This is a genomic window from Novosphingobium tardum (genome assembly GCF_042652045.1).
Classification (GTDB): Bacteria; Pseudomonadota; Alphaproteobacteria; order Sphingomonadales; family Sphingomonadaceae; genus Novosphingobium; species Novosphingobium tardum.
Genome location: NZ_JBHSDR010000004.1, coordinates 115,344 through 225,269, shown reverse-complemented (window position 1 = coordinate 225,269; position 109,926 = coordinate 115,344). Strand labels below are relative to the sequence as shown.

The 109,926-nt window shown below is 65.9% G+C and carries 114 protein-coding genes, 1 tRNA gene and 2 riboswitches (2 of these 117 running past the window's edge); of the genes, 49 read left to right on the top strand and 66 right to left on the bottom strand.

Annotated elements, in window-relative coordinates; translation table 11 throughout:
- A protein-coding gene (locus ACFO0A_RS07380; RefSeq protein WP_379538365.1) for a putative bifunctional diguanylate cyclase/phosphodiesterase crosses the window boundary here: on the top strand, positions 1-883 show its 3' end. Its footprint begins 1,430 nt before the window's first position; 883 of the gene's 2,313 nt are visible here — the last part of the coding sequence; its start codon lies beyond the left edge, outside the window; it ends in the stop codon at positions 881-883.
- Between the two features lie 12 nt (positions 884-895).
- Here ACFO0A_RS07380 and purQ read toward each other — a convergent pair whose 3' ends face one another.
- The gene (gene purQ, locus ACFO0A_RS07375) at positions 896-1,573 is read right to left on the bottom strand and encodes a phosphoribosylformylglycinamidine synthase subunit PurQ (protein ID WP_379538364.1); all 678 of its coding nucleotides are present in this window, start codon (positions 1,571-1,573) and stop codon (positions 896-898) included.
- The gene (gene purS, locus ACFO0A_RS07370; protein ID WP_379538363.1) at positions 1,573-1,809 is read right to left on the bottom strand and encodes a phosphoribosylformylglycinamidine synthase subunit PurS; all 237 of its coding nucleotides are present in this window, start codon (positions 1,807-1,809) and stop codon (positions 1,573-1,575) included. The genes purQ and purS overlap by 1 nt, the downstream gene beginning before the upstream one ends.
- Before the next feature lie 174 nt (positions 1,810-1,983).
- Here purS and ACFO0A_RS07365 point away from each other — a divergent pair, with 174 nt between their 5' ends.
- On the top strand, positions 1,984-3,345 hold the full coding sequence (locus ACFO0A_RS07365; RefSeq protein WP_379538362.1) for a peptide MFS transporter: 1,362 nt from the start codon (positions 1,984-1,986) through the stop codon (positions 3,343-3,345).
- Positions 3,346-3,405: 60 nt separating this feature from the next.
- Positions 3,406-3,738, top strand: a complete 333-nt coding sequence (locus tag ACFO0A_RS07360) for a DUF6481 family protein (protein WP_379538361.1) — start codon at positions 3,406-3,408, stop codon at positions 3,736-3,738.
- 19 nt (positions 3,739-3,757) lie between these two features.
- Here the strand turns inward: ACFO0A_RS07360 and ACFO0A_RS07355 are convergent, their stop codons facing one another.
- On the bottom strand, positions 3,758-6,616 hold the full coding sequence (locus ACFO0A_RS07355) for a M16 family metallopeptidase (RefSeq protein ID WP_379538360.1): 2,859 nt from the start codon (positions 6,614-6,616) through the stop codon (positions 3,758-3,760).
- Positions 6,617-6,639: 23 nt separating this feature from the next.
- Positions 6,640-7,425, bottom strand: coding sequence for a phosphoribosylaminoimidazolesuccinocarboxamide synthase (purC, locus tag ACFO0A_RS07350; protein WP_379538359.1), 786 nt, complete (start codon positions 7,423-7,425; stop codon positions 6,640-6,642).
- A 242-nt stretch (positions 7,426-7,667) separates the two neighbouring features.
- Between purC and ACFO0A_RS07345 the strand changes: the two genes are divergently transcribed.
- The 4 genes from ACFO0A_RS07345 to ACFO0A_RS07330 all read left to right on the top strand — a co-directional run bounded on the left by ACFO0A_RS07345 (position 7,668) and on the right by ACFO0A_RS07330 (position 13,848).
- Positions 7,668-8,414: a TetR/AcrR family transcriptional regulator gene (locus tag ACFO0A_RS07345; protein ID WP_379538358.1), complete on the top strand. Its 747-nt coding sequence runs from the start codon at positions 7,668-7,670 to the stop codon at positions 8,412-8,414.
- A gap of 217 nt (positions 8,415-8,631) precedes the next feature.
- Complete coding sequence (locus tag ACFO0A_RS07340) at positions 8,632-11,676, top strand: TonB-dependent receptor plug domain-containing protein (RefSeq protein WP_379538357.1); 3,045 nt, start codon at positions 8,632-8,634, stop codon at positions 11,674-11,676.
- Positions 11,677-11,793: 117 nt separating this feature from the next.
- On the top strand, positions 11,794-12,720 hold the full coding sequence (locus tag ACFO0A_RS07335) for an ion channel (RefSeq protein ID WP_379538356.1): 927 nt from the start codon (positions 11,794-11,796) through the stop codon (positions 12,718-12,720).
- Between the two features lie 27 nt (positions 12,721-12,747).
- Entirely contained in the window at positions 12,748-13,848 is a 1,101-nt protein-coding gene (locus ACFO0A_RS07330) for a CaiB/BaiF CoA transferase family protein (RefSeq protein WP_379538355.1), read from the top strand.
- Here ACFO0A_RS07330 and ACFO0A_RS07325 read toward each other — a convergent pair.
- The 6 genes from ACFO0A_RS07325 to infA all read right to left on the bottom strand — a co-directional run bounded on the left by ACFO0A_RS07325 (position 13,845) and on the right by infA (position 16,555).
- Positions 13,845-14,252, bottom strand: a complete 408-nt coding sequence (locus ACFO0A_RS07325) for a DUF2147 domain-containing protein (protein WP_379538354.1) — start codon at positions 14,250-14,252, stop codon at positions 13,845-13,847. The two genes, ACFO0A_RS07330 and ACFO0A_RS07325, sit on opposite strands and share 4 nt — an antisense overlap.
- A 118-nt stretch (positions 14,253-14,370) precedes the next feature.
- Positions 14,371-14,446 (bottom strand) — tRNA-Phe (locus ACFO0A_RS07320).
- A gap of 97 nt (positions 14,447-14,543) precedes the next feature.
- Positions 14,544-14,726: a DNA gyrase inhibitor YacG gene (gene yacG, locus ACFO0A_RS07315; RefSeq protein WP_379538353.1), complete on the bottom strand. Its 183-nt coding sequence runs from the start codon at positions 14,724-14,726 to the stop codon at positions 14,544-14,546.
- Positions 14,723-15,703 carry a ribonuclease E/G gene (locus ACFO0A_RS07310; RefSeq protein ID WP_379538352.1) on the bottom strand — a complete coding sequence of 327 codons (981 nt, stop codon included), beginning with the start codon at positions 15,701-15,703 and terminating at the stop codon, positions 14,723-14,725. Before ACFO0A_RS07310 ends, yacG begins: the two co-directional genes overlap by 4 nt.
- Complete coding sequence (locus ACFO0A_RS07305) at positions 15,696-16,262, bottom strand: Maf family protein (protein WP_379538471.1); 567 nt, start codon at positions 16,260-16,262, stop codon at positions 15,696-15,698. Before ACFO0A_RS07305 ends, ACFO0A_RS07310 begins: the two co-directional genes overlap by 8 nt.
- A 47-nt stretch (positions 16,263-16,309) precedes the next feature.
- Entirely contained in the window at positions 16,310-16,555 is a 246-nt protein-coding gene (infA, locus tag ACFO0A_RS07300) for a translation initiation factor IF-1 (protein WP_068073902.1), read from the bottom strand.
- Positions 16,556-16,775: 220 nt separating this feature from the next.
- Here infA and ACFO0A_RS07295 point away from each other — a divergent pair, with 220 nt between their 5' ends.
- Entirely contained in the window at positions 16,776-19,358 is a 2,583-nt protein-coding gene (locus ACFO0A_RS07295; protein ID WP_379538351.1) for a TonB-dependent receptor, read from the top strand.
- 10 nt (positions 19,359-19,368) lie between these two features.
- Here the strand turns inward: ACFO0A_RS07295 and ACFO0A_RS07290 are convergent, their stop codons facing one another.
- The 3 genes from ACFO0A_RS07290 to ACFO0A_RS07280 all read right to left on the bottom strand — a co-directional run bounded on the left by ACFO0A_RS07290 (position 19,369) and on the right by ACFO0A_RS07280 (position 22,650).
- Complete coding sequence (locus ACFO0A_RS07290; RefSeq protein ID WP_379538350.1) at positions 19,369-20,172, bottom strand: esterase/lipase family protein; 804 nt, start codon at positions 20,170-20,172, stop codon at positions 19,369-19,371.
- Complete coding sequence (locus ACFO0A_RS07285) at positions 20,169-21,806, bottom strand: WS/DGAT/MGAT family O-acyltransferase (RefSeq protein WP_379538349.1); 1,638 nt, start codon at positions 21,804-21,806, stop codon at positions 20,169-20,171. The genes ACFO0A_RS07290 and ACFO0A_RS07285 overlap by 4 nt, the downstream gene beginning before the upstream one ends.
- 100 nt (positions 21,807-21,906) lie before the next feature.
- Positions 21,907-22,650, bottom strand: coding sequence for a hypothetical protein (locus tag ACFO0A_RS07280; RefSeq protein WP_379538348.1), 744 nt, complete (start codon positions 22,648-22,650; stop codon positions 21,907-21,909).
- Positions 22,651-22,795: 145 nt separating this feature from the next.
- Between ACFO0A_RS07280 and uvrC the strand changes: the two genes are divergently transcribed.
- Positions 22,796-24,736, top strand: a complete 1,941-nt coding sequence (gene uvrC, locus ACFO0A_RS07275) for an excinuclease ABC subunit UvrC (RefSeq protein WP_379538347.1) — start codon at positions 22,796-22,798, stop codon at positions 24,734-24,736.
- Between the two features lie 13 nt (positions 24,737-24,749).
- Here the strand turns inward: uvrC and ACFO0A_RS07270 are convergent, their stop codons facing one another.
- The 6 genes from ACFO0A_RS07270 to hisG form a co-directional block, all read right to left on the bottom strand.
- Positions 24,750-25,640, bottom strand: a complete 891-nt coding sequence (locus ACFO0A_RS07270) for an acyl-CoA thioesterase (protein ID WP_379538346.1) — start codon at positions 25,638-25,640, stop codon at positions 24,750-24,752.
- Between the two features lie 113 nt (positions 25,641-25,753).
- Positions 25,754-27,874, bottom strand: a complete 2,121-nt coding sequence (locus ACFO0A_RS07265) for a sodium-translocating pyrophosphatase (RefSeq protein ID WP_379538345.1) — start codon at positions 27,872-27,874, stop codon at positions 25,754-25,756.
- Between the two features lie 127 nt (positions 27,875-28,001).
- The gene (gene thiL / locus ACFO0A_RS07260) at positions 28,002-28,892 is read right to left on the bottom strand and encodes a thiamine-phosphate kinase (protein ID WP_379538344.1); all 891 of its coding nucleotides are present in this window, start codon (positions 28,890-28,892) and stop codon (positions 28,002-28,004) included.
- Positions 28,893-28,969: 77 nt separating this feature from the next.
- Positions 28,970-29,416 (bottom strand): transcription antitermination factor NusB, encoded by a 447-nt coding sequence (nusB, locus tag ACFO0A_RS07255; RefSeq protein ID WP_379538343.1) that lies wholly within the window; start codon positions 29,414-29,416, stop codon positions 28,970-28,972.
- Entirely contained in the window at positions 29,413-30,705 is a 1,293-nt protein-coding gene (gene hisD, locus ACFO0A_RS07250) for a histidinol dehydrogenase (RefSeq protein ID WP_379538342.1), read from the bottom strand. The genes nusB and hisD overlap by 4 nt, the downstream gene beginning before the upstream one ends.
- Complete coding sequence (gene hisG, locus ACFO0A_RS07245) at positions 30,705-31,361, bottom strand: ATP phosphoribosyltransferase (RefSeq protein ID WP_379538470.1); 657 nt, start codon at positions 31,359-31,361, stop codon at positions 30,705-30,707. Before hisG ends, hisD begins: the two co-directional genes overlap by 1 nt.
- 64 nt (positions 31,362-31,425) lie before the next feature.
- Here hisG and ACFO0A_RS07240 point away from each other — a divergent pair, with 64 nt between their 5' ends.
- The gene (locus ACFO0A_RS07240; RefSeq protein WP_379538341.1) at positions 31,426-32,505 is read left to right on the top strand and encodes a DUF2332 domain-containing protein; all 1,080 of its coding nucleotides are present in this window, start codon (positions 31,426-31,428) and stop codon (positions 32,503-32,505) included.
- On the opposite strand, the gene ACFO0A_RS07235 is transcribed toward ACFO0A_RS07240, so the two are convergent.
- Genes ACFO0A_RS07235 through ACFO0A_RS07210 form a run of 6 tightly spaced genes read right to left on the bottom strand, consistent with a single transcriptional unit; the run spans position 32,502 to position 37,106 of the window.
- On the bottom strand, positions 32,502-33,806 hold the full coding sequence (locus ACFO0A_RS07235; RefSeq protein WP_379538340.1) for a low temperature requirement protein A: 1,305 nt from the start codon (positions 33,804-33,806) through the stop codon (positions 32,502-32,504). The genes ACFO0A_RS07240 and ACFO0A_RS07235 overlap by 4 nt on opposite strands.
- Positions 33,751-34,659 (bottom strand): alpha/beta fold hydrolase, encoded by a 909-nt coding sequence (locus tag ACFO0A_RS07230; RefSeq protein ID WP_379538339.1) that lies wholly within the window; start codon positions 34,657-34,659, stop codon positions 33,751-33,753. The genes ACFO0A_RS07235 and ACFO0A_RS07230 overlap by 56 nt, the downstream gene beginning before the upstream one ends.
- Positions 34,656-35,471, bottom strand: coding sequence for an SDR family NAD(P)-dependent oxidoreductase (locus ACFO0A_RS07225; protein WP_379538338.1), 816 nt, complete (start codon positions 35,469-35,471; stop codon positions 34,656-34,658). The genes ACFO0A_RS07230 and ACFO0A_RS07225 overlap by 4 nt, the downstream gene beginning before the upstream one ends.
- On the bottom strand, positions 35,468-36,373 hold the full coding sequence (locus tag ACFO0A_RS07220; protein WP_379538337.1) for a pirin family protein: 906 nt from the start codon (positions 36,371-36,373) through the stop codon (positions 35,468-35,470). The genes ACFO0A_RS07225 and ACFO0A_RS07220 overlap by 4 nt, the downstream gene beginning before the upstream one ends.
- The gene (locus tag ACFO0A_RS07215; RefSeq protein ID WP_379538336.1) at positions 36,370-36,831 is read right to left on the bottom strand and encodes an NUDIX hydrolase; all 462 of its coding nucleotides are present in this window, start codon (positions 36,829-36,831) and stop codon (positions 36,370-36,372) included. Before ACFO0A_RS07215 ends, ACFO0A_RS07220 begins: the two co-directional genes overlap by 4 nt.
- Positions 36,828-37,106, bottom strand: a complete 279-nt coding sequence (locus ACFO0A_RS07210) for a BolA family protein (protein ID WP_379538335.1) — start codon at positions 37,104-37,106, stop codon at positions 36,828-36,830. Before ACFO0A_RS07210 ends, ACFO0A_RS07215 begins: the two co-directional genes overlap by 4 nt.
- Before the next feature lie 38 nt (positions 37,107-37,144).
- On the opposite strand from ACFO0A_RS07210, the gene ACFO0A_RS07205 reads away from it, so the two are divergent.
- Positions 37,145-37,723 (top strand): J domain-containing protein, encoded by a 579-nt coding sequence (locus ACFO0A_RS07205; RefSeq protein ID WP_379538334.1) that lies wholly within the window; start codon positions 37,145-37,147, stop codon positions 37,721-37,723.
- Positions 37,724-37,757: 34 nt separating this feature from the next.
- Here the strand turns inward: ACFO0A_RS07205 and ACFO0A_RS07200 are convergent, their stop codons facing one another.
- The 9 genes from ACFO0A_RS07200 to ACFO0A_RS07160 form a co-directional block, all read right to left on the bottom strand.
- The gene (locus ACFO0A_RS07200) at positions 37,758-38,252 is read right to left on the bottom strand and encodes a GFA family protein (RefSeq protein WP_379538333.1); all 495 of its coding nucleotides are present in this window, start codon (positions 38,250-38,252) and stop codon (positions 37,758-37,760) included.
- Between the two features lie 31 nt (positions 38,253-38,283).
- On the bottom strand, positions 38,284-38,760 hold the full coding sequence (locus tag ACFO0A_RS07195) for an SRPBCC domain-containing protein (RefSeq protein ID WP_379538332.1): 477 nt from the start codon (positions 38,758-38,760) through the stop codon (positions 38,284-38,286).
- Positions 38,761-38,775: 15 nt separating this feature from the next.
- Positions 38,776-39,426, bottom strand: a complete 651-nt coding sequence (locus tag ACFO0A_RS07190; protein WP_379538331.1) for a glutathione S-transferase family protein — start codon at positions 39,424-39,426, stop codon at positions 38,776-38,778.
- The gene (locus tag ACFO0A_RS07185) at positions 39,426-40,100 is read right to left on the bottom strand and encodes a dihydrofolate reductase family protein (protein WP_379538330.1); all 675 of its coding nucleotides are present in this window, start codon (positions 40,098-40,100) and stop codon (positions 39,426-39,428) included. Before ACFO0A_RS07185 ends, ACFO0A_RS07190 begins: the two co-directional genes overlap by 1 nt.
- Before the next feature lie 4 nt (positions 40,101-40,104).
- A complete protein-coding gene (locus ACFO0A_RS07180; RefSeq protein WP_379538329.1) occupies positions 40,105-40,581 on the bottom strand; it encodes a VOC family protein in 477 nt (158 codons plus the stop codon).
- A gap of 11 nt (positions 40,582-40,592) precedes the next feature.
- Positions 40,593-41,387, bottom strand: coding sequence for a VOC family protein (locus ACFO0A_RS07175; RefSeq protein ID WP_379538328.1), 795 nt, complete (start codon positions 41,385-41,387; stop codon positions 40,593-40,595).
- Position 41,388: 1 nt separating this feature from the next.
- Complete coding sequence (locus ACFO0A_RS07170; RefSeq protein WP_379538327.1) at positions 41,389-41,742, bottom strand: DUF1428 domain-containing protein; 354 nt, start codon at positions 41,740-41,742, stop codon at positions 41,389-41,391.
- Positions 41,739-42,386 carry a TetR/AcrR family transcriptional regulator gene (locus tag ACFO0A_RS07165; protein ID WP_379538326.1) on the bottom strand — a complete coding sequence of 216 codons (648 nt, stop codon included), beginning with the start codon at positions 42,384-42,386 and terminating at the stop codon, positions 41,739-41,741. The genes ACFO0A_RS07170 and ACFO0A_RS07165 overlap by 4 nt, the downstream gene beginning before the upstream one ends.
- 90 nt (positions 42,387-42,476) lie before the next feature.
- Entirely contained in the window at positions 42,477-43,154 is a 678-nt protein-coding gene (locus tag ACFO0A_RS07160; protein WP_379538325.1) for a glutathione S-transferase family protein, read from the bottom strand.
- A gap of 53 nt (positions 43,155-43,207) precedes the next feature.
- On the opposite strand from ACFO0A_RS07160, the gene cobS reads away from it, so the two are divergent.
- The gene (gene cobS / locus ACFO0A_RS07155; protein ID WP_379538324.1) at positions 43,208-44,200 is read left to right on the top strand and encodes a cobaltochelatase subunit CobS; all 993 of its coding nucleotides are present in this window, start codon (positions 43,208-43,210) and stop codon (positions 44,198-44,200) included.
- 45 nt (positions 44,201-44,245) lie between these two features.
- On the opposite strand, the gene ACFO0A_RS07150 is transcribed toward cobS, so the two are convergent.
- Genes ACFO0A_RS07150 through fmt form a run of 3 tightly spaced genes read right to left on the bottom strand, consistent with a single transcriptional unit; the run spans position 44,246 to position 47,006 of the window.
- The gene (locus tag ACFO0A_RS07150; RefSeq protein WP_379538323.1) at positions 44,246-45,355 is read right to left on the bottom strand and encodes a zinc-binding dehydrogenase; all 1,110 of its coding nucleotides are present in this window, start codon (positions 45,353-45,355) and stop codon (positions 44,246-44,248) included.
- Entirely contained in the window at positions 45,352-46,104 is a 753-nt protein-coding gene (gene truA / locus ACFO0A_RS07145; protein WP_379538322.1) for a tRNA pseudouridine(38-40) synthase TruA, read from the bottom strand. Before truA ends, ACFO0A_RS07150 begins: the two co-directional genes overlap by 4 nt.
- Complete coding sequence (gene fmt, locus ACFO0A_RS07140) at positions 46,101-47,006, bottom strand: methionyl-tRNA formyltransferase (RefSeq protein ID WP_379538321.1); 906 nt, start codon at positions 47,004-47,006, stop codon at positions 46,101-46,103. The genes truA and fmt overlap by 4 nt, the downstream gene beginning before the upstream one ends.
- Before the next feature lie 50 nt (positions 47,007-47,056).
- Between fmt and recR the strand changes: the two genes are divergently transcribed.
- The 4 genes from recR (at position 47,057) to ACFO0A_RS07120 (ending at position 50,610) form a co-directional block, all read left to right on the top strand.
- A complete protein-coding gene (gene recR / locus ACFO0A_RS07135) occupies positions 47,057-47,653 on the top strand; it encodes a recombination mediator RecR (protein ID WP_379538320.1) in 597 nt (198 codons plus the stop codon).
- Positions 47,654-47,714: 61 nt separating this feature from the next.
- Positions 47,715-48,284, top strand: coding sequence for a peptide deformylase (def, locus tag ACFO0A_RS07130; RefSeq protein ID WP_379538319.1), 570 nt, complete (start codon positions 47,715-47,717; stop codon positions 48,282-48,284).
- A gap of 67 nt (positions 48,285-48,351) precedes the next feature.
- The gene (locus ACFO0A_RS07125) at positions 48,352-49,734 is read left to right on the top strand and encodes a DNA recombination protein RmuC (protein ID WP_379538318.1); all 1,383 of its coding nucleotides are present in this window, start codon (positions 48,352-48,354) and stop codon (positions 49,732-49,734) included.
- 237 nt (positions 49,735-49,971) lie between these two features.
- Positions 49,972-50,610, top strand: a complete 639-nt coding sequence (locus ACFO0A_RS07120; RefSeq protein WP_379538317.1) for a hypothetical protein — start codon at positions 49,972-49,974, stop codon at positions 50,608-50,610.
- Between the two features lie 3 nt (positions 50,611-50,613).
- On the opposite strand, the gene ACFO0A_RS07115 is transcribed toward ACFO0A_RS07120, so the two are convergent.
- From ACFO0A_RS07115 to ACFO0A_RS07080, 8 genes are all read right to left on the bottom strand, one after another.
- Positions 50,614-51,042, bottom strand: a complete 429-nt coding sequence (locus tag ACFO0A_RS07115; protein WP_379538316.1) for an META domain-containing protein — start codon at positions 51,040-51,042, stop codon at positions 50,614-50,616.
- A 40-nt stretch (positions 51,043-51,082) separates the two neighbouring features.
- Positions 51,083-51,916: a TrmH family RNA methyltransferase gene (locus ACFO0A_RS07110; protein ID WP_379538469.1), complete on the bottom strand. Its 834-nt coding sequence runs from the start codon at positions 51,914-51,916 to the stop codon at positions 51,083-51,085.
- A gap of 4 nt (positions 51,917-51,920) precedes the next feature.
- Positions 51,921-52,217, bottom strand: coding sequence for an HPr family phosphocarrier protein (locus tag ACFO0A_RS07105; protein WP_379538315.1), 297 nt, complete (start codon positions 52,215-52,217; stop codon positions 51,921-51,923).
- A complete protein-coding gene (locus ACFO0A_RS07100; protein WP_379538314.1) occupies positions 52,210-52,614 on the bottom strand; it encodes a PTS sugar transporter subunit IIA in 405 nt (134 codons plus the stop codon). The genes ACFO0A_RS07105 and ACFO0A_RS07100 overlap by 8 nt, the downstream gene beginning before the upstream one ends.
- Positions 52,615-52,735: 121 nt before the next feature.
- A complete protein-coding gene (gene rapZ / locus ACFO0A_RS07095; protein WP_379538313.1) occupies positions 52,736-53,671 on the bottom strand; it encodes an RNase adapter RapZ in 936 nt (311 codons plus the stop codon).
- A gap of 48 nt (positions 53,672-53,719) precedes the next feature.
- Positions 53,720-54,142: an HPr kinase/phosphorylase gene (locus ACFO0A_RS07090; RefSeq protein WP_379538312.1), complete on the bottom strand. Its 423-nt coding sequence runs from the start codon at positions 54,140-54,142 to the stop codon at positions 53,720-53,722.
- Entirely contained in the window at positions 54,139-55,689 is a 1,551-nt protein-coding gene (locus tag ACFO0A_RS07085) for a sensor histidine kinase (protein WP_379538311.1), read from the bottom strand. The genes ACFO0A_RS07090 and ACFO0A_RS07085 overlap by 4 nt, the downstream gene beginning before the upstream one ends.
- A 25-nt stretch (positions 55,690-55,714) precedes the next feature.
- Entirely contained in the window at positions 55,715-56,455 is a 741-nt protein-coding gene (locus tag ACFO0A_RS07080) for a response regulator (RefSeq protein WP_379538310.1), read from the bottom strand.
- A gap of 193 nt (positions 56,456-56,648) precedes the next feature.
- Between ACFO0A_RS07080 and ACFO0A_RS07075 the strand changes: the two genes are divergently transcribed.
- Complete coding sequence (locus ACFO0A_RS07075) at positions 56,649-58,262, top strand: phosphoenolpyruvate carboxykinase (protein WP_379538309.1); 1,614 nt, start codon at positions 56,649-56,651, stop codon at positions 58,260-58,262.
- A gap of 108 nt (positions 58,263-58,370) precedes the next feature.
- Here ACFO0A_RS07075 and ACFO0A_RS07070 read toward each other — a convergent pair whose 3' ends face one another.
- Positions 58,371-60,227: a DUF885 domain-containing protein gene (locus ACFO0A_RS07070; protein WP_379538308.1), complete on the bottom strand. Its 1,857-nt coding sequence runs from the start codon at positions 60,225-60,227 to the stop codon at positions 58,371-58,373.
- Between the two features lie 111 nt (positions 60,228-60,338).
- On the opposite strand from ACFO0A_RS07070, the gene ACFO0A_RS07065 reads away from it, so the two are divergent.
- A complete protein-coding gene (locus ACFO0A_RS07065; protein ID WP_379538307.1) occupies positions 60,339-61,322 on the top strand; it encodes a cyclic nucleotide-binding domain-containing protein in 984 nt (327 codons plus the stop codon).
- The gene (locus ACFO0A_RS07060) at positions 61,322-62,248 is read left to right on the top strand and encodes a class II glutamine amidotransferase (protein ID WP_379538306.1); all 927 of its coding nucleotides are present in this window, start codon (positions 61,322-61,324) and stop codon (positions 62,246-62,248) included. The genes ACFO0A_RS07065 and ACFO0A_RS07060 overlap by 1 nt, the downstream gene beginning before the upstream one ends.
- 1 nt (position 62,249) lies before the next feature.
- Here the strand turns inward: ACFO0A_RS07060 and ACFO0A_RS07055 are convergent, their stop codons facing one another.
- Entirely contained in the window at positions 62,250-62,651 is a 402-nt protein-coding gene (locus ACFO0A_RS07055; RefSeq protein ID WP_379538305.1) for a DUF3597 domain-containing protein, read from the bottom strand.
- Between the two features lie 175 nt (positions 62,652-62,826).
- Between ACFO0A_RS07055 and ACFO0A_RS07050 the strand changes: the two genes are divergently transcribed.
- A complete protein-coding gene (locus tag ACFO0A_RS07050; protein WP_379538304.1) occupies positions 62,827-63,366 on the top strand; it encodes a DUF937 domain-containing protein in 540 nt (179 codons plus the stop codon).
- 59 nt (positions 63,367-63,425) lie between these two features.
- Positions 63,426-63,623: a hypothetical protein gene (locus ACFO0A_RS07045; RefSeq protein WP_379538303.1), complete on the top strand. Its 198-nt coding sequence runs from the start codon at positions 63,426-63,428 to the stop codon at positions 63,621-63,623.
- A 6-nt stretch (positions 63,624-63,629) separates the two neighbouring features.
- On the opposite strand, the gene ACFO0A_RS07040 is transcribed toward ACFO0A_RS07045, so the two are convergent.
- A complete protein-coding gene (locus tag ACFO0A_RS07040) occupies positions 63,630-64,319 on the bottom strand; it encodes an alpha/beta hydrolase (RefSeq protein WP_379538468.1) in 690 nt (229 codons plus the stop codon).
- A 132-nt stretch (positions 64,320-64,451) separates the two neighbouring features.
- On the opposite strand from ACFO0A_RS07040, the gene ACFO0A_RS07035 reads away from it, so the two are divergent.
- From ACFO0A_RS07035 to parC, 4 genes are all read left to right on the top strand, one after another.
- Positions 64,452-65,525: a cysteine desulfurase family protein gene (locus tag ACFO0A_RS07035; protein ID WP_379538302.1), complete on the top strand. Its 1,074-nt coding sequence runs from the start codon at positions 64,452-64,454 to the stop codon at positions 65,523-65,525.
- Entirely contained in the window at positions 65,522-66,610 is a 1,089-nt protein-coding gene (locus tag ACFO0A_RS07030; protein ID WP_379538301.1) for a cysteine desulfurase family protein, read from the top strand. The genes ACFO0A_RS07035 and ACFO0A_RS07030 overlap by 4 nt, the downstream gene beginning before the upstream one ends.
- A gap of 17 nt (positions 66,611-66,627) precedes the next feature.
- Positions 66,628-66,960, top strand: a complete 333-nt coding sequence (locus ACFO0A_RS07025; protein WP_379538300.1) for a 2Fe-2S iron-sulfur cluster-binding protein — start codon at positions 66,628-66,630, stop codon at positions 66,958-66,960.
- A gap of 132 nt (positions 66,961-67,092) precedes the next feature.
- Positions 67,093-69,375, top strand: a complete 2,283-nt coding sequence (gene parC / locus ACFO0A_RS07020) for a DNA topoisomerase IV subunit A (RefSeq protein ID WP_379538299.1) — start codon at positions 67,093-67,095, stop codon at positions 69,373-69,375.
- Here parC and ACFO0A_RS07015 read toward each other — a convergent pair.
- From ACFO0A_RS07015 to ACFO0A_RS06995, 5 genes are all read right to left on the bottom strand, one after another.
- Positions 69,372-70,559, bottom strand: a complete 1,188-nt coding sequence (locus tag ACFO0A_RS07015) for a CCA tRNA nucleotidyltransferase (RefSeq protein ID WP_379538298.1) — start codon at positions 70,557-70,559, stop codon at positions 69,372-69,374. The genes parC and ACFO0A_RS07015 overlap by 4 nt on opposite strands.
- Positions 70,552-71,145 carry a CoA pyrophosphatase gene (locus ACFO0A_RS07010; RefSeq protein WP_379538297.1) on the bottom strand — a complete coding sequence of 198 codons (594 nt, stop codon included), beginning with the start codon at positions 71,143-71,145 and terminating at the stop codon, positions 70,552-70,554. The genes ACFO0A_RS07015 and ACFO0A_RS07010 overlap by 8 nt, the downstream gene beginning before the upstream one ends.
- Positions 71,142-71,714 (bottom strand): DUF1285 domain-containing protein, encoded by a 573-nt coding sequence (locus tag ACFO0A_RS07005; protein WP_379538296.1) that lies wholly within the window; start codon positions 71,712-71,714, stop codon positions 71,142-71,144. The genes ACFO0A_RS07010 and ACFO0A_RS07005 overlap by 4 nt, the downstream gene beginning before the upstream one ends.
- Before the next feature lie 22 nt (positions 71,715-71,736).
- Positions 71,737-72,246, bottom strand: a complete 510-nt coding sequence (locus ACFO0A_RS07000) for a GNAT family N-acetyltransferase (protein WP_379538295.1) — start codon at positions 72,244-72,246, stop codon at positions 71,737-71,739.
- A 68-nt stretch (positions 72,247-72,314) separates the two neighbouring features.
- Positions 72,315-73,490 carry a PQQ-dependent sugar dehydrogenase gene (locus tag ACFO0A_RS06995; RefSeq protein ID WP_379538294.1) on the bottom strand — a complete coding sequence of 392 codons (1,176 nt, stop codon included), beginning with the start codon at positions 73,488-73,490 and terminating at the stop codon, positions 72,315-72,317.
- A gap of 20 nt (positions 73,491-73,510) precedes the next feature.
- On the opposite strand from ACFO0A_RS06995, the gene ACFO0A_RS06990 reads away from it, so the two are divergent.
- The 4 genes from ACFO0A_RS06990 to ACFO0A_RS06975 all read left to right on the top strand — a co-directional run bounded on the left by ACFO0A_RS06990 (position 73,511) and on the right by ACFO0A_RS06975 (position 79,003).
- Positions 73,511-74,161: a ribonuclease HII gene (locus ACFO0A_RS06990; RefSeq protein ID WP_379538293.1), complete on the top strand. Its 651-nt coding sequence runs from the start codon at positions 73,511-73,513 to the stop codon at positions 74,159-74,161.
- Between the two features lie 204 nt (positions 74,162-74,365).
- Complete coding sequence (locus ACFO0A_RS06985; protein WP_379538292.1) at positions 74,366-75,523, top strand: site-specific DNA-methyltransferase; 1,158 nt, start codon at positions 74,366-74,368, stop codon at positions 75,521-75,523.
- A gap of 39 nt (positions 75,524-75,562) precedes the next feature.
- Complete coding sequence (gene folP / locus ACFO0A_RS06980) at positions 75,563-76,678, top strand: dihydropteroate synthase (RefSeq protein WP_379538291.1); 1,116 nt, start codon at positions 75,563-75,565, stop codon at positions 76,676-76,678.
- A 108-nt stretch (positions 76,679-76,786) separates the two neighbouring features.
- Positions 76,787-79,003 (top strand): putative bifunctional diguanylate cyclase/phosphodiesterase, encoded by a 2,217-nt coding sequence (locus tag ACFO0A_RS06975; protein WP_379538290.1) that lies wholly within the window; start codon positions 76,787-76,789, stop codon positions 79,001-79,003.
- Positions 79,004-79,096: 93 nt separating this feature from the next.
- Here the strand turns inward: ACFO0A_RS06975 and ACFO0A_RS06970 are convergent, their stop codons facing one another.
- On the bottom strand, positions 79,097-80,515 hold the full coding sequence (locus ACFO0A_RS06970; RefSeq protein WP_379538289.1) for a sigma-54-dependent transcriptional regulator: 1,419 nt from the start codon (positions 80,513-80,515) through the stop codon (positions 79,097-79,099).
- Between the two features lie 126 nt (positions 80,516-80,641).
- Here ACFO0A_RS06970 and ACFO0A_RS06965 point away from each other — a divergent pair, with 126 nt between their 5' ends.
- The 5 genes from ACFO0A_RS06965 to ACFO0A_RS06945 are packed head-to-tail and all read left to right on the top strand — an operon-like array spanning position 80,642 to position 84,138.
- Positions 80,642-80,833: an aa3-type cytochrome c oxidase subunit IV gene (locus tag ACFO0A_RS06965; protein ID WP_379538288.1), complete on the top strand. Its 192-nt coding sequence runs from the start codon at positions 80,642-80,644 to the stop codon at positions 80,831-80,833.
- An 8-nt stretch (positions 80,834-80,841) separates the two neighbouring features.
- Positions 80,842-81,984, top strand: a complete 1,143-nt coding sequence (locus tag ACFO0A_RS06960) for an NAD(P) transhydrogenase subunit alpha (protein ID WP_379538287.1) — start codon at positions 80,842-80,844, stop codon at positions 81,982-81,984.
- 52 nt (positions 81,985-82,036) lie between these two features.
- Positions 82,037-82,351, top strand: coding sequence for an NAD(P) transhydrogenase subunit alpha part 2 (locus ACFO0A_RS06955; protein ID WP_379538286.1), 315 nt, complete (start codon positions 82,037-82,039; stop codon positions 82,349-82,351).
- Position 82,352: 1 nt separating this feature from the next.
- A complete protein-coding gene (locus ACFO0A_RS06950) occupies positions 82,353-83,813 on the top strand; it encodes an NAD(P)(+) transhydrogenase (Re/Si-specific) subunit beta (protein WP_379538285.1) in 1,461 nt (486 codons plus the stop codon).
- A gap of 4 nt (positions 83,814-83,817) precedes the next feature.
- Entirely contained in the window at positions 83,818-84,138 is a 321-nt protein-coding gene (locus ACFO0A_RS06945) for a hypothetical protein (RefSeq protein ID WP_379538284.1), read from the top strand.
- On the opposite strand, the gene ACFO0A_RS06940 is transcribed toward ACFO0A_RS06945, so the two are convergent.
- Positions 84,135-85,439, bottom strand: a complete 1,305-nt coding sequence (locus ACFO0A_RS06940; protein WP_379538283.1) for an NRAMP family divalent metal transporter — start codon at positions 85,437-85,439, stop codon at positions 84,135-84,137. The genes ACFO0A_RS06945 and ACFO0A_RS06940 overlap by 4 nt on opposite strands.
- Positions 85,440-85,523: 84 nt before the next feature.
- Between ACFO0A_RS06940 and ACFO0A_RS06935 the strand changes: the two genes are divergently transcribed.
- Genes ACFO0A_RS06935 through ACFO0A_RS06925 form a run of 3 tightly spaced genes read left to right on the top strand, consistent with a single transcriptional unit; the run spans position 85,524 to position 88,986 of the window.
- Positions 85,524-86,732, top strand: coding sequence for a parallel beta-helix domain-containing protein (locus ACFO0A_RS06935; RefSeq protein ID WP_379538282.1), 1,209 nt, complete (start codon positions 85,524-85,526; stop codon positions 86,730-86,732).
- Positions 86,729-87,736: an SO2930 family diheme c-type cytochrome gene (locus tag ACFO0A_RS06930; RefSeq protein ID WP_379538281.1), complete on the top strand. Its 1,008-nt coding sequence runs from the start codon at positions 86,729-86,731 to the stop codon at positions 87,734-87,736. Before ACFO0A_RS06935 ends, ACFO0A_RS06930 begins: the two co-directional genes overlap by 4 nt.
- Positions 87,737-87,756: 20 nt before the next feature.
- Positions 87,757-88,986, top strand: a complete 1,230-nt coding sequence (locus ACFO0A_RS06925) for a cytochrome P450 (protein WP_379538280.1) — start codon at positions 87,757-87,759, stop codon at positions 88,984-88,986.
- Between the two features lie 20 nt (positions 88,987-89,006).
- Here the strand turns inward: ACFO0A_RS06925 and ACFO0A_RS06920 are convergent, their stop codons facing one another.
- Positions 89,007-89,153, bottom strand: coding sequence for a lmo0937 family membrane protein (locus tag ACFO0A_RS06920; RefSeq protein WP_379538279.1), 147 nt, complete (start codon positions 89,151-89,153; stop codon positions 89,007-89,009).
- Between the two features lie 155 nt (positions 89,154-89,308).
- On the opposite strand from ACFO0A_RS06920, the gene ACFO0A_RS06915 reads away from it, so the two are divergent.
- From ACFO0A_RS06915 to gcvPB, 9 genes are all read left to right on the top strand, one after another.
- A complete protein-coding gene (locus ACFO0A_RS06915) occupies positions 89,309-90,010 on the top strand; it encodes a superoxide dismutase (RefSeq protein ID WP_379538278.1) in 702 nt (233 codons plus the stop codon).
- A gap of 93 nt (positions 90,011-90,103) precedes the next feature.
- Positions 90,104-90,799, top strand: a complete 696-nt coding sequence (locus tag ACFO0A_RS06910) for an aspartate/glutamate racemase family protein (protein WP_379538277.1) — start codon at positions 90,104-90,106, stop codon at positions 90,797-90,799.
- Positions 90,796-91,962 (top strand): deoxyguanosinetriphosphate triphosphohydrolase, encoded by a 1,167-nt coding sequence (locus ACFO0A_RS06905; RefSeq protein ID WP_379538276.1) that lies wholly within the window; start codon positions 90,796-90,798, stop codon positions 91,960-91,962. The genes ACFO0A_RS06910 and ACFO0A_RS06905 overlap by 4 nt, the downstream gene beginning before the upstream one ends.
- Positions 91,955-92,656 (top strand): NAD(P)H-binding protein, encoded by a 702-nt coding sequence (locus ACFO0A_RS06900; RefSeq protein WP_379538275.1) that lies wholly within the window; start codon positions 91,955-91,957, stop codon positions 92,654-92,656. The genes ACFO0A_RS06905 and ACFO0A_RS06900 overlap by 8 nt, the downstream gene beginning before the upstream one ends.
- Positions 92,657-92,691: 35 nt before the next feature.
- Positions 92,692-92,813, top strand: a riboswitch (glycine riboswitch).
- A riboswitch (glycine riboswitch) is annotated at positions 92,814-92,918 on the top strand.
- 50 nt (positions 92,919-92,968) lie between these two features.
- Positions 92,969-94,114, top strand: a complete 1,146-nt coding sequence (gene gcvT, locus ACFO0A_RS06895) for a glycine cleavage system aminomethyltransferase GcvT (RefSeq protein WP_379538274.1) — start codon at positions 92,969-92,971, stop codon at positions 94,112-94,114.
- A gap of 14 nt (positions 94,115-94,128) precedes the next feature.
- Positions 94,129-94,500 carry a glycine cleavage system protein GcvH gene (gene gcvH / locus ACFO0A_RS06890; protein WP_379538273.1) on the top strand — a complete coding sequence of 124 codons (372 nt, stop codon included), beginning with the start codon at positions 94,129-94,131 and terminating at the stop codon, positions 94,498-94,500.
- A 13-nt stretch (positions 94,501-94,513) separates the two neighbouring features.
- A complete protein-coding gene (locus ACFO0A_RS06885; RefSeq protein WP_379538272.1) occupies positions 94,514-95,371 on the top strand; it encodes a hypothetical protein in 858 nt (285 codons plus the stop codon).
- On the top strand, positions 95,349-96,707 hold the full coding sequence (gene gcvPA, locus ACFO0A_RS06880; RefSeq protein ID WP_379538271.1) for an aminomethyl-transferring glycine dehydrogenase subunit GcvPA: 1,359 nt from the start codon (positions 95,349-95,351) through the stop codon (positions 96,705-96,707). The genes ACFO0A_RS06885 and gcvPA overlap by 23 nt, the downstream gene beginning before the upstream one ends.
- A complete protein-coding gene (gene gcvPB, locus ACFO0A_RS06875) occupies positions 96,704-98,284 on the top strand; it encodes an aminomethyl-transferring glycine dehydrogenase subunit GcvPB (RefSeq protein ID WP_379538270.1) in 1,581 nt (526 codons plus the stop codon). The genes gcvPA and gcvPB overlap by 4 nt, the downstream gene beginning before the upstream one ends.
- 65 nt (positions 98,285-98,349) lie before the next feature.
- Here gcvPB and ACFO0A_RS06870 read toward each other — a convergent pair whose 3' ends face one another.
- Positions 98,350-98,481 carry an entericidin A/B family lipoprotein gene (locus ACFO0A_RS06870; RefSeq protein ID WP_379538269.1) on the bottom strand — a complete coding sequence of 44 codons (132 nt, stop codon included), beginning with the start codon at positions 98,479-98,481 and terminating at the stop codon, positions 98,350-98,352.
- 146 nt (positions 98,482-98,627) lie between these two features.
- Here ACFO0A_RS06870 and ACFO0A_RS06865 point away from each other — a divergent pair, with 146 nt between their 5' ends.
- On the top strand, positions 98,628-100,184 hold the full coding sequence (locus ACFO0A_RS06865; RefSeq protein ID WP_379538268.1) for a fatty acid--CoA ligase: 1,557 nt from the start codon (positions 98,628-98,630) through the stop codon (positions 100,182-100,184).
- On the opposite strand, the gene ACFO0A_RS06860 is transcribed toward ACFO0A_RS06865, so the two are convergent.
- Together ACFO0A_RS06860 and ACFO0A_RS06855 are read right to left on the bottom strand one after the other, a co-directional pair.
- Positions 100,177-100,815: a glutathione S-transferase family protein gene (locus ACFO0A_RS06860; protein ID WP_379538267.1), complete on the bottom strand. Its 639-nt coding sequence runs from the start codon at positions 100,813-100,815 to the stop codon at positions 100,177-100,179. The two genes, ACFO0A_RS06865 and ACFO0A_RS06860, sit on opposite strands and share 8 nt — an antisense overlap.
- A 16-nt stretch (positions 100,816-100,831) precedes the next feature.
- A complete protein-coding gene (locus tag ACFO0A_RS06855; protein WP_379538266.1) occupies positions 100,832-101,734 on the bottom strand; it encodes a DMT family transporter in 903 nt (300 codons plus the stop codon).
- 64 nt (positions 101,735-101,798) lie between these two features.
- Here ACFO0A_RS06855 and ACFO0A_RS06850 point away from each other — a divergent pair, with 64 nt between their 5' ends.
- Complete coding sequence (locus ACFO0A_RS06850) at positions 101,799-102,002, top strand: hypothetical protein (protein ID WP_379538265.1); 204 nt, start codon at positions 101,799-101,801, stop codon at positions 102,000-102,002.
- Positions 102,003-102,006: 4 nt separating this feature from the next.
- Here the strand turns inward: ACFO0A_RS06850 and ACFO0A_RS06845 are convergent, their stop codons facing one another.
- From ACFO0A_RS06845 to ACFO0A_RS06825, 5 genes are all read right to left on the bottom strand, one after another.
- Positions 102,007-103,515 carry a CpaF family protein gene (locus tag ACFO0A_RS06845; protein ID WP_379538264.1) on the bottom strand — a complete coding sequence of 503 codons (1,509 nt, stop codon included), beginning with the start codon at positions 103,513-103,515 and terminating at the stop codon, positions 102,007-102,009.
- A 96-nt stretch (positions 103,516-103,611) separates the two neighbouring features.
- A complete protein-coding gene (locus ACFO0A_RS06840; RefSeq protein WP_379538263.1) occupies positions 103,612-104,475 on the bottom strand; it encodes a hypothetical protein in 864 nt (287 codons plus the stop codon).
- 10 nt (positions 104,476-104,485) lie between these two features.
- Positions 104,486-105,130 (bottom strand): class I SAM-dependent methyltransferase, encoded by a 645-nt coding sequence (locus ACFO0A_RS06835; protein WP_379538262.1) that lies wholly within the window; start codon positions 105,128-105,130, stop codon positions 104,486-104,488.
- 84 nt (positions 105,131-105,214) lie between these two features.
- Positions 105,215-106,894, bottom strand: coding sequence for a hypothetical protein (locus ACFO0A_RS06830; RefSeq protein WP_379538261.1), 1,680 nt, complete (start codon positions 106,892-106,894; stop codon positions 105,215-105,217).
- Complete coding sequence (locus ACFO0A_RS06825) at positions 106,891-107,898, bottom strand: glycosyltransferase family 2 protein (RefSeq protein WP_379538260.1); 1,008 nt, start codon at positions 107,896-107,898, stop codon at positions 106,891-106,893. The genes ACFO0A_RS06830 and ACFO0A_RS06825 overlap by 4 nt, the downstream gene beginning before the upstream one ends.
- A gap of 121 nt (positions 107,899-108,019) precedes the next feature.
- Here ACFO0A_RS06825 and ACFO0A_RS06820 point away from each other — a divergent pair, with 121 nt between their 5' ends.
- Positions 108,020-108,985, top strand: coding sequence for a DMT family transporter (locus ACFO0A_RS06820; protein WP_379538259.1), 966 nt, complete (start codon positions 108,020-108,022; stop codon positions 108,983-108,985).
- Positions 108,986-109,018: 33 nt separating this feature from the next.
- Here the strand turns inward: ACFO0A_RS06820 and ACFO0A_RS06815 are convergent, their stop codons facing one another.
- Positions 109,019-109,276 (bottom strand): ATP synthase F1 subunit epsilon, encoded by a 258-nt coding sequence (locus ACFO0A_RS06815; protein ID WP_379538258.1) that lies wholly within the window; start codon positions 109,274-109,276, stop codon positions 109,019-109,021.
- 1 nt (position 109,277) lies between these two features.
- On the bottom strand, positions 109,278-109,926 hold the end of the coding sequence (atpD, locus tag ACFO0A_RS06810; protein ID WP_379538257.1) for a F0F1 ATP synthase subunit beta. It continues 821 nt past the right edge of the window; the window shows 649 of its 1,470 coding nt (coding positions 822-1,470); its start codon lies beyond the right edge, outside the window; its stop codon occupies positions 109,278-109,280.

Genomic DNA, 109,926 nt, shown 5'->3' with positions numbered 1-109,926 from the left:
GCTGATGCGAAACGCCGACCTTGCGCTCTATCGGTCCAAGGACGAGGGCGGCGGCAGGCACTTCACATACGAGCCTTCGCTCCACGCCCATGCCGAGGAGCGCCGCCAGCTCGAATTCTCGCTACGCCGCGCGCTCGAGCGCAACGAATTCACGATCGCCTACCAGCCCGTCGTCGATGCGACGAGCGAGGCGATAGTCAGCTTCGAGGCCCTGTTGCGCTGGAACAGCGCGGAGCACGGCTTCGTCAGCCCCGCGAAGTTCATCCCCCTGGCCGAGGATACGCGGCTCATCGTGCCCATCGGCGAGTGGATACTGCGCGAGTCCTGCCGCGAGGCGATGAATTGGCCTTCGCACGTCAAGGTGGCCGTCAACGTTTCGGGCGAGCAGCTTCTCGACCCCAACTTTGCGGCAAGCGTCGTCGGCGCGCTGTCGACCAGCGGTCTGCCCGCAAACCGGCTCGAGATCGAAGTGACCGAAAGCATTTTCGTGCGCGACGGGACGGCTGCGCAAGCGACTCTCGAGCAGATCATGGCGCTGGGCTGCGGGGTCGCGCTCGACGATTTCGGGACCGGCTATTCCTCCCTGGGGTACTTGCGCAAAATGCGCTTCACCACGATCAAGGTCGATCGCAGCTTCGTGCAAGGCGCCGCCAAGAACGCGGCCGAAAGCCTCGCGATCATCCGCGCGGTGGTTGCGATGGCGGACAGTCTCGACATGTCCACGACGGCCGAAGGGGTGGAAACCGAAGCCGAGCTGGAGATGATCCGCAAGCTGGGCTGCAAGAAGATTCAGGGCTACTACTTCGGGCGACCGATGGGCTTCGTCGAAGCACGTGGCCTGTTCACGCGGCCCTCATTCCAGCGCCAGGGCGCGGCGGCGTAAGCCGAAGCTCGCTCAGGCGCTGACGAGCGCGCCGAGTACCCCTTCGAAAAGTGCGCGCCCGTCGGTGCCGCCCTGTGCGGCCTCGATCATCCGTTCGGGATGCGGCATCATTCCGAGCACGTTCCCGCTCGCGTTCAGGATCCCGGCGATGTTCCGGGCGGACCCGTTCACGGGTTCGGCATAGCGAAATGCCACCCGGCCTTCGCCCTCGATCCGATCGAGCGTCGCGTCGTCGGCGAAGAAATTGCCGTCGTGATGCGCCACGGGAATGCGAATCTGCTGCCCTGCCGCATAGCACCGCGTGAACAGCGACTGGCTGTTCTCGACCGTCAACTGCACTTCGCGGCAGACGAAGCGGATGCCCGCATTGCGCATCAACGCGCCGGGCAGCAGACCCGCTTCGGTCAGGACCTGGAAGCCGTTGCAGACCCCGAGCACTGCAACTCCGCGATTGGCGGCGGCGACGACCGCCTGCATTATGGGCGAACGCGCGGCCATCGCTCCCGAGCGAAGGTAATCGCCATAGGAAAAGCCGCCCGGCAGGGCGATGAAATCCAGACCTTCGGGCAGCTCGGCGTCGCCGTGCCATACGTGCAGCGGCGCCGTACCCGTGACCTGCTCGATGGCGACGGCCATGTCCCGGTCGCAGTTGGAGCCGGGAAAGGTGACGACCGCGCTGCGCAGGGACATCAGCCGGCGACCTTTTCAATGCGGTAGTTCTCGATCACCTGGTTGGCGAGCAGCTTGCGGCACATCTCCTCGATCGCGGAGTCGGGCGTTTCGTCCGCCACGTCGAGTTCGATCAGGCGGCCGGCACGCACGTCGCGAACCCCGCTGAAACCCAAGCCCTCTAGGGCGTGGTGGATGGCGCGACCCTGCGGGTCGAGCACCCCGGGCTTGAGCGAAACGGCAACGCGGACTTTCATGGGCAGCAGAACCTTTCGCGCGCGGAGAGACGAGCTTGGAGGTGCCTATGCAGCGAAGGCCGATTCGCGGCAAGCGTGCGCCTGCCGCTTCCACCCCGCGATAGCGCTTTGTCCCGCGCGCCGTGTGGTTTAGCCGTGCGTTATTCCGGGCAGCGTCGCCCGGCGAGGAACGCGATGGCAACCCGGCAAGTGCGCAGCGACCTGTTCGGCCATCCCCGGGGACTGACCGTCCTCGCCACGACCGAAATGTGGGAGCGCTTCTCGTTTTACGGGATGCAGGCGCTGCTCATGCTCTACATGACCAAGTACCTCCTGCTGCCCGAGCATGCCCGCAACGTCCTCGGCCTCGGGCAATTCCGGGCATTCCTGGCTTCGCTGTTCGGGCCGATGAGCGACATCGCCTTTGCCTCGCAGACCTTCGGGATTTATTCCGGCCTCCTTTACGGCACGCCGCTGCTGGGCGCGTGGCTGGGCGACAGGGTGCTCGGCAAGACCCGAACGGTCGCGGCAGGATGCGTGCTGATGGCTGCGGGCCATATCCTGATGGCGTCGGAGCATTTCTTCCTCGTCGCGCTGAGTTGCATCGTGCTCGGCGCGGGCGGGGTGATCGGCAACATGGCGGCACAGGTCGGCCTGCTTTACGCGCCCGACGATCATCGCCGCACCCGGGCTTTCGGGGTCTACCTGATCACACTGAACATCGGCGCGCTTGCCGCGCCGCTTGCGATCGGCACGATCGGCGAAAAGGTCGGTTGGCATTATGGCTTCAACGTTGCCGGTTTCGGCATGCTCATCGGGCTGGTTACCTACCTTGCCGGCCGCCGCCATTTGCCGCCCGACCGGATCACCCAGCGGGAGGAGCGGGAAAAGCTTGGCCATTCTGAGCGCCGCCGGGTGCTGGCGATCCTGTTCCTCTTGATACCCTATACGCTTTACGGAGCGGCGGCGCTCCAAGCCTACGGCATCATGTTCGTGTGGGCCGATACGGCGGTCGACCGTGTGGTGCTGGGCTGGGAAGTGCCGGTGACCTGGATCGGGATAGTCGACGGCGTGCTGACCATTCTGGGGGTGGTCGTCGCCAACCGCATCTGGATCGCCCTGGCAACGCGCGGGCGAGAACCGAGCGACTTCGCCAAGGTCGCGATCGGCTACTTCGGGGTCGCCGCCGCCTTCGTGCTGGCCGCCGCAAGTGCGCTGTTGCCGCTCGTTCCGGTGCTCTTGTGGATCGCCTTCTTCCTGGTCCTCGACCTTGCCTATGGCTGGACCGAGCCGCCGATCCAGTCGCTGGTATCTCGGGATTCTCCGCCCTCGGTGAACGCGATGATGATGGCGATGTTGAAGGCCACCTCAATGCTGTCCTATTTCCTGCTTGGCTGGCTGGGCCGGTTTTACGAACCGTTGGGTGCACCCCTCTACTGGCTGATGGATGCGGGCATCGCCCTCGGGGCGCTGGTGATGCTGATAGTCTTCCGCCGTCCCGTCATGCACCTGCTGGAGCCGGAGCATGATCCGCCCGCGCAGGTCTCGCGCGCATAACACGCGACTTTCCGGCGATTGCTGCTATGGGCGTCGCGAACAACGGAGAACTCGACACACATGGCATCGTATAAGGCCCCGACACTGGCCGACCGGCAAGCCGCCGCGGCAGCAGCACGTGAAAAGGCATTGGCCAAGCTCAAGTCGCGCCCCCCCGTCGATCCGGCGGTGGTCGAGGAAAAGCGTCTGGCGGCCGAGCGCAAGGAAACTGCGGCGCGCGAAAAGCGCGAGGCCAAGGCAGCGGCGATTGCTGCCGCCAAGGCAGAGAAGGAAGCGGCCGAGGCCGCGGCGCTGGCCGCGATGCCCACCGAAGAGGAAATTGCCGCCATCAAGAAGGCCGAGCGGGACCGCCGTTACGCCGAGCGGAAGGCCAACAAGAAGAAGCGCCGCTAAAGCGCCTTCGGAACCGGCGCTATCGCGCTGCTTGCGGGGTGGTAGCACCGTTGGGCAGGACAACGATCGTGACCTCCTTGCCCGCCAGGAGATAGCGCTGCGCCGTGGCTTGCACATCGGCTGCCGTCAGTGACAGCAGCCGCCCGCGGGCTTGCTGGTAGCGTTCGATCCGGTCGCTTTCAGTCTGTGCGCGGTCGACCAGCGACATCCATCCCGCGTTTGATTTGAGTGCGTTGTCCAGCGCGTCGATCATGGGAGCGCGCGCGCGCTGCAGAACATCGTCGGCAACCGGAGCTCGGCGCAGATCGGCCACTATCGCGTCGATCGCGCTTCGCGTTTCCGGAACATCAGCGGCATTGACTGACGCGGTCAGGGTGAATGTGCCGTAGCCCTTGTAAACCCTGCTGTTCGAGGCGGAAGCGCCAGGCGAGTAACTCTTGCCCAGTCTCTCACGGATCCCGTCGAGAAGCTCGATGGCGGTGACTTTCTCGAGCAGTTCGAGCTTCGCCGTTTCGAGCGCGTCGCTGTCGTCACGGGTGGGCCAGACGACGCGGACGATCGACTGGCTGGGGTCGCCGCTGTGGCGGACGACGGTCAATCCTCGCTGCGTAGTAAACGTGCGCTCGCGCGATTGCGGCCATGCCCCGAACTTGGCCTCGCGTTCGGGCAGGGCGCCGAAAGTCTTTGCGACGAGAGCGATCGCCTGCTCCTCGTCGATATCGCCGACGATGCCGATTTCTATCGCACCACGATTGAGCCGGTCGCCAATATCGTTGCGGAGTTGGGCGAAGGACAGTCCCTGGTAGTCTGCCGGGTTGCCGAGCGAGAAGCGCGGATCGCCAGCGGAGAGAATGGCGCCCTGTGCCGTCGCCAGCGCGCTGCCTGGCGTCGCCTTCGACTGGGCGAAGAAGTTCGCGATGTTGAGCTTGAACTGCTCCTCGCCCTCCGGCCGATAGCCAGGATCGGTGAGATAGGCGGCGAGCAGCTGCAGTTCGAGTTGCAGGTCGCGTGGCGTGGTGACGGCGGCCGTTGAAAAGGTGTCCCCGGACGCGGACAGGCCCCCGCCGACCGTTCTGCCGGCAAGAATGGATTGCAGGTCGTCCTGGCTGTGCTTGCCCAAGCCCCCCGCCGTCAGGAACCCGGTCATCTCAGTCGCGTGGGGATTGGCTCGGGTATCGAGCATTTCGCCCCCGTCGACCGCCAGGTTCACGCGAACGCGGTCGCGCTCGATCTCGGTGCGCTTCAGATTGAGCATGACGTTGTTGGCGAAGCGGATCGTCCGAATGCCGAGCAGCGGTTCGCGTGCGTCGTAAACCACGGTGCCGGGTGCGCCGAAGTCGGTGTACGCGAAGGCCGCGCTCTCGCCGCCCGCCTGCACGTTAGCCTTCATCCGCGCCGACTTGTCCCACGCCGCGCGGATCGCGGCCGCTCCGCCGGCGGGCGGGGTGCGGCCCTGGAACCGGATGAGCGGATCCTTGAGGACAATGGCCTCGGTGCGAAGCGCTGCCATCACGGCAGCCGGCGTGATGGAGGGGGCGAAGGCTTCGAACCGCGCGAGCGAACTTTCCGGCGTGGTCGGCACTTGCTCGTCGTCGACGAGCGCGAGAGCCCCGGCGGTCAGCGCGGCATTGCTGCGCGTGGCGGACGCTGCGGCAAGATTCTGGGCGGAGGTGCGGATGTTGGCGACCTGCTCGTCAATCTCTGCCTGCGTGAAGCCGGTGGCAAGCGCGCGGCTGTATTCCTTGGCGGCAGCCTCTATCCCGGGCTTCCAGCCGCCATCGACGGTGTCGACGATGAGGTTCGTGGTGCGGCCGATCTTGAAAACCTCGGAAGTACCGAAGCCCGCAGCGCGGAACGGTGGCGATGCCTGCCGGGAAAGCCGCTGCAGACGGCGGTTGATGATGCCGTAGCCGATCTCGCGCAGGAGCGCGGTGCGGCGGTTCGCGATGCTGTCGGGCTCATCCAGCCAGGGGCCGTGCCGTGAAACGGCGACCCGTTCGGAAACGGCGGGGTCGATGAAGATGTCGGTCAGGCCCTTGCGCTTGGGATCGACGGTACCTTCGTCAGGGCGCGGGTTCACCGGCGCGGCTTGCCAGCCGGCAAACCGTTCGACGATCTTGCGTTCCACCAACGCGGGGTCGAAGTCCCCCACGACGACCAGCGTCGTGTCGCGCGGCGTGTATTCACGTGCCCAGACCGCGCGGAGCCGTTCCGCCGTTGCGGCATTGAGCGTTTCCGGCACACCGATCGGCAGTCGTTGCGGATAGAGCGCGCCGGGATAGAGAAACGCGATCTGGTCTTCGAGATTGCGCCGCGCGAAGCTCAGGCTGTCACGCAGTTCCGACATCACCACGCCGCGCTCGCGCTGCACGGCGGCCGGATCGAAGGTGAGCTCGCTGGCCGTCTCGCGCATGAGCATCAGCGCGATATCGAGCAGCGCCGGGTCGTTGCGCGGAAGGTCGAGCTTGTACTGCGTCTGCTCGAAGCCGGTGGAAGCATTGGTATCGGCGCCAAATGCCAGGCCATTGCGCTCGAGCAGGGCAACCATCTCGCCCTCCTTGACGTTGGTCGACCCGTTGAACGCCATATGCTCGATGAAATGGGCGTAGCCGCGTTCATCGTCACGCTCGTCGAGCGAGCCTGCCTGGATATCCATCCGCACGAGCGCCGTGCCCTTGGGCGTGGCGTTCTGGCGGATAATGTAGCGCATACCGTTTGGCAGCACGCCGAAGCGGAACGCCGGATCGACCGGAAGATCGGCCTTCTCGAATGCCCAGGTGGGCGCGGGGGCGGCGGGTGCCGATGCCAGGTGCCGGGGCTGCGCCGAGCATGCCGCGAGCAGCAGCGCGGCGAAAGGAAGCAGTCGGGCGAAGCGCATCGGTGCCGGGACTGTGAGCGGGCCTACTTCTTCCCGCGCAATTTGCGATGGTGCGACAGGTCGAAGACTTCACTGGGTCCGCCGTCGTCCTGGAGCAGCCCGAGCCGGCGCGCGACTTCCTGGTAGGCGGCTTCTTCCCCGCCGAGATCGCGGCGGAAGCGGTCCTTGTCCAGTTTCTCGCCGGTGGTCATGTCCCACAGGCGGCATCCGTCGGGGCTGATCTCGTCGGCCAGGATGACGCGACTGTAGTCCCCGTCCCAGATACGGCCGAATTCGAGCTTGAAGTCCACAAGGCGGATGTTGATCGTCGCGAACATCCCGCACAGGAAATCGTTGATCCGGATCGCCATGGCGGAGATGTCCTGCATCTCCTCGTTCGAAGCCCAGCCGAAGCACGCGATGTGCTCTTCGCCGACCATCGGATCGCCCAGCGCATCGTCCTTGTAATAGTATTCGATCAGAGTGTGCGGGAGCGGTTCGCCTTCCTCGATGCCGAGACGCTTGGACAGCGAGCCCGCGGCGACATTGCGCAGGACGACCTCGATCGGGATGATCTCGACCTGGCGGACGAGCTGCTCGCGCATGTTGAGCCGGCGGATGAAGTGGGTCGGGATGCCGATGTGCGAAAGGCGGGTGAAGACATACTCGCTGATGCGGTTGTTGATCACGCCCTTGCCATTGATGGTCCCGCGCTTCTGCGCGTTGAAGGCGGTGGCGTCGTCCTTGAAGTACTGGATGATCGTGCCGGGCTCCGGCCCTTCATAGAGGATCTTGGCCTTGCCTTCGTAAATCTGGCGGCGACGAGACATTGCAATTCCCTGGACAGGTCCCGGCGGCGGGCCGCCCGGCGCAAAACGACGAGCCCCGGCACCGATGCGGCCTGCCGCGCGAGGCGGCAAGTTGATGGCATCGAAGGGCCGGGGCGTTTGGCCCATCCTATAGGTCAACCGCCCGCGAAAGGCAATCAAGCTGCCTTGCGCATGCCTGCCGCCGTCGCTGTCGCGGCAAGGCTGCTGGACACGAACCGGGGTTGTGATACCTATGCGCCGCGATGGCAGCCTCCCCAGCGAAAGTCGATCTGAAGCCGCGCGCAGCGTCCGCGCCGTCGCGCCTGCAGGCCGAGCGCAGCGCCGCGACGCGGCGCAAGCTTGTTTGCGCCACGATCGCGACGCTCAATTCGCTGGGCTATACCGCCACCACCACGATCGAGGTGGTGCGCCGTGCCCGCGTCAGCCGCGGGGCCATGCTCCACCACTTCAAGACTCGTGCCGACCTTCTCTTGGCGACGGCCGAACACATTCTCGACGAGCAGGAGCGCGACCGTCGTGAAGTGCTCAGCACGGTGGACCGGGGGCGCGAGCGGTTCTTTGCGATCACCGACGCCATGTGGAACACGATGCGCCAGCCCGAGGCGGTGGCGCTTACCGAGATCATGCTCGGCGCGCGCAGCGATCCCGAAATTCACGGCCCGTTCGCGTTGCTGATGCGCGGCTACAACCAGAAGTTGCTGGACGGCCCCAGCGTCGTCGCCGAGGACCTGGGATATTCCAACACCCGGGCGGTGAGAGCCATGGCCCGGCTCCACGTGGCGGCGATGCGCGGGCTGATGGTCGATCAGCTCTACTGGGACGAGAACGACACGGGCATCGACGATGCCTTCGAATTGCTGGTCTGGTACAAGCGCCTGATCATGCGCTTCCTCGAGGAACCCGCGTTCAAGGATGTCGTCCACGACCTGCCGCGCCCGCTGAAGCGGCAGGGCTCCGTCGGCAAGGATCCTACCTCGCAGAACGACTGAAGCCTTCGGGCAACACTTTCCGGAGCGGTCCATTGGACCTCAACAATCAGCGTTGACTGTTTTTTCCTATCTCTTCAAATAGGCGGGTCGCGACGGTTACCCGCACGAACGGGGCCGGGCGATCACGGGGGAGGAACTTGCGGCATCACCGCCATTCTTTTCCCGTCACGCAATAAGAGCGCCGGCCCACGAGGTCGTCGCCTGGGGAGAGACATCGATGTCGAAAATTGCGCTGCGCACCGCCAGCTCGTTCACCGCCTTTGCCATTTGTTCGCTGTGGTCCGCCGGGGCCATGGCCCAGGTCGGCGGCGATCCCGTTGCGGCGCAGTCCGCCGACGAAGCGGTCCCGGCCAAGGAAATCGTTGTCACCGGCTCGCTGATCCGTGGATCGAGCGAAGACGCGCCGGCTCCTGTCGACGTCATTTCGGCCGACGAGCTTGCCAAGCAGGGCAGCCCATCCGCGCTTGAGCTGATCAAGAACCTGCCGACTTCGAACGGCGTGATCGGAGATGCCAACCAGTTCGATGCCCGTTCGCAGGGCAACGAGGGTGTGGCCTCGATCAACCTGCGCGGCCTTGGCCCGCAGCGAACGCTGGTGCTGCTGAACGGCAAGCGGATCGTCCAGTCGGGCGGCAGCGGCATTCCCATCGTCGACGTCAACCTGATCCCATCGGCCGCGATCGGTCGGATCGAGGTGCTGAAGGACGGCGCAGCGGCGACCTACGGCTCGGACGCGATCGCGGGTGTCGTGAACTTCATTACCAAGACCGACCAGCAGGGCTTCCTCGCTTCGGGCGACTATCGCTACATCAAGGGGTCGAAGGGCGACTACGGCGGCGCGCTCAGCTTCGGGCACTCCGAAGACAACTTCCGCTTCTTCGTTTCGGCCGGTTATCAGCACCGCTCCGAACTGCAGACGACCGACCGCGATTTCACCATTCAGCCTTACGCCACCAATCCGCAGGGCGGATTCACCGGCGGCGGTAACCCTGGCAACTTCGATTTCAACGGTGCCGGCGTCGGCAATCCGGCGATCTTCACCTCCGATCAGGGCTGTACCCCTCTCGGCGGATTTCGCAGCCTGCCGGGATCAACGACCGATCGCTGTTTCGTCAACTTCGCGCAGTTCGACAATCTGGTCGAGCCTGAAGACCGCTTCCAGATCTTCGCAGATACCCAGTTCGACCTGAGCGACCGGGTCAAGCTGCGCCTCAACGGCCTGTGGGGCCATTCGAAGACGCGGATCACCACCTCGCCCAGCTACCTGCCGACCTTGCCGCCTTCGGCAAACTCGGCATTCGGCGGAGCTGGCCTGTTCGTCATCCCGGGCTACACCCCGGCCCTGCGCGATTACTGCGCCACGTTCGGCGCAGCATCGACCTGTGCGACGACGAACGGCGTGCTCAATTCGGCCATCGCGTTCCCGGTTCTGTTCAGGCCGTTCCTCCTCGGCGGAAACCCGCTGTACGGTGGCCGCGGCTCGGCCCATTCGCCGCGCAAGTCTGACGAGTTCCTGGTTTCGGCGGAACTGGACTTCGAGCTGAACGACAACCTGAATGTCACTTCCAGCCTGACCTACAGTGAGTACGACCGGTATTTCGAAGGCACCGACACCTTCGGCGACTTGCTGCAGAACGCGCTGGCCGGCTTCGGCGGGCCAAGCTGCCCGTACGCATCGACGGCGTCGCGCGTTGGGCTCAGCGCTGCGCAGCTTGCAGCGCTCGCCGGGACTAACGGTTGTACTTATTTCAACCCGTTTTCGACCGCGGTTCAGATGAATGCCGTCACCGGCGCGACCAACCCTGCCTATGCGGGATCGCGCAGCACCAATGGGCTGTCGCTCACTCCGGGTGCCGGGCTGATCAACGACCTTGCCACGATTGACCAGTTCTTCGTCGATTCGAGCACGCAGGCCAACACCAGCCAGTGGGTCGCCGACGCGGTGCTTTCGGGCGAGACGGGGATCAACCTTCCCGGCGGTGCAGTCGGTTTCGCGCTTGGCGGGCAGTATCGCACCAACAAGTATTCGCGCATCTACGGCGGCGTCGGCAACCTGCGCGACTACCCGTGCCCCGGCACCCCGCTGAACCCGGCGGCGGTCTGCAGCCCGCAGACAGGCGCACAGGGGTTCCTCGGCACGAACTTCAACGCCTTTGCCAAAAGCGATGTCTACGCCGTGTTCGCCGAGCTTCAGCTTCCGATCACGGATGCGATCCAGGCACAGCTGTCCGCCCGCTATGAGGATTACGGCGGCAACGTGGGTTCGACCTTCGATCCGCAGGCCCGCATCAAGATCCAGCTGACCGACTGGCTCGCCATTCGCGGCGGTGCGGGCTCCACCTTCCGCGGGCCGCCGGCCCAGCAGCTCAAGGGCAACCTGACCTCGCTGCAGGTTATCGGCACGTCGTTCCGCGCGATCGACATCAACGGAAACCCGAACCTCGCCCCGGAAAGCGCCAACACCTATAGCGGCGGCGTGATAGTCGAGACCGGTCCGTTCAAGGCCAGCGTCGATTATTTCCGCTACGACTTCAACGGCCCGATCGAAGGCGAGCCGGTCGCGGGTATCGTAAACGCAATGTTCGGCGCCACCGGCAGCGCCAACTGCGGCAATTCGGCCTACGCCGCGCTGCAGGCCCGCTTCACCTTCACCGGCGCGGGTTGCGGCATCGGCAACGTTCAGCGCCTGCGTACGCAGGCAGTGAACTCCGCCGACGTGTCGACTTCCGGTGTCGACTTCCAGGCGAGCTTCGAAAACGAGTTCGGCGACAACGGGAAGGTGACGCTGGGCTTCTCCGGCACATACATCATCGAATACAAGACCGACGCGGTTACGGTCGAAGGCATCGTGGTCCAGCCGGCGTTCGATGCGGTTGGCCTGCTCAACTATCAGACGACCGCCTACCCGCTGCCGCAGTGGAAGGGCAACGCTTACGCCCAGGGCGATTTCGGCCCGCACTCCCTGCGCGTGCAATACAATTATATCGATGGTTACACCGATCAGCGCGGCGCGGCGGTCTTCGGCCCGAACACCGGCGCGCTCGCCGGTGCGGCGGTCACAACCGGCAAGAAGATCGGCTCGTTCTCGACCGTCGACGTGACCTACCGCCTGGCGCTGGATACGGGCACAACAATCGCCCTCTCGGCGCAGAACGTGTTCGACAAGGATCCGCCGTTCGCGCGTCTCGACTACAACTACGATCCGTTCACCGGCAATCCGCTGGGCCGGACCTTAAAGGTGGCGGTCAGCCAGGCTTTCTGAGCGCTCCCCTTAGTGGCTCGAAGGGGTGGGCGGCCGACAGGCCCTCCACCCCTTTTTGCGTTCTATCCCGATGATTTGCCGCTTGGGACGTCCGCACGCCGGAGCTACTAGGGACTGATGTTTGGCCGCACCTCGCGAACCCAGGGAAAGCTGCTCTCTGGCGCTCTGAAGACTGATCGCGAGCTCCGCGTTCGTCCGATCGGCATGAGCGGGGGTGGCTTGGCCGACGTCTACCACCAGTTCCTGCGGGCGTCGTGGGCACGTCTTTCCGCGCTGTTCGTCGCGACTTTTCTTGGCTTCAACCTCTTCTTCGCCTGGCTCTACTCGCTGCAGCCGGGTTCGGTCGATGTTCACGACGGCCCGCGCCAGGCTGGCCAGTTCTGGGACCTTTTCTTCTTCAGCGTCCAGACCGTGGCGACCATCGGGTACGGCAACATGTTTCCCGTCACCACCTATGCTAACACCCTGGTGGTCGTGGAGATCACCCTCGGGATCATGATGTTCGCTCTCGTCACCGGCGTGGCCTTCGCGCGCTTCTCAAGGCCGACTGCGCGAATCCTGTTCAGCAAGGTCGCGGTCGTCGAGGAGGTGGAAGGGGTCCCCACGCTGATGTTCCGGGCGGCGAACCAGCGGCACAACCTGATCTACGAAGCACAGGTCCGCGTCTCGCTGCTGAGCGATCAGAAAGTTGGACGGGGCAGGATGCGGCGGTTCAACGATCTGGCGCTGCTGCGCGATTCCAACCCCGTCTTCGCGCTGACGTGGACTGTCATGCACCCCATTGACGCCGACAGTCCGCTTCATCCGTGGCTGGCGGATGGCCGAGCGGCAAAGGATGCGGAGATCGTGGTGGTCCTGACCGGGACCGACAATCATACGGGGCAGGCGCTTCACGGGCGTTGGGCCTACGCGGCCGAGGACATTCGCTGGGGTCATCACTTCGTTGACATTATCGGCCAGACCGACAACGGCGAGCGCACCATCAACTATGCCCGCTTCGACGACGTGGTCCCGGCCCCTTCAGGCGATGACGCGGCGTCATAGGGCCAAAGCGCCGGGACTGACGCAGACATGGGCAAGCTGAGCGGCATAAGGGTGGTGGATTGCACGCAATTCCTCCCGGGTCCGATGATGACCGTGATGATGGCCGATCAGGGCGCCGAGGTAATCAAGATCGAGCCTCCCGCCGGCGATCCCGTGCGCGGCCAGGGCCCTTTCGAGGCCGGCCATTCGGTGTGGTTCGCGAACCTCAATCGCGGAAAGTCGAGCGTCGTGGTCGACCTCAAGTCGGATGAGGGCAAAACGCGCCTCGCCGACTTGTGCCGGAATGCCGATGTTTTCGTCGAAGGATTTCGCCCGGGCGTGATGGAACGCCTTGGCTTCGGTTATGCCGCGGTACGCGCGCTCAATCCGCGGATCGTCTACTGCTCGATCTCGGCCTTCGGGCAAAAGGGCGAGCTTGCCCATCATCCCGCGCACGACATGGCGGTGCAGGCGATGGCAGGCTTCCTCAGCGTCAACGACGGGCCGGATGGCGCACCCGTGGTGCCCGGCGTCGCCTCGTCGGACATGGCGGCCGGCCTTACCGCGCTCTCCGCCGTCCTGATGGCGCTTATCGGGCGCGAGAAGACGGGCGAGGGCGACTATATCGACATTGCCATGTTCGACAGTCTGCTGCCGTGGTGCGCGCACACTGCCAGCGAGGCCATTGCCGGAGGGCCTGCGCCGCGTTCGGACAGCCAGCGGTCGCTCGGCGGAGCGGGCTTCTATCAAGTCTATGAAACCAGAGACGGACGCCACGTGGTTCTGGGCGGTCGTGAGCTGAAATTTGCCCGCAACCTGCTCGAGGCGCTGAACCGCGAGGACCTCATCCCCTTGGCAGAAGGAGAGGCGGGGCTAGCCCAGGTGCCGCTGATCGCTTTCCTGCGCGAGACTTTCGCAACCCGGACACGCGACGAATGGGTCGCATGGTTTGCGGATCGTGACGTGGCGTTTGCCCCGGTGCTCGACTTTCGCGAGGCACTGGACGAGCCGCATGTCGCGGCTCGTGGCTTGCTGGTGGAAGCTGACGGGTCGCATCACATCGCGCCGCCAATCCGCTTTGCCGGGGACCCGCCGTGGCAACCAGGCAAGATTCCCGAACTGGGCGAGGAAATCGGCGCCCGCGACTAGCGGGCTTGCCGCCAGTGCTGGGTCTTGCAGACGAACAAGATGCAGCCCTGGACTTTCAGTCGCCCGTCGCTCTCGCGACCGACAATCGACTTGTAGGTCTTTCCCTCCTTGGGACTGTAGATCCGGCCGCGCCAGTCTGCGCCCTGGTCGGTGAAACCTTGCAACACGACAAGCCCCTGCAAAGGCCGATTGCGAAGCTGGGGGTCGGGGTTCTTTGAATCGACCGGCGGCCCCTTTGGCGGTCCGGCGAGCAGCTTCACGACCTTGCCGCACAGGACCTTGCCGCAGTTACCGATGTCCACGATTGCGGTGCCGTCTTCCGTCAACCAGCGCCCCGCGATGGGCTGGGCGGCAAACGCGGTTCCGGCGGCGAACAATAGGGGCACGGCAAGCATAAGGCGCATGGATGGCTCCATTCACAGGAGCTGAAGCCTAGCTGGTGAAAGAAACGCTGCCTAGCGTCGGATGCAGAGCGCAGCCGCCTGCGAAGGTGATCACGCCGAGCGCGAAACTATCGAAAAGTGGTGCCCGGGGACGGAGTCGAACCGCCGACACCATGATTTTCAGTCATGTGCTCTACCAACTGAGCTACCCGGGCATCGCTGCTGCGACGGCTTTTGACGACCGGCGAGCGACAGGAGCGACGCCTATGGCGGCGCGGCCTCATCCTGTCCAGCCTCTTTTGCCGACGCGGATCAGACGGCGTCGTCGCGTTCGCTGTCGGCAAACGGATGCACTGGCTCTGCGGGGATTGCGTAGCCGTCGTCCAGCCATTTGACGAGATCGCGGTCTCGGCAACGGGTCGAGCAGAAGGGAGCATGTTCGGCGGAGCGGGGCTTGCCGCACATCGGGCATTTTGGGATCGAAGCAGTGCTCATGGAGCGATGGCCTGCGCGAAGCCGCCGGTCAGTGCAAGACCTGCGTCGTCATACCAGCGGATCTCCCGCCCCGTGCGGCGCGCAAGTTCCTCCTCCCATTCGCGCTTCATCGCAGCATGGACCGCGGGATGGGCGGTAAGGAGAAGCGCGCCCGGTTCGGTCACGCGTTCGGCCTGGCGCAGCAGCATCCGGACGGCCGCCGGCGCGGGCCTAGCCATGCGCTGGATGAACGAAGGGCGCTCAAGACGCGAGACTAGCTGGACGAAGCCGAATCCGTTCATCGCCGTGCGCTCCCTCCGCCAGTCGCCCAGCGCGTCCGCCAGGGCGGCGTCCGCTGCCTGGCGGTCGCGCTTGTCGGCGAGGGTGGGAAAATCGATCCCCACCGAACCGCTGATGTCGAAACGGCGCAGTGCATCCGCAATCGCCGGGATTGCCGCAAGCGCGAGTGCGGGGCCGGGCAGCGCCCCGTCCACGTCGATCAGCGTCATGGCCGGGGTGGGGCTGATCGTCAGCAAGCCCCCTGGAAAATCGACGGTTTGCGAAAGCGCCTGTTCGAGCAGTTCGTGCCACCCCGCGTCCGAAAAATCGTGATCGGTGATCCGAAGCTCACGCACGGTTTCGCCGGCATCGCGCAAGGCTTCGAGCAGGCTTGGCGCGGGCCTTGGCTCTGAATCGAGAGCAGGCCTTGCCTGGGCAAGCTTGGTGCGCCCGCGTTCGGCAATCGGTGCGCGGGTGATCCGAACGATGAGGCGCGCGCCTTGCGTCGTATCGCCCGGCAACTGATCGACGAGTACTTCGGTCCCGTCAGACAGGCGTACCGTGCCGCGCTTCCCCTTTCGCGCAACAAGCTGGCCCTCGATGACAAGTCCCGCGCGCAGGGCTTCACCCCAGTCGATCCGGGCCGCGCAGATCCGGCCCTCCTCGACAAGGATCGCGCGTTCTTCACCGATCCCGAATTCGTAGAGCCATTCAGCCAAGCGAAAATCCGGCGGCAAGGAGCAGGCGGCGAGTCTCGAACAGGGGCAGGCCCATTACCCCCGAATGGCTGCCGCCGAGCCAGGCGACCAGCGCTTCGGCGCGGCCCTGGATCGCGTATCCGCCAGCTTTGCCGTGCCATTCGCCGCTGGCAATGTAGCCGTCGATCTCGCCAGGGCTGAGCGGCTTGAAGCGGACGATGGTCTCGCTCAATGCGGTACGAAGCGAACCGTCGGGGGCCTGCAGGGCGACACCGGAAAACACGCGATGCCGCCGCCCGGACAACAGCGCGAGGCACTTGCGTGCCGTCGCCTCATCCTCCGCCTTCGGCAGGATCCTGCGACCGACGCCTACCACCGTGTCGCCGGCCAGGACATGGGCGTCACCGGCCTGCGGAGCCGCGGCGCGAGCCTTCTCCGCGGCAAGACGCAGCGCGTGCACGCGCGGAAGCTCGCCGCGAAGAGGGCTCTCGTCGATTTCGGTTGAGACGATCGCCAGCGGCACGATGCCAAGACGGGCGAGGAGCTCGACCCGGCGAGGACTGGCCGAAGCGAGGATCAGGCCGGCAGTGCGAGCGGCGCTGCCGCCAGCGCTATCGGCTGTGTTTTTCAGAACTGGCCGGGGCCGCCGCGCCCCGGCATGAAGCGGTAGGTGATCCGGCCCTTGGTCAGGTCATAAGGCGTGAGTTCGACGAGCACTTCGTCGCCGACTAGAACGCGAATGCGGTTCTTGCGCATCTTGCCTGCAGTGTGGCCAAGGATCTCGTGGTCGTTCTCGAGCCGGACACGGAACATTGCGTTTGGCAGCAGTTCGACGACCGTGCCGCGCATCTCGAGAAGTTCTTCTTTCGCCATAGGCGGTTAATTCGCTTCCATTTCGGGCCCCGAACGGGCTGGGCCGCGCCATAGCTGCACGTGGCGCAAAAGGAAAGCCCGCTGCCGTCGGGCCGGGAACCGGCTACAATTTGATACGCTTTGCGCCTTGATGCGCCATCCGCCGCTTGCCAGTTCAACTGGACAAGGCGGGGGACCGGGCGGCGCCCGCGCTGCCGGAAATTACGAAAGGCCGAAATTGATGACAGCCCGCTCCGCGGCCTCGCTTGCCGCTATTGCTGCCGCATTGGCCGCAGCACCGGCTTTTGCCCAGGACGCCGCAACGCCTGTGCCGCCGACGGCGGATACTCCCGGATCAAGTGATCCCAACACCGTTGTCCCTGCGCCGACCGATACGACGACCGAAGTGCCGGGCGACCAGCCGGGCGAGATCGTGGTCGTCGCCAGCCGGGTCGCGGGCCAGGTCCAGACCGACAAGGCGCCAATTCAGGAGCTCGATGAAAAGGCGGTCGCTTCCTATGGCGCGGGTAGCCTTGCCGACCTGCTGAGCGCGCTCGCGCCCCAGACGGGCTCGGGTCGCGGTCGCGGCGGCGGCGGCGCGGTGGTGCTGTTGAACGGCCAGCGTATCTCGGGCTTTCGAGAACTTCGCAACTTTCCGCCGGAGGCGATACGCAAGGTCGAAATTCTGCCCGAGGAAGTCGCGCTCCAGTTCGGCTATCCGCCCGATCAGCGCGTGGTGAATTTCATCCTGAAGGACCAGTTCGCCAGCCTCACCGCTGAGGCGCAATACGGCATTCCCACAGCGGGCGGATTCTCGACCGGGCAGCTCGAAACGTCGCTGGTCAAGATATCCGGCCAGTCGCGCCTCAACCTGACAGGCACAATCGCTGACGGAAGTCCGCTGACCGAAGCCGAACGCAAGATCATCCAGCCCGCACCAACCGGAGCCATAGTGACCGGCGATCCCGCCGAGGCACGGTACCGCACCCTGATCCCGGACACGCATTCGATCGGGGTCAACGCCACGTTCGCGCGTCCGCTGGGACAAGGCACCTCGTTCAGCATGAACGGCGCGCTCTCGAAGGACTACACGCGCTCGCTGTTCGGGCTCAACGGTGTCACTTTGGCAGCGCCTGACGGTACGACGGTCGCCCGCAGCTACCTTTATCCCAATCCCCTGACGCGTCAGGGCGAGACGGTGACGGCTCAGGCCGGCGCAGCTCTCAGCAAGCAGATCAGCGGCTGGCGGCTGGCTGTGACCGCGGATTACAGCCATGTAGACAGCGTCTCGCGCACCGATCGGCGCGCAGATGCAGCGGCTGTCCAGGCGCTGGTGTCCGCTGGTTTTCTGTCGCCCACGGGCGCTATTCCGACGGGCTCGATCACGACATTGCCCGACGATCGCGCCAAGACCGTGACCGATACCGGCACAAGCCTGGTAACATTCAGCGGTCGGCCGTTCAGGATGCCTGCGGGAGAAGCCTCGCTGACTGCAAAGGCAGGCTTTGACTATCGCGCCATCAACAGTTCGAATACCCGCGCGGGGAGCGACATCAACCTGCATCGAAGCGAGGTTTCGGGTGGCCTCAATCTGGATCTGCCGCTCACGAGCCGGCGCGAGGATGTGTTGGCAGGAGTCGGTGACCTGTCTCTCAACCTCAACGCTGACGTCGATCACCTCTCCGATTTCGGCACGCTTTATGGGTATGGGGCGGGCCTGACCTGGTCGCCGACCGAGCGGCTCACATTCCAGGCGAGTTTCATCGGCAAGGACGCGGCGCCGGGCCTGTCGGACCTCGGCGGAGCTGTGCTGACGACGCCCAACGTGACCGTCTTCGATTTCGCGCGCGGTGAAACCGTGCTCGCGACGATCACCAGCGGCGGCAATCCGCAGCTGGTCAAGGAGCGGCAGCGCGACTGGAAGCTCGGCGTAAACTGGCGGTTGCCGTTTCTTGAGGGGTCCAATTTCGTCGCCGAATACTTTCGGAACCGATCGTATGACACGACCAACGCCTTCCCGCTGCTGACCCCTGCGGTCGAGGCGGCGTTTCCCGGCCGCGTGACGCGCGATGCAAGCGGGCGGCTGATCGCCATCGACCAGCGCCCGGTTACCTTCGAGGAAGAGCGGGGCGAGCGGCTACGTTACGGCTTCAATCTTTCGGGCGCATTCGGCAAGGCTGACCCCAATGCCACGTCGGGGCGGTTCGGGATGGGCGGACGCGGCGGCGGAGGTGGCGGTGACGGCCCACGCCGCGCGCCCGGCACAGGCGGTCCGGGCGGCGGCGGCGGCGGCCCGCGGATGGGCGGCGGGGGCAGAGGTTTCGGCGGAGGCGGCGATGGCCGCGGACGCTGGAACGTTTCGATCTATCACACGATCCGCTTCGAACAGTCGGTCCGCATAGCCGACAACGGACCCTTGCTCGATCTTCTCGATGGGGACGCGATCAGCGGCGGCGGCGTTGCCCGGCATGGGATCGAGCTGGAAGGCGGCGGCTTTTATCGCGGCTTCGGCCTGCGAGCCTCGGCCAACTACACCGGCGGCACGCATATCGACGGCAGCGGCCTGCCGGGCTCTACCCGCCTGGATTTCGCGCCGTTGGCCAAGTTCGACTTGCGGTTGTTCGCGGACCTTGGCCAGCAGAAGAGCTTGGTTAAGTCAGTGCCGTTCTTTGAGAACACGAGAGTGTCGCTGCGCGTGAACAACCTGTTCGACGCGCAACAGCGCGTAACCGACGCCAACGGCCTCGTTCCGCTGCGCTACCAGCCCGGGTTCCTCGATCCGCAGGGCCGGGTGGTGCGGATCGAGCTGCGCAAGATGTTCTGAGCGTGTGCCCCTAATGCGCGCGAACCGCGGGAAACAGTACTTTCGCAAGCCCGCGCGGCGCGAATTTGCGCCAGCTATCTTCCGGCTGGGCAAGCCGGTCGGCGATCACGAACATCACCGAAGGATTCACCCCCAAGCCGACATGGCTGGCATGCACTTCGATGTTCTCAGTGCGCGAATGATCGGCAAGCTCGGGATGCTGAAGCGATCCGCGCCATGCCACTACGCCATCGGTGCGGGTGTATATCGACGTGGTGGGTACCGGGGGCGCGTGGCCCGTGTCCACGAACCGGCCCTCGCGCTGCGGCTCGGGGGTCTTGCCGTTGATGGCGTGAAACAGATGCCGCGCATTCGAATGATTGCGGTCGGGAGAGATCGGGCTGCCCAGCGAGATGACCTGCCTGACCATTTCCGGGTGTAGCTTGGCCAGTTCGCGGGCAAACAGGCCGCCCAGGCTCCACCCGACGATGGAAACCTTGCCGCCGCTCCGCTCGTGAAGCTCGCGCAACCGTGCGCTCATCGCCGCAATCCGGGCATTATCGACCCGCAGGTTGCGGCCAAGGTCCCAGCCGGCGACGTCATAGCCAAGGTCGGCGAGCAGCGAACGCATCGGCCTGGTCGAGCTGTCGGACGCCATGAAGCCGGGAAGCACCAGAACGCCATGCCCGTCTCCGCGCGGCAGCAGCGACATCGCCGGCCGCATGGCGAAGAACGATGCGAGTTCCGCCATCCCGCGCGCGCCTTCGGCCAGAGTCAGCAGGCCGCTAGGTGGCTTCGCGGGGCGGGAATCGCGGTGGATTGCGGCAGAGGTCATGACGGTTTGGTTGCCCTATTAGGCACCGGCTTTGCGGCCCGTGCGGATTTCGGTGGGTTCTTGCGCTTCGCCCCTGCTGTGGCGGGGGCAGGCGCAGCTGTCTTGGGCTTGGAACTCGCTGCTGCGGGTTTGGTGCCGCGCCGTGCCGGATTTTTCGGTGGAACAGCTTCTTTCGCGGGTTCGGCCTTCTTGCGCGGCGTGGCCCTTTCCGCGGCCGGAGCCCTCGTAGCCGCGAGCAGATCTGCAAAGCTGTCGGCAAGGCATTGGGCGTAGAAATCAGGGTCGGGCATGAGGTCGCGGTCGGCGGTAAATGCGATCGTCGCCTCGTCGACATAGCTCTGGACGACGTGGGCCAGCCCCATGCCGTCGGTCAGGCAGACCAGACCCATCATCGAATGCAGCCGCGCTCCGGCCGAATAGATCGGCACCGGCGGACCCGGCACGTTTGTGACGACGGTAGTGAACGGCGGGACGACCCGGTTGGCAAGGCCCAGCCGGGTGTAGAGCTGGGCGCCGAGAGCCATGAACAGCGCGGGACTGACCTTGCTCATCTCGGTCATGTTGCGCGCACCGATCGCCTCGGTCATCGCCTTGGAATTCATGGTCTGCGAATGGACGTAGCGCAGCCGTTCAGCCGGATCCTCGATATGTGTCCCGAGCGGCGCGACCATGGCTGCAACCTGGTTGCCCATGTCGCCTTTCTCGCCCTGGCTGCGAACGGAGATCGGGGCCATCGCGGTCAGCGTCTTGTCGGGCAGGTCGCCCTTCGACAGCAGATAGCGGCGCATCGCCCCGCCGATGATCGCCAGGAACACGTCGTTGACCTTCGAACCGGGGGCGAGGGCGTGGATCGCCTTGATGTCCGCCAAGGGAAAGCTGCGACCCTCGACCACCCGGTGCGGGCTAATGGAGACGTTGAACCGGCTGCGCGGAGCGATCATCTCGCCCGACAGGCTGATGTCCTTGGCGACGACGCCCTTCACCAGCGAAAACAGCCCTGGCATCGCCCGCGCGGCAACGTCCACCTGACGTAGCGGGTTGCGAAGGTTGTTGAGCCATGACCGGGCGAGCAGTTGGACCGTCGAGGGCACCTTTTCGGGCTTCCAGTTGTCGGGCTCGTTCGGCGGAGGCTGATGCGGATCGGTCGAATGAAGCGCTTCCATCAGGTCGATCCCGCTCATGCCGTCGATCGCCGCATGATGGACCTTCGTCACCATCGCGAAGCTGCCCGGCGGCACGCCGGGAATGTTGCCCAGCCCCTCGACGACAGTGAACTCCCAGGGGGGGCGCGATAGGTCGAGCGGGCGCGCGAATATCCGCGCCGCCTGGATGCAGAGCTGGCGCCAGTCCCCAGGCTGCGGCAGCGCGACATGGCGCACGTGATATTCGAGATCGAAGTGCTCGTCCTCGACCCAATAGGGATAATCCAGGTCGAAGGGAACGCGGACCAGGCGCTGGCGCACGGTCTTGGAAAATTGCAGCCGGCTTTGATAGAACGCCAGAATATCCTTGAAGCGGACGAACCCGCCGGGGGCGGTGGCCGGATCGTAAATCAGGATCGAGCCGATGTGCATGGGGGAATTGCGCGTTTCGAGCGCGACGAAGGACGAATCCATCCCTTGCAACTGGTGCATCCGGCTCTCCCAGGTGCCTGGACGATCATGCGCCGCCGGTCACCTCGACAAGGGGTAACACATGGCTTGAGCGCGTCAATCGCGCCCGGGGGGCCTTGGTTCAGGGAGCGAGATGCATGATCGCCGGGGCCAGCGCATTCCACGCCGCACTCGTCGTGAGCCACGGCGTGACGATATGAATCGGCACGAGGATCGCTGCCATCCATAACGTCGCCTGGTGAACGCCGCCCAGGACCTTGCGATCGTGCATCGCTAGCGGAATCAGGAACAGGTCGGCGAGGAGGTTCGGCGCAAAGTCGGTCCACGGAAAGACGCCGGGGAAGGGCAGGAACCAGCGCGAGATCGCCGGGCCGACCAGGCACAGCGCGGCGCCGAAGGTCAACCTGCGATGCCATTCCTGATGCCGCGTGATGCAGGCGATCGCACAGGTCATCAGGATCGCGAACAGCGCGATGTCGATGACGTTGTAGAGGGTGAACGCGAATGGGTGGGCATCGCCCCGCGCCTGCCGCTCGCGCACGGCGACAATCGCGGCGGCGAGGCCTAGCGGCAGCATGAGCGCGGAGAGTGCGATCCCCGCCAGCCCCAGCTCGCGATGGCGGGCGATCCGCCCGCGGGCGGCAAGCTCGGTCTGAAGGGCATAGAGCGCGATCCAGGCAAAGAAGGCGAGCCCGTGGATGTGGACGATCGCCCTGAACCTGTGGGACCCACTCATGAGCGGTCCGAAGTAGGTCAGCGGAAACGCCGAAAGGACCAGCAATGCCATCAGCAGCGCGGTACGGCTGTAGAACCGGTCGCGTCCCTCTCGCCGAACGATTCCGGCCTTTAACGCAACTGTCGCCACGACAATCCCCCCGTCTCGTCGCTCCCCCGGATCAGGCTATGCGGATGTCCCACCCGCGACAAGTGGCGCCTTGTCGCGCCCGTGCCGCAAATCCGATCAACTTCGTTTCAAATCCGCGCGTTCCGCCCTATCTGGTCTTCGCGCCATGGCCCGCCCTTCCAAGCCCCCTCCCGATCGTCAGGACGACCGCTTCCACGAGGACGCGGCGTCCAGCACCGTGCGCGGCAGCGACCAGCCCGATCTCGAGGCCGGCGTCGCCGCGATCCGCGAGGTCGTTCGCACTCTCAAGCCCAAGCCCGGCGTCTATCGCATGCACGACGCAAGAGGCGACGTGCTCTACGTAGGCAAGGCGCGCGCGCTGAAGAACCGGGTCGCCAATTACACCCAGGTTGCCGGGCTTTCGAAGCGGCTGCTGCGGATGATCGCGCAGACTCGGTCGATGACGATCGTGACCACCAATTCAGAGGCCGAGGCGCTGCTGCTCGAGGCGCAGCTTATCAAGCGCTACCGCCCGCCTTACAACGTGCTGTTGCGCGACGACAAAAGCTTCCCGTTCATCCTGATACGGGCGGACCATGCCTTTCCGCGGATCCAGAAGCATCGCGGCGCGAGGCGCGCGAAGGGCGATTACTATGGTCCCTTTGCCAGTGCCGGATCGGTCAACACTACCATCAACGCGCTGCAGAAGTTATTCCTCCTGCGCAGTTGCAACGACGGTTTCTTCAGTCGCCGCGACCGGCCGTGCCTGCTCTACCAGATCAAGCGTTGCTCGGCGCCCTGCGTGGGCCGTATCGATCCCGACAGCTATGCCGAACTGGTTGCCGAAGCGCGCGATTTCCTCGGCGGCAAGTCGTCAACAGTGCAGAAGAAGATCGAGCGACAGATGGCCAAGGCGGCGGAATCGCTCGACTTCGAGAGTGCGGCCATGCTTCGCGACCGGCTTCGCGCAGCCACTTTCATCCAGGGCAGTCAGGCCATCAACGCGCAAGGCGTGGGCAATGCCGACGTGTTCGCGATGGCCGCAAAGGGCGGCGCCATCGGCATCCAGGCGTTCTTCATCCGCGGCGGGCAGAACTGGGGACACCGCGCGTTCTTTCCCAGCCACACCGACGGACTTGCGCCGGAAGAGGTCATGTCCAGCTTCCTTGCCCAGTTCTACGAGGAAGTGCCGCCGCCGCGCTGCATCCTCGTCGACCGCGCACTGCCGGAGGCCGACCTTATCGCCGAGGCGCTCCAGCCGTCCGCCGGAGGGAGGGTCGAAATCTCGGTTCCCCAGCGGGGCGACCGGCGCAGGCTGATCGCGCAGGCCGAGCGCAATGCGGTCGAGGCACTTGACCGGCGGCTTGCGGAAAGCGGGACGAAGGCGCGCATCCTTCGCGAGACGGCCGAATTCTTCGAACTGCCCGAAGCCCCGGTCCGGATCGAGGTTTACGACAACAGCCACATCATGGGCACGAATGCGGTCGGTGCGATGATCGTCGCCGGGCCGGAAGGGTTCGTGAAGGGGCAGTACCGCAAGTTCAACATCAAGCGCCCCGAGACCGCGCCGGGCGACGATTTTGCGATGATGCGCGAGGTCATGGCCCGCCGGTTCGGTCGTGCCCAGGCCGAAGATCCCGACCGCCAGGGCGGGACCTGGCCCGATCTGGTCCTGATCGACGGCGGCAAGGGCCAGATGACGGCCGTGCGCGAGACTATCGAGGAACAGGGCATCGAGGATCTTCCCCTGATCGCGGTGTCGAAGGGGCCCGACCGCAACGCGGGGCGCGAGGTGTTCCATTTTCCCGACGGGCGCGAAAAGACCCTACCGCTCAATTCACCGGTCCTGTTCTACCTTCAGCAACTGCGCGACGAGGCGCATCGCTTTGCCATCGGCGCGCACCGGGCAAAGCGGAGCCGCGCGATCACCGCCTCTCCGCTCGATGAAATTCCCGGGATCGGACCTGCGCGAAAGCGCGCGCTGCTCTTGCACTTCGGCACTGCCGGCAAGGTACGGGCCGCAGCCCTCGACGATCTGCAGCGCGCCCCGGGAGTTAGCGCGGCGGTCGCCCAGACGGTGTACGACTTCTATCACCCCAACGGGTGACGTGCGGCGCGGGCTAGTTCGCCTTGGGGGTGATCTGGCGGATCAGCCCTTCCTGCGCCACTTCTGCCACCAGCCGCCCGTCCTGCGAATAGATGCGGCCGCGGTTCATGCCTCGGGCGCGCCCTGCCCAGGGGCTATCGGTTGCGTAGAGCAGCCATTCGTCGGCTCGGAAGCTGTCATGGAACCAAACCGCGTGGTCGAGGCTGGCGCCCATGACGTCGCCTGCCGTCCAACTCAGCCCGTGAGGCAGGGTGCATGTGCCCAGCAGAGTCATGTCGCTGGCATAGGCCAGGATCGCGCGGTGCAGTTTGGGATCGTCGGGCAGGGGAGCAACCGTTCGGAACCAGCTATGCGAAATCGGCGGCCCGCTTTCCGCGCCCATCCAGTGGCGCTTTTCGACCGGGCGCATCTCGATCGGGCGCGGCGCAAGCATCTGCGCCCGCTTGTCGGCAGGAACGCGGTCAGCGTATTGCGCACGCAAGGCCGCCTCGTCGGGCAGGTCCTCGGGCGCTGGAACCTGCGGCATCTCGTCCTGGTGATGGACACCGTCCTCGCGGCGATGGAAAGACGCGACGAAGGTCAGGATCGGGCGGCCTTCCTGGCTTGCGACAACGCGGCGATTGGAAAAGCTCCCGCCGTCGAGATCGCGTTCGACCGTGAAGGTCGTTTCGTGATCCTCACTGCCGCCGCGCAGGAAATAGGCGTGGAGCGAATGGGCCTCGCGGTCGGGAGCGACGGTGCGCTCGGCCGCCGCAAGTGCCTGGGCGATAACCTGGCCGCCGAACACGCGGCCGACGCCGCCCCTCTTTCGCCGCCCGGCGAAGCGGTCGACGCCGTCCGGCTGCACGTCGAGAAGTTCGATCAGTTCGGCGATGCGCTGGTCTGGGCTGGGGTGTTCCGTCATCGCGACCGCGCCTAGATGGCGGGCGGGCGCGGCGTCAACGCCGGCCAACGAAAAACCCCGCCCGGATCGCTCCGGACGGGGTCTTCGAGCATAGCCCGTGACTGACGGCGAAGTTAGCCGACCCCGTGGGCCGCCAGCGCCGCAAGAAGCAGCAGCGCGACGATGTTGGTGATCTTGATCATCGGGTTGACCGCCGGGCCGGCGGTATCCTTGTAGGGATCACCGACGGTATCGCCGGTCACCGCGGCCTTGTGGGCTTCCGAGCCCTTGCCGCCGTGATTGCCGTCCTCGATGTACTTCTTGGCGTTATCCCACGCGCCGCCGCCCGAGGTCATCGAGATGGCGACGAACAGGCCGCCGACGATCACGCCGAGCAGAAGAGCGCCAAGCGCGGCAAAGCCCTGCGCCTGTCCGGCCACCGCGGTGATCACGAAATAGACCACGATCGGCGCGAGCACGGGAAGGAGCGAGGGGACGATCATCTCGCGGATCGCCGCCTTGGTGACGAGATCGACCGTGCGAGCATAGTTCGGCTTGGTCTCGTAGGTCATGATGCCGGGATTGCTCTTGAACTGGTCGCGAACGTCCTTGACCACTTCGCCCGCGGCGCGGCCCACCGCGGTCATGCCCATCGCCCCGAACAGGTACGGCAGGAGCGCGCCGAGCAGCAGCCCGACGATGACGTAGGGGTTCTTCAGGCTGAAATCGACGGTGAGATTGGGGAAGAACTCGCCCAGATCCGTGGTGTAGGCGGCGAACAGCACCAGAGCGGCGAGGCCGGCCGATCCGATTGCATAGCCCTTCGTTACCGCCTTGGTCGTGTTGCCCACCGCATCGAGCGCATCGGTCTTTTCACGGACCGAATCGTCGAGGCCGGCCATTTCGGCGATGCCGCCGGCATTGTCCGTGACCGGACCGTAGGCATCGAGTGCGACGACCATGCCGGCCAGCGCCAGCATCGAGGTGGCGGCATAGGCGATGCCGATCAGGCCAGCGAGCTGGTAGGCGATGATGATGCCGGCGCAGATCACCAGCGTCGGCATCGCGGTCGACTCAAGACTGACGGCAAGACCCTGGATCACGTTGGTGCCGTGGCCGGTTTCCGAAGCCTTGGCGATCGAGCGCACCGGGCGATAGTTGGTGCCCGTGTAGTACTCGGTGATCCAGATGATCAGGCCGGTGATGACGAGGCCGAGCAGCGAGCAGTAGAACAGGCTCATGCCGGTGAAGCCGCCGCTGGCGGCCGCATCGCCGATCGTTCCGTTCATGTCGCCGTTGAGGATCATCGAAATGGCGAACCAGATCGCCGGGACCGAGAGGACGGCAGTGACGAGGAAGCCCTTGTACATGGCGCCCATGATGTTCTTGCCGCCGCCGAGACGGACGAAATAGGTGCCGATGATGGACGTCACGATGCACACGCCGCCGATCAGCAGCGGAAGGCTCATCAGCGGGAGCAGGGCGTCACCCAGGCCCTTGAGAAGCAGGGCGGTGAGAACCATCGTCGCACCGACGGTAACGACGTAGGTTTCGAACAGGTCGGCCGCCATGCCGGCGCAATCGCCGACGTTGTCGCCGACGTTGTCGGCAATGACCGCCGGGTTGCGTGGATCGTCCTCGGGAATGCCGGCCTCGACCTTGCCGACCAGGTCGGCGCCGACGTCGGCGGCCTTGGTGAAGATGCCGCCGCCGAGACGGGCGAAGATCGAGATAAGCGAGGCGCCGAAGGCGAGCGCGACGAGCGCGTCGACCACAGTGCGGTCGGTACCGCCGACGGTGTAGCCGGCGATATCCGTGAGATAGTAGAAGAAGACGGCAATGGCGAGGAGCGCGAGGCCCGCCACGAGCATGCCGGTGATGGCGCCCGCGCGGAAGGCCAGCGTCAGGCCCTGCTGAAGACCGCTCTGCGCCGCCGCAGCGGTGCGCACGTTCGAACGCACCGAAATGTTCATGCCGATGAAGCCCGCGACGCCCGAAAGCACGGCGCCGATGACGAAGCCGGTCGCCGAAACGGGGCCGAGGAATACGAAGACGAGAACCGCGACCACCACGCCGACCATCGCAATCGTGCGATACTGGCGGCCGAGGTAAGCTTGCGCGCCCTCCTGGATCGCCGCGGCGATTTCCTGCATCTTGGCGTCGCCGGCGCTGGCGCTGAGCACCTGCCGACTTGTGACGAGACCGTAAAGTAGGGCGACGAAGCCCAGAATAATCGCAATCGTGACAGGACTCACGGCGCTGCTCCCCCATTGTTCACGCAGCGCTTGACCCGCTGCATATCAAATGGCCCCGCTCGCGCGGGGCCCCTCGACGGGGTGGCTACACGCAAGGTCGCGCCCGGCGCAACCCTTTCCTAACGGTTCAGCCGTGGAGATACCCGAGCGGCAGGTCGGGATCGGGCGGCGCGCCATCGAGCGTGACCGGAAATTGCCCGGCACTGCCGACCGTCCCGATGCGCGTTGCCGGGATGGGCGGGGCCACCGAGGCGGGCAGCGTGAAGAGCAACTGGTAATCGTCGCCCCAGCGGAGCGCCTCGTAAGCCCGCCCGGAGCCCGCGACGCCGGGCGCGAGCGGCACGGCGTCACGCTCGATGTCGAGATTGACTCCGCTCGCCTGTGCGATGCGGGACGCATCGAGGAGAAGGCCGTCCGAGACGTCCATGATCGCGGTGACCAGCGGTGCGAGAGCGCGTCCCTCGGCCAGAAGTGGCCGGGGACGGCAGAACGCCGCGCGACTGGTGGGATCGTCAAGACCGCTGCGAACCGCGTCGAAACCCAGCATCGCGCCGCCTACGGTTCCGGTCAGCCAGATGCTGTCGCCAGGGCGTGCTCCGCTACGGTCCGGCACGGGGACATGCGTCGCGCGGCCGATTGCCGTGAGGCCGTGGGCACGTCCGGGGCCGCCGCCGACCGTATCGCCACCCAGCAAGGGAACTTCGAAAGCTGCGAGAACTTCCCCAAGCCCGGCGGCAAATCGAACGTCGTTGTCTCCAAGGCTGTAGCCCAAGAGCACTCCGAGGGGCTCGGCGCCCTTGGCGGCCAGATCGGACAGGTTCACTGCGACCAGCTTCCAGGCGACATCGGCGGGGTCCTGGCCCGGAAGCCAGTGCACGCCCTCGACCATCATGTCGTGGGTCAGTACCAGCGTCTCGGCGCCGACGTTGAGCGCGGCGGCATCGTCGTTCAACCCCCGCGCGGCCGGGCCGGTCGCGAGTGCGCGCATCAGTTCGATGAATTGAGGCTCCGTGCTCATCGGTCAACTGAACAGCGTTCGGCCGTCAAATGCCAGCGCTTAAGTAGTCGGGAGGAGCTTCCCGTAGACGCGGAAGGTCAGGTCCGGCGTTCCTTGGCCACCGCGTCGAGAATCCCGTTCACGAACTTCGCTTCGCGCGCGTTGAAGAAGGCGTGAGCCACATCGACGTATTCGCTGATCGCGCTGGCAACCGGTACGTCGGCGCGAGCGATCAGCTCATACGTTCCCGCGCGCAGAATCTGGAGGAGGGTGCGGTCGAGACGCGCAATGGACCAGCCGCTGGCCAGCCTGGCGGTGATGATGCCGTCGATCTCCTCACGCCGGGAATCGACCCCCGAAACAAGGTCGTCGAAGAAATCGACGTCGGCGTCCGCGTATTCCGCATCCTCGATCGTCGCGCCAAGGCGGTGCTGATGAAATTCGTGGAGCAGTACGGTAAGCGGCGTACGCTCCATGTCCTGCTGGTAGAGCGCCTGGACCGCGGCGAGGCGGGCGGCGGCACGGGCCTGGGCGACGGGCTTCATAGGTCTAGTCTCGTTTCGATCGATCGGGCGTGCGCATGCAGGCCTTCTGCTTCGGCGAGCGCGATGGCTGCGGGCCCGATCGCCCGCAGGGCCGCTTCATCGAGTGCGATGAAGCTTGTGCGCTTCATGAAGTCGAGGACCGACAGGCCCGAAGAAAACCGGGCGCGGCGCCCGGTGGGCAAAACGTGGTTGGGACCGGCGACGTAATCCCCGATGGGTTCGGGCGTGTGGCGCCCCAAAAAGACGCTGCCCGCATGGCGGATCTTCGCGAACATCGCGTCAGGGTCGTCGATCGCCAGCTCGATGTGTTCCGCTGCAAGGCGGTTGGCGAGTGCCGGCGCCTCGTCGAGACTTCTCACGACAATGATCACGCCATGATCGTCCCAACTGGCCTTGGCGGTGCGAGCGGTCGGCAGCATGGCCAGCTCCACTCCAACCATGTCGGCCACCTGGTCGGCCAGCCTGTGATCGTCGGTGATCAGGATTGCTTGGGCCGCGGGGTCATGTTCCGCCTGGCTGAGCAGGTCGGCGGCGATCCACCCGGGATCGTTTGCACCATCGGCAATCACGAGGATTTCCGAAGGACCGGCCACCATGTCGATCCCGACAACGCCGAAAAGCTGCCGCTTGGCTTCCGCGACCCAGGCGTTGCCAGGTCCCGTGATGACGTCGACCGGCGCGATCCGGTCGGTCCCGTGGGCCAGCGCGGCAACCGCCTGGGCACCGCCGATGCGCCAGACTTCGTCAACCCCGGCAAGATGGGCCGCCGCAAGGACCAGCGGATTGTTTTCCCCGCGCGGGGTGGGTGTCACCACGGCCAGGCGTGCCACCCCGGCGACCTTGGCGGGAATCGCGTTCATCAGCAGCGAGGACGGGTAGGCGGCGCGACCGCCCGGGACATAGAGCCCCGCAGCGTCGACCGGCAGCCAGCGCGAGCCGAGCCGAACGCCTTCATCGTCGGTATAGTCGCGGTCGGCCGGCAATTGCTGCTCGTGAAACGCGCGGATGCGTTGCGCGGCGAGTTCCAGCGCCGCACGCAGGTCGGGAGTGAGCGCATCGTACGCCTCGCGGCATTGCGCCGCCGGGACGCGCCAGTCGGCTTCCGTCTCGAGCGGATGGTCGTCGAACCGCGCGGTGTAGTGGGCGAGCGCGGCGTCGCCGCGGTGCTTCACGTCCTCGACGATCTCCGCGACGTCACGCGCGACGTCGTCGTCGCTTTCGCGCCGGTCGCGAACAAGGCGGTCGAACGCGGCGGCAAAGCCGGGCGCGCTGCTGTCCAGGCGAAGCATCAGGCGGCTTTCCGCTCGCCGACCAGTGCCCGGAACGCATCGATCAGCGCCGAAAGACGCTCGCTATCGGTCTTCAGAGCTGCGCGGTTGACGATCAGCCGCGCCGAAACCGGCATGATCACGTTCGTCTCGACGAGGCCGTTGTCCTTCAGCGTGCGGCCGCTCGAGACGAGATCGACGATCCGGCCCGCAAGTCCCAGGCTGGGGGCGAGCTCCATCGCGCCGTTCAACTTGACGCACTCTGCCGCGACGCCGATCCGCTCGAAATAGCGTCGCGTGAGGTTGGGATACTTGGTCGCCACCCGCGCATGGCTGGCGAAGGCGAGATCGGCGGCCTCGGCAGGCTCGGCGAGCGACAGGCGGCAGTGACCGATGTCGAGATCGACCGGGGCGTAGAGGTCGGAATAGCCGAACTCGTCGATAACGTCCGATCCGACTATGCCTGCCTGCGCTGCGCCGTGCGCTACGAACGTCGCCACGTCGAAAGCGCGAACGCGGATGATCCGCATGTCGGCGCGGCTTGTCGCAAAGGACAGCGCGCGCGAGGACTTGTCCGAAAACGCAGGCTCGGGCACCACTCCGGCACGCTCGAGCAAGGGCAACGCCTCTTCGAGGATGCGCCCCTTGGGAACGGCGAAGATCAGCGGCTGAAGCATGGCGCGGGCCTTAAGCGGGAACCCGCCAAAGGGCAACCGCGCAAGCAGCGGGGAAGACGCGGCCATGAGCGACTACAAGTTCATCGATATCAACGCAGCGGGCGGCGATGCCGTGACCACGTCGTTTTCGAACCAGGTGTCATACTGCAAGGCCAGCGATGCGCCGATCACCGCGCGGGTCGTGGCGGCAATCGCAGCCGCGCTGAACGATCCTGTCGGGTCGAGATTTCTCGGCCGGATCGCGGGCTGGAGCGGCGCGCCAATGGCCGACGCCTTGCCCTTGCGCGCTGCCGGCGGGCTCCATGCCCTCCACCTGTCTGGTCGGGCGCCCGAGCTCGCGGCGATCTATGCGGGCGAGGCCGGGACGGACGACCTGGCCATCGTGCGCGGCGTGATCGACGCGCATGAAGCAGATCTGTTGCCGTGGCTCGACGGACCACCTCAGACCAATGAGGCCGGCCGTTCGGCAAATTTCGTCGCGGCGATGCTTTGGCTTGCCGACAGGGGTCTTGCGCCGCGGTTTGCGTGCCTCGAGATCGGATCGAGCGCGGGGATCAACCTCATGCTCGACCGCTACCGCTACGAGCTGGGCGGGGTGGGGTTTGGCCCGGAACCGGGCGTCATGCGGTTCGAACCCGAGTGGAAGGGCTCGCCCCCGCCCGATCGGGCGATCGAGATCGTCTCGCTGAAGGGCTGCGACGTCGCCCCGGTGGATCTGACCGACCCCGGTCAGGCGCTGCGCCTCAAGGCCTATATCTGGCCGGAACATGGGATCCGCTTTGCCCGCATGGATGCGGCGATCGCCGCTGCGGTCGAGAAGGCGCCGAAGCTGGTGAAGATGACTGCGGCCGATTTCTGCGAGGCCGAACTCGCCAAGCCCCAGGATGCCGGCGTCACGCGCTTGCTGATGCACTCGATCGTCTGGCAATATGTCCCGGCCGATCAGCAGGACCGGATCACGGCAGCGATGGAAGCTGCCGGCGCACGGGCCACCGCCGAGCGGCCACTGGCGTGGATCGCCCTCGAAGCCAACCGCGCCCGCCACCATCACGAGTTGCGCGTGCGCTACTGGCCGGGCGGTGATGCGGAAACGCTGTTGGCGACTTCCCACCCTCACGGCGCCTGGATCGACTGGCGGGCCTAGCCTTCGGTCTCGGGCCGGCGGCGCATGAAGCGCCGCAGGACAGGGAAGCGCTCGACCCAACCGCCGTGGTAGGAACCCCATTCCCACGCGGCGACCATTGCCAGATTGCCGATCGCGAGCGCGCCGAAGATCAGCGCCGGCGGCGCCATGATCCAGGCCCAGGCACCCAGCAACAAGGTCAGTGCAAGGCCGATCTGGTGCGAGAAGGGAAAGTTGCCGAAACGGCTGGTCGGGCGTTTGAACAGCCCCGTGCCAAGAAGGTAAGTCACGATTCCGCCGCACAGCACCAGGATCTGCTTGGGCTCGGCATGGCCGTCGGGATGAGCGAGAAGAAGTTCGTCGGCCACCGCCGTGATGACGATTCCGGCGACTATCGGCATGTGCAGGTAGGTGTAGGCATTGCGCGCGACCCGCCCGGGCTGGCTGTGGTGCTCGATATGTTCGGCCCCCCGGGTCGCGCCAAGATCGAAGTAGATCCACCACATCGCCACCGAGCCGGCGAACGCGATAAGCGCGGCGAGGTTCGTCGTTCCCTCGGGTTTGAGGCCCGCGTAAGTCGTGCCGGTGACGACAATCCCTTCGCCAAGCGCGATGATGATGAACAGCGCTGCGCGTTCGGCCATGTGACTGCCCGAAATGTTCCAGTCCGCGGCTGACGAGCGGCCGAGAAACGGCGTGCGGAAAAGCAGCGCCGGCCCGGCGTACTCGATCGCCAGCGCAGCGGCCCACCAGCCCATCCGCGCCTCCGCGTCGCCGGCCCAGCAGCCGGCGAGCCACGGCACGAGCGAGGCGAGGAACCAGGAGAGGATGCGCGTCATGTTGCGAGCGCCCGAGGGACTCTCGCGGCGCATGATCAACACCATCATCGCGGTCCGTCCAACTTGGATTGCGGCATAGCTGGCGACGAACAGTAGGCCGCTGTCTTCGAAGGCGGTAGGCAGCGCGACCGCCATCACGAGGCTGAACAGCATCGCGACGATCAGCATCACCCGAACCGCCAGCCGCTCGGGATCGGCCCAGTTCGCCGCCCAGGTGGTGTAAATCCACGCCCACCACACCGCGAGAAAGAGAATGGCGGCCTGCGCCAGTCCCTCAACCGTCAGGTGGCCGAGCAGGAAGTGGGAAAGCTGGGTGACCGCAAAGACATAGACGAGGTCGAAGAACAGCTCGAGGTAAGTGACCGGTGCCGCGCCCCCGCCGTGATTGCGGAGGAGCGAGTGGTGCTGTCCGGCTTCGACCTCGGCTTCAGGCAGGGCGGTCGGTCCGCGCGAGGAAGGCTTCCATGGCGGCATTGACCGCATCTGGCGCTTCCCAGGGGACGAAGTGCCCACAATCGGGCACCTTCACGACGGTCAGGTCGGACACGAACTCTTCCAGTCCCTCGATATTCGCAGGCGGCAGGGCGGTGTCTTCCATCGCCCAGATCACGAGGGTCGGAATGGTCAGCGGAGGGACCGCGATGAGAGCGCCTTCGGGCAGCTCGTACGGGGCATCGACCGGCGGGACCGGCACGGGGCTCGCGCGGTACCAGTTGAGCATTCCGAAAGCGGCTTCAGGATTGGACCAGTCGGCCAGCAGCGCCTCGCGCTCTTCGGGTTCCATCGGGGCACTGACCGGTCTCTCGCCAAATGCCTTGAGCAGCATTGCGCCTAGGCCATGCTCCCGCACCAGCGCATCGTTTGCGGGATCGCGGAAGGCGCGGAAATACTGGCTGGCTGCGCGCTGGGCCGGATTCGTCCACTGCAGGCGCGAGAAGATCGCCGGGTGAGGTGCGTTGGCGATCACCGCGCGGGTCACGCGCCCATTCATCTGACCGCCCAGTGCCACGCCCCAGGCAATCGCGCCGCCCCAATCGTGTCCGATGATCGTGAAATTCCCCACGCCAAGCGCTTCGGCCAGTCCGAATATGTCGCCGATCAGCTTATCGGGTGTGTAGCTCGCCGGGTCCTGCGGCTTCGATGAGCCGCGATAGCCGCGCTGATCGGGCGCGATGCACCGGTAACGATCCGAAAAGTGCGCGATCTGGTGCCGCCAGGTCCGGTGCGATTCCGGAAAACCGTGGAGGAAGACGAGCGCGGGCGCATCGCGCGGCCCGGCATCGACCGTGTCGAGATCGATCCCGCTGGCGAGCTTTACGCGGACCTGGTCCATCATTGCGCCTCGGCCGCCATGCGCGCGGCATAGCCCGCGCTCATCAGGCCACCCACCTGGTCCAGCAGGGCGTCGGGCGTTCGGCGAAGCTCGCCCATCTGCTTCTCGCCGCCCTCGGCCACGATGATGTCGCGCTGATCCGCCAGCATGGCGTCGATCATCGCTCGCGCCGCAACCGCCGGCTCGATCCCGTTGTCGATCACCTTGTCGCTCTGTCCTCGCTTGCTGCCGTCCGCGGTCAGCGCGTTGCGCGATACATCGGTGCGGATCGACCCCGGCGAGATGACGTGGACCTTCAGCCCGAGATGCGCGGTCTCGGCGCGCAGCGCGTCGGCATAACCGATCAGGCCGTGCTTTGCGGCGCAATAGGCGGTGCGCATCGGCACGCCGACCTTGCCCGCAATGCTCGAGATGAAGGCGAGGCGGCCGCTGCCGCGCGCCACCATCCGGCCCAGCAATGCCTGGGTCAGCGCGATCGGGGCGAGCAGGTCGACATCCACGATCCGCTGATAGACGGGCAGCGCGGTATCGACCGCCAGCGAACGCTGCGAGATGCCGGCATTGTTGATCAGCAGGTCGACCGCGCCCTGCCAGTTCCAGGCCTGCTCGACGAGCGCGGGCAGGGCATCGTAATCGGTGCTTTCGAACGGCAGGACAACCGCCGTCGGGCAGTCGGCGGCGACGGTCGCCAGCGCCGCCTCATTGCGGCCCGAAAGGATCACCTTCGCGCCATCGGCGGCAAGCTCGCGCGCCAGTGCCGCGCCGATGCCCGACGAGGCGCCGGTGATCCAGACTGTCTGTCCTGAAAAGTTCATGGATAGCTCACCGTTGTTGCCACTTGAGGGATGGGAATGAATTCGTCGCTGTCGCCGGGCACAAGCGGAAAGCGCCCCTGCCGCCAGTCGTCCTTCGCCTGGTTGATGCGTTCGCGTGATGAACTGACGAAGTTCCACCACACATGACGCGGCGTTGTAAATGCCTCCCCGCCCATCAGCATGACGCGTCCGCCGCGCGCCGAACGCAAGGTGAGGGCCGCGCCGGGCTTGAGCACGACGAGATCGTAGAGCGTGAGGCTCATGCCTTCGACTTCGGCCTCGCCGCCGACGAGCATGATCGCCCGTTCATCAGAGTCGGCATCGAGCGGAATTGCACCGCCGGGCGCCAGCGCGATCTCGGCATAGATCGTCTGCGCATACTGGGTGGTGGGGGCGGCGGCGCCCCAGAGGCTGCCCATGATGACCCGGGCGCTGGTTCCGCCCCCTTCGACAAGGGGAAGATCGGCGCGACTCTCGAACGCCGGGTCGATCTCCTCGCGCCCGTCGGGCAGCGCCAGCCATGTCTGCATGCCATAGAGGTGCGGACCGCCCGCGCGTTCGGCCAGCGGGCTGCGCTCTGAATGGACGATGCCGCTTCCGGCGGTCATCAGGTTGACCTGACCCGGCCGGATCGTGGCAAAACTGCCGAGACTGTCGCGGTGATCGATCGCGCCTTCGAACAGCCAGGTCACCGTTGCGAGGTTGATGTGCGGATGGGGCCGCACATCCATCGCCGAGCCTTCAGGAAGGTGCGCTGGGCCGAACTGGTCGACGAAGATGAATGGCCCGACCATCGTCCGCGAACGCGCGGGCAATGCGCGCCGGACCGAGAAGGCGCCCAGGTCGTGACTGGCGGGCGTGATCACCTCTTCCGCGATGTTCGGGGGCAGGGGGGCGTTCATGCGGCAATCTCCCGGTCGAGCAACTCGAGGATTTCGGGCGGGAATATCGGTTCGTGCCAGTTGGCTAACTCGCTCCGCGAGAACCAGCGATGCTCCTGCATGATCCTGCGCTCAAGCTCGGTGTGGCCGCTGGTGTCGATCGCGCACGTATCGACGATTACCCGGAAATAGCGCTCGTCGGCGGTCACTGCCTCCCCTTGCGCGGTCACGAAATCGTTTCCACGCGCGGCGATGACCGGGCCGGGCTCGGCGACGATCCCCGTTTCCTCGCGCAGTTCGCGGCGTGCCGCGTCCTCGAAACTTTCGTCCGGGTCACACTCGCCACCGGCAGTGGCCCAGAAGGCGCGCGGCCCGAACGTGAAGCGGAAGAGGAGCAGCCGGGCCTCGCCGTCGATCACCAGGAGACGGGCGGCGCGGCGGATGCGGCGGGGCAGGGCGGAGGCGATCACCGGGTTCACCGCGCTTCGCCGGGCGCCCGTGCCCGGATGGCAAGGGCATGGACACGCTGGCCGGGGAGATCGCCCAGTGCCGCATTGACCGCGCGCTGGCGCTGCAACCGCGGCATCCCGGCAAACGCGGCGCTCTCGATCGCCACGCTGAAATGCGATTCGCCGCTACCGTCGTCACCCGAATGGCCATGATGGCGGGCGCTGTCGTTGTTCACGACGAGCTCGGTCGGGGCGAAGGCCTCGGTCAGCCGGCGGACAATTTCCTGTTCTACAGTTTCGGGCATGTCTTTCCTTCTAGCGCTTCCCGCCCCATGTGGAAGGCGTGAGACACGACAAATTCCATGGCCGGGTAGAAAGCGCCGGCCGCACTTGTGAAGCTTCGGGTTGCGACGAAGCCGGCGAATTCCGCGCGCCCCGGTCCCGTTCGGCAAGTTTCGACGGGCCGCCCGACCATCGCTGGTTCTGCCTCGATCATGTTCGCGAATTCAACGCCCGATACGACTGGTTCGCCGGGATGAGTGCGGACGAGATTCTCGCTGCGCAGTCGCCGATTGCAGGCTGGGAGCGCGAGACCCGCGCGTTCCGGCCCACTGCGGGAATCGACGAGCCGCCGCGGTGGGCCGACCATGCCGACCCGCTCGAGGCGATCGCCCGCCGGGCGCGGATGCGCAAACCGACGCAACACAGGGACGGAAGGATGGTCAGCGCGGCGGACCGCAGTGCGCTTCAGACGATGGACCTTCCGCTCGACGCGGACCTGCGAGCGCTTCGAGCCCGCTATTCGGTGCTTGTCCGGCGCTATCACCCCGATCGCAATGGCGGCGATCGCAGCCATGAAGCGCGGCTGCAGAAGGTGGTCGAAGCCTACCAACTCCTGCGCAAGAGCTTCGCCCGCCCCTGATTCGTCGCGGTGCGCAGCCTGAATTGGCGCCTGGCTAGGCCTCGCGCAAAGCCTTCCAGCGGGCCGCCCCGTCTTCGCCATAGATGCGCGGGACGTCCTTGCCGGAATAGAACGCGTCGAATTGCTCCACGCCGTCCCGCAGGTCGAACCAATCGAGCCTGCTCGAGGTAAAGATGTGTACGTCGGGCGGGCAAAGGGCGGGATCGTCCAGCGTGCCGACCCTGACAAAGCTCGCCTTGGCGCCGGCCCCGGCGTAGTGACTCCACACCGCGACCCGGCAGGTCGGACAGCGGAGCACTTCCTGACCTTTCTGGCTAGCGGACGGCGTGATCACGGTCTGCGGGGTGCCGCCGGTGAGTTCCACCTCGGTCGCTTCGATCACCGCGTTGAGAGCGAAGGCGCTCCCGCTTTCGCGCTGGCACCAGGAACAATGGCAGCAATGAACCACGATCGGGTCGCGCAACAGGCGATAGCGGATCTCGCCGCAAGTGCAGCCGCCCTCGGCGAAGGGAGTTGGGTCTTCGGCCATCACGCCGGTATGCGATTCCCGGGCCGGCGGGTCAATCAGGCACCGATCCCGTCTCGCAAAGTGCTTTCAGCTGATCGGCCACTTTGCCCCACCCTTCGTGGAAGCCCATCCGTTTGTGTTCTTCCATCGTCTCGCTGGACCAGTGGCGCGCACGGGCGGTGTAGCGCGTTCCGCCATCCTCGGGCGCGATCTCGAAGATGCCGATCATGAACGGGCCGCCGGGCATCAGGTTCTCGTCGATGGCGTCGGTGATCGCGAAGCGCGTGCCTTCGTCCCAACGCAGGTAGATGCCCTCGACCCGGTTCTCCTCGCCGTTGGGCCCCTTCATGATGAGCCTGCTGGCGCCACCCGGGCGGCGGTCCTGTTCGACAATCTCGGTCCTCCAGGGCCGTGGGCACCACCATTCGGCCAGCTCGTCGCGCATGGCGCGCCAGACGCGTTCTGGCGGCGCGGCAATGTGGCAGGTGACGGACAGTTCGTTACCCGCTGGCGCGGTGGCTTCAGTCATCGAGGTTCAATCCTTTCAATCGCGATCCGGCGCTCCGGGCGGGAACCAGGCACGATAGGGGCGGGCATCGTCAACGCAACGGGCGACAGGCGCCAGCGAAAGGAGATGCGCCCGCCACTGGCGAAGCCGCTCGCATGACGAGGGGATGGGAAAGGCCCAGTCGGCATAGAACAGCGAGGGCGCGGCGGCGCATTCGATAAGCGTGACCGAGTCGCCAGCGGAATAACCTTCCAACCAGCGATCAAGCCAGACGTAGGAGCGATCGAGCACCGCGCGGGCGCGACCCTCGGTCGCCGGATCGGGCATTCCGGGGGATCGCATATGCTCCGCCACGATGTCGGTCATCGGCGTCATCACGTAGTTGTCGAAGACGCGGTCGATCATCCGGGTCGTGACCGCCGCGTCCGGATCGGAAGGCAACAGCCCAGAAGCGCCGGGAAAGTGAAGGGCGAGATAGTCGATGATCGATGTCGCTTCGAACACCCAGCGGTCGCCGTCCTCGAGCAGCGGAAACTTGCCCAGCGGACTGTGGTCGGCAACCTTCTGGCTGTTTTCCGGATGATCGGGATCCACCATGCGGAACTCGAACGGGATCTCGTTCGCATAGAACGCGATCAAAGCCTTCCAGGTGTAGGACGAGAAGGGGTGGCCGTAGAGTTGCAGCATTACCAGGTACCCTCCTTGATCCGCCTCTGTCGCTCGGCCTCGCGTTCGCTCGTTGCCGGGATCGGTCCCTCCGGCGGATAGGGCGGCAGGACGCCGCCAGGCGCGTAGGTCGAAATCACGGTTCCTTTGTCGGTGACCCGGTGATCTTTCAGCGTGAATGTCCCGACCGGGGTTTCTTCGCCGAACAGGCGTTTGCCCGAGCCGAGCGTGACGGGATAGGTCATGGTGATCAACGTGTCGATCAGCCCGGCCGCAAGGAGCGCGGGGTAGATCGTGCTCGACCCCTGGATGATCATGTCCGCGCCGTCCGTTTGCTTGAGCCTGGCCACATCGTCGACACCAGCAAGGCGATGGCTGTTCTGCCACTCCAGCGGCTGGCTGCCGCGGGTCAGGACGTACTTGTTGGCGCGGTCGAACGCCTCGCCCATCGCGGCATTGTCACCTTCGGCATAGGGCCAGTAGGCGGCGAAGATATCGTAGGTCCGCCGCCCGAGCAGGAGGTCGTAGCTGCCCGAGAAGAGCGAGCCGATCGTTTGCTCGACGCCTTCGTCCCAAAGCTTGAAGACCCAGCCGCCCTGATCGAATCCGCCGGTGGGGTCCTCGGTCGGGCCACCGGGCGCCTGCATCACCCCGTCGAGCGAGATGAATGCGGCGCCTGTGATCTTGCGCGCCATGTCTTCAGCTTGCCCGGCGTGCGGCGTCGATCGCCGCGACGTCGATCTTGCGCATCGTCATCATCGCCGCGAACGCCCGCTTGGCCTCGTCGCCTCCAGCGGCCAACGCCTCGGTCAGGGTACGCGGCGTGATCTGCCAGTTGAGGCCCCACTTGTCCTTGCACCAGCCGCACTCGCTCTCCGCCCCGCCGTTGCCGACGATGGCGTTCCAGTAGCGATCGGTCTCTTCCTGGCTGTCGGTCGCCACCTGGAAGGAGAACGCTTCGGTTTGCGGGAACTGGGGGCCGCCATTGAGACCCATGCACGGCAGGCCAAGGACGGTGAACTCCACAGTCAGAACGTCGCCTTCGTGCCCGTCGGGATAATCACCGGGGGCGCGATGGACCCCGGTCACCTCGCTGTCGGGGAAAGTGTCGGCATAAAACCGCGCGGCCTCTTCGGCGGTTCCGTCGTACCACAGGCAAATCGTCACCGGGCTCATCGCTTGATCTCCTACTTGCCGCCGACGAGCGCGAATCGCGCGCCTTGAGGGTCGGTGCCGACGATGATCGTCGCGCCGCCAGGCACCTCGTGAGGTCCGCTCAGGACTTTTCCGCCGCCGCCTTCGACTGCGCGGATAGCCGCGCCGATCGAGGGCACGTTTATGTAGAATTGCCAGAGCGCCCGCTCGGTCTTGTCCTGCTGCTGCATCATCGCCCCGGTGCGCTGGCCGTCGTGATCGATGAAGCAATAATCGCCCATCGGCCCCATGCTCATCGACTCGTTGAATTCGAATCCGAAATGCTTGCCGTAGAATGACTTGGCGGCTTCCAGGTCGGGAGTAGCCAGCTCGTTCCAGCTTACGTGCTGGGGCTGATCTGGCGAAAAGACGTCGCTTGCCATGCCCTCCATGCCGGGCGGGGGAGTGGGAGTCATGAGGTAGAACGGCACGCCCTGGGGATCGGTGACCATCGCCATGCGGCCGACGCCCGGCATGTCGACCGCCGGCATCTGCACCTGGCCTCCATCCGTGGTGATCGCCGCCACTGTTGCGTCGACATCGGGAACGTAGAGATAGCCGAGCCAGCAAGGTCGCGCGCCCCCTTCGGTCATCTCCGGGGTGAGCGCCATCATGCCGCCGGCATTTCCACCGTCGGACCGGCCGATCATGCGATAGTCCTGATCGGGCGCGGCGGACTGCGCGCCGATGGTCCAGCCGTCCACCACTGCGTCGTAGAACGCTTTCGCGCCTGCCGCGTCGGTGGTCATCAGTTCGTACCAGATCCAGCTGCCGGGGGGATTGGTCATGCTACCTCTCCAGTGCGACGACGGGCACGAACCCGCCGAAGATCATGCGTTTGCCGTCGAACGGCATGGGCTCCGCCATGAGCGCCGGATCGTTCTCCAGCTCGGCCATCACCGTGTCGCGCGTGGCCTTGTCAGGCCATTCGATCCACGAGAACGCCACCGTCTCGCCATCGCTTGCCTGGACCGCGCGGGCAAAGTCGGTGACCTTGCCGGCGGGAACGTCATCGCCCCATGCCTCGATCACGCGCAGCGCGCCCTTGTCGATGAAGATCTGGTCCATGCGCCGGGCATGTTCGATGAAGCGCGCCTTGTCGCCGCTGGAGACCGGGATCACGAAACCGTCTATGTAGCTCATGGCTTTTCTCCTGCGCTTGCCTGGGGGGAGGGAGGGTCGATGCCGAAGACCAGGGCGAAGTAGTCCCGCAAATGGGCGACGCCGTCCTTCACGGGACCCGAATGCCCCGCCGCCTTGGCCAGCACGAAGCTGCCCTGAAGCACCGCTTGGGTATGGGCAGCGAGGCCCTCGGCCGTCGCCGGAACTTTGCAGCCGTGCCGCTCGATCGCGGCCGCCAAGTCGGGGGTCAGCATGGCAACGTGGCTGTCGATGGTCGCGCCGCACGCTTCGCGCAGCAGCTCCGACGTCGCGAAAGCCTCTTGCACCACCGTGCCGACGAAGCAGGTGATTGCATCGAGCGACGCGCCGGTCAGCCGGGCGCGCATGTCGAGGTAGCCGAATACTCGATCGAGGGGATCGTCATGCCGATGATAATCGGCATCGACGAACATCGTTTCGCTGACGTCGCGCCAGTGCCCTGCCGCTGCGATGCCCAGTGCCTCCTTGGAGGCGAAATGATGGAAAAAGGCGCCCTTGGTGACCCCTGCGGCAGCGCAGAGCTGGTCGACGCTCGTTCCCGCCCACCCTTGACGGCGAACCTCGCTCAGTGCCGCGTCGAGCAGCGCGACGCGCGCATCGCCACGTGCTGGACGGGAAGATTTCACGGCTGTTTGACGACTCGCCATGACCGAAACATACCAATCGGTATGTTTCGGTCAATCGGTCGCGTTTTCGCCAAGCCGAAGCTTTGCGAACTAGCCGGCCACCGATTTCATCACGGCAGCCTCGCGCGCCGCCACCGCCTGCCATGCGGGTCGCGCGCACACGCGGGCGTACCATGCGGCTGTGGCTGGACGGCGCTCGGCATCGACCCCGCAATCGACGTAGGCGAGCGTCCGCAGCATCGACGCGGCGGCGATGTCGGCGATGCCGAATTCGTCACCCGTCAGCCAGCCTTCGGCCGGCGCGACACTCTCGAGATAGTCCAGCAGCGGTTCCAGGTCGGCCTCGCCCTGCCGGGCAGCGTCCTCGTCGCCGGGGCGACCGAGGAAGCGCGGCGAAACGAAGCGATTGAACATGATCTTGCCGCCCGCCGCGGCAAGGAGCGTGTCTGCGAATTCCTCGAACCAGATGGCCTTGCCGCGCCGTTTGGGATCGGTCGGCAACAAGGGCGGATCGGGGCGCAGCGCGTCCATGTAGGTTGCGATCGCGGTCGAATCGGCAAGGGTGTAGTCGCCGTCCTTCAGCGCCGGAATCTTGCGCATCGGGCTGGCCGCGAGAAAGTCGGGCGACGGATTTGCCGGATTGGTCAGCACGCTTTCGACCGAAAGGCCTTTTTCCTCGGCCACGACGAGCACCTTGCGCACGAACGGCGAGAGCGGAAACCCGAAAATCTGCATGGCGTTCTCCCAACTGGCGGGTTGTCTGCGCAACCCTCATCCTTGCTTATTGCAGCGCCGCGCCGTCACGTATAGGCGAACCGGTGATGAGCGACATTTCCAACATCCAGCCCGACAGCCGCGCGCAGACAGTGCTTGAGGCTCCAGACAAGACCGTTTCGGTGCGCGAGCTGTTCGGCATCGACGTCGATATGGAAGTTCCGGCGTTCAGCGAAGCCGACGAGCGCGTGCCCGACCTCGACGGCGCCTATGTCTTCGACCCGGACACAACACTGGCGATCCTCGCCGGATTTGCCTTTAACCGCCGCGTAATGGTCCAGGGCTATCATGGCACGGGCAAGTCGACCCACATCGAACAGGTCGCCGCGCGCCTCAACTGGCCGTGCATCCGCATCAACCTCGACGCGCATATCAGCCGTATCGACCTGATCGGCCGCGATGCGATCGTGTTGCGCGACGGGTTGCAGGTAACCGAGTTTCGCGAGGGCCTGCTGCCGTGGGCGCTGCAGACGCCGACCGCGCTGGTCTTCGACGAATACGATGCGGGCCGTCCGGACGTGATGTTCGTGATCCAGCGCGTTCTGGAAACCGAAGGCAAGCTCACCTTGCTCGACCAGAACCGCGTGATCCGGCCGAACCCGTGGTTCCGCCTGTTCGCCACTGCCAACACGGTCGGTCTCGGCGATACCAGCGGGCTCTATCATGGCACCCAGGCGATCAACCAGGGCCAGATGGACCGCTGGAACATCGTCGTCGGGCTCAACTACCTTCCCGCTGCGGTCGAGACCGAGATCGTTCTCGCCAAGTCGAGCGGCATTTCGGAAAAGATGGTGGCCGACATGGTGAAGGTCGCCGACCTGACCCGCCAGGGTTTCATCAACGGCGACATCTCGACCGTGATGAGCCCTCGCACCGTCATCACCTGGGCCCAGAACACCGCGATCTTCAAGGACGCGGGCTTTGCCTTCCGCCTGTCGTTCCTCAACAAGTGCGACGAGACGGAGCGCGTTCTGGTGGCCGAATACTACCAGCGCGTTTTCGGCACCGACCTGCCTGAAAGCGTCGTCGGCAAGGCCTAAACGTTCGCCGCGGCCGGCGCGGCCGCGGCGTGACTGTCGCGTTGATCAGGCGTTGGGCAGGATCAGGTACTTCTCGCCGGTGCGCTTGGCGTTGTACTCCGCCACCGCTTCCTTCGACAGGATCTGCGAAAGCGGTACCTTTGCCTTGTAATTGCTCGCGAACGTCGTCTTCAAGCCATCGCGCACGCGCTGGCGCAGACGTTCTGCCCCCTGTTCTCCCAGCTTGGCGAGGAAGGGCGTAAGCAGCCAGCCGCCGAGGCTCCATGTCAGCCCGAACGCGCGGTTGAGGATGGTTGGCCCCATGTCGAGCCCGCCATAGATATAGACCTGCTTCGCGCTGTTCGAGCCGTAGCGGCTGTAGGCCGCGCCTTGGTTGGCGACAATTTCCATCGCCGCAAGGATCTGGCCGGCGAGTTTGCCACCGCCGATGGCATCGAACCCGATCGTGGCCTTCGTCGCAGCGATGGCGGCGACGAGATCGGTCATGAAGGTGTCCGACGAACTGTCGACGACATGCTCGGCCCCTGCGTCCTTGAGCAACTGCACCTGCGCCGGACTGCGAACGATGTTCACCAGAGGAACATTGTCTTCCTTGCAGATGCGGACCAGCATCTGCCCCAGGTTTGAGGCGGCGGCGGTATGAACGATGGCATGGTGCCCTTCGCGCTTCATCGTCTCGACGAACGACAGCGCGGTCAGCGGGTTCACGAACGCCGAAGCGCCTTCTTCGGCGGTGACGTCGTCGGGCAAGGTCATGCACGCGCGGGCATCGGCAATCCGGTACTGGGCGTACATGCCGCCAGGCACGACGGTGACGAGCTTGCCCATCAGGGCCTGCGCCTCGGGCGCGTCGCCCGCGGCGATCACAGTACCCGCGCCCTCGTTGCCGACGGGCATGGCTTCGCCAACCCGGCCAGCCATCGCGCGCATGGCGGGTTCGGGCATCGGCGCTACGACCTTGCCTTCGCTATATTGCGCGCCTTCCATGTCGGCGGGGCCGAACAGCAGGGCGAGGTCGGACGGGTTGATCGGCGCGGCCTCGACCCTGATCAGCACTTCGTGGCCGGTCGGCGCGGGAAGCTCCTGATCGGCTAGGTGCACCGTAAGGTTGCCGTCGCTGCCAAGGGTGGAAAGCAGTTGCTTGCCAGTGGTCATTCGATCTCTCCCGGATAGACCGCCCTGACGAAATAAAGGCCGTCGGGTGGCGCATTGAAACCTAGTTTAGACCGGTCGCGGGCTTCCAGCGCAAGCGAAAGATCGGACCGGCTCCATTTGCCACGGCCGACCAGCGCAAGGCAGCCGACCATCGAGCGGACCTGGTGATGCAGAAAGCTGCGCGCGGCCGCGCGAATGTGGATTTCCCCGTCCGTCGAAGTCACCTCAAGGCTGTCGAGCGTCTTGACGGGACTTTGCGCCTGGCAGTGGACCGACCGGAAGGTGGTGAAGTCGTGCCGCCCCACCAGCACCGAGGCCGCGTCCGCCATCGCTTCGGCATCGAGCGGCGGAGAAAGCCGCCAGGCGCGACGTGCATCGAGCGTGAGCGGCGCCCTGCGGCAAGCGATCCGGTAGAGATAGCGCCGGCCTACGCAGGAAAACCGCGCGTGCCAGTCGTCCGCCACTTCTTCACAGCTCAGCACGGCGATCGGGTGCGGCCTGACCAGCGCGTTCACCGCCTCCATCAGCCGGAAGGGAGTGATCGCGCGCTCGATATCGCAGTGCGCGCGCATCGCCAGGGCGTGGACACCGGCGTCGGTGCGGCCCGCCGCGTGCAGCGTGACCTGTTCGCCGGTGATCCGTTGCAGTGCATCTTCGATCGCCTGCTGCACGGTGAGCCCGTGGGCCTGGCGCTGAAAGCCCATGAACGGGCTTCCGTCGAACTCCAGGGCAAGCGCGAAGCGGGTCAAGTGAGCATGGTTCCGCGCGGGATCGCAAAGCCGCGCAGGAACGAGGGTGCGTCCATCGCAGGGCGCCCCGCGCGCTGGATCAGCGTCGGTCGTATCGCGTTCGCCCCGCAGGCAATGGTCAGCGCCCCATCCAGCACCGTTCCCGGGCTACCGGACTCGTCCACGACCTTGGCGGCCAGGACCCGAAATCGCTCCTGGCCAAGCTCGAAAAAGGCGCCGGGGGCAGGGGCGAAGGCGCGGACCTGCCGCTCGACCGCCTCGGCGCCAAGAGCAAAGTCGAGCCGGGCCTCGGCCTTGTCGATCTTGGCGGCATAGGTAACGCCCTCTTCAGGCTGTGTGACCGCGTGGTGTGCCGGCCAATCGGCAAGTACGCCGGCCATCAGCGTGGCACCGAGGTTCGCCAGCTCGTCGGTCAGCGCTCCGGCGGTCTTCCCGTCTATCGGAACAGTGGCACGCGCCAGCATCGGGCCGGTATCGAGACCCGCTTCCATCCGCATGATCGTGACCCCCGTCACCGCGTCCCCGGCCAGGATGGCACGCTGGATCGGCGCGGCCCCCCTCCAGCGCGGAAGCAGCGAGGCATGCACATTGAGGCATCCCAGCCTTGGCGCATCCAGCACCTGGCGGGGCAGGATAAGGCCATAGGCCGCGACCACCGCGATATCGGCATCGAGCGCGGCGAAGGCCGCCTGCTCTTCCGTGCCCTTGAGCGAGGCAGGACAATGGACGGGAATGTGCCGGACCTCGGCGGCGAGGTGGATGGGCGATTTCTGCAGCTGCTTGCCGCGTCCGGCACGGCGGGGCGGCTGGGTGTAGACGGCGATCACCCGGTGGCCGCCGTCTGCAAGCTCGACCAGCGTCGGCACCGCGAATGCGGGCGTGCCCATGAAGATGATGCGCATGATCGTTCAGGTGCTTCCTAAGCGGGGCCCAAGCCCCTATCTGCCGGGCCATGGCATCGCAAGAGATCGAGGCATTGAGCGCGGCGCTGGCGCGACTGCCGGGGCTGGGGCCGCGTTCGGCGCGTCGTGCCGTATTGTGGCTAATAAAGCGCCGCGAAACCGCGCTCGTCCAGCTTGTCGAAGCGCTGGGGGCGGTCCGCGGCGCGCTGGTCGAATGTTCGACCTGCGGCAACGTCGATACGCGCGATCCTTGTTCGATTTGCGCCGATCCCCGGCGCGACGCGCGCAGCCTTTGCGTTGTAGAGGAAGTAGCGGACCTGTGGGCGCTCGATCGCTCACGCCTGTTCACCGGGCGCTACCATGTTCTTGGCGGCCGCCTGTCCGCGCTGGACGGCGTGCGGCCCGAGGATCTTGCGATCGGCAAGCTGATCGAGCGGGTCCGCGCCGGCGGGATCGACGAGGTGGTGCTGGCGATGAACGCAACGCTCGAAGGGCAGACGACCGCGCATTACATCGCCGAACGGCTCGAGGGTCTGCCCGTCCGCCTGACCCAGCTCGCTCATGGGCTCCCGGTCGGGGGTGAGCTCGACTACCTCGACGAAGGCACCCTCGCGCAGGCGCTGCGCGCACGCCGGCCGGTTGGCTGAACCGCGCATTCGCGCCGCGAGACGGGTTGATAGCGCGAAGGTTTCTTCCTATCTGGCCCCCATGGCCATCCGCCCCATCCTTGAAGTGCCCGATCCGCGCCTGAAACAGGTTTCCGCGCCTGTCACCGCGTTCGACGAGGACCTGCGCACCCTTGTCGCCGACATGTTCGAGACGATGTACGATGCCCCCGGCATCGGGCTCGCCGCGATCCAGGTCGGCGTTCCGCTGCGTGTGCTGGTCATCGACCTCCAGCCCGACGATCCTGACGCCGAGCCCGAGGTTTGCACCGCCCATGGCGGCGAGGCCCATACTCATCAACCGGTGAAGCGCGAGCCCCAGGTCTTCATCAACCCCGAAATTCTCGACCCGTCGGAAGAGCTCAAGGCCTACAGCGAAGGGTGCCTCTCGGTGCCCGAAATCTACGCCGAAGTCGCTCGCCCGGCGACGATCCGCGCGCGCTGGCAGGATCTTGACGGAAAGCAGCACGAGCAGGAAATGGACGGGCTGATGGCGACCTGCCTGCAGCACGAGATGGACCATCTCGAAGGCATCCTGTTCATCGACCACCTCAGCCGCCTCAAGCGCGAGATGGCGCTCAAGAAGCTCGAGAAGCTGCGCAAGGCGGCGTAATCCCCGCGCCTGGGGAGCGATTCAAAAAGCGCTTTCCTAATTCGATGTTCGGCCTATGTTCCGGCCGATGGATTCTCTCGTCATCGTCGTTGCCGTTATTGCCGGGATCGCTGCGGGCGCCTTTCTCGGCTGGCTCATGGGATCGCGTCCGGTGGCGGAATGGCGTGACCGGCATGGCGCGCGCGATGCCGAGGCGCGCGAACTGGACGAGAAGTTCCGCCGTGCGATCACCGAACTGGCCGGGGCTACCGAGCAGGCAAAGCGCGTCGATCCTCTCGAACAGGAGCTTGCGAACCTGCGTGGCTTGCACGCGGGTCTCTCGGCCGAGATCGCCGCGCTGCGGGCCGACGCCGCCAACTTCGCCGAGCGCGAGAAGCTGCTGGTCGAGGCGCGCGAGGCGTTGAAGAAGGAATTCGAGCTCGCCGGGGCAAAGGTTCTCGAAGGCGCGCAGGAATCCTTTCTCAAGCGCGCGCAGGACCGCTTCGCCGAAAGCGAGGGCAAGAACGAAGAGCGGATCAAGGCGCTGCTCGCCCCGGTGGGAGAGCGGCTCAAGACCTACGAGGAGCAGGTTGCCGCGCTCGAAGCCAAGCGGGTGGACTCGTTCGGGCAACTGACCGGGCTGATCGAGGGAATGCGCGCCGGGCAAGAAGCTATCCGTGCCGAGGCGCAGCGACTCGGCAACTCGCTCACCAACGCGCCCAAAGCGCGGGGCCGTTGGGGCGAGCGCGCATTGCAGAACGTGCTCGAGCAATCGGGCCTGAGCGAACACACCGACTTCCATCTCGAACATTCGGTGGCGGGCGAAGACGGCAGGTTGCGCCCCGATGCGATCGTGCGGGTGCCGGGTCAGAAGATCCTGGTGATCGACGCGAAGGTTTCGCTAAACGCCTACCAGGCGGCATTCGAGGCGACCGACGAGGCGCAGCGCAAGCTCCATCTGGACCTGCACGCGCGTTCGATGCGCAACCACGTCCAGACGCTGGGCGCGAAAAGCTACCAGAGCCAGTTTGAAGAATCCCCGGACTATGTGGTGATGTTCGTGCCGGGCGAGCATTTCGTCGCCGCTGCGCTCGAGCATGATCCGGAATTGTGGGACTTCGCCTTTCGCAATCGCGTCTTGCTGGCGACGCCCACCAATCTTGTCGCCATCGCTCGCACCGTGGCCATGGTCTGGAAGCAGGACACGATCGCACGCGAGGCGGTAGAGATCGGCAAGGCGGGGACTGAACTTTACGACCGGCTGGCGACCGCCGCCGACCATCTCAAGCGAGTCGGCTCGGGGCTCGACAGCGCCGTCAACAACTACAACAAGTTCGTAGGCAGCTTCGAGCGCAACGTCCTTACCGCCGGCCGGCGCTTGCGCGACAAGGGCATCGAGATCGGCAAGCGCGAGATCGACGACGTCCCGCTAATAGAATCCGCGCCTCGGCACGGAGGAGAAGCCTCCTGAATGCGGAACTCCCCTCGTGTCCGCTCATTGAGGTAGTCTAGGCGGCTGGCGACTTGGGGTGCACCGGCAATGTTGGAATTGCGGCCAGGTGTTGCATTGGCCTGCGCGTTGCTGGCTGCGTGCGGCAAACCCGCGCCCACCGCAGAGCCAGCCGCGAGATTGACCCTCGACGCCCGACCTGCTGCGCTCGAGACTGCCGCGCCCAGGCAAGAGCAACTTGAAAGTCCGCTCCAGCCGGTGGCCGAGGTCCGGCCGGAACCTGTGCTGTCGACCGGCACGCCTGAACCTCCCGCACCAGCGCCGATGCTTCCTGCAAAGTCCTATCGCCCTCGCGACGAATGTGCAGCACTCCCCGAGTTTCCGGCATTTCGCGACAAGCTTTTCTCAGCGATCCGCGCCCGCGATGTGGCTGCCCTCTTGCCGCTCTTTGCCACCGACGTGCGGCTGGACTTTGGTGGCGGTGCCGGGCGCGAGGAGCTCGGCAAACGCCTGACTTCGTCGCCGGGCTTGTGGGACAGTCTGGCGGGGATCGTGCCCCTCGGTTGCGCGGCGGACGGAGGCATCGCGACCTTGCCGTGGATCTTCTCGCGCGTGCCAGATGATATCGATCCCGGGGTGACGATGCTGGCGACAGGACCGGCGGTCGCCGTGCGCAAAAGCGCCGAACCGGAAGCAAAGGTCATGCGGCGCCTTGACTGGAACCTGATCGCGGTAAATCCGCCGTCTAGCGCAAAGGACATCTTCGTGAAGGTCGCGGGGGACGGGGCGACGGGTTATGTGGCCCGCAAGGACCTGCGCTCGGTTCTCGATTACCGGCTGGTCGCGGACCGCGGTGCGCAGGGCTGGCAAATCACAGCCTTCGTCGCGGGGGATTGACGCTCAGCGATTCGGAATGCGTTCGAACCGGGCGCTGTGCCCGCTCGACTGCAGGACGAGCGTCCCTCCAGCGAGGCGCAATGCCGGCGCGCCGACCAGCAGCGCGGAAAGCGCACGTTCCTGAGTGGCGAGGGGATCGCCGCAATACATTTCGGTTTGGACCAGCGGGCCGGCGATGAGCCGCCCGGCTTCGATGCGGTAATCACCGCCCAGGCGGTTGCAGCCGATGCTGGCGTTTACCTGACGGTCGGCGAAGTTGAGCGTTGCGCGCGCAGGGACGGCTGGTACGCTCCCATCGATCTGCGCGATCCGCCAGTTGCTTCCGCCCAGTCCCGCACTGCCGGAAGTCTGTGCGCTGCACCCGCCAAGGAGCGCGGCGCACCACATCAGCGCTGAAAGTGCGGATTTTGGCGAGAGCGGCATGATCGCCATGGCTAGGCCCGGCGATCTGATCGACCGCTGAACGCGGCGGTCAGCCGGGCTGCAGGTGGGCAAGCGCCTCGTATGCAAGTACGGCTGCCGCGACCGCCGCGTTGAGGCTGTCGGCGCGCCCGTGCATCGGAATCTTGACGCGCAGATCGCAGGCCGCCTCGTAAGATTCGGGCAGTCCGCGCGACTCGTTGCCGACCAGCAGGAAGCAGGGCGCGGCGTAAGGCGCGGCGCGATAGTCGTGCGGTTCGCGTAGCGATGCGGCCACCAGTTGCCCCGGTCCCGAACGCAGCCAGGCGATGAAGGGAACCCATGCCGTCTGGACAAGCGGAACCGTGAAGACCGCGCCCATGCTGGCGCGCACGGCCTCGACCGAGAATGGATCAGCGCAATCGTCGATCAGGATCAGACCGCCAGCGCCAACCGCGTCGGCGGTGCGCAGCATCGTGCCCAGATTTCCCGGATCGCGCAGTGCCTGGGCAACCAGAAAGAGCGGCGCGGCGGCGCGATCGGGATCGCCCAGTGAACGCCCGATCTCCGCGTAAACGCCGGCGACCGACTGCGGGTTTTCCTTGCCCGTGATCTTGGCCAGCACGTCGACGGGAAGCGTTACTACGTCGCCGCCCGCCGCCAGCACATCGCCCTCGAGCAAGGTGAGGAGATCGTGGGGCTCGCGCCCTTCTGCCATCAGGAGAAGTTCGGGAAGATAACCCGATTCCCGCGCGTCGGTCAGCAGGCGTAGGCCTTCGGCAAGGAACCGCCCCTCGCGCTTGCGGTGCTTCTTCTCGCGCAGCGAGCGGGCGAACTTGACGGTGGGATTGGAATAGCCGGTGATCGCGCGGCGCGCGCCACCTCTGGCGGGAACTTCGTCGGACAGCGGCTCAGTCCTCGCCGAAGCCGTCCTTGACCAGGCCGACAAGCTTGGTCAGCACGGCTATCGCGTTCTCGCCGGAAACGATGATCTCGATTGTGTCGCCCTTGGCCGCACCCAGCATCATCAGGCCGAGGATGCTGCCACCGGCCGCCTCTGACCCATCCTTGGCCACGCGCACGAGGCAGTTTTCGGGCAACTTTGCGACCGCGTTTACGAACTTGGCGCTGGCGCGCGCGTGAAGCCCCCGCTTGTTGGAGATAGCTACGCTTTCGCGCATCTCGGCGAGGGCCGTCTCGTCAGGCATCCTGGCCGAGGAATTCCGATGCCACGGTAATATACTGGCGTCCGGCGTCGCGCGCGGCACAGGCCGCCTGGTGCACGCCCATGCACTTGCGCGCCCCGGCCAGCCGGATCAGCATGGGCAGGTTGATTCCGGCGATCACCTCGACCCGACCGGCCTGCATCAGCGAGATAGCGAGGTTCGACGGCGTACCGCCGAAAAGGTCGGTCAGGATGATCACGCCGTCGCCAGAATCGACGCGGCGGATTGCGCTAGCGATTTCCTTGCGGCGTTTTTCCATGTCGTCGTTCGGGCCGATCGACACGGCTGCGACCGCCGGCTGGTGGCCGACGACATGCTCCATCGCATTGATGAATTCCTCGGCCAGGTGGCCGTGGGTAACCAGGATCAGACCAATCATCTGAATTACGTAAGCTCCGATTCGCGGGTAATCGCCATGATAGCGCCCGGGGACTGAACCGGACGTGGCGACGACAGACGCATTTCGTTCTGAAAACAGTATATTTCGAGGAATCCTGCGCTCATGTCGCTTGCGCATCCTCGAGCAGATCGGCTGATCTGGACGCCAGGTTGCGGTGCAGCAATGTGGGAGAAAACCCCGCCTCGCGCAAGGCCTTCGCGATTTCCTCGGCGAAGAACACCGAGCGGTGCCTTCCTCCGGTGCATCCGATTGCCACGTTCACATAGGCGCGGCCCTGAGCGGCGTAGCGGCCAAGCACGAGAATGAGAAGGTCGCGGATCCGCTCGAAAGCCTCGCGGAAGGCCGGATCCTTGCGGATGAACGCTGCTATCGCGGGATCCTGGCCGGTCAGGGGGCGCAGGTCGTCGACCCAGTGCGGATTGTCGAGGAAGCGGACGTCGAACACGAGATCGGCAAGCGGAGGCGTGCCGCGCGCGAAACCAAAACTGCTGATCGTCACGGTCGTGCCGGCGTCGGCGACGTCGGAGAACCGCTCGCGGATCGCCTGCTGAAGCTGATTGGTTGAATAGTCGGTTGTGGAGATCACCGCGTCGGCCCAGCGCCGCAACGGGTCGAGCAGTTCGCGCTCCGCCGCGATGCCGGCGGTCGCTGGCTTGTCCTGCGCCAGCGGATGGCGGCGGCGCGTTTCGTTGTACCGGCGGGCAAGCTCGGCGCCCGAGCAATCGAGGAACAGCGTAGTGATGTTGAGATCGCCGCGCTGCGACAGCTGCTTGACCCTGGCGATGATCCGCCTCGGGTCGAAGCCGCGGGTCCGGCTGTCGAACCCGATGGCTAGTGGTGCCGGCTCCTCGCCAGCGGTGCCCGACTTCCTTTCCAGCAATTGGCCGAGCAGGCGCACGGGGAAGTTGTCGATCGTTTCCCAGCCCAGGTCCTCGAGCATCTTGAGCGCGGTGGTCTTGCCCGCGCCAAGCAGGCCGGTGACCAGGAGTATGCGCTGCGGATGCGCGGCCTCGGGCGAATCGCTCGACATGGTCATCGGGTTTGCGCCCGCCGTGGGGCCAAGGAAAGGGCCGCGCGCCGCAAATCACCGGATTCCGTAGAGCCGAAGCGCCCATTCGGCGCGCAGGGCCAGGACGGGACTGTCGGGCCAAAGGACGATCCGAGGAAGAACGCAGCCGGCGATCTCGTGTTCGTCGGGGCCTTCCAGGAAGCGCGGAGCAGCGAGGTCGAGCCTGACCAACAGCGCGACCGGGACCGGAGGGGAAAACGGCAGCTCAACGATGCCCACGTTGCGGATTTCAAGCTTGCCCGCGGTGTGCGGATGCGCCGACGCGACCAGCCCGCCGGCGGCGGGTTCGAGCATCACCCCATCGTCGCCGACCAGCATCGCCCCACGGTCGATCATCGCGATCGCCAGGCTCGACTTGCCGCTGCCGGGCGCGCCCTCGATAAGCAGGCCGCGACCGCCGACGGCGACACACGTCGCCTGATGCGCGAAAGCGCTCATGCCGCGGGAAACTCGGCCACAAGGCACGCGCCGCGCCCGCCGTCGGGGCGGTCGTGAATCGTCAGGCGGCCGTCGTGGGCCGATACGATGGTCCTCGCGATGGCCAAGCCCAGCCCGCTGTGTGCGCCGAAATCCTCGCTGTCGGGGCGGACGGAATGGAACCGTTCAAACACCTTCTCGCGCTCCTCGACCGGGATGCCAGGGCCATCGTCTTCGACCACCAGCGAGACCACCTCTCCATCACCCGACAGCGCGACCCGTACCAGTCCGCCCCGCGGCGAGAACGATACTGCATTATCGATCAGGTTTTCGATAGCGCGTTCCAGGCGCGCCGCGTCGCCGGACACGATCGCACCGGCTTCGCCCGGCCCATCGAACCGGAAGCGCACGGCGCCGCTCGGCGCCCGGCTATCGCGGTCCTGGACAAGGCGTGCGGCAAGCAGGGCAAGGTCGATGCGTTCGAAGCTGGCACGGCTCAGTTCGGCGTCGATCCTGCTGGCATCCGCGATCTCGGTGATCAGACGGTCGATCCGCCGAACATCGTGCGCGGCGATGCCGGAAAGCTTTGACCGCAGATCGGGGTCCTCGACCTTGTCGAGCGCCTCGAGCGCGCTGCGCAGCGAGGCGAGGGGGTTCTTCAACTCGTGAGCGACGTCGGCGGCAAAGCTTTCGACCGCGTCGATCCGTTGGCGCAGAGCCCCGGTCATGTCGGAAAAGGCGCGGGCGAGCATGCCGATCTCGTCGCCGCGCTCTGGCAGGCGAGGCACTACGACCTGCCGCTCGCGCCCTAGCCGCACCCGCACCGCCGCGCGAACCAGCGCGCGTAACGGCTGGACGATCGTGCGGGCAAGGAACAGCGAAAGCTGGACCGACAGGATCAGCGCCACCGCCACCACGATCGCCAGCGTCTGCCGGGCATCGCGGATGTCCTGCGTGATGTCGCGTGCATTGCGCGTGGCCAGCAGCATCTCGCCACGCGCGCCGACCGGGCTGGCGGCGTTGATGACCGGGGTCCGGTCCGGGGCATAGCGCAGGCGCACTTCGCTGGCGGAGGAAGCGCGCGCGGCGGCAATTTCGGGCCAGGCGGCGGCTCCGGCTACGGCCGGTTCTCGGTAGCGGGGTATCTTGGGTGCCGTGACCAGGAAATCCACCCCGCGATCCAGCCCGCGGGCGACATCCTGATACCATGGCTCGGTCGCCGGATCGACGAAGGCAAAGGCGGGGTCGGCGATCGCAAAGCTGTCGATCAACAGCGCGCCCTTTGCATCGTAAAGGCGCAGGCGGAGCTTCTGCTCGGTCCCCACGCGCGCGATCAGCGCACGGCGTTCGTCGCCGCTCGTCTCCGCGAGCGCGTCGGCGGTGATTTCCACCTCGCTGCGCGCCAGCTTGAACCGTTCCTCGATGAGCTGTTTGCGCAGCGAGTCGAGATAGAACAGGCTTCCCGCCATAAGCGCCAGGGCAATGACGTTGACCGCGAGGATCCGCGCGGTGAGCGATACCCGGCGCGTCCAGAACAGCTTGCCGCCGGCATCTCCTTGCCGTTCCACGCGCTCGGCGGCGGCAATGGCACGCTCAGTCGTCGGCAAAGCTATAGCCGGCGCCGTAGAGGGTATCGATCGCCGCGAATTCGGAATCGACCGCGCGGAACTTGCGCCTCAACCGCTTGATGTGGCTGTCGATCGTCCGGTCGTCCACGAACACGTCATCTTGATAGGCAGCATCCATCAGCTGGTTGCGGGTCTTGATGACCCCGGGCCGCTGGGCCAGCGCCTCGAGGATGAGAAGTTCGGTCACCGTCAGCGATACCGGCTTGCCCGCCCACCGCACGTGATGGCGGGCCGAATCGATCTCGAGCCTTCCTCTGACAAGCGGCTCGGGTAGTGCCGAGGCATCGGCTTCGCTGCCCGCTGCGTCCCCGCGCGCAATATCGGTGCGGCGGAGGATCGCCCTTATCCGGGCGATAAGCAGGCGCTGACTGAAGGGCTTGGCGATGTAGTCGTCGGCCCCGGCGGCCAGCCCGAGTGCTTCGTCGACCTCGTCGTCCTTGCTGGTCAGGAAGATGACCGGAAGCTGGCTCGTTTCGCGCAGGCGGCGCAGCAATTCGAGACCGTCCATCCGGGGCATCTTGATGTCGAAGACCCCGAGATCGGGCGGATTGGAGACGAGCGCCGGCAAGGCGGATTCGCCGTCGCTGTAAACGCGCGTCACGAAACCCTCGGCCTGCAGCGCGATGGCGACCGAGGTGAGGATGTTGCGGTCGTCGTCGACCAGCGCGATCGTTCGAGGTGCCTCGTCTGCCATCGGCGGGGTCATAGCGGCTCCCGAGGCGTCTGACGAGGCGCGCTCCATACCGCAGTGCAGCGCAGTTTTTTGCGGCGGATGCGTCATTTGACGAGGCACGAGGCAGCGACTATGCGCCATCGAGAATCACGCAATCTCGACGGCGGTGATGCGGTGGCGCAGGCAATGCGTTCAAGCCGCCCGCCAATGCATCAGGAGAGTTTCGTTGTCCGGCACCGAACTGAACGTCACCCTGGACAAACAGGGCATCGAAACGTCCGCAGCGATCAAGGCCAATCTGGGCACTGCGGCGCTGGTCGAGGATGCCGTCCGCAACGGCGAGGGCAGCCTGGCGGCCGATGGCCCGCTGGTGGTGAAGACCGGCAAGCACACCGGACGTTCGGCCAAGGACAAGTTCATCGTCAAGGACGCGACGACCGAGGATACGGTCTGGTGGGGCAAGACCAACGTCCCGATGACTCCCGAGCAGTTCGCGACGCTCAAGGAGGATTTCTTCAAGACCCTGGGTGAAAAGAAGACCCTTTATGTCGCCGACCTGTTCGGCGGATCGCAGCCCGAATATCGCGTCAACGTGCGCGTCATCAACGAACTGGCCTGGCATAACCTGTTCATCCGCACGCTGCTGGTCCGCCCGACCGAGACCGAGCTTGCCGGGTTCGCGCCGGAATACACCATTATCGACCTGCCCAGCTTCCGCGCCGACCCGTCACGGCACGGCACGCGCAGCGAAACGGTCATCGCGGTCAACTTCACCGAGAAGCTTATTCTCATCGGCGGCACCGCTTATGCCGGCGAAATGAAGAAGAGCGTTTTCGGCATCCTCAACTTCCTGCTGCCCGCGCAGGGCGTCATGCCGATGCACTGCTCGGCCAACATCGGGCCGGACGGCAAGACCGCGGTGTTCTTCGGGCTTTCGGGCACGGGCAAGACCACGCTATCGGCCGACGCCAGCCGCACCCTGATCGGCGACGACGAGCACGGCTGGTCGGATACTGCCGTCTTCAATTTCGAGGGCGGCTGCTACGCCAAGATGATCCGTCTTTCGCCCGAGGCGGAGCCCGAGATTTTCGCGACCACGAAGCGCTTCGGCACGGTGCTCGAGAACGTGGTGATGGACCCCGAAACGCGCCAGCTCGATTTCGACGATGCCAGCCTCGCCGAAAACAGCCGCGGCTCCTATCCGATCGACTTCATTCCGAACGCGTCGAAGGACAACCTCGGCCCGGTGCCGGCGAACATCATCATGCTGACCGCGGATGCCTACGGCGTGTTGCCGCCGATCGCGCGGCTGACCCCGGACCAGGCGATGTATCACTTCCTCTCGGGTTACACCGCGCGCGTCGCGGGCACCGAGATCGGCGTGACCGAGCCGGAGGCCACGTTCAGCACGTGCTTCGGCGCGCCCTTCATGCCGCGCCACCCCAGCGTGTACGGCAACCTGCTGAAGGAGCGGATCGCCAAGGGCGCGGTGACCTGCTGGCTGGTCAACACCGGCTGGACTGGCGGCAAGGCGACGATGCCTGGCATCAGCCGCATGCCGATCAAGGCGACCCGCGCCCTTCTCAACGCGGCGCTCGACGGCAGCCTCAACCAGGTCGAATTCCGCAAGGACCCCAATTTCGGCTTCGAGGTGCCCGTTGCCGTGGCAGGCGTCGACAGCAAGATCCTAAACCCGCGCGAGGCTTGGGCCGACAAGGCCGAGTACGATCGCACGGCCGAGACGCTGGTGCGCCAGTTCATCGACAACTTCGCGCAGTTCGCCGACCATGTCGACGAAGGCGTTCGCCAGGCCGCACCGGCTAATCCCGTAGCCGCCTGACGTCGCGCCGCCGATGGCGGCCACTGTGAAGTGGTTCGCCATTGCATCCGGCAGTGCCTGCGTGGCTATTGCCCTAGCGCATATCGCACTTTGGCCGGGCGCGATCCCTTAGCCGCGCGCGGAAGCGATGTAGCGATTCACGTTGTGCGCCAGGACGTCGAGCGGAACGTTTCCGCCGTCGACCACCGCCTGGTCGAAATCGCGCAAGTCGTACCGCGCGCCCAAGGCAAGCTTGGCGCGCTCCCGCTGGCGCAGGATTTCGCTGTGTCCCATCTTGTAGGCGCAGGCTTGGCCCGGCCAACTGCAATAGCGGTCGACCTCGGGGGTCACTTCGCTCAGTCCGGAGCCGTTGGTGGTCGAGAACCATTCGATAGCCTGGGCGCGGGTCCAGCGCTTGGCGTGCAAGCCGGTGTCGACCACCATCCGGCAGGCCCGGAACGCGATCGACTGGAGGTAGCCGAGCTGGCCCACCGGGTCGCCTTCGTAGGCGCCCAATTCGTCGCCCAGGGTCTCGGCATAGAGCGCCCAGCCTTCGGTGTAGGCGCTGAAGCCCAGTAGCGAGCGGATAAGCGGCAGCTTGTTGGCGTATTCGCCCTGCCAGACATGACCTGGGATGCCCTCGTGGAAAGCGAGCGTGGGCAGGCTGAACTTCGAGTGGCGGTCAGTATCTCCAAGATTGATCCAGATCTTGCCCGGGATCTTTCCGTCGATCGAACCCGGCCCGCCATAGGCACCGGGCGCGCCCGCTTCTTCGGCCGGTGCGATGCGCCGAATCTCGAGATTGCCGCGAACGAGAGTGCGGAAGGCAACGGGCAGGCGGGTACGGATATAATCCAGCTTCTGCTGCATCAGCGCCACGATCTGGGCCCGACCGGCGTCGCTTGCCGGGAACTTGAAGCGCGGATCCTTGCCCAGCGCCGCCATGCGTTCGCCCACCGTCCCGGTGGTGAAGCCAAGACCGCGCAGGATCGGGTCCATCTTCGCCTGAAGCGCTGCAAGCTCCTCGCGGCCGAGCGCGTGGATCTCGTCCGCGGTGCGGCGGGTGGTCGTGTCGGCGCGCAGTGCCCAGGAATAGAACTCGTCGCCATGCGGCCTCGACCACATTCCGGCGACGTCGGTCGCAACCGCGCGTTCCGCACGGATTTCGGTGAGTTGCCGTTCGAGAGCAGGGACTACCTGGCTGGTCACGATCGCACGGGCGCGTGCATCCCAGTTGCCGGGGATAGTCGTTGTCCGTCGGGTCAGCGATGCGACCAGTGCGCCGCCGCCGCGGGCATCGGCGATGCTCTGGGACAGCTGCGCTATCGTGCGGTCGAGCAGGAAGGAGGGCGGAACCAGACCCATCGCCCTGGCGCTGCGGATACGGTCAGTCTCGCCGTCGAGGTTATGCGGGATCGCAGCGAGCCGGGAAAGATACGCTTCGGCACCGGTGGCATCGCGGACCGGGTGATCGGCATCGAGAAGGTTGGGCGCGTCAAGGTATTCGCCGACGTTCTGGATCACCGGATAAGGGGTGTTGCGCCAGCCACCTACCGCGACATCGCCATAAGGAAGCGCGAACCCGTCAAGCGCGGTCCGGTACGCGCTGGTCACGACTTCGGCGGTTGTGCGCGCAACGGGGTCGAGAGGCGCCGGGTCGAGAGCGCTCAAGCGTGCCAGGTCGCGGCGCAGGGTCGCGGCAAGCGCTTCCCGCCCCGCTTGGCTCCGGTCGGCAAGCTTGCTCCGCAGGCCGGCGTGAACGCCCGTGTCCACGCCTTTGGATGTCGCCTGCTCGGGATCGTGGGCCAGAAGATTCCACGCCATTTCGTCGAGCAGCGCCGCGGCGTCGCTACCTCCATTGCGTGGTTGCGGCGCAGCGGCCGTCGCCAGCCGGGCCGAACAGCGAGGCAATGCGAGGAATGCGGTTCCGGCGCCGAGCGCCAGCAGGGTTTCGCGGCGGGTCAGCGCACTGGAAGTCTTTGTCATCGCGCGCAGATTGTTCGTTCGGGCGGGCGCTGTCAAACCGCCTCGCCAATCGCTGTGGATGCGCTAGTCTGGCCAAGGATCAGGCGTGGAATTGGCAGGGGGCTGGGGACGATGGCCGATTTTCTCGACGCGATGCCGCTTCTCGCTGCCCTCGACGAAGACGAGCGGGCCGAGTTGCGGCTGGCGGCGATCCCGTTCGCGGCCACGCAGGGTGAGCGGATCTTTCGCCAGGGTGATCCGCCGACATGCCTCTACCTGCTCGAACGCGGAGAGCTGGAGATTGCCACGCGCATCCCGGGCGATCCGGCTGCAAGCGTGAGCAGGATCGAGCCGGGTGAGGCGGTCGGGGAGTTCGCGCTGCTCGACCCGGGCCCGCGCTCGGCCAGCGTCTCCGCCCTCGCGGACAGCAGCGGCCTTGTCCTGGGCCGCGACCACTTCCTGGCGATGGTAACTGAAGGACGCCCCGCCGCGATCAAGCTGCTCGATGCCTTGCGGGTGCTCACGGCGCGGCGGACGCTGGCGACGCTCCACCGGATCGGCGAGGGCAGCGGCGCGGCGCGATGCGAATTGCGGGCCTTTCCAGCCGACAGCAAGACGCCCGAGGGGGCGGCCCAGCCCGTCGCCGCCGCGCTGGTCACCACGCTCAGCGCGTTTTCTGGGCTGGCGCTCGATGACGCGGCGAGACTGCTGGCAGAGGGCGAGGCGGTTGACGTCGCGCGGGGGGTGCTTCTCGCGCCGGCTGAGGCCGCGCCGGACGGAATATTTCTTGTCCAGCGCGGAGCGGTCCGTGCCGGGCTGCCCCGCGCCGATGGGCTGGAGCAGGTCATGATCCATGCTCCGGGCGATTTCGCGGGCCTCACCCCTGTTTTCGCGGACCAGCCCTATCCGCTCTCGCTGTCGGCGGCTGAGCCGTCCCGCCTGCTGCGGATCGGTGCGGCGCAATTCCATGAATGGCGAACCGACCGCAGCGGCCTTGCCCGCGCGGCGATGGAAGCGGCAGGACGGCAGCTCGTGCGCGACCAGCGCCGGGCCAATCGCCACCTCGGGCGTGCGCTGGCGCTGGGGTGGTTCAATCGTGCGGGGAATGTCGCCTGATGTGCCGCCTGCTCAGCTACCTCGGAACGCCCGTGGTAATCGACGATCTCCTCTATTCGCCGGATTCATCGCTGCTGAACCAGACGCTCGACGCCCAAATGCTGCACATGCTGAACCTGGCTGGTTTCGGCATGGCGGCATGGGACCCGGCGAGCCACATCGCGGCCAGCCCCCACGTCTATCGCACTACTCAGGTCGGCGTGTTCGACCGCAACCTGAAGGTCCTCGCCAACAAGGTGAAGGCGCAGGCAATGCTCGCTCACATCCGCGGCGTGCCCTACAATTCGACGGTCCAGATCAACGAGCAGAACGTCCATCCGTTCAAGTTCGACCGGGTCCCGCTGGCGATGGCGCACAACGGCGATCTCGCCTCGTTTCGGACGATGCGCTTCGATCTCGCCCCCTATCTCGACCCGCGCATCGGCGGACATATCCAGGGCTCGACCGACAGTGAGTGGATCTACGCCCTGACCCTCTCGGCGCTCGAGGACCCGTTCGCGATCAATCCGCCCGAGGCGATCCTGGCCGCAGTGCGCCAAGCCCTGAGCGTGATCCGCGAGGTGCGCGCGCGTCACGGGATCGAGCGGTCGTCATCCTCGAACCTGATATTCTGCGACGGCATCAACATGGTGGCGGTGCGATATACATTCGATTTCGGGCGGTTCGACGAGCGCCAACTTCAGGGAACGACGGAATATCTCAGCATGTGGTACTCGTTCGGCCGTGACTACGGCCTTCACGACGGCCCGCACGGCGAGGAGTGGGGGCTGAGCGGAAGCGCGGCCGATGCGGACAGCATCATCGTGGCATCGGAGCCGCTGACGCGCGACTTTGCCACCTGGCTCGAGGTGCCTGAATACAGTGCGTTGCTGGTCCGGCGCGACGGAATGTTCCGCCGCGCCGAAATCCACGCGCTCGAAATCTGACCTAGTCCAGCATCTCGGCGGGCACCTTGCCGCCGTTCGCCGCCAGTTCCTTCATCGTGGCCTTATGCAGCCAGATGTTCATTTCGGCGCTGCCGTCGAGCGCCCCGGTGTAACCCAGTTCCTGCGCAAGCTCCTTTCGGTTCTCGAGACTGGAGTCGATCCCCACCAGCTTCATCAGGTCGACGATTGACGAGCGCCAGTTCAGGTACTTGCCCTGCGCCATCTGTTCGAGGTTGTGCTCCACATCGACGTCGCTGACCGCGACCGATGCAGCCTGGGTTGTGGCCGGCGTCGGGGTTGAACCAGTCGGCGCAGCACCGGTCGTCGGCGCCGATTGTGCGGGTGTCGCGGCCTGTGCCTTATGACCGAAGATGGCGTCCTTGATCTTGCTGAAGATATTCATGGGAGGGCTCTCCTGCCGCGAGTGTTGATTGCCCTATCAAGCGCTCCGTGCGCGCGAATGTTCCGCGCGGGATCAAGAATGTCGCGCCGCGCGGTGCCAAAGTCTGGCCAATGCGTTGTAGAGGGCGAACCGGGCAGCTTTTCCCGCTGCGCGAAGATGGAGAAGGAGCAGCCCCATGAACATTTCCGACATCCTCCAGGGAAGCGGCGGCATCGAGGCGATGGCCAACCAGCTCGGCATCACCCCGCAGGAAGCCGAGCGTGGCGCAGGCGCTCTGCTTCCTTCGATTCTTCATGGATTCGGCCAGCGTGCGCAGCCCGACGCTGCAAGCGGCGGCGGCGGCCTGGAGGACGTATTGGGCCAACTTGGCGGCGGCAATCTGGCTGCGAATGTCACTTCGCCTGGACCGACGGAGGTCGACAAGGGCAACAAAATCCTGGGTCACATATTCGGATCGAAGGCGGTAAGCCGCCAAGTGGCGGGCGAAGCGGCTCCTGCCGCGGGGTTGGACCCCGCTATCCTCAAGAAGATGCTTCCCATACTTGCCATGCTGGTTGGTGGCTATCTGTCGAACCGATCCCGCGAGGGCGGTTCTGGCGGCCTTGGCGGAGTGCTGGGCTCGATCATCGGCGGTCTTGCCGGCGGCCGCGCTGGCGGCGGCATGGGTGGCGGGCTTGGCTCGGTGCTCGGCGGGATGCTCGGCAGCAAGCTCTGAGAGATCGGCCGCCGTCGTCCCGTCTTGCGGAGATCATCTGCCGTAGCTAGCGCCGGTGGATGAACTTCGTTCTCTCGGCCCTGATGCTCAGCTCCATTGCGCTGGTCGCCGGCGCGGTGGTGCTGTGGCGCCGCACGGGAGAGCGCCGCCGACCGCTGCTCATGATGCTGCTTGCCGCGATCATGCTTGCCAACGTGGCAATCTGGACCCTGCCCGATGCCTCGGGCACCGCGCCTCTTTCACAACTGCCGCAATAGCGGCGGTTACTTGATCGGCGAATCCGGCGCGAGGCGCATGTCGAGATAGTTGTCGACCGAGTGCATCATGTCGTCGAGTTCATGCTCGAAGAAGTGATTCGCGCGCGGAATCTCGTCGTGATGGATTGTGATGTGCTTTTGCGTGCGCAGCTTGTCGACCAGCTTCTGCACCGCGATCGGGGCGACCACCGTGTCGGCCGCGCCCTGAACCATGATGCCCGATGCAGGACACGGGGCGAGGAAGGAAAAGTCGTACATGTTGGCGGGCGGCGCCACTGAAATGAAGCCGCGGATCTCGGGACGGCGCATCAGCAGCTGCATGCCGATAAGGGCACCGAAGCTGAAGCCCGCGATCCAGGTCGTCTGCGCCTCCGGATGGATGGACTGCACCCAGTCGAGCGCGGCGGCCGCGTCGGACAGTTCGCCAATCCCGTTGTCGAAGCTGCCCTGGCTGCGGCCGACTCCCCTGAAATTGAAGCGAAGCGTGGCGAAGCCGCGGTTTACGAAGGTCTTGTAGAGGGCCTGGACGATCCGGTCGTTCATGGTCCCGCCGCCCTGGGGGTGCGGGTGCAGGATCATCGCCACCGGCGCGCGGGGACGCGAGGCGGGCTGGAAACGGCCTTCGAGACGGCCCTCGGGACCGGGAAAGATGACTGCGGGCATGGGCGCACCTGAACTGCTCGGCCGGCGCGCCATGAGGCGCGGCTGCACGGTGAATGTTGCTTTTCCCTATCGAAGGGTCGGGGGGCTATATAGAAACGAAGCTCGTGAAAGCAACTTGAACAGGCCTGACAAGTCGTCTCGCTTGGAATTAGGAAAGACCTGGACTTGCTGCCGCCCCTTTATCTCGACCATGCCGCTACCGCTCCGCTTCTGCCCGAAGCGCGCGCGGCGCTTGAGGAAGGGTTCGCGCACTGGGCCAATCCGTCGAGCCCCCACCGTGCTGGGCGGGCGGCGCGCGCGGCGCTGGAGCTTGCGCGCGAAAGGATTTGCGCGGCGCTGGAGTGGGACGGCGCCTTGATCTTCACCAGCGGCGCGACCGAGGCGCTGGCGTTGGCGCTGGGCACGGCCAAGGCCGGCAACATCCTTGTCTCGGCGGTCGAGCACGAGGCGGTGCAGCGGCCCGCAGGTTCCGAAGCCTCGGTCATTCCCGTCGGTCGTGACGGACTTGTCGACCTCACCGCACTCGACCGGATGCTCGCCGAAGCAGGCCAGCGCCCGCTGGTGGCGGTGCAGCAGGTGGGCAACGAGACCGGGGTGATCCAGCTGCTGGACGAAGTTGCTGCATTGGTCACAAGGCATGGCGGCATGCTCCTTGCCGATTGCGCGCAGGGCGGCGGCAAGCTTGCGCTACCTCCTGCTGACCTGATCGCGCTTTCGGCGCACAAGTTCGGTGGGCCGATCGGAACAGGTGCGCTGCTGGTGCGCGATTTCGCTCTGCTGAACGCGCGAGGCGGCCAGGAACGCGGATATCGTGCCGGAACGGAGAACCTGCCCGGCGCGATGGGAATGGCCGCCGCGATCGAGGCGGGCGACGAATGGCTTGCCGGCGTGGAGAGCCTTCGCGCGGTGCTGGAGCAGCGGATCGTCGAAGAGGGCGGAGAGGTCATCGCGCAAAGTTCACCGCGCCTTGCGACGATTGGCGCCTACCGGATGCCGAACGTCATGGCTGCGTCGCAACTTATCCGCTTCGACGCGGCCGGGATCGCGGTCTCCGCAGGGAGCGCCTGTTCGTCGGGATCGCTCCGTACGAGCCATGTGCTTGCCGCGATGAACCTCGACGCGCGCGAGGCTGGAGAGGTGATCCGCGTCAGCCTGGGGCGGGAGACGACGATGGCCGACGTGGCGCGCTTTGGCGATGCTTGGGCTGCGATTAGCCGCGCGGTTCGCGCCGCGGCATGATCTATCTCGATTACCAGGCGACCACCCCCCTCGCGCCCGAGGCACGCGAAGCGATGCTCCCGTGGCTGGACGGTCCCGGCGGTGCCGGCTTCGCCAATCCCCACAGCCCGCATCGTCCGGGCCGCGCCGCGGCGGCCGCGGTCGAAGCGGCGCGCGAGCGCGTGGCCGGGCTGTTCCCGCCTGGAGGGCGCGTGGTATTCACGGGGGGCGCGACAGAGGCGCTCAATCTCGCGATCATGGGCAGCGCGAGGGCAGGAGACGGTCGCTCAGTCGCGGTTTCCGCGATCGAACACGCCGCCGTCCTCGATACCGCCCGGGCGACCGGCGCGCCGCTGACGGTCCTGCCGGTGAATGAGGAAGGCCTGGTGAGCCCGGCCGCCGCTCTTCCGGCAAATGTCCGGCTCGTCTGCGTAATGCAGGTGAACAACGAGATCGGGACCGTTCAGCCGGTCGATCAGTTGGCCGAGGCCGCGCACGGCGCGGGTGCGCTGTTCCTATGCGATGCGGTGCAGGGGGCAGGCAAGTTCGCGGCACCCGATGGAGCCGATCTCGTCGCGATATCCGCTCACAAGCTCCACGGTCCGAAGGGAATCGGCGCGCTGTGGGTGCGGGACGGTGTGGAGCTTTCCCCGATGATCCACGGCGGCGGACAGGAGCAGGGGCTTCGATCGGGCACGCTGAGTCCCGCGCTGTGCGCCGGGTTCGGTGCCGCAGCGACGTTGATGATGCAGCGCCGGGAGGATGATGCCGCCCACATCGAACGCCTTTGGACCGTTGTGCGCAGTGTGTTCGAGGATTGGACGCTGAATGGCTCGGAAACGCAGCGCTGGCACGGCAATCTCAACATCCGGCGTGAAGGGCTGGACGCGGCGCGCCTGATCGCTGATGTTCGCGAGGTCGCTTTCTCGGCAGGTTCGGCCTGCGCCAGCGGTTCGGGCCGTCCGAGCCACGTGCTGCGCGCACTCGGACTTCCCGCGGAAGAGGCCAAGGGCTCGATCCGGCTCGGTTTCGGACGTTATACCACGGAAGGGGAGATTGAAGAGGCTGCTGCCGCGATCAACGCAGCGGCGTTCGAGCAATGTTGAACCAGGGGGACTAGTGCGTGGTTAAGGTCACTTTCGTCATGCCCAAGGACGAGAAGGTCGTGGCGGAAGCAGAGCCCGGCGCGTCGTTGCTCGAGGTTGCGCAGAATGCGGGCATGCCGCTCGAAGGCACGTGCGAGGGCCAGATGGCCTGCTCGACCTGCCACGTGATTGTTGACCCCGCGTGGTTCGAACGCCTGCCTGCCGCCGTGGATGACGAGGAAGACATGCTGGACCTCGCCGCCGGAGTGACCCGGACCAGCCGACTCTCGTGTCAGATCGTCCTCGACCAGTCGCTCGACGGTCTGGAAGTGCGCATTCCCGACGAGGCGCGGGACATGCAGCGCGGGTGATCCTGCGACGATACGGCGCAAATGAGCGCGCTGCTGGATGCTACACAATTCGCCCCGCACCTCCAATCATCGGGGGATGGGCTGGTTCCGTCGCTTTTGTCCCGCCACGCGCATTGCTAGAGCGCGCCCATCATGGTGACCACGCTTGAACCCGATCCGTTCGATGCCATCGTCGACGCGCCCTTCGACAGCGCGCTCAGCGAACGCTACCTCGTCTATGCCCTGTCCACGATCACCGCGCGTTCACTGCCGGACCTGCGCGACGGGCTGAAACCCGTCCACCGCCGGCTGTTGTGGGCCATGCGCCAACTCCGGCTCGATCCGGGGCAGGCGTTCAAGAAGTCGGCGCGCGTCGTCGGAGACGTGATCGGCAAGTACCATCCCCACGGCGATGCCAGCGTCTATGATGCGATGGTACGGCTCGCGCAGGATTTCGCGCTGCGTTACCCGCTGGTCGAAGGGCAGGGCAATTTCGGTAACATCGACGGCGATAATGCCGCGGCCTATCGCTACACCGAAGCGCGCCTGACCCGTACCGCCCAGCTCCTGATGGCGGGGGTCGACGACGGGACGGTCGACTTCATCCCCACCTACAACGGCGAGGAGCAGGAGCCCGAGATATTCCCGGGCCTCTTTCCAAACCTCATGGCCAACGGGTCCAGCGGAATCGCCGTGGGGATGGCCACGTCGATTCCCAGCCACAACGTGGCCGAGATCATCGATGCGACGCTGTTGCTGATCGACAACCCCCACACCGAGCATTCGGCCTTGATGGAGGTGTTCCACGGACCCGATTTCGCCACCGGCGGGATCGTCGTCGACAGCGCGGACAGCATCTCGGCGGCTTACGAGACCGGGCGCGGCGCATTCCGGGTTCGCGCGCGGTTCCATGCCGCGGATTCGAAGGATGGGGCAGACCGCGACGCAGGTATCGAGCGGCTGGGTGGAGGAACTTGGCAACTGGTGATCTCGGAAATCCCCTACATGGTCCAGAAGGGAAAGCTGATCGAGCAGATCGCCGCGTTGATCGGCGACAAGAAGCTGCCGATCCTGGAGGACGTGCGCGACGAGAGCGACGAGGCGATCCGGCTGGTCCTGGTGCCGCGCAGCCGCAACGTCGATCCCGACCTCCTCAAGGAAAGTCTCTACAAGCTCAGCGACCTCGAGAGCCGGTTCTCGCTCAATCTCAATGTCCTCGATGCCCAGCGCACGCCCGGCGTGCTAGGCCTGCGCGACCTGCTGACCCAGTGGATCATCGCGCAGATCGACATCCTTCTGCGACGCAGCCGGACCCGTCTGGACAAGATCGCGGCGCGGCTGGAGCTCGTCGAAGGCTACATCGTCGCCTACCTCAACCTCGACCGGGTCATCGCGATCATTCGGGCAGAGGACGAGCCCAAGCCCGTCCTGATGGCCGAATTCGAACTGACCGACCGTCAGGCGGAGGCCATCCTCAACATGCGCCTGCGCAGCCTGCGCAAGCTGGAGGAAATGGAGCTCCGCAAGGAACACGCGGAACTGCTTGCGGAGCGGGACGAGCTTCAGAAACTGCTCGACAGCCCCGCGCGCCAGCGCACGCGGCTCAAGCGCGACCTGACGGCGGTTCGCAAGGAATATGCCGAGGACACGGCGCTGGGTCGCCGTCGCACCAGCCTCGCCGAAGCTGCGCCAACTGCTAACTTCAGCCTCGACGCGATGATCGAAAAAGAGCCGGTGACGGTAATTCTGTCTGCGCGCGGCTGGGTGCGCGGTGCGCGGGGCCATGTCCCGCTCGACGGCGATTTCAAGTTCAAGGATGGCGACGGCCCTGCCTTTGCGCTTCATGCGCAGACGACCGACAAGCTTCTGATCGCGGCGGACAATGGGCGTTTCTACACGCTCGGCGCCGACAAATTGCCAGGCGCGCGCGGCTTCGGCGAACCGATCCGCACGATGCTCGACATCGATGCCGATGCGCAGATCGTCGGCGTCGTCGTCCACCGGCCGAAGGCGCAGCTCTTGCTGGTGGCGAACAACGGACGCGGGTTCGCGGCGGAAACCGACGAGCTGCTTGCCGAAACCCGCAAGGGTCGCGCCGTGGTGACGACCAAGCCGGGAGTGAAGCTCAGCGTCGTCCGCGAAATTCCGCCCGAGCACGATCACGTCGCGGCGGTGGGAGAAAACCGCAAATTGGTGATCTTCGCGCTCAGCGAACTGCCGATCCTTGCCAAGGGGCAGGGGGTGCAGCTCCAGCGCTATCGCGATGGGGGATTGTCGGACGCGATCACTCTGACGCTTGAAGAGGGGCTGAGCTGGACCATGGGCGGCGAGAGCGGCCGTGTGCGGACCGAAAAGGACATGCGGCTGTGGAAGGTGGCGCGCGGCGCTGCCGGACGACTGCCGCCGACCGGTTTCCCGCGCGACAACAAGTTCTAGGACCTCCCGGCGACTGCCGCCGCGATCGCTTCGTCGCGCAATTCGGCAACGCGGTCCGCGTCGGGAAATCCTTCGGCGACCCAGCGGTTCTCGACCTCGTGCAGGATGCGCGCCACTTCGGGTCCCGGGGCGATCCCGCGCGCAACGACCTCGCCGCCCTTGAGCGGCAGGCGGGGGATTTCCCACCCGGCCAGCGGGGCGACGCTTGCCCCGGCGAGGAGAATTCGGTCGACCGCTTCGTCACGCCCCAGCCGATAAGCCAGTTCGCGCGCGTTCCCTGGCCCATCTTCTCGCCTTGCCGCCTGTGCCAGCCGCTTGCGCTGCGAGTTCGACAGGCGCAGTCGCGAGGCTGTGGCGGCAGCGGTTGCCGGGTCGGCGGGAAGCAATGCAGCGAAGCGTCGGATCGGGTCGGGCTCCACGCCTTCGCGCCGCTCTGCCATGATCAGCGGGGCAAGCGCGGCAGCATTCGCTTCGGGCATGACCTGCGGCAAGACACCCAGCTCCGCCATCCTTTCGACGGTGGACGAAGGATCGGGAAGTGAAAGAAGGTTTATCAGTTCCCAGCCCACGCGCTCACGTGAGAGGTCCGTGAGTCGCGGTGCGAGTTCGCGGCACGCGGTTTCCGCTTGCTCGTCAGCGGGTTGCGATCCGAATCTTGCCTGGAACCGGAAGTAGCGAAGGATGCGCAGGTGATCTTCCCGAATGCGCGCTCGGGCATCTCCGATGAAGCGCACCCGACGGTTCTCGAGGTCCTCCACCCCGCCAAAGTAATCGAAGACCTCGCCCGTGCGGGGGTCGGCGTAGAGTGCGTTGATCGTGAAGTCGCGACGGGCGGCGTCGTCCTGCCAGTCGCTGGCAAAGGCCACTTTCGCGCGCCTTCCATCGGTTTCGACGTCATGGCGCAAGGTGGTGATCTCGACATTTCCGCTGTCGAGGATGGCGGTGACCGTACCGTGCGCAATGCCGGTGGGAACGCTGCGCACGCCCGCCGCGTCGAGCCGGGCAATGACCTCGACCGGCTCGTGACGCGTCGCGATGTCGATGTCGTGCGCTTCGACGCCCAGCAGGGTGTCGCGCACCGCACCTCCGACATAGCGGGCGCTGTCTCCCTCGGGATCGAGCGCGTCGACCAGTGCGACCAAATCGCTCCGGCCGGTCCATTCCGCTGCGGGCAGCCTAGCCATGCCAGCGGATCCGCCGCGCGAGGTTGGCGATTATCGCCGCCGTCACACCCCAGATGCGGTGCTCGTTCCACATGATCTCGATATAGCGACGCTCGCTCCCTGCCCAGGACGCGGATTTGGTCACGTGATTGCCGGGGTCGAGCACGAAGTCGACCGGCGGCTCGAACCAGGCAGCCACTTCGGTGGGGCTGGGTTGCAGTTCGAGGTCAGGCGGGACGATCGCGAGGACCGGGGTGATGTCGTACCCCGTCCCCGTGCGGTAGCGGTCCGTGGCGCCGATCACGTGGACGTCGGCAGGATCGATCCCGAGCTCCTCGTTGGCTTCGCGCAGCGCGGCGTCGATCGCATCCTCTCCGGGATCGAGCTTGCCTCCCGGGAACGCTGCCTGGCCGGGATGCGCGCGCATGTTCGACGGGCGATGGATCATGAGGAAGCCGGGGTTCGGCCGGTCGGTCATCGCCATCAGGACCGCCGCCGGCCTTAATGTTCCGGCCGCGAAATGGGCGTCGTCGCGCAGGCCTTCCACCACTTGCGCGTGGCCTCGATCGAACAGCGCGGCAAGACGCTCCGGCAGGGTCTCACTCATGGCAGCGGGACAAGCGAAAAGCGCGTTCCGCCGCTCCATACGGAGGGTTCCTTGCCGTCGCCGTCTTGTTCGAGACCAAGTTCGACGAGCTGGGCGTAGGTGCTGCGATTGAGGCGCGCCTCCACCCCGTTGCGGACCATGACATAGAGCGCAGGTGTTTCGGGATCGCCGGCGGCGCGCAAGGGGTGCTCAGGTCCCGCCACTACGAACTCGTCGGTGTTGAGGCGGAAGGCCAGCACCGGCGCGCCCTGAGCTTCGCGCACCGTCAGGTCGGTCGCGACGAAACCGGCATCGTCGACCGCGATCGAAAGGCGCTCGTGCGGCGTCATTAGCCAATGCCTAGCGTCGCCATCACGCGTCAGCAGCGACGCAAAAGCCCGCACCATCGCGGGGCGCCGGATCTCGCCCCCATCGTGATACCAGCGGCCATCGGCGGCAATCCGCATCAGGCTGTCGCCCTCGCGCTGGGGCGACCACTGCGCCAAGGGCGGCAGCTTGCGCGCTTCGACCGCCTCGGCGATTTCTGCCAGCGAGAGTTCGGCGAGGGCTGGGGGCGGTTCGTACGGCACGGGCAAGCCCTGCCAGAACGACCTAGCTACGCCAAGGGCCGAGCATTCCTTCGTGGGGAAGCACTTCGGGCTGGACACCACGCGCCAGCAGCCGGCGGGGTTCCCACGGCCCAGGCAGCTTCCACCCGCCGGTATGCGCGGCAGAGAAGCCGAAGAAACGTTCGTAGTATTCAGGATCGCCGATCATGACCTGGGGCAGCGGCGCTTGGGGATTGAGCGCGGCCAGGCTTGCGGTAACGAGCGCCCGGCCATAGCCGCCGCGCTGCAGATGCGGCAGGACCGCGACCGGCCCGACCATGATCAGGGGATAGCGGCGCCCCCCCGGGTCGGTCAGCGCCACGGGCCAGCACTGGATCGTCCCGGCCAGATGATCGTCCTCATCCAGCGCGGCAAAGCTCAGCGCCGGAAGCCATTCGGTGCCTTCACGCATTTTATAGGCCGTGCGGCGATGGCGATCGGGCCCGAATGCGGCATCGAGCAATTCCTCGATGTCGGCGGAATCGATCTGGTCGAGCGGAATGATCGTGGCCAAGCGCGTGTCCTGAAGCAGCGGAAGCGCGCCGATAGGCAGGGATGGCGCGCTTGTCGAGCACCGCAGCGCTACCGCGCGGGAGCGAGCCTTCGCAGGCGGCCGTGCTTGCCGTCCTCGATGACCCAGATCGAACCGTCGGTAGCCTGGGCGATGTCCCGGATGCGCGTGCCGAGCGGGTAACGGGCCACTTCGCGCGCGGATTCACCGTCGATCGCGACCCGCACCAAGCCCTCGCTGCCGAGCCCGGCAACGATCACTTGCCCCCGCCATTCCGGGAAGGCCGAACCAGAATAGAAGATGAAGTCGCCCGGAGCGATCACCGGATTCCAACTGATCGCCGGCGCGGTAAAATCTGGCCGGGTCGCGTGACGCGGGATAGGCGTGCCGTCATAATTGTCCCCGTTGGAGACGACCGGCCAGCCATAGTTCTGGCCGGGCTTGACCAGATTGATTTCGTCGCCGCCCTTCGGTCCATGCTCCAGGTCCCACAACCTGCCCTGCGCGTCGAAGGCAAGGCCAAGAACATTGCGGTGGCCCAAGGTCCATATCTGGGAGGCTATCCCGCTCTTTGCGGCAAATGGATTGCCGGGGGCCGGGGTACCGTCAGGCAGGAGCCGGACGATCTTGCCCAGGTTGACCGACATGTCCTGCGCAGGGGTGAATTTCTGGCGCTCGCCCGACGAGACGAACAGATATTTGCAATCCGGCGAGAAGGCCAGGCGGTGCGAATAGTGACCCCGACCGCTGACCTTTGGAACTTGCCGCCAGATCACCTTGAGTTCTGCCAGCGCGCAGGATGACGGGGTTGCGCAATCCAGGCGCGCACGACCGACGACGGCACCCCGGGTATCGCCTTGGCCGGTCTCTACCCAGCTCAGGTAAACCATGTGGCTCTTCGCGTAGTCGGGAGCGAAGATGAAGTCGCCGAGCCCGCCTTGGCCACCGTAATCGACCTTAGGAACACCGGAGAGGGTTCCCGCCTTGCCATCGGGCGATACGAACCGGATCGCTCCGGCGCGCTCGGTCACGAATGCGCGCCCCGTCCCGGGCTCCAGCGCCAAGGCCCAGGGTTCCTCAAAAGTGCCGATGTCGGTAATTGCGAAGGTCTCGTCAGCGCCTTGCTGCTCGGTTGCGGCGACTTGTCCACCGCCGGCAGGAGCGGATGCGGCTGAGCAGCTTGCCAGCGGAAGCGCCAGAAGCGATAGCGAAGCGGCCAACCCGATCGGGATCGTAAGCAGTTTCATAAGCCATGCATAAGGCTCTGTTGCAGAAGAAACAAATCGCAAGGCCGCGCCGGTCGGCCGCGGACGGGATCGTCATCGGCGTGGACGAGGCCGGCCGCGGTCCGCTTGCCGGCCCTGTCGTCGCGGCCGCTGTGATCCTGTGCACGCCGCGCCCCGCTGGGCTCGACGATTCCAAGAAGCTGTGCCGGGATCGGCGCGGCCAGCTCGAGGCGGCGATCAAGCGCCGTTGCCGATGGGCTGTCGGCGTGGTCGATGTGGCTGACATCGACCGGCTCAATATCTTCGGCGCAACGATGCTGGCGATGACCCTCGCCGTCGAGGCGCTGTGCGCCGGACTGGACGAAGAGCCTGCGACGGTTCTGGTCGACGGCAACCTGACGCCCCATGGCCGCCGCCCTGAATGGCGCTGGCCGGCACGCCCAATCGTGGGCGGCGACGCGATCGAGCCATGTATTTCAGCGGCCTCGATCATCGCGAAGGAGCACCGCGATCGCCTGATGCGCGCCGCGGCTGTGGACCACCCGCATTACGGCTGGGAAACCAATGTCGGCTACGGCACGCCCGAGCACCTGGCGGCATTGCGCACGCATGGCCCCACGCCGCTCCATCGCCGCAGTTTCGCCCCGGTGGCCCAGCTCGAACTGTTTGCGGGCGCCGTCCCGGCAGTTTGATCGCGGGCGAGTCCTTCGCGCCACACCACTAGATGTTGAGTCCCGGTGGCAGTGAGAGACTCGACATGATGTGCCGGACTCGTTTCGTTCACGCAGCCGCCATCGCGACGGACGGGCGATCTCGGCTGCAAGCGCTGCCACCATTGCTTGACGTCGCGCAGGCGGGGACTCACTCTGGCGTTCGACCAGGGGGCTTGGATACGTATGGCGACAGTGGTGAAAGCGCGCGCGGCAAGGCAGCGCGGCGCGACGGAACAGCTTGCTGACAGGGCGGAGGCGGAGAAGGGGGCTTCGCTCCCGCTCGGGCGGATCCTCGAAGGCGATTGCATAGCGGCCATGCGTGGGCTTCCCACGGCCTCGGTCGACATGGTCTTTGCGGATCCGCCTTATAACCTGCAACTCGGCGGCGATCTGAACCGCCCGGACGGCAGCCACGTCGATGCCGTGACCGACGCTTGGGACAAGTTTGACAGTTTTAAGACTTATGACGCATTTACAAAGGGCTGGCTGACTGAAGCGAGGCGCGTGCTGAAGCCCAACGGTTCGCTGTGGGTCATCGGAAGCTATCACAACATCTTCCGGGTCGGCGCGATCCTGCAGGACCTGGGGTTCTGGATCCTCAACGACATCGTGTGGCGCAAGGCCAATCCGATGCCCAATTTCAAGGGGACCCGCTTCACCAACGCGCACGAGACGCTGATCTGGGCGTCGACCGGCGAGAAGGCGCGCTACACGTTCAACTATCGCGCGATGAAGACGCTCAACGACGAGTTGCAGATGCGCTCGGACTGGGTCCTGCCGATTTGCGGCGGGGCGGAGCGGATAAAGCGCGACGGTTCCAAGGCGCATCCCACCCAGAAGCCGGAGGCGTTGCTCTACCGGGTGATGCTGGCGACGACGAACAAGGGCGACGTCGTGCTCGATCCCTTCTTCGGGACCGGCACGACCGGCGCGGTCGCACGCCGCCTCGGGCGCGAATGGATCGGCTGCGAGCGCGAGGCCGACTATATCGCGGTGGCCGAGGAACGGATCGCGATGGCGCTCCCGCTAGATGAAAGCGCGCTCACGACGATGCAGAGCCCCCGCGCTGCGCCAAAGGTTGCCTTCGGCCAGCTCGTCGAAACGGGATGGATTGCCCCGGGAACCGAGATCTTCGACAAGAAGCGCAAGTTCGTCGCGCACGTGCGCGCTGACGGTTCGCTGACGTCAGGGAGCGCGTGCGGATCGATCCACGGTTTGGGTGCCCAGTTACAAGGCGCGCCGTCCTGCAACGGCTGGAGCTTTTGGCATGTCGAACACGGCGGCGAAGTGAAGCCGATTGACGCGCTGCGCCAGTTGTATCTCCTCGCGACCGAGGACTGACAGTTCGACCGCCCATGCGGCGGGGTTTGCGGAGTTACGATGGCCCAGACGCTATACATCCGACCGATAGCGCTGTGCGACAGCCCCCAGAGCGAGGAAGGCGAAGCCATCCGGCTGGCGGGTGGACTGGTCTATGCCAGCCGCTTTGCCCTGATCGTGCGCGAAAACGGTCGTATCGTATCGCGTCGGCGGGTCGCGGCGCCCGCGATGGCCAAGGCGCTTGCGGACCTTCCCGATGCCCTGGCGGCCGAAGGTGAGGCACAGTGGGGCAACCTGCGGGCTGCCTATCCCCCGCTGGCCTGTGGCGCGCGTACGATCCGGCTCGACCAGCCGCAGGTCGTCGGCATCCTGAACGTCACGCCGGACAGCTTTTCTGACGGCGGCCAGTTTCTCGACGACCCGGATGCCGCGAACGCTCACGCCTCGGCGATGCTCGAGAGCGGCGCCGCGCTGGTCGACGTGGGCGGTGAATCGACCCGGCCGGGAGCCGCCGCGGTGTGGGAGGGCGACGAGATCAAGCGGGCAGTGCCTGCGATCGAGCGCCTTGCGGCCAGCGGCGCGGCGATTAGCATCGACAGCCGCCGGTCGAGCGTTATCTCAGCAGCGCTCGCTGCCGGGGCGCATCTCGTCAATGATGTTTCCGCCTTGCGCCACGACCCCCGCAGTATCGAGATCATAGTCCGCGCGGGGGTGCCGGTCGTACTTATGCATGCGCCGGGAGGTGCCGACGATCTGCACGCCGAGGGGCGGTATGACGATGTCGTGCTGGACGTATTCGACTGGCTGCGAAGGCGGCGGGACGAGGTCATCGCCGCGGGCGTCTCCGCCGACCGGATCGTGCTCGACCCTGGACTTGGCTTTGGCAAATCGGTCGCAGAAAACCTTGCCCTGGTGAATGCGCTCCCGCTTTTTCACGCGCTGGGCGCGCCGCTGATGGTGGGGGCCAGCCGCAAGCGGATGATCGGCGCCTTGTCCAACGAGGCCCCAGCTCATCGCCGGCTCGGCGGGTCGCTGCTGCTCGCCGCCCGGGCGATGGATTCCGGCGTTCAGTTGCTCCGCGTCCACGACGTGGCAGAGACCGTCCAGGCTGCGCATGTTTGGCGGGGATTGCGCGACGCGGCGCTGACCGATTTTTCGCAGGTGTCCGATACCTGACCGCCCGCGTTTCACCGGTTCGTTAGGGCAAATTATACCAAACCGCTTTAGACGAGAGTTTCCAAGCAATTGGCGGGCAACGCCGACCGCATCACGAAGTTCGGACAAATGGCTGTAGCGAATCTGTTCAGAAATCGGGGCGCGCGCGGGGCTGCGGCCGCGAACGAGGCTGATTACGGCGCAGTTCCGGTCGTCCGGCCCGGTGACCACGCGCGGCGGATCGCCATTCTCGACGATTTCGAGCATGCCGGAATCGGCTGGCTCTGGGCCACCGACAGCAGCGGGCGGCTGATCTACATTTCCGAGAACGCCGCCGAAAAGCTCCAGCGTCCGATCGAGGACCTGCTTGCCCAGCCGCTCGTCGCGCTGTTCGAGGCCGATCGCGACAATACCGAGCGTTCGGACCGCCCGCTCAACTTCCAGCTCAGCGCACGCAACCGGATCGTGGACACCACTGTTCGCCTGATCCTGGGCAATCCCGAACCGCAGGGGCGCCAGACCTGGTGGTCGATCTCGGGCCATCCCAAGTTCGCCGCCGACGGCAGCTTCGAGGGTTATCGCGGCAGCGCCAAGGACATCACCGTCGAGTACGAGCGCAAGCTCGAGGATTCGCGGCTCGCCGAATATGATTCTTTGACCGGGCTCGCCAACCGCCACCGGATGAACCGGCGGATCGACGGCACACTCGCCGCGTTCAAGCAGGCCAAGCGCAGCTGCGCCCTGATGATGCTGGATCTCGATCGGTTCAAGCAGGTCAATGATACCCTCGGCCACCCTGCGGGCGACGAACTGCTGAAGCAGGTCGCGCGACGGCTGGAACGCGTGGTTAGCGAACGCGGGGAAATCGGACGCCTGGGAGGCGACGAGTTCCAAATCCTGCTTCCCGACCTCGACGACCGGGGCAAGCTGGGCGAGCTTGCCGGAAAGATCATCCAGATCGTGTCGCAGCCCTATCCGATCGACGACCAGCGGGCGATCATCGGGACCTCGATCGGCGTGGCGATCGCGCCATATGACGGCGTGGAACGCGAGGAACTGCTGCGCGCCTCGGATCTTGCCCTCTATGCCGCGAAGAACGGCGGCCGCGGCGCTTTCCGATTCTACTCTTCGGACCTGAAGGACGAAGCGGAGGAGCGTCGGCTGATCGAGGAGGACCTGCGCCAGGCCCTCGCCGCCGATCAGCTGGAACTGCATTACCAGCCGGTCGTGCGCTCGAAAGACCACGTCGTCGTGGGCTTCGAAGCGCTGATGCGCTGGGAGCATCCCGAACGCGGCCGTGTCGGGCCAGACGTTTTCATTCCCATCGCCGAGGAATCCAGCCTCATCAGCCAGCTTGGCGAGTGGGCGCTGCGGCGCGCCTGCGAAGATGCGCTGAACTGGCCCGAAACGGTGCGCGTTGCGGTGAACGTTTCCGCCGTCCAGTTTGCAACGCCAGGCTTCGTCAACATCGTGACCAACACGCTGGCATCAAGCGGGATCGATCCGGGGCGCCTCGAACTGGAGCTGACCGAGAGCGTCTTCATGGGCGACAGCGAAAGCACGGACGAGACGTTCCGCATGCTGAAGGCGCTGGGCGTCCGGCTCGCGCTCGACGATTTCGGCACGGGTTATTCGTCGCTCAGCTATCTGCGGTCGGCCCCGTTCGACAAGATCAAGGTCGACAAGAGCTTCGTCGATACTTGCACGCAGAAGGACCACAACAGCGTCAAGATCATCGCCGCGATCATCGGCCTGTCAGATGCACTCGGCATGGACACGACGGTGGAGGGCGTGGAGGCATTCGACCAGCTCGAGATCGTCTGCGCAAAGGGCGCGCGGTATATCCAGGGCTGGATCTATTCCAAGGCGCTGCCAGCCGCGGAAGTCCTCGAGAAAATTGGTTCAAAGGACTTCGTGATCGAACCCGCCGGGCCGGATCGCCATCGTCCCGAGCGCCGCTCGATGTTCCGCAAGATCGGCGTCATCCACGAGGATCACCGCTACGACGCGCTGATCCGCGACTTGTCGCGCGCCGGTGCGCGGATCGAGGGCCTGATGGGCGTGCCCGTGGGCACCGGCATGGTGCTCGATCTCGGCAGCGGCCAGCTCGTCGTGTGCGTCGTGACCCATTCGCAGGAAGCGACGATCGGGGTCGAATTCGAAATCCCGCTGGTCAGCGACGGCGCCGGCGGGCTGTGCACACGGCACCGGGTCTCGCCATACGCGCTGGCAGCTGCGGGCATGCCGCTCGCGGCATTGCCTGACGGCAGCTATCCGCTGTCGCTGGGCGGCGACGGGCCGAAGAGCAAGCCGCAGTTCCTGCAGGTCACCGCCGGTCGCGGCTGACCGGGCGCTCACCGCCCAGGAAACAGCCAGTTTCCGTTCGAGGAGCTGGCGCGGGCGTCGTTATGCACCGCGTCGTGCGCTCGTCCCGCCGCCTTACGCGACGTTGTCGATGCCGAGATCGCCGAGCTTGCGGTAAAGGGTCGAGCGACCGATCCCGAGGCGGCGCGCCACTTCGGTCATCCGTCCGCGATAGTGCCCGATGGCGAGGCGGATGACGTCGGCCTCGATATCCTCGAGCGGGCGCAAATTGCCGTCGGGGGCGTAGAGCATGACGCCCACCCCTTCCTGGACCGGTGGAGATGAAGGGCGTTCTTCGCCCAGGAGACTGGAGAGATTGGGGAAATCCTGCGCGGTGAGCGCGTCGCCATCGCAAAAGACCGCTGCCCGGAACAGCACGGCCTGGAGCTGCCGCACGTTGCCAGGCCAATCGTAAGCTCCGAGTAGCGCCAGCGCGCCGTCGGTGATGCCCAGAGCGCGCAGACCAGGCTGTTCGCCGATCCGGGCCAGGAAGTGGCGGGCAAGGGCGGGAAGATCGCCGGCGCGTTCGCGCAAGGCGGGCAGGTGAAGCTGCGTTCCCGCGAGCAGGGCGTGAAGTGCGGGGTCGAACTCGCCGCCCGCTACCAGATCCGAAAGCGGAGAGTTCGCGGCCGCGAACAGGCGCACGTTGAGCCGGAAGCTGTGCCGCGCGCCGATGGGCTGGACCTCGCCACGTTCGAGGAACCGCACCAGGCGTTCCTGCACTCCGACCGGCAGACGGTCGATCTCGTCCAGTACGATTGTGCCGCCATCGGCATGCTGAAGCGCGCCGATCTGGCGGTCGAAGGCACCGGGAAATGCGCCGCGTTCGTGCCCGAAGAGGACGGATTCGATCTGGTTGCCGGGAATGCCGGCGACATTGACGAAACGCAGGGGCGCCTTGGCGCGTGGGGATGCGGCATGCATGGCACGAACCAGCATTTCCTTCCCAGTGCCCGTCTCGCCTTCGATAAGCACGCTGCAATGGCTGCGCGCCGCCTTTGCGGCGACGGCCAGCGCTGCGCGAAAGTTCGGCGCGGCGCCGACCATCGCGTCGAAATCGAGCAGGGCGGGCATCTTCTCAGTAAGGGGCTGAAGCTCCTCGGCCGCCGTTTCGCGCGTGGTCGCGGCCCGCAGGGCCTGAAGCAGGCGATCGGGTGCAACCGGCTTGATAAGATAATCGGTCGCGCCCGCGCGCATCGCTTCAACCGCCAGAAGCGGGGACGCGCTCGTCGTCAGCATGAGGATGGGCAGCGCAGGGCGCCGGCTTTTAAGCTCCGCAATCAACGTGCAGGCATCGTCGCCCGGCACCCACTGATCGAGCACGATCGCGGACAGCTGCATGCCCTGGCGCGTGCCGAGCATGGCGATTGCCGTTTCCGAATCGCGGGCGACGACCGTGCGCCAGCCTTCGCGCCCCGCCAGTGCCGCGATGAGGCGGCATTGGGCAGGTTCGTCGTCGATCAGCATCAGCAGGCGCGGTTCGGCTTCGGCCATGGTCTCCCGTTCTCGTTGCAGCGCAATTGGCTTGGGACCGTGGTCTAGCGCCTCCGGGTAAAGAGCCGATTAAGCAGGTTCGCCAAACACTCCCGATTTGATGAGGGATGGCGGACACCAGCAGGGTTGAAGGCGCGGGATTGCGGCGATAGACGCGACAGCAGATTCAACATCGTTCATGCGGGGAAGCTGCAAATGGCATCGGGTAACGACATGAAGGCCCACGGGTCCACGTACGAGGGCTTCATCGCCATGGTGAAGTGGGCGATCCCGGTTATCGCGGTGATCGTGGTGGTCGTCATCCTGCTGATTTCCTGACGCCCTCGATGGGGGGTCAGACAAGGATCGCGGTACTGCGCGAAACCGCCGATGGAGAGCGTCGCGTCGCCGCAACGCCCGAAACGGTCAAGAAGTTCATCGCGCTCGGCGCGACCGTCGCGGTCGAGACCGGGGCCGGCGAGGGGGCGTCGATCGCCGACGCCGCCTTTTCCGAGGCGGGCGCCCAGATCGGCGATGCCGCCACCGTCGTGAAGGACGCGGACATCGTCCTCGGTGTCCAAGGACCCACGCCGGGCGCGCTTTCCGGGGCAAAGGCCGGAGCGTGGCTTGCCGCCGGCCTTGATCCTTTCGCCCAGCGCGAACGGGTCGATGCCTATGCCGCCGCCGGGGTCGAGGCCCTGGCGATGGAATTCATGCCGCGGATCACCCGCGCGCAGTCGATGGATATCCTGTCGAGCCAATCGAACCTTGCGGGCTACAAGGCCGTGATTCACGCCGCCGACGCTTATGGCCGCGCATTTCCGATGATGATGACCGCGGCCGGTACGATCAGCGCCGCGCGCGTGTTCGTGATGGGAGTGGGCGTCGCGGGTCTTCAGGCCATCGCCACGGCGCGGCGGCTCGGCGCGCAAGTTTCGGCAACCGACGTGCGTTCCGCGACCAAGGAGCAAATCCAGTCGCTCGGCGCCAAGCCGATCTTCGTCGAAAGCGTCGTCGGGATCGAGGGCGAGGGCGCAGGCGGCTACGCCACGGAGATGAGCGATGAATACCAGAAGGCCCAGGCCGAACTGGTTTCGTCGCACATTGCCAAGCAGGACATCGTGATCACGACCGCGCTGATCCCGGGTCGCGCTGCGCCGCGCCTGGTCTCGGACGCGCAGATTTCCTCGATGAAGCCGGGCAGCGTCATCTTCGACCTGGCCGTCGCCCAGGGCGGCAATGTCGAAGGCTCGGTGGCGGACCAAGTCGTGGAGCGGCACGGCGTCAAAATCATCGGATACGCCAATACGCCAACGCACCTGGCAGCTGACGCCTCGGCGCTGTTCGCGCGCAACCTCTACAACTTCCTGTCTGCATTCTGGGACAAGGAGGCGGGACGGCCCGTGCTCGACGAGGAGATCGGCGACGCGGTGCGGCTGACGCAAGGCGGCAAGGTCGTCCACGCGCGACTGCTGGGCGAGACGGCCTAGGTTTCTTACTCACAGCCTGCCCTTATCGGCAGGATATCGGGGCAGGGGTTAGATGGATTTCATCGCGATATTGTCGATCTTCGTACTGGCCTGCTTCGTGGGTTACTACGTTGTCTGGTCGGTCACCCCGGCGCTTCACACCCCGCTGATGGCGGTCACCAACGCCATTTCCTCGGTCATCGTGGTCGGCGCGCTCGTCGCCGGCGCTGCTGCCGGGTCGACCGGGTCGCGCCTGCTGGGCCTGGCCGCGGTGGCGATGGCTTCGGTCAATATCTTCGGCGGCTTCGCGGTCACGGCGCGCATGCTGGCAATGTACAAGAAGAAGGACCGACCCGCGCGGCCCCCCGTCACGAGCGGGGAGGGCTGACATGGCGCATGAAGGCCTGCCCGCCTGGGTCATGCTCGCCTACCTGATCGCGGGCGTCTGCTTCATCCTCAGCCTGCGCGGGCTTTCGTCGCCCGCCACTTCGCAGCGCGGCAATCGTCTCGGCATGGTGGGCATGCTCATCGCGGTTGCGACTACGCTGGCGACCGAAGCACCGATCCCTCCCGGCTCGGTGATCCCGCGGCCAAGCCCCGAAGATCTGGTGATCCTGGCGCAGATCGTCGCGGCAATCGCGGTGGGCGGGGTGATCGGCCTCGTCACCGCGCGGCGGATCAAGATGACCGACATGCCGCAGCTCGTGGCAGCCTTCCACAGCCTCGTCGGCCTTGCGGCCGTGCTCGTAGGCTGGGCGGCCTACCTCAATCCGCAGGCGTTCGGCATCGCTGGCCCCGACGGGGTGATCGAGGCGCAGAGCCGGGTCGAGATGGGGCTTGGCATCGCGATTGGTGCGATCACCTTCTCAGGCTCTGTGATCGCGTTCCTCAAGCTCGCCGGGAAGATGAGCGGCGCGCCGATCATGCTGCCCGCGCGCCACGTCATAAACCTCGGCACGCTTGTCGCGATCCTGGGCCTCGTCGCGTGGTTCACGCAGGACCAGTCGCAATGGGTCATCGCCGCGATCACGGTGCTGTCGTTCGCGATCGGGTTCCTGCTGATCATCCCCATCGGCGGCGCGGACATGCCGGTCGTCGTTTCGATGCTCAACTCGTATTCGGGGTGGGCCGCGGCGGCGATGGGCTTCACGCTCCACAACACCGCGATGATCATAACCGGCGCTCTCGTCGGCTCTTCGGGCGCGATCCTTTCGTACATCATGTGCAAGGCGATGAACCGCAGCTTCATCTCGGTGATCGCCGGCGGGTTCGGCGCAGAGAGTGGCGGCGGCGGCGATGGCGCCGCGAAGACCGACCGGCCATGGAAGCGCGGCTCGGCAGAGGACGCAGCCTTCCTGCTCAAGGAAGCGGAGCAGGTCGTCATCATCCCGGGCTACGGCATGGCGGTGGCGCAGGCTCAGCATGTGCTGCGTGAAATGGGCGATCTGCTCAAGGCCGAGGGCGTGCGCGTGAAATACGCGATCCACCCGGTGGCGGGCCGCATGCCCGGGCACATGAACGTGCTTCTGGCCGAGGCGCAGGTCCCGTACGACGAGGTCTTCGAGCTCGAGGACATCAACGGCGAGTTCGCGCAAACGGACGTCGCCTTCATCATCGGCGCCAATGACGTGGTCAATCCGGCGGCCAAGACCGACAAGTCGTCGCCTATCTACGGAATGCCCGTGTTCGACGTCGAGAAGGCCAAGACCATCATGTTCATCAAGCGCTCGATGGGCGGTGTCGGCTACGCCGGCGTCGACAACGACGTGTTCTATATGGACCAGACCATGATGCTGCTCGGCGATGCCAAGAAGATGGTCGAAGAAATCGTCAAGTCCCTCGCGCACTAGCGTCATGGTCCGTGCGCTGGGCCTGTCTGCCGCCATTGCGGGCCTTCTCCTGGGCGGATGCGTTCAGAAGATCGCCGAAAGCCGCGTGCGCTCGGCGCTGGTCGAGGCCGGGCTTTCGCAGCACAACGCCGATTGCATGGCGCGGCGCATGGTCGATCGGCTGTCGATCGACCAGCTTCGCAAGCTCGAGGTACTGAAGGGGCAGGACCGTGCGAAACTCTCGCTGTCCCAATACATCGCCCTCGTTCGCAAGGTCGGCGATGCCGAGGTGATCGCGGTGACAACCAGTTCGGCGGCGCTCTGTGCGAGCGGCTTGGCGGGCTAGAACAATCCCGCCGACCGGGCAGTAAACCACAGGAACAGAACCGAGGCGGCGGCCATCACGAGGGTCGCGGCCCAGCCTGTGATGACCATTCGCCGATGGGCCACCAGTTGCCCCATCGCGCGCGGGTTGGTGACGATCAGCATCATCATGACCATCACAGGTGCAGCCAGGATGCCGTTCACGACCGCGGCCCAGTACAGCGCCCGCGCCGGGTCGATCCCGACTGCGTTGAGTGAGGCGCCTGCCAGCGTCGTAACAGCAATCGTGGCGTAGAACAGGCGTGCCTTCAGCGGCTTGGCGTCGAGACTACCGGCAAGGCCGAACATTTCGGTGACCGCATAGGCCGCGGATCCCGCCAGGACCGGAACCGCGAGGACCCCCGTGCCGATGATCCCAATCGCGAACAGCGCGAACGCGAATTGCCCCGCAATCGGGCGCAGCGCCTCTGCCGCTTGCGATGATGTAGCGATATCGCGAATGCCGTTGGCGTGAAGAGTGGCTGCCGTTGCAAAGACGATCGCGAGGCTGACCAGCGTGCTGAAGCCCATCCCGATCAGCGTGTCGGTGCGGATGCGCTTCAGTTCCGGACCGGCATCTTGCGGGGTCAGGCACAGCGGCTTGGTGTGATGGCGACGCTGCTCCTCGATCTCCTGTCCGGCCTGCCAGAAAAACAGGTAGGGGCTGATCGTTGTGCCCAGGATCGCCACGAAGGCGGTCGCGTAGGCCACGTTCCACTGCACTTCGGGCACGACGAGCGAACGCAAGGCGTAAGGCCAGGGCACGTTGGCGACCATCACGACGCCGAAATAAGCAAACAGCGAAAGCGTCGACCACTTGAGGATCGCCGCGTAGCGCGGGTAGCTCAGGCCGACCTCCAGCACGATGCACACGATCCCGAATAGCAGGGTGTAAAGTCCCGCGTTGCCGCCCGCCAGGAGCTGAAGCGCGGCGCCCATGGCGCTGAGGTCAGCGCCCAGGTTGACGACGTTGGCAACCAGCAGCAGCAGGACCATCGTCCACAGCAGCACGCGCGGGTAATGGCGACGAAGGTTTCGGGCGATGCCGGCGCCGGTGACCCGGCCTATCCGCGCGGCGATTTCCTGGATCGCGACCATCAGCGGGAAGCTGAGGACGAACGTCCAGGCGAGGCCATATCCGAACTCGGCACCCACTTGGCTGTGAGTGCCGATTCCGCTGGGATCGTCGTCGGCCGCTCCGGTCACGAAGCCAGGCCCCAGAACGTCCAAGATGCGTCGCCAGCGGGGCGTTTCAGGCTCTGCGGGCACGGTGTCGGGGCTCATCGCGCGGCGCGATAGCATGTGCCCGAACGCTTGGCACGGCACGATTGACTCCGCACTGGCATGGGGCATGATCGGGCCATGAGGATGCCATCGCCGTCGTTCGCCCTGGCTGCCGGGCTCGTTGCCCTTGCCGCTTCCCCCGCCCACGCCGGGACCATCGCCGTCACCGCCGGCCCAGACGCCCAGCAGAAGCTCCAGGAGGCGCTGATACTGGCCAAGCCAGGAGACATCGTGCAGCTTGCCGCGGGCCGCTACGTCCTCACCGACGGGCTCAGCCTCGATGTAAATGGCGTGACTGTGCGCGGCGCGGGAATGGATGCGACGGTGCTCGACTTTTCCGGCCAGCAAGGTGCGGGAGAGGGGCTGCTGGTCACCTCCGATGATGTGACCTTGCGCGATTTCGCGGTCCTCGATGCGCATGGCGACGGCATCAAGTCCAAGGGTGCCGACCGCATTGTCTACTTCAGGGTGCGCGCTGCATGGACCGGCGGGCCGAAGGAAACGAACGGGGCCTATGGCATCTATCCTGTCGAGAGCACCGGCGTTCTGATCGATGGCTGCCAGGTCGAAGGCGCGTCCGACGCCGGCATCTATGTGGGACAATCGAAGGACATAACTGTCCGCTACTCGCTGGCCCAAGGCAACGTCGCAGGAGTGGAGATCGAGAATAGCCGCAACGCCCTGGTCGCCTACAACCTCGTGACGCGGAACACGGGAGGGATACTCGTCTTCGATCTTCCCAACCTGCCCGTCATGGGCGGCGGCAACACGGTGCTGACGGGAAATCTGGTAGTCGGGAACGACACACCGAATTTCGCGCCAAAGGGCAACATCGTCGCCGCGGTTCGCCGGGGGACCGGGGTCATGGTGATGGCCAACGACGGCGTGCGCGTGACGAAGAACGTGATCCGCGACAATCCCACGTCGGGCGTAATGGTCGTGTCCTATCCCCGGCCCTTCACGGACAAGAACTACAACCCGACGCCGCGCAACGTGATGGTCGATGCCAACGCCTTCGCAGGTAATGGCCTCGATCCGCAACTCCCCGGCGCGACCGAACTCAAGGCAGCCTTTGGCGGTGCGGTGCCCCCGGTGATCTGGGACGGAATCGGACCGGCCGGCACGCTGATGGTCGACTCATCCGCCCCCGGCCTCTCGCTAAACCTTCCCGGGCAGGGCGCAGGCCCCGAGGCGGCCCGACCGGCGCTGTTTACCGCTGCGACGCAGGTGAAGAGGGTGGACGAAAAGTCCATAGGCGCGCCGGCGGCGCTGGACGTGCGGATTGCGGGATGAGACTCGTCGCGACGGCTGCGCTCGTTGCCGTTGCAGCGGTGGCCCACGCTCAGGTTGCGGGCGTCGGGGTCAATGAAGGCGCGATCACGGGCACCGGCTTTCCCGCGACTTTGGCTGAGTATCGCTTCTTTGCCGACGCTGCCGCGCAGCGACCCGCGCCGGGCGTGACCGCCTATCGGCTGAACACCCCGCTGTGGAGCGACGGTGCAGAAAAGCTGCGGTTCGTCTTCGTTCCGGCGGGCATGCAGGCACATGCCAAAGGGGAAGGGCTGATCGACTTTCCGATGGGTAGTGCGCTCATCAAGACGTTCGCCTTTTCGCAGGAAGGCAGGCGCCGGCTGATCGAGACCCGCGTGCTCTTGCACCGCGCGGAGGGGTGGGTCGCTTTGCCCTATCTCTGGAATGCTCAGCAGACCGAGGCCCGGCTCGCCATTGCCGGCGCGCGCGTACAGGTGACGACGCCGGCCGGGCAGGCAATCTCCTATTCGGTGCCCAACAAGAACCAGTGCAAGGAATGCCACGCCCTGTCAGGTGCGATCACGCCGATCGGGCCGAAAGCTCGAAATCTGGCGCCCGAATGGCTCGCCGCCTTTCATCGTGCAGGCAGGCTCGACCGCGTGCCTGCAGTTGCCGCGCGCTTGCCGGTTTGGGAGCAGCGCGCCGGTGCCACGCCTGCGGCAGCAGCGCGCGGCTATCTCGACGCCAACTGCGGGCATTGCCACAACCCGGCCGGCTCCGCTTCGAATTCCGGACTGGACTTGCGCTGGGAGCAGGACGATCCGGCGCTGATCGGGATCAACAAGCATCCGGTTGCCGCCGGCCGCGGCGCGGGCGCGTTCGCGGTGGATATCCTTCCGGGCGATCCGGACCATTCGATCCTGCCCTTCCGGATGAACAGTACCGAGGGTGGCGTCGCGATGCCCGAACTGGGCAAGTCGACCGTCGACCCGGCAGGCGTAAAGGCCGTGCGCGACTGGATTGCGGGCATGCCCGCGACGCGCTGAAACCAAGCGGAGAACGAGCAATGACCGAAGTCATCGACCGTCCGATCAGCCTTTTCGACGTCAGCGACCCGTCGATTTATGCCAACGACACCTGGCGCGAGCCGTTCGCGGCCCTGCGTCGCGCGATGCCGATCAGCTGGTGTCCCAAGAGCCCCTTCGGCCCTTACTGGTCCGTGGTGACGCACGATCTGATTCGTGAGGTCGAGGCGAAGCCCCACATCTTCTCGTCGGCCGACGAATATGGCGGCATCACGATCATCGACCTGGAGCCCGAGCGCTCGTTACCCAATTTCATCGCGATGGACGGGCCGCGCCACGCGGCGCAGCGGCGCACGGTGCAGCCGGCTTTCAATCCCAGCGAGATGGAGCGGCGCGAGGACGAAATCAGGGGCCGCACCCGCGCACTGATCGAAAGCCTTCCGCTCGACACACCGTTCGACTGGGTCGAGAAAGTATCGACCGAGCTGACCATCGGCATGCTGGCGATCCTGTTCGATTTCCCGTGGGAGGAAAAGGCCGACTTGCGCCGCTGGTCCGACTGGTCGAGCGACCTGCGCCCGCCGGAATTGCGCGATGAGGCGTTTTTGGCTGAATCTTCCTTCCAACTCAATCAGATGCTGGCGCGAATAGACCGCTTGATGGAGGAAAAGCGCGCGCTTCCGCCGACCGACGATCTCATCAGCCGGATGGTCCATTCCGAGGCAATGGGACATATGCCCGAGCGGGAAAGGCTCGGGAACTATGCTCTCCTGATCGTCGGCGGCAACGACACCACCCGCAATTCGATGAGCGCCTTCGCCGATATCTGCGCGCGCGATCCGGCCAAGCTCGACCAGTTGCGCACGCATCCCGATCTTGTCGCCAATGCCACGCAGGAAGTGATCCGCTGGCAATCGCCCGTCAGCCACATGCGCCGCACCGCGCTGGAGGATCACGAGATCGGCGGGCAGACCATCCGCAAGGGCGAAAAGGTCGTACTCTGGTACATCTCGGGCAACCGCGACGAGGCGGTTTTCGCCGATCCCGAGACAGTGGATTTCGCGCGCGAGAACGCGCGGCGGCACCTTGGCTTCGGGTTCGGCGTCCACCGCTGCGTCGGGGCTCGGCTAGCGGAGCTGCAGCTTGGCATCCTGTTCGCGGAGGTGGCCAGGCGTGGCGCGAGGCTGGAACCGGCCGGGAAGCCGCAATGGGCGCCCACTCCGTTCCTGCATATCTACGCGCAGCTTCCGGTCAGGCTCGTGCAGGCCTGAACCCGGCAAGTCGGTCCGCGCTAAACCCGCCCGCGCCGCAGAAAGTGAACCACAAGCACGATCACGCCGATAACGAGCAGGATGTGGATCAGCCCGCCCGCGACGTGGAAAGCGAAGAACCCGAGCAGCCACAAGATGATGAGGATGATTGCGATTGTCGCCAGCATTGGTCGCTCCTGCTCGTCATGAACAGATGACGGGCCAACCCGCCGCAGGGCGGGTTTGTTCCGGGGACAGTTTTGTCAAGGGGACAGGCAATGTGGTTGCCTCCCGCCCGCGTCGTCATGTGATGAAGACCAACGCTCATTCAGAGGAGGATTTGATGCGCATCGAAACCGACCGACGTGGATTGCTGGCCGCGGGCGGCGTCGTGGCCGCACTGGGCGCGGTTCCGGTAGCTGCCGCTCAGGCAGCAGGAATGGCGATGTCGGCCGCTCCGGCCGGTCCGGGACCCGTGCCGCTCCCCTTCGATCCGGCGAGCGTGGGCTGGCTCTCCGCCAAGCTGCTGACCAGCCATCACGACAATAACTACGCCGGCGCGGTAAAGCGGCTGGGTACGATCCGCGGCGAGCTTTCGAAGCTCGACTTCGCGGCTGCGCCCACTTTCACTCTCAACGGGCTGAAGCGCGAGGAACTGATCGCGCTCAACTCCGCGATCCTCCACGAGCTTTACTTTGGCGGTTTCGGCCCCGCCGCGCCGCCGTCCGCAAAGCTGGGCGCCGCCATCGAGCGCGACTTCGGCAGCATGTCGCGCTGGGCCGCCGAGTTTTCCGCGATGGGCAAGGCGCTTGGCGGTGGCTCGGGCTGGGTTCTGCTGACCTGGTGCCCGCGCGACCGCCGGCTGGTGAACACGTGGGCGGCAGACCACTCGATGACCATGGCAAGTGGCACGCCGATCCTGGCGCTCGACATGTACGAGCACGCCTATGCCATGGATTTCGGCGCGGCGGCGGGCAAGTACGTCGATGGCTTCATGAACGCGCTGTCCTGGCGCAACGCCAGCCGGCTCTTCGCCCAGCTCTGACGCCCTTTCCGATGGACGAAGTGCCGGTCGGCTCGCTGGACGCAGCCGCCAGCCTCGCCTAGAGCGCGCTTCCTTTCACTGGAGAGAAGCACGTTGCGCAAGCTGGGCCTCATCGGCGGAATGAGCTGGGTTTCGACCCGGACTTATTACGTGCACATCAATCGCATCGTCCAGGCACGGACAAGCCCGCTGTCGAGCGCGCCGCTGCTGATCGAAAGCCTCGACTTCACGGACCTCGCCCGCCTGTCGACCGATGCCGAATGGGAGCACGCCGCCGAAGTCCTGATCGGCTCGGCTCAGCGGCTCGAGACGGCGGGGGCGGGCGCGCTGATCATCGGCGCCAATTCGATGCACAAGGTCTACGACGAAGTCGCCGCCGCGGTGGCCATCCCGATCATCCATATCGCCGATTGCGTGGGTGCGCGGATGGAGGCGGACGACGTTCGCAACGCGGTTCTCCTCGGCACGCGCAACGTGATGACCGAGACGTTCTATCGGCAGCGCCTGATCGCCCACGGCGTCACCCTGGCGCCTCCGGACATGGTCACCGTCGCGGATATCGACCGGATCATTTACGACGAGCTGATGCGTGGCAAGGTGACGCGCGCTGCCGAACGCACGCTCAAGACGATCATCACCCGCCACGAGCAGGCCGGCGCGGATGCGGTCGTCCTGGCCTGTACCGAGCTCGAGATGGTCGTCGATGTGGATGCCAACGTCCTCCCGATCTACGACGGCACCCGGATTCACGCCGAAGCCGCCGCCGACTGGATCCTGGGAGAGGAATGATCGGTAGCCCGCTCGCGTCCGATCCCCATGCCAGCCGCGGACGCGAGTTTGGCGAGGCCGGGGCAGGGGCGCGCGGGCCCCGAAGCGCCTTTCAGCGCGATCGCGACCGGATCGTCCATTCGATCGCCTTTCGCCGCCTGCGCCACAAGACCCAGGTGTTCATCGCCCCGGACGGGGACCATTACCGCGTTCGCCTGACGCACAGTCTCGAGGTCGCCCAGATCGGTCGCGTCATTGCCCGCGCGCTGGGGCTCGACGAGGACCTTGCCGAGGCGCTGTGCCTTGCCCACGACATCGGCCACCCGCCGTTCGGCCATGCCGGCGAGGAGGCGCTCGATGCGGCGCTGGCAGATCATGGCGGCTTCGATCACAACGCCAATACGCTGCGCGTGCTGATGCGTCTTGAATCGCCTTATTGCGACCACGATGGACTGAACCTCACCTGGGAGCTGCTCGAAGGGCTGGCCAAGCATAATGGGCCCGTAACCGCGCCGCCGTGGGCCTTGGCCGAACTTGACGCGGCGTTCCCGCTTGACCTCACCAGCTATCCGTCGCTGGAGGCGCAGGTCGCCACCATCGCCGACGACATCGCATACGACAACCACGATATCGACGACGGGTTGCGGGCAGGTTTCCTGTCGCTCGACGACCTTCTGGAGCTTCCCTTCGTCGCGGAGCAGTGGCGGACGGTCGAGCGCCGCTTTCCCGGAAGCGCCCGCGACCGCCTTCTCCGCGAGCTCGTGCGCTCGCAGATCGGGCTAATGGTCAACGACGTACTCGACGAAACCCGGCGGAGACTGGCCGAGTCCGGTGTGCGCTCGGTCGACGAGGTGCGCGCCGCGGGCCACGCCCTCGCCGGATTTTCGCCGGCACTGGCGGTCGAGGAGCGGGCGCTGAAGCAGTTCATGTACGAGCGGCTCTATTTCCATCCGGAGCAGCTTGCGGCGGCGGCGCGGGCGCGCGAGGTGATCGCGCGCCTGTACGGCGCATTGGCAGTAGATCCCGCCTTGATGCCGCCTAGTTGGCACCAGACTATGCCCGGCGACGCGACCGGGCGGGCGCGCCATATCGCCGACTTCATCGCCGGGATGACCGATCGCTACGCGATCGATACCTATGCGCGGATTTTCGGCGAAGCTCCGGAGGGATTGCGCAATGTCTGAACCCCGTCGCCTGTTGCTGGCCGGCGCGACCGGTCTGGTGGGCCGTGCCATAATCGATGCGGCGGTCGGACACGGCGAGTTGCGCCTCGTGGCCGTCGCGCGGCGCGAGATGCCTTTGCCCGAAGGTGCGCGCATGGAATTGCTGGTCGCCGCTGCAGAAGGGTGGCCCGCCGCCATCGCCGCGGCCCGTCCGAATGCTGTGCTGATCGCGCTCGGCACGACCATCGCCGCGCAGAATGGCGACCGCGAGGCCTTCGTCGCCATCGACCACGATCTGGTGGTCGAGGTCGCCGAGGCGGCACTTGCAGCCGGGGCGACGCATTGCATCGTCGTGTCCTCGGTCGGCGCCGCGGCGCAGTCTCGCAACTTTTATCTGTCGACTAAGGGGCAGGTCGAGGATGCCTTGGGCGCACTCGGCTTTGCCCGGCTTGATGTCCTGCGGCCCGGCCTTCTGCGCGGCGCGCGGGGTGGTGCGGTGCGGCTTGGCGAGACGCTCGCAAAGATTGCAAGCCCGGTGGCGGACCTGATGCTCCACGGCGGCCTGCGCCGCTATCGCTCGGTCCCGGCGCGAACGGTCGCACAGGCGATGCTTGCGCTCGCTTGCGAGGGCGAGCCGGGCTCCTTTGTGCACGAACACGATGCGATCCGGCAGGCGGCGCGGGCTTTCCGGGGTTCGTCCGCCGGACGGCGTTGACTTGGTCGGGGTGGTTGGCCAAGGCTGCCCCCGTCGCTGACCACGCGGGAGAGCCCCGGCGATTCGCGAGCGGGCCTGCCGGCCCTTCTCGGATCATCGGGCGCCGAAGGAGCAACCGCCCCGGAATCTCTCAGGCAGCAAGGACCGCGCGGGTCGATAGCGACGCTCTGGAAAGCGCCCTGCGGGATTTCGCCGGGCCACCGAAGGGGTAACCGCGGCTCGCGCGGGAAAGCTCTCAGGTTTCCGTGACAGAGGGGGCCCGATGCCATGGTCCGCAAGGGCCGGCGAAGGCTTTGCGTTGCGGAGGATTTCATGAGCGATATCGCAGACATTGACGAGGAAATCCCCGAAGTCGGCACGTTGCCGCTCGATGCCTGGCACCGCGCGCGCGGCGCGCGGATGGTGGAATTCGCCGGATACTGGATGCCCGTCCAGTTCGAGGGCATCATGGCCGAGCACAACTGGACGCGCGAACACGCAGGCCTGTTCGACGTCAGCCACATGGGCCAGCTCGATGTATCGGGCGATGGCGCGACCGCCGCGCTCGAAGCGCTGATGCCGGGCGATTTCGCCGCGTTGAAACCCGGACAGGTGCGTTATTCGCTTCTGCTCGACCAGGACGGCGGCATTCTGGACGACCTGATGGTGACCAACGCGGTCCACCACTTCTACATTGTCGTGAACGGTGCGACGAAGTGGGACGACATTGCGCACCTGCGCGAACATCTGCCTGACGAGATCACGGTCAATCACCTTGCCGACGATGCCTTGCTTGCGCTCCAGGGCCCCGAGGCGGCCCAGGTGGTGGAGCGCCTCGGCCTCGTTCCGCTGAACGAAGGCTGGTCCGCCGCCCACGAACTGAAGTTCATGCAGTCGGCGCCGTACCGCTGGGGCGACGTGCCCCTGCGGGTCAGTCGCTCGGGCTACACGGGCGAAGACGGTTTTGAGATTTCCGTTCCGGCCGATCATGTCGCCAGCTTCGCCGATGCGCTGTGCGCCGAGCCCGAAGTGCGTCCGATCGGGCTCGGCGCACGCGACAGCCTTCGTCTCGAGGCCGGGCTGCCTCTCTACGGCCACGACCTCGGTCCCGAAACGGACCCGATTGAGGCCGATCTCGGGTTTGCGATCAACAAGCGCCGCCGCGCCGAAGGCGGGTTTCCCGGCGCCGAAACGATCCTCGCCTCGATGGGGGCTCCGGCGCGCAAGCGCGTCGGCCTGCTGGTCGAGGGAAAGATGGCAGTGCGCGAGGGCGCGTCCATCCATGTTCCTGGTGGCGAGCCAATCGGTCAGATTACTTCGGGCGGGTTTTCGCCCACGCTGCAGCGGCCGATCGCGATGGGTTATGTGGATGCTCACCATGCCGTGCCCGGCACCGCGCTCGAAGCCGAGGTCCGCGGCAAGCTCATCGGTCTGACGGTCGCCACTCTCCCGTTCGTTCCCCACCGCTATCACCGCTAAAGGAGTCGCCTGAAATGGCCCGCTATTTCACCAAGGATCACGAATGGATCGCCCTGGACGGCGATGACGCCACCGTTGGGATCACCGATTATGCGCAGGGCCAGCTTGGCGACATCACGTTCGTCGAATTGCCCGCCGAGGGCGCCGTCCTGGCGCGCGGGGCAAGCGTGTCGGTCGTCGATTCCGTCAAGGCCGCTTCCGATGTCTACAGCCCCGTCAGCGGCACCGTGACCGCCACCAACCCCGGCCTTGAGGAGCAGCCGGAGCTGGTGAACTCGGCTGCGGAAACAGATGGTTGGCTTTGGAAGATGACACTGTCTGACAAGTCCGAAATAGACGGACTGATGGACGAGGACGCCTACCGCGCCTTCGTCGACGCGCTCTGAACCTTCATTCCGCATGGCCTCGCTGCCACTCTCGACCGACCTTGCCGGGCGCCGCCTGATGATCGGCACCCCGATGTACGAGGGAATGTGCCACGGCGCCTATGCCGCGATGCTGGTCGAGCTTGGCCTGAAGCTGCGCGAAAGGGGCGTGCCCTTCCGGCTGTCCTTCATCGTCAATCAGGCCAGCGCGGATCGAGCGCGTTGCCTTATCGTCGACGAGTTCATGAGGTCGGACTGCACGCATCTGTGCTTCATCGATGCCGACGTCGTCGCGAGGGCGGACGATGTCCTTACAATGCTCGCGTGGCAGGCGGACGACACGCCCTACGACGTCATCGCCGGCAGCTACCCGCGCAAGTCGATCGACTGGCAGGGCGTTTCGGCGGCCGCCGGCGCGGGGGTGGACGCGGGCCGCCTCGCGGCTTTCGGTGGCGACATGCCCGTCTATCTCGGCGGAGCTGCGGAACGGACGATCAGGCTCGACCAGCCGGTGGAGGCCGAGACCATTGCCGCCGGTTACTCGATGGTCCGCCGCGCCACGTTCTTGCGGATGATGGAAGCGTGCCCCGAACTCGCGTTCGAGCCCGATCAGCGCGAGCGGGCGGCCCATGGGCTGGGCGAGGTCGCTTACGCCTTCTATGGCCCTCGCATCGATCCGGTCACCCGCCGATTCCGCTCCGAGGACTTCGCGTTCTGCGACAGGGTAAGGTCGGCTGGCCTGCGCCTCTGGCTTTGCCCCACGATGCACGCGGATCACATCGGCAACCACCGCTATTCAGGCACTTTCGTCGACACCGCGCGGCTCCTCAGCGGCCAGCCGCTCGCGCCCCAAGCCAACAAGGATGATCATGCGCTACCTACCGCTTCGTGACGCCGATCGAACGGCGATGCTCGCAACAGTCGGCGCGACGTCGATCGACGATCTGTTCGTAGACGTTCCCGCCGACGCGCGACTGGCGGGCCCGCTCGAGGGGCTTCCGCTCCATGCCAGCGAAATGGCAGTCGAGCGACACATGGCAGCATTGGCTGGAAAGAACCTTTCGGCAGGAAGTGCGCCGTTCTTTCTGGGGGCAGGCGCATACCGGCACCATGTTCCCGCGAGCGTCGATCACCTGATCCAGCGCGGCGAGTTCCTCACCGCCTACACGCCGTACCAGCCCGAAATCGCGCAAGGCACGCTTCAGGTCCTGTTCGAATTCCAGACGCAAGTCGCCAGGCTGCTCGGAACCGAAGTCGCCAACGCGTCGATGTACGACGGCTCGACCGCCTGCTGGGAGGCGATCGCCATGGCCGGGCGCATCACGCGGCGCCAGCGGGTCGTGATCTCCTCGGGCCTCCACCCGCATTACGTCGAGACGGTGCGGACGATGGCGCGCTTCACCGGCGATAGTATCGAGAGCGAGGCGCCCCGGCTCGAGGCCGATCCCGGCGATGCGGCGCTGGCCACCCGGATCGATGGGGAGACGAGTTGCGTTGTCGTCCAGTATCCCGACATCATGGGCCGGATCCCGGACCTTCCAGCCATCGCCGCGGCCGCACAGGGGCAGGGGGCTTTGCTGATCGTCGTCGTTACCGAGCCCGTGGCTTTGGGCATGCTCGAAAGCCCGGGTGTGCTGGGCGCCGATATCGTGGTCGGCGAAGGTCAGGCCATTGGCGTCGGCCTTCAGTTCGGCGGTCCTTATCTGGGCCTGTTCGGCTGCCGCTCCAAGTTCGTGCGGCAGATGCCGGGGCGACTGTGCGGTGAGACCGTGGATGCCGAGGGACGGCGCGGCTTCGTGCTGACCCTGTCGACGCGCGAGCAGCACATCCGTCGCGAGAAGGCGACGAGCAACATCTGCACGAACTCAGGGCTTTGTGCCCTTGCATTCAGTATCCACATGACCCTTCTCGGTGGAACGGGGCTGGCGCGAATGGCGGCCCTCAGCCACCACCGGGCGCGGCAGACCGCCGCGCGCCTGGCTGAAATTCCGGGCGTCGAGATCGTGAACCCGATCTTCTTCAACGAGTTCGCGGTTCGAGTGCCGGGCGACGCGCGCGAGGTGGTTCGGGAGCTGGCCGACCGGGGCATTCTTGGCGGCGTCTCATGCGGCCGGCTCTATCCCGGGCACGAGGAGCTTGCCCAAGGGCTGCTCGTCGCGGCGACCGAAACCACCACGCCCGAGGACATCGAGGCGCTGGGCACCGCACTGGCGGAGATTCTGGCATGACCGAGACCGTTTCCAAGCTCAACCCCGCAGGTTGGCGTCCCGAGATGGGGCCGCGCCAGCACCCCGATCATGAGTCACCCGTGGATCCGACCTTCACCGGCAACCGTGCGCTGATGCTCGAGGAACCGCTGATTTTCGAGATCGGCAAGGTCGGAGAGACCGGCGTCGATTTCGATCGCGTGCCTGGCGCGGCTGCCGCCCTGCCGTTCCAGCGCAGCGCCCCGCTCGACTTGCCCGGACTGTCCGAGCCTGAGACCGTGCGGCACTACACCCGCCTTTCGCGCCAGAACTATGCCATCGACCTCGGCCTGTTCCCGCTCGGGAGTTGCACGATGAAGCACAACCCGCGGCTCGACGAAAAGGTCGCCCGGATGGCGGGCTTCGCCGACATCCATCCGCTCCAGCCGCAGCAGACCGTGCGCGGTGCACTCGAGGTGATCAGCCAGCTTGCCGACTGGCTGGTGCAGCTTACGGGCATGCACAGCGTGGCGATGACCCCCAAGGCAGGCGCGCACGGCGAACTGTGCGGACTGCTGTGCATCCGTGCCGCGCTGGAGGCGCGCGGCGATCCGCGTGAGGTGGTGCTGGTGCCCGAAAGCGCGCACGGCACCAACCCGGCGACCGCCGCCTTTGCGGGCTACCGGGTCGAGAGCATTCCGGCGACAGCCGCCGGACGGGTCGATTTCGAAGCGCTGCAGGCGCGCCTGGGTCCTGACGTCGCGGGGGTGATGATCACCAATCCCAACACCTGCGGCCTGTTCGAGCCGGATCTGAAGAAGATCGCCGATGCTGTTCATGCGGTTGGCGGTTTCGTTTATTGCGATGGGGCCAACTTCAACGCCATCGTCGGCCGCGTGCGGCCGGGCGACCTCGGCGTCGACGCGATGCACATCAACCTGCACAAGACCTTTTCCACGCCGCACGGCGGCGGCGGCCCGGGTTCGGGCCCGGTCGTCCTGTCGGAAGCGCTGACCCCGTTCGCGCCGCTGCCGTTTGCGGCGCGCGGCCCTGACGGGTCGGTCCGGCTGATCGAGGAGGAAGACGCTGCCGACGGCCATTCGCAGGCTTTCGGACGCATGGCCGCGTTCCATGGGCAAATGGGCATGTTCACCCGCGCCCTGACCTATATCCTGAGCCACGGGGCGGACGGCCTGCGGCAGGTTGCCGAAGACGCGGTGCTAAACGCCAACTACATCCTGCGCAGCCTCGATGACGTGCTCGATGCGCCGTTCGGCAAGAGCGGCTCCTGCATGCACGAGGCCCTGTTCAGTGACGCGGGATTCGCGGGCGGCCTTTCCACGATCGACCTTGCGAAAGGCCTGATCGACGAAGGCTATCACCCGATGACGGTGTATTTCCCGCTCGTCGTTCATGGGGCAATGCTGATCGAGCCGACCGAGACCGAGAGCAAGGCCAGCCTCGACCAGTTCATCGGTGCGGTCCGCAGCGTCGCGTCGCGTGCGAAGGCCGGGGACGAGAGCCTGAAGTCCGCGCCGCACTTCGCGCCGCGTCGCCGGCTCGACGAAACCCAGGCGGCTCGCAAGCCGGTGCTGGCCTGGCAGGCTACCGGCAACTAATGTGAAATGAAAAGGCGGCCCCTCGCACTGCGCGGGGCCGCCCGGGAGAACCTCTTGTCGCTGCGTCAGCGGATGGCGCGGTCGCCGGCCTGTCCAACGGACTCGATGTCGCGGCCCACGCCCTTGACCGTGTTGCATGCAGTGGCCGACATCGTGATCGCGCCAAGCGTCGCGGCGAGCAGAATCTTGCGGAACATTGTTTCTATCCTTCATTGCAGCGCGCACTGGCACGCAGGTTTGGAGCAAGCCCCCGACAAACGATTTGAATTCGGCCAAGTTCCTGCCATTGAACCCAGACGATCGTGACCGCGGCGCAAAGTGCCGGGTGGGAGAGCCGACTACCATGGATGACACCGTTCTCGTAAGTTTTGATGACTTCATCACACATTGGGCGCGTGAACGGCCCGACGCCACGGTCCTTCAGGAAAGCGGGCGGCAACTCAGCTTCGCCGGCCTCGAGAAATTTTCCCGCCAGACCGCTGCCGCGCTCAATTCCGCCGGCGTCGCGAAGGGCGACAGGATTGCGTGGTTCGGCAAGAACTCGGACCTATACTTCCAGCTCCTGTTCAGCGCGGGCCGCGCCGGGATCGTGACCGTTCCCGTGGGCTGGCGCCTCGCCCCGATGGAGGCGGAATTCATCTTCCGCGATACCGAGGCCAAGCTCATCTTCGCCGGAGACGAATTCGTCGACAGCGCGCGCGAAATCGCGGCGAGGCTCCCGAACAAGCCGCGGGTCGTAAGCGCGTCCGAGGCACGTGACTGGTTTGCCGGCACGCCCGAGCCCGAGGAATACACGCCTGCCGGGCCCGACGACGCGGTTCTCCAGCTCTATACCTCCGGCACCACCGGAAACCCAAAGGGCGCGGTGCTGAGTTCGCGCAACCTGTTCGGCCTGCGTGCGGCGGGCGCGAATTCCGGCCTTGCCTGGTCGATGTACGACGACGACGAGGCGATCCTGGTGTGCATGCCGTGTGCCCATATCGGCGGCACCGGACTTGGGGTGATGGCGCTGGGCGCGGGCGTGCGAGGCATCGTACAGTCCGAATTTTCCGCCGAGGGAGTGTTCGAGGCGCTGCGCCAGGGCATCACGCGCTTCTTCATCGTGCCCGCTGCGCTGCAGATGGTCATCCAGCATTCGGAAGCGGCGAACGCCGATTTTTCACGCCTGCGCTTCGTGATGTACGGCGCTGCTCCGATTCCACTTGAACTCCTGCGGCAGGCCGTCGAGACGATTCCTAACGCCGGTTTTGTCCAGTGCTACGGGATGACCGAAACCACCGGCACGATCGCGGCCTTGCCGCCCGAGGATCACGATCTCAACGGCAACGAGCGGATGCGATCGGCGGGCAAGGCCCTGCCGGGCGTGGAAATCCGTATCATCGGTGACGACGGCAACGAACTTCCGCTGGGCCAGGTCGGCGAAGTGGCGACGCGTTCGAGCAACAACATGCTCGAATACTGGAAGCTGCCCGATGCGACGGCCAAGACGGTCACGCCGGATGGCTGGGTTCGCACCGGCGACGCCGCCTACATGGACGCTGACGGCTACGTCTACATCCAGGACCGCATCAAGGACATGATCATCACCGGCGCCGAGAACGTCTATCCGGCGGAAGTCGAAAGCGCGATCTACGGGCACCCCGATGTGGCCGAAGTTGCGGTGATCGGCGTTCCCGACGCCAAGTGGGGCGAGGCGGTAAAGGCGTGTGTGGTGCCCAAGCCGGGCCACGCGGTCGATCCGGCCAGCGTGATCGCCTGGACGCGCGAGCGGATCGCCGGGTTCAAGGTGCCCAAGTCGATCGACGTTATCGACGCCCTGCCGCGCAATCCCACCGGCAAGATCATGCGCCGTAGCCTGCGCGAACCCTACTGGGAAGGAATGGACCGCCAGGTCAACTAACCGGCGGGGCAGCTTCGCCTTTCTGCCGTGCCAGCGCGCGACGGTAACCCTCGCGCGCCCGGCAACGGTCGAACCACGCCTGGGTAAGCGGACCCAGATCGGTATCCGCACCCAGTGATCTGGCTAGGTGGATGGCATAGCCGATGGCGATATCGGCGATGGTGAAGCGCCCGGCGCAAAGCCACTCGCGGCCGTCCTGCAGTTCGGTCTCGATGCTGCGCGCGCGGCCGGAAAAGAAGGCCCGGTAATCCTCCACGGCCTGCGCCAGCCGCCGCTCGGGCTGTTCTACCACGGTGTAGCGGAGCATGATTGCGAGCGGGAAGGTAAGCGTGGCGTCGGCGCGGTGCAGCCAGTTGCGCCAGACCCAGTGATCGGGCTCGTCTCGCGAAACCTCCAGGTCGGTTCCGGCAGCGATCCTCTCGCAGACAGCGACAGATTCCGTAAGCAGGGTGCCGTTCTCGACCCAGCCGGGCACGGTCTTGAGCGGATTGACCTCCTTGTATTCCGGCGCGAAGGCGCGGGGCGGAAAGGGCAGGATCACGAGCTCGATCGGAAAACCGGCTTCCTCCGCCGCCCAGAGGCAGCGCAGCGAGCGGGCATCGCGGCAGTGGTAAAGCCGGGGAAGCGTCATTCTCGTGATCTCCTGGTCAACTTGCGACGGGGCCGATCGGCTTCGTCCGCGCGAGGCGATTTTCGCGCCACACGATGACGAGGCCGGCGGCAATGATGATCGGCGCGCCCGCCCAGGTCGAGGCCGGCGGCAGGTGGCTCCAGACCAGCCAGCCGAACAGCGTCGCCCAGAACAGGCTGGTGTAGTCCATGACGATGACCGACGAGACCGGGCCGAGGCGCAGCGCGGCGGTCAGCGCGAGTTGCCCGGCAAGTCCGCTCAGCCCGATCGCTGCAAGCAGGAGCCAGGTCCGTGTGTCGTGATGCGTGATGACGAAGGGCAGGATCGCCGCGAGCAGCACGGTCGAGAAGAGCGAGAACCAGAAGACGATGGTCACGGGCCGCTCCGTCCGGCCCAGGTCGCGAACCTGGATCGCGATGAGCGCATTCATGAAGGCTGCGCCGATGCCGGTGGCGAGACCGAGTGCCGGAAGCGTCGAGTGCCCGGGACTTGTGATGATTATCACACCGGCAAAACCCAGCGCGACGGCGAGCCAGCGGATGGCGCCAACCCGTTCGCGCAGCAGGACCGTCGAAAGCATCACCGCGAACAGCGACGCTACGAAGCTGAGCGTGGTGGCCTCGGCCAGCGGCAGGAGCGTGACCGAACCGAGGTTGAGGAACATCCCGATCAGCCCCAGCATCGCCCTGCGGCCGTGTATCGGGATGCGTTCCGTGCGAAGCTGGCCAAGGTGTCTGGTGGCGGCAAGTGCACCGACAAGCAATGGCAGGGTCAGCGCTTGGCGCCAGAAGATGATCTCGGCGAGATGTACACCGGCCTCGCTCGCCAGCTTCACCAGCGCGGACATGCCGGCGATGAGCGCCATCGCAAGCAGGCGGATGGCGAGGGCGAGGACCGGGCGTTGATGGGGAGGAGCCATGCCCTGCCTCGCATAGCTTGCGGTGCCTTGCGATCAACCCGCGCCGTGCCCATCTTGCCTCGCAATGAGCGGCACCGAACAACTCGGCATTCTTGGACTCGGCGCGGCGCTGATCGCGCTCGTGGCGACTCTGGCCGATCGCCGCCGGGTGCGCCGGACCAATCTCGACGCGGCAGGCTTCATGCCGTGGACGCCGATCTTCTTCGGCTCACTGATGATCGCCTGCGTCGCGCTGGGCCTGGCCTTGCGCGCCTGGTTCGCGGGCTAGAGCGTCAGAGGCAGGCTTCGAGGAACGCCTGGTCGAAGCCGAACTGCCGCGCCTTTTCCAGTGTATAGGGGCGCAGGCCGGACGGGCGGAATTCGCCGATGATCTTGCCGTCCTCGCTCTCGTCCAGGTACTCGAACTTGAACAGTTCCTGGGTGACGATGACGTCGCCTTCCATGCCGATCACCTCGGTGATTTGCGTGGTGCGGCGGGAACCGTCGCGCAGGCGCTTGACCTGGACGATGAGGTCAACCGATTCCGCGATCTGGCGGCTGATCGCCTCCTTCGGAATCTTGATGTCGCCCATCAGGATCATGTTTTCCATACGGCCAAGGCATTCGCGCGGGCTGTTGGCGTGAAGCGTGCACATCGAACCGTCGTGGCCGGTGTTCATCGCGGCGAGCAGGTCGAAGCACTCCGCGCCGCGGATTTCGCCGAGGATGATGCGATCCGGGCGCATACGCAGCGCGTTCTTCACGAGGTCGCCGATGGTGATGGCGCCCTGACCTTCGAGGTTTGGCGGGCGGGTTTCGAGCGGAAGCCAGTGCGGCTGCTGGAGGCGAAGCTCGGCCGCGTCCTCGATGGTCAACACGCGCTCGCCGGGATCGATCATCTTTGACAGGGCGTTGAGCATCGTGGTCTTGCCCGAGCCGGTACCGCCCGAGATGACGATGTTCATCCGGCAAGCGCCCGCAATCTTGAGCGCGGTGGCCATCTTGTCGCTCATCGACCCGAAGTCGCGAAGCATGTCGATGGTGATCGGCTTTTCGGAGAACTTACGGATCGAGATCGCGGTGCCGCGCAACGACAGCGGGGGGACGATCACGTTGACGCGGCTGCCGTCCTTGAGGCGGGCGTCGGCCAGTGGGGTGGTCTGGTCGACGCGGCGGCCGACCTGGTTCACGATCCGCTGGGCGATCTGGAACAAGTGGGATTCGTCACGGAACTGGATCGGGGCGAGGACCAGCCGGCCCTTCTTTTCGATGTAGGTCTGGTCGGGACCGTTGACCATGATATCCGAGATGTCGGGGTCGTTGAGCAGCTCTTCGAGCGGGCCGAAGCCGAGGAGCTCGTCGATCAGCACCTTCTCGAGCGCGAACTGCTCGCGGCGGTTGAGCGTGACCTTGAGCTCGGCCAGCACTTCCATGATGATCGGGCGAAATTCCTCGGACAGCTCGTCCTTGGTCAGCGTGGCCGCCGCCTCGGGATCGACGCGCTCGAGCAGGCGCGGAAGGACCTGCTCCTTGATCTTGTGAACCGAGGCCTCGAAGCCTTCGGCCTGGTAATTGCCTTCGTGAACGCCGTTCGCGCGCTCAGCTAGGCGAGTCAGCGCCTCGGCGTTAGGGCTGGGAGCGGCCGCTTCCTGCGGCAGAGGGGGGAACTGGTCACCGCCGTGCGCCGGAGGCGGCGCCGCCTTGCCGGTTTCCGCGCCCTTCATCGGCCTGGCTACACCGAACGAGGGACGGGCCCCCCCGGTCATTCCGCCGATCCCGGTCTTCCGCCCGAAAGCGCTCATTCTTCACCCCCATGGTGATTGGGTCGTGCCACCGTGGATGATGGCTGACAGTCGATCTCGAAGCGTGGTGAATAATCCACAAACTTTGAGGATTTCCTAAGATGCGACACTGTGTACCGCCGCTCGTTGCGAGAGAACTTGGGCGGCGAGTGAGAAGGCCGCGTCGCCTGCCAGGGTCACCAGCCTGAGCGTCAGCCCCAGCGCCAGCGCGGCTCCGGCATTGCGTGGGTCATGTCCCGCCAAAGCCAGCATGGCAGCTTCGCGCACCCCGATCCCGCCCGGTGCAAGGGGCACGAGAAAGCCCGCAAGCCAGGCGGTGAGAAACCATCCCGTCATGACCTGCGCGCCTGCGGGCGCGCCGAGGCTCCACGCTATCGCCGCCACGAGGGCGGCAAAGCCGCCGAAGAAGGCGAGTTGAAGTAACGCCGCGCGTGCCGAGCCGGGCCCTCCCAGACGGATGACGAGCGCTGCGGCTGCGATAGCGATCGCAGCGGCGGGCAGGGCGAGTGCGTGCTGCCGGCACAGAAGAAGCGCCGCGAGGCACGCGCATATCGCCACATGCAGCGCGATTTCGACCGCGCTGGCGCGCGCCATGCCGCGTTGCTGCCAACCCTGCGCGCTGCCGAGCCACTGGCGCGAAGCATACTGAATCACCGAGCCGGGCAGGTATTTGGCAATGAGCGACCGGCCATAGACCACAATCGCGACAGTGAGCGAAACGCGACGAGAAGCCGACGCCTGGCCCGACCAAGCCACTGCCAGCAGCGACAGAAGGCCTGCATATGCGACCGAGGCCAGCATAGTGAGGGCCCAGGCCTGCGGGGTCAGCGAGGCTCGTAGCGTCGCCCAGTCGAGCGCGCCGATACGCATGGCAAGATACCATACGCTCGCCACGACGAGCAGTCCGCCTCCGAGGCGGGACGCGGTTCGCGTCAGGCTGCGCGGGTTCTGGGAGCGCAAACCCGCCTCCTCAGCGCGCGAGGATGCTGGTGTGGTCGGGATAGGGGACGCAGAAGGAACGGCCAAAGAAGCGCCGCTCTTTCAGCCCGCAGGCCGCAATCGCCGTTCGATAGCGGCGTCGGCCCGAATCGTCGAAAAGGACGATACCGCCCGGGGCGAGCCGGGTGACCGCGTGGCTCAGGCACGCGGCGCGGTCGCGTCCGTCGACGACGATCAGGTCGAACGTGCCGGGAAACTCGTCAATCGCCGCGCTGTAGGCCCCGGCGTCTCGCTCGCGATTAAGAAGGCTGGCGTTTCCGAAACCTCGGAGCAAGGCATGAACCTTGCCCATCCAGCGCTGGTCGTGCTCGACCGAGATGACTTCCTTCGCACGGCGGGCGAGCCAGACCGTGCTCGCGCCCGATCCGTATTCGAACACCCGGGCGTTGGGGCGTGCACGGAGGAAAGCATCGATCTGGCGTGTGGCCGCGACATTCCACCACGGGCAATCGAGCTGAACCATGCGTGCGACATCGTGGATCGCCAGCAGCGAAGCCAGCCAGCGGCCCAACCCGAAGGCATCGGACTGTGCTGCACCGTCGCTCCATCGGCGGATCGGGGCGACCGAACCGATCGCGTGCGCCATGTTGGCGTATGTGTGCTTGATCGTCTGCATGGATCCGCTCTTGATTGCCGCTTTTGGCTACGCGAACAGGGTTAACGATTTGCTTCGATGGCAAGGCGCGCCGCCGAGCCGTCGCTAGAAAATGGTAAAATAGGGGCTTGGAGGCGGGTCGCTGTCAGGCTTCGCCAAGCGTCGACCCCAGACGAGCGTGACCGGCACAGCTCGGGCTGCGCCAACGAGATGCTTGCCGCGCGCAAGATCGGGGATGTCGCCAGCCGTGTATCCCACGCCGTCCAGCGTGATCTGTCCGCCGTGCACCGTGTAAGCTCCGGGCACGAGGACATCGATCGATGTCGCCTCTGCGCCTGACGGAATTCGCTTGCCCGCCAGCCAAAGCGGCCCCCAGAAGCGAACGTAGTTCTCGCGCAACGCCGCTACGTCGCGCGGCAGGAACCAGCCTTCGGTTCGTCCCCCCGCGATGGCCTGGGCGAAGATATCCTGGTCGTCTACCAGCAAGGGAACGGGCATCCGCTCCATCGTTTCGCGGATCGCGGGGCTGCCCCCGGCGCGATAGAGCTCGAATCCCCAGGCAGTCAGGAACCCGTTCGCCTTGGGAAAGTCGCCGATGAAGCCGTCGATGTCGAAGTAGGCGACGGGCTGCGGAAAGATGCGGTGCGCCGCATCCACAATCTGGCGCTGCCGGTCGATGACCCCCGAAGGCTCTACCGCCCGCACGGCGAGGGCGCAGCCGACGACGACGATCAGCGTCGTTGTCACACCTAGCCGCTGAAGCGCCCAGGGCACCGCTGCCGATGCCGCGACCATCACCGGAGGCAGCATGAAAACATAGAAGTAAGGCAGGGTGTTAAGGTAGAATGCCAGCGCCGCGATCGGCAGGAACAGGCCGGCAAGCGCAAGCTTGGCATCACGGGACAGGGCAGAACGGGCAATTGCCAACGGCGTCAGCGCGACCATCACAGTCTGGAGCGGCGCGGTCAGCGCGGCTTTGCCCGCGAAATGAATGTAAGGCGGTATGCCGATGAAGAACATCGTTTCGGCCGAGCGTTTGGCCATTCCCTGCGCGTGCGAGCCCCCCGCCGTTCCAAGCCCATGCGCGTGCCACAGGTAGGCCGCAGCGAACGACGTTGCGGCCGCAGCGAGGATGCCTGCGATGCGCCACGCGGTGGCCCACGAGCGGCCGCTCTCGTTCCAGCGCAGCCAGGCCACGCCGGCGAAGGCGGGGAAGTAGAGCACGAACTTGATCGTGACGATGGCGGCAAGGCCAAGCAGCACGCCACTTGCGGCGGTACTCCACGCGCTCAGTCGCGACGCCAAGAGCAGCCACAGCGAGCCCATGAGCAGGGCGGCGGCAACCGGGTCGGCGCGATAGGAGAACCCGTGCTGGATGACGAAGCCCGTCGCCACGTAAAGCAGCGCGCAAAGCAAGCCGCTTTGCCGGTCGGTAAAGCGCGCGGCCATCCCGCCCACTGCGACAGCGACGAACCACTCGCAGGCCAGCATGAACCAGCGGATCAGGACGATATGATCGATCGAGCTGCCCGGCAGCGCCACGGTCCACCGGAACAAGCGCGTATGGATGGTCTGAAGCGGATTGGACAATGTGCCGCGGACCAGGTCCTCGACCTCGGAATAATGGAAGAATTCGTCCCAGTTGATCGCACGCTGGCTAAGCAGCGGGATCTGGAGCGCTAGGATTGTGAAAATTGCCGCCGCAATCCAGATCTCGGCGCGCGTCAGGCCGAGCGGGCGCTCCGACTGACCGGCGGGCGGCGCTACCTGCGCCGAAGATGTCATGCCCGGCGCGCGCGCGATGGTGAGACCGCAGCGGGTAACTGCTGGCCGGAGGCGACCTCGTCGATCCTGCTTTCGATCGCACGCAGCTTCGTAAGCGAAATTTCGATCAGCTTTCGATTGGTCCCGATCAGGTCGGCCAGCACGCCCATCATTGCGGTGAGCACGCCGAGGACGAGCAGCGCACCGCCGATGACCAGAGACTGAAGGTGCCCGCTGCCCGAGCCGTTGGCCCAAAACCATATGAAGCGAACGATGGGAGCCACACCGACCAGCGCGCAGGCGGCGCCTGCCGCCGCGAAGACCCGCAGCGGATTGTAGGTGGCATAGGCGCGCGCCATCGTGACAAGGGTTCGCGCGATGAATTGGGGAATAGACTTGAACAGGCGCGAGGGGCGCTCGGTGCGATTGGTCCGGATGGGCACGCTCGTGATCTTGAGCCGCCTGCGCCCGGCCTGGATGAGCATGTCGGTGGTATAGCTGAACTCGGTCGTGATGGTGATCTGGCGGGCCGCGGCGCGGCTCAAAGCGCGAAAGCCACTAACAGCGTCTGTGATGTCGCTGCGCGATAGACCCCGAACGACCGCGCTTCCAAGACGCTGCAGCTTGCGCTTGAACGGCCCGAAATGGGCGTTATCGGCCACGCCGCGATCGCCCACGACAATGTCGGCGTGGCCCGCCAGGATCGGCGCGACCAGCAGCGCGATGTCCGCGCCGACGTACTGACCATCGGCATCGGTATTGACGATGATGTCCGCCCCGGCGGCAAGAGCGGCGTCGATTCCGCTCTGGAATGCCGCCGCCAGCCCGCGATTGCGGCGGTGTGAGACGATGTGGCTGACACCCCAGCGGCGGGCCACTTCGGCGGTGCCATCGGCGCTGCCGTCGTCGATAACGAGAACTTCGATGGAATCGATGCCGGGAATGGCGCGGGGGAGCGCAATCAGGGTTGCGGGCAGGCTCTCGGCCTCGTTGAAGCACGGGATCTGGATGATCAGCTTGGTCACGCGTTCCCCACCGTCCGACCGCCGCCCCCCGGCCGCGCTTAGGTTGCTGTTAAGCACAGTGGTTTAACACTCGGTAAACCTGACCGGGTTGCCGCGCCAAGGGCATTGCGCCCGCCACCCGATGTGCGTAGCGCCGCCTACCGATGCCGCCCACAGGGTCGCGGCGCGCCAGCGGGAAGGGGCAATCGACGTGCAGCGCAGGGAGAACGCGGGGCTCTTGTTCGCCCTGGCAGGGTTCGTGCTGCTGTCTCTCGGCGATTCGGTGATCAAGACCATCGCCGGCGCCTGGCCGGGAACCGCCGTTGCGCTGACCCGCTATGCCATCGGCGTGGCGATGCTTGGCGCGATGCTGGCGGGAAGTCAGGGCCGGGCAGGCTTCAGGATGGTTCGACCGCGCTGGCACGTTCTGCGGGGCTTTTCGGTTGCCCTCGCTACGATCTGCTTTTTCTCGTCACTCTTCCTGATGCCGCAGGCCGAGGCCACGGCGCTGACCTTCACGAGTCCGATCCTGACCGCCCTGCTGTCGCCACTGCTGTTGGGCGAGCGCCTGAACCGGGCAAGCTTCGCCGCGCTCGCTCTTGGCTTCGTCGGGGCGGTCATCGTGCTGCGACCCACGTTTCTCGCGGTCGGCGCGGCCGCACTCCTGCCACTCCTATCGGCGCTGGGCATGTCGCTCCTGATGATCGGAAACCGCGCGGTAGCCGGAACCCAGTCCGCGCTGTCCATGCAGTTCTTCGTTGCGCTTTTGGCTCTGCCCGTCATGGCGGTCGCAGCAATGGCGGGGCACCTGTCCGGCTTCCCGCCGCTCCATATCGGGCTCCCCGACTGGACGATCGTTGCGCGCTGCGCGATCGTGGCGGTGACCGCGACAACCGCGCATTGGCTGCTGTTCATGGCGGCGGAGCGCGCATCGGCGGCGCGGATCGCGCCGATGACCTACGTGCAACTGCTGGTCGCACTGGTCGTGGGCTATGCGGTCTTCGGAGACCTGCCCGATGCGCTGTCGCTGCTCGGCGCGGCGGTGATCGTGGGCGCAGGACTACTGCTGTGGCGATCAGGCAGAACGGTGGTCGCGACGACCGACTGACGGTCGCCGCGATACCGGTGATTTGAGGTCAGGTCAGGCGACGACGTGCTCGGCAAGGACGGTCAGGCCCTTGCTGCTCACTTCGGCGAAACCGCCTTCGATGCGGATTTCCTCGGGCGTGGCGCCGTCGGTCTTGTAAATCCGCAGCGCACCGTCCCTGATCGTCGTCATGAACGGAGCGTGATGCTCGAGCACGCCGAACTCACCCTCGGTGCCGGGGACGACCACCATGTAGACTTCCTCGGACCGTTCGAGCCGGGCGGGAGTGACGAGTTCGAAGTGCAGCGCCATGTCAGGCCTCGTCGGCCATCTTCTTGGCCTTCTCGACCGCCTCGTCGATGCCGCCGACCATGTAGAACGCGGCTTCGGGCAGGTGATCGTACTCGCCGTCGACCACCGCCTTGAACGAGCGGACCGTGTCTTCGACCTGGACGAACTTGCCCGAGATGCCGGTGAACACCTCGGCAACGTGGAACGGCTGCGACAGGAAGCGCTGGATCTTGCGGGCGCGGGCGACGGTCAGCTTATCCTCTTCGGAAAGCTCGTCCATGCCCAGGATCGCGATGATGTCCTGCAGGCTCTTGTACTTCTGCAGTGTTTCCTGGACGCGGCGGGCGGTGTCGTAGTGTTCCTGCCCGACGACGGCCGGGGTCAGCACGCGGCTGGTGGAATCGAGCGGATCGACCGCCGGGTAGATGCCCAGCTCAGAGATCGCGCGGTTCAGCGTGGTGGTGGCGTCAAGGTGCGCGAACGAGGTCGCCGGCGCGGGGTCGGTAAGGTCGTCCGCCGGGACGTAGATCGCCTGGACCGAGGTGATCGAACCTTTGTTGGTCGAGGTAATGCGTTCCTGCAGCGCGCCCATGTCGGTCGCGAGGGTCGGCTGGTAGCCCACGGCCGAAGGGATACGGCCGAGCAGGGCCGAGACTTCCGAGCCCGCCTGG

Bases quoted from the DNA above. Each gene is read 5' to 3' on its own strand.
- folP (WP_379538291.1), top strand. From the start codon at position 75,563: ATGGCCCAGACGCTATACATCCGACCGATAGCGCTGTGCGACAGCCCC.
- ACFO0A_RS06905 (WP_379538276.1), top strand. From the start codon at position 90,796: ATGATCGGTAGCCCGCTCGCGTCCGATCCCCATGCCAGCCGCGGACGC.
- ACFO0A_RS07105 (WP_379538315.1), bottom strand. From the start codon at position 52,217: ATGCCTGACGAGACGGCCCTCGCCGAGATGCGCGAAAGCGTAGCTATC.
- ACFO0A_RS07190 (WP_379538331.1), bottom strand. From the start codon at position 39,426: ATGCTGCAACTCTACGGCCACCCCTTCTCGTCCTACACCTGGAAGGCT.
- thiL (WP_379538344.1), bottom strand. From the start codon at position 28,892: ATGAGCACGGAGCCTCAATTCATCGAACTGATGCGCGCACTCGCGACC.
- gcvPB (WP_379538270.1), top strand. From the start codon at position 96,704: ATGACCGAGACCGTTTCCAAGCTCAACCCCGCAGGTTGGCGTCCCGAG.
- ACFO0A_RS06995 (WP_379538294.1), bottom strand. From the start codon at position 73,490: ATGAAACTGCTTACGATCCCGATCGGGTTGGCCGCTTCGCTATCGCTT.
- ACFO0A_RS07100 (WP_379538314.1), bottom strand. From the start codon at position 52,614: ATGATTGGTCTGATCCTGGTTACCCACGGCCACCTGGCCGAGGAATTC.
- ACFO0A_RS06855 (WP_379538266.1), bottom strand. From the start codon at position 101,734: ATGGCTCCTCCCCATCAACGCCCGGTCCTCGCCCTCGCCATCCGCCTG.
- ACFO0A_RS07090 (WP_379538312.1), bottom strand. From the start codon at position 54,142: ATGAGCGCTTTCGCGCATCAGGCGACGTGTGTCGCCGTCGGCGGTCGC.
- gcvT (WP_379538274.1), top strand. From the start codon at position 92,969: ATGAGCGATATCGCAGACATTGACGAGGAAATCCCCGAAGTCGGCACG.
- ACFO0A_RS06955 (WP_379538286.1), top strand. From the start codon at position 82,037: ATGGATTTCATCGCGATATTGTCGATCTTCGTACTGGCCTGCTTCGTG.
- ACFO0A_RS07345 (WP_379538358.1), top strand. From the start codon at position 7,668: ATGGCAGCCTCCCCAGCGAAAGTCGATCTGAAGCCGCGCGCAGCGTCC.
- yacG (WP_379538353.1), bottom strand. From the start codon at position 14,726: ATGAGCACTGCTTCGATCCCAAAATGCCCGATGTGCGGCAAGCCCCGC.
- ACFO0A_RS06970 (WP_379538289.1), bottom strand. From the start codon at position 80,515: ATGGCCGAAGCCGAACCGCGCCTGCTGATGCTGATCGACGACGAACCT.
- ACFO0A_RS07125 (WP_379538318.1), top strand. From the start codon at position 48,352: ATGGATTCTCTCGTCATCGTCGTTGCCGTTATTGCCGGGATCGCTGCG.
- infA (WP_068073902.1), bottom strand. From the start codon at position 16,555: ATGGCGAAAGAAGAACTTCTCGAGATGCGCGGCACGGTCGTCGAACTG.
- ACFO0A_RS07225 (WP_379538338.1), bottom strand. From the start codon at position 35,471: ATGAACTTTTCAGGACAGACAGTCTGGATCACCGGCGCCTCGTCGGGC.
- ACFO0A_RS06865 (WP_379538268.1), top strand. From the start codon at position 98,628: ATGGATGACACCGTTCTCGTAAGTTTTGATGACTTCATCACACATTGG.
- uvrC (WP_379538347.1), top strand. From the start codon at position 22,796: ATGGCCCGCCCTTCCAAGCCCCCTCCCGATCGTCAGGACGACCGCTTC.
- ACFO0A_RS07065 (WP_379538307.1), top strand. From the start codon at position 60,339: ATGGCCGATTTTCTCGACGCGATGCCGCTTCTCGCTGCCCTCGACGAA.
- ACFO0A_RS07290 (WP_379538350.1), bottom strand. From the start codon at position 20,172: ATGACCTCTGCCGCAATCCACCGCGATTCCCGCCCCGCGAAGCCACCT.
- nusB (WP_379538343.1), bottom strand. From the start codon at position 29,416: ATGAAGCCCGTCGCCCAGGCCCGTGCCGCCGCCCGCCTCGCCGCGGTC.
- ACFO0A_RS07240 (WP_379538341.1), top strand. From the start codon at position 31,426: ATGAGCGACTACAAGTTCATCGATATCAACGCAGCGGGCGGCGATGCC.
- parC (WP_379538299.1), top strand. From the start codon at position 67,093: ATGGTGACCACGCTTGAACCCGATCCGTTCGATGCCATCGTCGACGCG.
- ACFO0A_RS07070 (WP_379538308.1), bottom strand. From the start codon at position 60,227: ATGACAAAGACTTCCAGTGCGCTGACCCGCCGCGAAACCCTGCTGGCG.
- ACFO0A_RS06960 (WP_379538287.1), top strand. From the start codon at position 80,842: ATGGGGGGTCAGACAAGGATCGCGGTACTGCGCGAAACCGCCGATGGA.
- ACFO0A_RS07175 (WP_379538328.1), bottom strand. From the start codon at position 41,387: ATGACCAATCCCCCCGGCAGCTGGATCTGGTACGAACTGATGACCACC.
- ACFO0A_RS06915 (WP_379538278.1), top strand. From the start codon at position 89,309: ATGCGCATCGAAACCGACCGACGTGGATTGCTGGCCGCGGGCGGCGTC.
- ACFO0A_RS07180 (WP_379538329.1), bottom strand. From the start codon at position 40,581: ATGAGCCCGGTGACGATTTGCCTGTGGTACGACGGAACCGCCGAAGAG.
- ACFO0A_RS07010 (WP_379538297.1), bottom strand. From the start codon at position 71,145: ATGAGTGAGACCCTGCCGGAGCGTCTTGCCGCGCTGTTCGATCGAGGC.
- ACFO0A_RS06925 (WP_379538280.1), top strand. From the start codon at position 87,757: ATGACCGAAGTCATCGACCGTCCGATCAGCCTTTTCGACGTCAGCGAC.
- ACFO0A_RS07365 (WP_379538362.1), top strand. From the start codon at position 1,984: ATGGCAACCCGGCAAGTGCGCAGCGACCTGTTCGGCCATCCCCGGGGA.
- ACFO0A_RS06830 (WP_379538261.1), bottom strand. From the start codon at position 106,894: ATGACATCTTCGGCGCAGGTAGCGCCGCCCGCCGGTCAGTCGGAGCGC.
- ACFO0A_RS07325 (WP_379538354.1), bottom strand. From the start codon at position 14,252: ATGCGCCTTATGCTTGCCGTGCCCCTATTGTTCGCCGCCGGAACCGCG.
- ACFO0A_RS07360 (WP_379538361.1), top strand. From the start codon at position 3,406: ATGGCATCGTATAAGGCCCCGACACTGGCCGACCGGCAAGCCGCCGCG.
- ACFO0A_RS07170 (WP_379538327.1), bottom strand. From the start codon at position 41,742: ATGAGCTACATAGACGGTTTCGTGATCCCGGTCTCCAGCGGCGACAAG.
- ACFO0A_RS07230 (WP_379538339.1), bottom strand. From the start codon at position 34,659: ATGATGGACCAGGTCCGCGTAAAGCTCGCCAGCGGGATCGATCTCGAC.
- ACFO0A_RS07200 (WP_379538333.1), bottom strand. From the start codon at position 38,252: ATGGCCGAAGACCCAACTCCCTTCGCCGAGGGCGGCTGCACTTGCGGC.
- gcvH (WP_379538273.1), top strand. From the start codon at position 94,129: ATGGCCCGCTATTTCACCAAGGATCACGAATGGATCGCCCTGGACGGC.
- cobS (WP_379538324.1), top strand. From the start codon at position 43,208: ATGAGCGACATTTCCAACATCCAGCCCGACAGCCGCGCGCAGACAGTG.
- ACFO0A_RS07030 (WP_379538301.1), top strand. From the start codon at position 65,522: ATGATCTATCTCGATTACCAGGCGACCACCCCCCTCGCGCCCGAGGCA.
- purC (WP_379538359.1), bottom strand. From the start codon at position 7,425: ATGTCTCGTCGCCGCCAGATTTACGAAGGCAAGGCCAAGATCCTCTAT.
- ACFO0A_RS06885 (WP_379538272.1), top strand. From the start codon at position 94,514: ATGGCCTCGCTGCCACTCTCGACCGACCTTGCCGGGCGCCGCCTGATG.
- ACFO0A_RS06940 (WP_379538283.1), bottom strand. From the start codon at position 85,439: ATGAGCCCCGACACCGTGCCCGCAGAGCCTGAAACGCCCCGCTGGCGA.
- ACFO0A_RS07340 (WP_379538357.1), top strand. From the start codon at position 8,632: ATGTCGAAAATTGCGCTGCGCACCGCCAGCTCGTTCACCGCCTTTGCC.
- ACFO0A_RS07235 (WP_379538340.1), bottom strand. From the start codon at position 33,806: ATGCGGTCAATGCCGCCATGGAAGCCTTCCTCGCGCGGACCGACCGCC.
- ACFO0A_RS06870 (WP_379538269.1), bottom strand. From the start codon at position 98,481: ATGTTCCGCAAGATTCTGCTCGCCGCGACGCTTGGCGCGATCACGATG.
- ACFO0A_RS06975 (WP_379538290.1), top strand. From the start codon at position 76,787: ATGGCTGTAGCGAATCTGTTCAGAAATCGGGGCGCGCGCGGGGCTGCG.
- ACFO0A_RS07195 (WP_379538332.1), bottom strand. From the start codon at position 38,760: ATGACTGAAGCCACCGCGCCAGCGGGTAACGAACTGTCCGTCACCTGC.
- ACFO0A_RS06985 (WP_379538292.1), top strand. From the start codon at position 74,366: ATGGCGACAGTGGTGAAAGCGCGCGCGGCAAGGCAGCGCGGCGCGACG.
- ACFO0A_RS07220 (WP_379538337.1), bottom strand. From the start codon at position 36,373: ATGAACGCCCCCCTGCCCCCGAACATCGCGGAAGAGGTGATCACGCCC.
- ACFO0A_RS07185 (WP_379538330.1), bottom strand. From the start codon at position 40,100: ATGGCGCGCAAGATCACAGGCGCCGCATTCATCTCGCTCGACGGGGTG.
- ACFO0A_RS07285 (WP_379538349.1), bottom strand. From the start codon at position 21,806: ATGCACCAGTTGCAAGGGATGGATTCGTCCTTCGTCGCGCTCGAAACG.
- ACFO0A_RS06920 (WP_379538279.1), bottom strand. From the start codon at position 89,153: ATGCTGGCGACAATCGCAATCATCCTCATCATCTTGTGGCTGCTCGGG.
- ACFO0A_RS06860 (WP_379538267.1), bottom strand. From the start codon at position 100,815: ATGACGCTTCCCCGGCTTTACCACTGCCGCGATGCCCGCTCGCTGCGC.
- ACFO0A_RS07295 (WP_379538351.1), top strand. From the start codon at position 16,776: ATGACAGCCCGCTCCGCGGCCTCGCTTGCCGCTATTGCTGCCGCATTG.
- ACFO0A_RS07080 (WP_379538310.1), bottom strand. From the start codon at position 56,455: ATGACCCCGCCGATGGCAGACGAGGCACCTCGAACGATCGCGCTGGTC.
- ACFO0A_RS07270 (WP_379538346.1), bottom strand. From the start codon at position 25,640: ATGACGGAACACCCCAGCCCAGACCAGCGCATCGCCGAACTGATCGAA.
- ACFO0A_RS06900 (WP_379538275.1), top strand. From the start codon at position 91,955: ATGTCTGAACCCCGTCGCCTGTTGCTGGCCGGCGCGACCGGTCTGGTG.
- ACFO0A_RS06845 (WP_379538264.1), bottom strand. From the start codon at position 103,515: ATGAGCGCTTTCGGGCGGAAGACCGGGATCGGCGGAATGACCGGGGGG.
- gcvPA (WP_379538271.1), top strand. From the start codon at position 95,349: ATGCGCTACCTACCGCTTCGTGACGCCGATCGAACGGCGATGCTCGCA.
- ACFO0A_RS07355 (WP_379538360.1), bottom strand. From the start codon at position 6,616: ATGCGCTTCGCCCGACTGCTTCCTTTCGCCGCGCTGCTGCTCGCGGCA.
- ACFO0A_RS07040 (WP_379538468.1), bottom strand. From the start codon at position 64,319: ATGGCGCGCCGGCCGAGCAGTTCAGGTGCGCCCATGCCCGCAGTCATC.
- hisD (WP_379538342.1), bottom strand. From the start codon at position 30,705: ATGCTTCGCCTGGACAGCAGCGCGCCCGGCTTTGCCGCCGCGTTCGAC.
- ACFO0A_RS06930 (WP_379538281.1), top strand. From the start codon at position 86,729: ATGAGACTCGTCGCGACGGCTGCGCTCGTTGCCGTTGCAGCGGTGGCC.
- ACFO0A_RS07060 (WP_379538306.1), top strand. From the start codon at position 61,322: ATGTGCCGCCTGCTCAGCTACCTCGGAACGCCCGTGGTAATCGACGAT.
- ACFO0A_RS06815 (WP_379538258.1), bottom strand. From the start codon at position 109,276: ATGGCGCTGCACTTCGAACTCGTCACTCCCGCCCGGCTCGAACGGTCC.
- ACFO0A_RS07050 (WP_379538304.1), top strand. From the start codon at position 62,827: ATGAACATTTCCGACATCCTCCAGGGAAGCGGCGGCATCGAGGCGATG.
- rapZ (WP_379538313.1), bottom strand. From the start codon at position 53,671: ATGACCATGTCGAGCGATTCGCCCGAGGCCGCGCATCCGCAGCGCATA.
- purS (WP_379538363.1), bottom strand. From the start codon at position 1,809: ATGAAAGTCCGCGTTGCCGTTTCGCTCAAGCCCGGGGTGCTCGACCCG.
- ACFO0A_RS07045 (WP_379538303.1), top strand. From the start codon at position 63,426: ATGAACTTCGTTCTCTCGGCCCTGATGCTCAGCTCCATTGCGCTGGTC.
- ACFO0A_RS06850 (WP_379538265.1), top strand. From the start codon at position 101,799: ATGAGCGGCACCGAACAACTCGGCATTCTTGGACTCGGCGCGGCGCTG.
- ACFO0A_RS07015 (WP_379538298.1), bottom strand. From the start codon at position 70,559: ATGGCTAGGCTGCCCGCAGCGGAATGGACCGGCCGGAGCGATTTGGTC.
- ACFO0A_RS06820 (WP_379538259.1), top strand. From the start codon at position 108,020: ATGTGCGTAGCGCCGCCTACCGATGCCGCCCACAGGGTCGCGGCGCGC.
- def (WP_379538319.1), top strand. From the start codon at position 47,715: ATGGCCATCCGCCCCATCCTTGAAGTGCCCGATCCGCGCCTGAAACAG.
- ACFO0A_RS06935 (WP_379538282.1), top strand. From the start codon at position 85,524: ATGCCATCGCCGTCGTTCGCCCTGGCTGCCGGGCTCGTTGCCCTTGCC.
- ACFO0A_RS07210 (WP_379538335.1), bottom strand. From the start codon at position 37,106: ATGCCCGAAACTGTAGAACAGGAAATTGTCCGCCGGCTGACCGAGGCC.
- hisG (WP_379538470.1), bottom strand. From the start codon at position 31,361: ATGCTTCAGCCGCTGATCTTCGCCGTTCCCAAGGGGCGCATCCTCGAA.
- ACFO0A_RS06835 (WP_379538262.1), bottom strand. From the start codon at position 105,130: ATGCAGACGATCAAGCACACATACGCCAACATGGCGCACGCGATCGGT.
- ACFO0A_RS06950 (WP_379538285.1), top strand. From the start codon at position 82,353: ATGGCGCATGAAGGCCTGCCCGCCTGGGTCATGCTCGCCTACCTGATC.
- ACFO0A_RS07055 (WP_379538305.1), bottom strand. From the start codon at position 62,651: ATGAATATCTTCAGCAAGATCAAGGACGCCATCTTCGGTCATAAGGCA.
- fmt (WP_379538321.1), bottom strand. From the start codon at position 47,006: ATGCGCATCATCTTCATGGGCACGCCCGCATTCGCGGTGCCGACGCTG.
- ACFO0A_RS07115 (WP_379538316.1), bottom strand. From the start codon at position 51,042: ATGGCGATCATGCCGCTCTCGCCAAAATCCGCACTTTCAGCGCTGATG.
- ACFO0A_RS06945 (WP_379538284.1), top strand. From the start codon at position 83,818: ATGGTCCGTGCGCTGGGCCTGTCTGCCGCCATTGCGGGCCTTCTCCTG.
- ACFO0A_RS07330 (WP_379538355.1), top strand. From the start codon at position 12,748: ATGGGCAAGCTGAGCGGCATAAGGGTGGTGGATTGCACGCAATTCCTC.
- ACFO0A_RS07335 (WP_379538356.1), top strand. From the start codon at position 11,794: ATGTTTGGCCGCACCTCGCGAACCCAGGGAAAGCTGCTCTCTGGCGCT.
- recR (WP_379538320.1), top strand. From the start codon at position 47,057: ATGGCATCGCAAGAGATCGAGGCATTGAGCGCGGCGCTGGCGCGACTG.
- purQ (WP_379538364.1), bottom strand. From the start codon at position 1,573: ATGTCCCTGCGCAGCGCGGTCGTCACCTTTCCCGGCTCCAACTGCGAC.
- ACFO0A_RS07150 (WP_379538323.1), bottom strand. From the start codon at position 45,355: ATGACCACTGGCAAGCAACTGCTTTCCACCCTTGGCAGCGACGGCAAC.